98 protein-coding genes, 1 tRNA gene and 1 pseudogene (2 of these 100 cut by a window edge) are annotated in these 115343 nt (G+C 59.3%); 44 read left to right on the top strand and 56 right to left on the bottom strand.

The window, feature by feature from the left end; translation table 11 throughout:
- Positions 1–313, bottom strand: the 5' end (the start) of a protein-coding gene (locus tag PSH90_RS15185) for a SoxR reducing system RseC family protein (RefSeq protein WP_252884350.1). It extends 803 nt beyond the left edge of the window; the window shows 313 of its 1116 coding nt (coding positions 1–313); it begins with the start codon at positions 311–313; its stop codon lies beyond the left edge, outside the window.
- Positions 303–3884 carry a toxin VasX gene (locus PSH90_RS15180; protein ID WP_370695143.1) on the bottom strand — a complete coding sequence of 1194 codons (3582 nt, stop codon included), beginning with the start codon at positions 3882–3884 and terminating at the stop codon, positions 303–305. Before PSH90_RS15180 ends, PSH90_RS15185 begins: the two co-directional genes overlap by 11 nt.
- A 724-nt stretch (positions 3885–4608) precedes the next feature.
- Between PSH90_RS15180 and PSH90_RS15170 the strand changes: the two genes are divergently transcribed.
- From PSH90_RS15170 to PSH90_RS15140, 7 genes are all read left to right on the top strand, one after another.
- A complete protein-coding gene (locus tag PSH90_RS15170; protein ID WP_252867737.1) occupies positions 4609–5085 on the top strand; it encodes a hypothetical protein in 477 nt (158 codons plus the stop codon).
- A 429-nt stretch (positions 5086–5514) separates the two neighbouring features.
- Complete coding sequence (locus PSH90_RS15165) at positions 5515–5955, top strand: hypothetical protein (protein WP_252867736.1); 441 nt, start codon at positions 5515–5517, stop codon at positions 5953–5955.
- A complete protein-coding gene (locus PSH90_RS15160; RefSeq protein WP_252867735.1) occupies positions 5956–6192 on the top strand; it encodes a hypothetical protein in 237 nt (78 codons plus the stop codon).
- A gap of 23 nt (positions 6193–6215) precedes the next feature.
- Positions 6216–6578, top strand: coding sequence for a ribonuclease toxin immunity protein CdiI (gene cdiI / locus PSH90_RS15155; protein WP_252867734.1), 363 nt, complete (start codon positions 6216–6218; stop codon positions 6576–6578).
- Positions 6579–6650: 72 nt separating this feature from the next.
- Positions 6651–6992: a hypothetical protein gene (locus tag PSH90_RS15150; protein ID WP_236169866.1), complete on the top strand. Its 342-nt coding sequence runs from the start codon at positions 6651–6653 to the stop codon at positions 6990–6992.
- Positions 6993–7110: 118 nt separating this feature from the next.
- A complete protein-coding gene (locus tag PSH90_RS15145; RefSeq protein WP_236169867.1) occupies positions 7111–7530 on the top strand; it encodes a hypothetical protein in 420 nt (139 codons plus the stop codon).
- A gap of 81 nt (positions 7531–7611) precedes the next feature.
- Entirely contained in the window at positions 7612–7914 is a 303-nt protein-coding gene (locus PSH90_RS15140; protein ID WP_110645657.1) for a hypothetical protein, read from the top strand.
- Positions 7915–8013: 99 nt separating this feature from the next.
- Here the strand turns inward: PSH90_RS15140 and PSH90_RS15135 are convergent, their stop codons facing one another.
- The 9 genes from PSH90_RS15135 to PSH90_RS15095 all read right to left on the bottom strand — a co-directional run bounded on the left by PSH90_RS15135 (position 8014) and on the right by PSH90_RS15095 (position 18815).
- Positions 8014–9645, bottom strand: coding sequence for a BatD family protein (locus PSH90_RS15135; RefSeq protein ID WP_252867733.1), 1632 nt, complete (start codon positions 9643–9645; stop codon positions 8014–8016).
- Entirely contained in the window at positions 9642–11378 is a 1737-nt protein-coding gene (locus PSH90_RS15130; protein ID WP_305380919.1) for a VWA domain-containing protein, read from the bottom strand. Before PSH90_RS15130 ends, PSH90_RS15135 begins: the two co-directional genes overlap by 4 nt.
- A complete protein-coding gene (locus tag PSH90_RS15125; RefSeq protein ID WP_305380917.1) occupies positions 11375–12454 on the bottom strand; it encodes a VWA domain-containing protein in 1080 nt (359 codons plus the stop codon). The genes PSH90_RS15130 and PSH90_RS15125 overlap by 4 nt, the downstream gene beginning before the upstream one ends.
- On the bottom strand, positions 12447–12944 hold the full coding sequence (locus tag PSH90_RS15120; protein WP_065616204.1) for a DUF4381 domain-containing protein: 498 nt from the start codon (positions 12942–12944) through the stop codon (positions 12447–12449). The genes PSH90_RS15125 and PSH90_RS15120 overlap by 8 nt, the downstream gene beginning before the upstream one ends.
- Complete coding sequence (locus tag PSH90_RS15115; RefSeq protein WP_150635093.1) at positions 12941–13885, bottom strand: DUF58 domain-containing protein; 945 nt, start codon at positions 13883–13885, stop codon at positions 12941–12943. The genes PSH90_RS15120 and PSH90_RS15115 overlap by 4 nt, the downstream gene beginning before the upstream one ends.
- A gap of 5 nt (positions 13886–13890) precedes the next feature.
- The gene (locus tag PSH90_RS15110; RefSeq protein ID WP_007913915.1) at positions 13891–14850 is read right to left on the bottom strand and encodes a MoxR family ATPase; all 960 of its coding nucleotides are present in this window, start codon (positions 14848–14850) and stop codon (positions 13891–13893) included.
- Between the two features lie 167 nt (positions 14851–15017).
- On the bottom strand, positions 15018–16724 hold the full coding sequence (locus PSH90_RS15105) for an ATP-binding cassette domain-containing protein (RefSeq protein ID WP_252878334.1): 1707 nt from the start codon (positions 16722–16724) through the stop codon (positions 15018–15020).
- Between the two features lie 26 nt (positions 16725–16750).
- Positions 16751–17938 (bottom strand): YcaO-like family protein, encoded by a 1188-nt coding sequence (locus tag PSH90_RS15100; protein ID WP_095180186.1) that lies wholly within the window; start codon positions 17936–17938, stop codon positions 16751–16753.
- Positions 17939–18458: 520 nt separating this feature from the next.
- Positions 18459–18815 carry a hypothetical protein gene (locus PSH90_RS15095; RefSeq protein ID WP_150635094.1) on the bottom strand — a complete coding sequence of 119 codons (357 nt, stop codon included), beginning with the start codon at positions 18813–18815 and terminating at the stop codon, positions 18459–18461.
- A gap of 293 nt (positions 18816–19108) precedes the next feature.
- Here PSH90_RS15095 and PSH90_RS15090 point away from each other — a divergent pair, with 293 nt between their 5' ends.
- Positions 19109–20503 carry a hypothetical protein gene (locus PSH90_RS15090; protein WP_236169872.1) on the top strand — a complete coding sequence of 465 codons (1395 nt, stop codon included), beginning with the start codon at positions 19109–19111 and terminating at the stop codon, positions 20501–20503.
- Between the two features lie 479 nt (positions 20504–20982).
- On the top strand, positions 20983–25878 hold the full coding sequence (locus tag PSH90_RS15085; protein ID WP_056789474.1) for an NAD-glutamate dehydrogenase: 4896 nt from the start codon (positions 20983–20985) through the stop codon (positions 25876–25878).
- A 61-nt stretch (positions 25879–25939) separates the two neighbouring features.
- On the opposite strand, the gene PSH90_RS15080 is transcribed toward PSH90_RS15085, so the two are convergent.
- From PSH90_RS15080 to PSH90_RS15065, 4 genes are all read right to left on the bottom strand, one after another.
- Positions 25940–27238 (bottom strand): hypothetical protein, encoded by a 1299-nt coding sequence (locus PSH90_RS15080; RefSeq protein ID WP_305380915.1) that lies wholly within the window; start codon positions 27236–27238, stop codon positions 25940–25942.
- Positions 27239–27513: 275 nt separating this feature from the next.
- A complete protein-coding gene (locus PSH90_RS15075; protein WP_305380914.1) occupies positions 27514–27915 on the bottom strand; it encodes a cupin domain-containing protein in 402 nt (133 codons plus the stop codon).
- A gap of 202 nt (positions 27916–28117) precedes the next feature.
- Positions 28118–28411, bottom strand: a complete 294-nt coding sequence (locus PSH90_RS15070) for a putative quinol monooxygenase (RefSeq protein ID WP_039763960.1) — start codon at positions 28409–28411, stop codon at positions 28118–28120.
- Positions 28412–28534: 123 nt separating this feature from the next.
- Entirely contained in the window at positions 28535–29968 is a 1434-nt protein-coding gene (locus PSH90_RS15065) for a PLP-dependent aminotransferase family protein (protein ID WP_305380913.1), read from the bottom strand.
- Between the two features lie 443 nt (positions 29969–30411).
- On the opposite strand from PSH90_RS15065, the gene PSH90_RS15060 reads away from it, so the two are divergent.
- Positions 30412–30852, top strand: a complete 441-nt coding sequence (locus PSH90_RS15060) for a carboxymuconolactone decarboxylase family protein (RefSeq protein WP_095180179.1) — start codon at positions 30412–30414, stop codon at positions 30850–30852.
- Positions 30853–31033: 181 nt separating this feature from the next.
- On the opposite strand, the gene PSH90_RS15055 is transcribed toward PSH90_RS15060, so the two are convergent.
- A complete protein-coding gene (locus PSH90_RS15055; RefSeq protein WP_041480100.1) occupies positions 31034–31336 on the bottom strand; it encodes a hypothetical protein in 303 nt (100 codons plus the stop codon).
- Between the two features lie 150 nt (positions 31337–31486).
- Between PSH90_RS15055 and PSH90_RS15050 the strand changes: the two genes are divergently transcribed.
- From PSH90_RS15050 to PSH90_RS15040, 3 genes are read left to right on the top strand one after another with little or no spacing between them, the layout of a single operon-like run.
- Positions 31487–32209: a secretin and TonB N-terminal domain-containing protein gene (locus tag PSH90_RS15050; protein WP_191636969.1), complete on the top strand. Its 723-nt coding sequence runs from the start codon at positions 31487–31489 to the stop codon at positions 32207–32209.
- Positions 32206–32757: an RNA polymerase sigma factor gene (locus tag PSH90_RS15045; protein ID WP_041480103.1), complete on the top strand. Its 552-nt coding sequence runs from the start codon at positions 32206–32208 to the stop codon at positions 32755–32757. The genes PSH90_RS15050 and PSH90_RS15045 overlap by 4 nt, the downstream gene beginning before the upstream one ends.
- A 32-nt stretch (positions 32758–32789) precedes the next feature.
- Complete coding sequence (locus PSH90_RS15040; RefSeq protein WP_305380912.1) at positions 32790–33728, top strand: DUF4880 domain-containing protein; 939 nt, start codon at positions 32790–32792, stop codon at positions 33726–33728.
- A gap of 547 nt (positions 33729–34275) precedes the next feature.
- On the opposite strand, the gene PSH90_RS15035 is transcribed toward PSH90_RS15040, so the two are convergent.
- Positions 34276–34884 (bottom strand): prepilin-type N-terminal cleavage/methylation domain-containing protein, encoded by a 609-nt coding sequence (locus PSH90_RS15035; RefSeq protein WP_305380910.1) that lies wholly within the window; start codon positions 34882–34884, stop codon positions 34276–34278.
- Complete coding sequence (locus PSH90_RS15030; protein WP_305380909.1) at positions 34881–35327, bottom strand: GspH/FimT family pseudopilin; 447 nt, start codon at positions 35325–35327, stop codon at positions 34881–34883. The genes PSH90_RS15035 and PSH90_RS15030 overlap by 4 nt, the downstream gene beginning before the upstream one ends.
- Before the next feature lie 120 nt (positions 35328–35447).
- Between PSH90_RS15030 and PSH90_RS15025 the strand changes: the two genes are divergently transcribed.
- Positions 35448–35879: a type II secretion system protein N gene (locus PSH90_RS15025; RefSeq protein WP_305380908.1), complete on the top strand. Its 432-nt coding sequence runs from the start codon at positions 35448–35450 to the stop codon at positions 35877–35879.
- 347 nt (positions 35880–36226) lie between these two features.
- Here the strand turns inward: PSH90_RS15025 and PSH90_RS15020 are convergent, their stop codons facing one another.
- Entirely contained in the window at positions 36227–37654 is a 1428-nt protein-coding gene (locus PSH90_RS15020; RefSeq protein ID WP_305380907.1) for a hypothetical protein, read from the bottom strand.
- Positions 37655–37719: 65 nt separating this feature from the next.
- Positions 37720–40035, bottom strand: coding sequence for a P-loop ATPase, Sll1717 family (locus PSH90_RS15015; RefSeq protein WP_305380906.1), 2316 nt, complete (start codon positions 40033–40035; stop codon positions 37720–37722).
- A gap of 713 nt (positions 40036–40748) precedes the next feature.
- Between PSH90_RS15015 and PSH90_RS15010 the strand changes: the two genes are divergently transcribed.
- Positions 40749–41108 (top strand): DUF6124 family protein, encoded by a 360-nt coding sequence (locus tag PSH90_RS15010; protein ID WP_016774969.1) that lies wholly within the window; start codon positions 40749–40751, stop codon positions 41106–41108.
- 366 nt (positions 41109–41474) lie between these two features.
- Here PSH90_RS15010 and gspI read toward each other — a convergent pair whose 3' ends face one another.
- Positions 41475–41861 (bottom strand): type II secretion system minor pseudopilin GspI, encoded by a 387-nt coding sequence (gene gspI, locus PSH90_RS15005; protein ID WP_305380905.1) that lies wholly within the window; start codon positions 41859–41861, stop codon positions 41475–41477.
- 148 nt (positions 41862–42009) lie between these two features.
- Here gspI and gspG point away from each other — a divergent pair, with 148 nt between their 5' ends.
- The 9 genes from gspG (at position 42010) to PSH90_RS14960 (ending at position 65446) form a co-directional block, all read left to right on the top strand.
- Positions 42010–42468, top strand: a complete 459-nt coding sequence (gene gspG / locus PSH90_RS15000; protein ID WP_016774967.1) for a type II secretion system major pseudopilin GspG — start codon at positions 42010–42012, stop codon at positions 42466–42468.
- Positions 42469–42515: 47 nt separating this feature from the next.
- Positions 42516–43436 carry a type II secretion system minor pseudopilin GspK gene (gene gspK, locus PSH90_RS14995; protein WP_305380904.1) on the top strand — a complete coding sequence of 307 codons (921 nt, stop codon included), beginning with the start codon at positions 42516–42518 and terminating at the stop codon, positions 43434–43436.
- Positions 43433–44554, top strand: a complete 1122-nt coding sequence (gspL, locus tag PSH90_RS14990) for a type II secretion system protein GspL (protein ID WP_305380903.1) — start codon at positions 43433–43435, stop codon at positions 44552–44554. The genes gspK and gspL overlap by 4 nt, the downstream gene beginning before the upstream one ends.
- Entirely contained in the window at positions 44547–45095 is a 549-nt protein-coding gene (gspM, locus tag PSH90_RS14985; RefSeq protein ID WP_305380901.1) for a type II secretion system protein GspM, read from the top strand. The genes gspL and gspM overlap by 8 nt, the downstream gene beginning before the upstream one ends.
- Complete coding sequence (gene gspD, locus PSH90_RS14980; RefSeq protein WP_252886314.1) at positions 45092–47473, top strand: type II secretion system secretin GspD; 2382 nt, start codon at positions 45092–45094, stop codon at positions 47471–47473. Before gspM ends, gspD begins: the two co-directional genes overlap by 4 nt.
- 1126 nt (positions 47474–48599) lie before the next feature.
- Positions 48600–50006, top strand: coding sequence for a type II secretion system ATPase GspE (gene gspE, locus PSH90_RS14975; protein ID WP_305380900.1), 1407 nt, complete (start codon positions 48600–48602; stop codon positions 50004–50006).
- On the top strand, positions 50006–51217 hold the full coding sequence (gene gspF, locus PSH90_RS14970) for a type II secretion system inner membrane protein GspF (protein WP_305380898.1): 1212 nt from the start codon (positions 50006–50008) through the stop codon (positions 51215–51217). The genes gspE and gspF overlap by 1 nt, the downstream gene beginning before the upstream one ends.
- A gap of 465 nt (positions 51218–51682) precedes the next feature.
- On the top strand, positions 51683–52786 hold the full coding sequence (locus PSH90_RS14965; RefSeq protein WP_095180160.1) for a substrate-binding domain-containing protein: 1104 nt from the start codon (positions 51683–51685) through the stop codon (positions 52784–52786).
- Positions 52787–52960: 174 nt separating this feature from the next.
- The gene (locus PSH90_RS14960) at positions 52961–65446 is read left to right on the top strand and encodes a filamentous haemagglutinin family protein (protein WP_305380897.1); all 12486 of its coding nucleotides are present in this window, start codon (positions 52961–52963) and stop codon (positions 65444–65446) included.
- Between the two features lie 56 nt (positions 65447–65502).
- On the opposite strand, the gene PSH90_RS14955 is transcribed toward PSH90_RS14960, so the two are convergent.
- The 9 genes from PSH90_RS14955 to PSH90_RS14915 all read right to left on the bottom strand — a co-directional run bounded on the left by PSH90_RS14955 (position 65503) and on the right by PSH90_RS14915 (position 72170).
- Positions 65503–65724 (bottom strand): type II toxin-antitoxin system mRNA interferase toxin, RelE/StbE family, encoded by a 222-nt coding sequence (locus PSH90_RS14955; protein ID WP_305383136.1) that lies wholly within the window; start codon positions 65722–65724, stop codon positions 65503–65505.
- Positions 65725–65761: 37 nt separating this feature from the next.
- Positions 65762–65956 (bottom strand): hypothetical protein, encoded by a 195-nt coding sequence (locus PSH90_RS14950; protein WP_056789559.1) that lies wholly within the window; start codon positions 65954–65956, stop codon positions 65762–65764.
- Between the two features lie 230 nt (positions 65957–66186).
- A complete protein-coding gene (locus PSH90_RS14945; protein WP_016774958.1) occupies positions 66187–66405 on the bottom strand; it encodes a hypothetical protein in 219 nt (72 codons plus the stop codon).
- Positions 66406–66513: 108 nt separating this feature from the next.
- Positions 66514–68193, bottom strand: coding sequence for an MFS transporter (locus tag PSH90_RS14940; protein ID WP_282384400.1), 1680 nt, complete (start codon positions 68191–68193; stop codon positions 66514–66516).
- 178 nt (positions 68194–68371) lie between these two features.
- The gene (gene phnE, locus PSH90_RS14935) at positions 68372–69139 is read right to left on the bottom strand and encodes a phosphonate ABC transporter, permease protein PhnE (protein WP_095180157.1); all 768 of its coding nucleotides are present in this window, start codon (positions 69137–69139) and stop codon (positions 68372–68374) included.
- The gene (locus PSH90_RS14930) at positions 69136–69963 is read right to left on the bottom strand and encodes an ABC transporter permease (protein WP_024013147.1); all 828 of its coding nucleotides are present in this window, start codon (positions 69961–69963) and stop codon (positions 69136–69138) included. Before PSH90_RS14930 ends, phnE begins: the two co-directional genes overlap by 4 nt.
- The gene (locus tag PSH90_RS14925; RefSeq protein ID WP_305380895.1) at positions 69957–70754 is read right to left on the bottom strand and encodes a phosphonate ABC transporter ATP-binding protein; all 798 of its coding nucleotides are present in this window, start codon (positions 70752–70754) and stop codon (positions 69957–69959) included. The genes PSH90_RS14930 and PSH90_RS14925 overlap by 7 nt, the downstream gene beginning before the upstream one ends.
- Positions 70751–71614, bottom strand: coding sequence for a putative selenate ABC transporter substrate-binding protein (locus PSH90_RS14920; RefSeq protein WP_305380893.1), 864 nt, complete (start codon positions 71612–71614; stop codon positions 70751–70753). The genes PSH90_RS14925 and PSH90_RS14920 overlap by 4 nt, the downstream gene beginning before the upstream one ends.
- 157 nt (positions 71615–71771) lie before the next feature.
- On the bottom strand, positions 71772–72170 hold the full coding sequence (locus PSH90_RS14915; RefSeq protein WP_041480136.1) for a RidA family protein: 399 nt from the start codon (positions 72168–72170) through the stop codon (positions 71772–71774).
- Between the two features lie 113 nt (positions 72171–72283).
- On the opposite strand from PSH90_RS14915, the gene PSH90_RS14910 reads away from it, so the two are divergent.
- From PSH90_RS14910 to PSH90_RS14900, 3 genes are all read left to right on the top strand, one after another.
- Positions 72284–73177, top strand: coding sequence for a LysR family transcriptional regulator (locus PSH90_RS14910; RefSeq protein ID WP_150635121.1), 894 nt, complete (start codon positions 72284–72286; stop codon positions 73175–73177).
- 118 nt (positions 73178–73295) lie between these two features.
- Positions 73296–74456 carry a radical SAM protein gene (locus tag PSH90_RS14905; protein ID WP_258706784.1) on the top strand — a complete coding sequence of 387 codons (1161 nt, stop codon included), beginning with the start codon at positions 73296–73298 and terminating at the stop codon, positions 74454–74456.
- Positions 74457–74571: 115 nt separating this feature from the next.
- Positions 74572–75582, top strand: a complete 1011-nt coding sequence (locus PSH90_RS14900; RefSeq protein ID WP_191636952.1) for a GlxA family transcriptional regulator — start codon at positions 74572–74574, stop codon at positions 75580–75582.
- A 219-nt stretch (positions 75583–75801) separates the two neighbouring features.
- On the opposite strand, the gene PSH90_RS14895 is transcribed toward PSH90_RS14900, so the two are convergent.
- Positions 75802–76836: an alpha/beta fold hydrolase gene (locus PSH90_RS14895; RefSeq protein ID WP_305380891.1), complete on the bottom strand. Its 1035-nt coding sequence runs from the start codon at positions 76834–76836 to the stop codon at positions 75802–75804.
- A 307-nt stretch (positions 76837–77143) separates the two neighbouring features.
- Between PSH90_RS14895 and PSH90_RS14890 the strand changes: the two genes are divergently transcribed.
- Positions 77144–77218, top strand: a tRNA-Gln gene (locus tag PSH90_RS14890).
- A gap of 113 nt (positions 77219–77331) precedes the next feature.
- On the opposite strand, the gene PSH90_RS14885 is transcribed toward PSH90_RS14890, so the two are convergent.
- Positions 77332–79320 (bottom strand): U32 family peptidase, encoded by a 1989-nt coding sequence (locus PSH90_RS14885; RefSeq protein ID WP_150740958.1) that lies wholly within the window; start codon positions 79318–79320, stop codon positions 77332–77334.
- 224 nt (positions 79321–79544) lie between these two features.
- Between PSH90_RS14885 and PSH90_RS14880 the strand changes: the two genes are divergently transcribed.
- Positions 79545–80021 carry a hypothetical protein gene (locus tag PSH90_RS14880; RefSeq protein ID WP_252876408.1) on the top strand — a complete coding sequence of 159 codons (477 nt, stop codon included), beginning with the start codon at positions 79545–79547 and terminating at the stop codon, positions 80019–80021.
- A gap of 164 nt (positions 80022–80185) precedes the next feature.
- Here PSH90_RS14880 and PSH90_RS14875 read toward each other — a convergent pair whose 3' ends face one another.
- Positions 80186–80566, bottom strand: coding sequence for a RidA family protein (locus PSH90_RS14875; protein ID WP_024013136.1), 381 nt, complete (start codon positions 80564–80566; stop codon positions 80186–80188).
- 215 nt (positions 80567–80781) lie between these two features.
- Between PSH90_RS14875 and PSH90_RS14870 the strand changes: the two genes are divergently transcribed.
- Positions 80782–81195, top strand: coding sequence for a cupin domain-containing protein (locus PSH90_RS14870; protein ID WP_041480145.1), 414 nt, complete (start codon positions 80782–80784; stop codon positions 81193–81195).
- A 12-nt stretch (positions 81196–81207) separates the two neighbouring features.
- On the opposite strand, the gene PSH90_RS14865 is transcribed toward PSH90_RS14870, so the two are convergent.
- The 10 genes and pseudogenes from PSH90_RS14865 to PSH90_RS14820 form a co-directional block, all read right to left on the bottom strand.
- Positions 81208–81459, bottom strand: a complete 252-nt coding sequence (locus tag PSH90_RS14865) for a hypothetical protein (RefSeq protein ID WP_150635126.1) — start codon at positions 81457–81459, stop codon at positions 81208–81210.
- Positions 81456–81713, bottom strand: a complete 258-nt coding sequence (locus PSH90_RS14860; protein WP_305380889.1) for a DUF6555 family protein — start codon at positions 81711–81713, stop codon at positions 81456–81458. Before PSH90_RS14860 ends, PSH90_RS14865 begins: the two co-directional genes overlap by 4 nt.
- 232 nt (positions 81714–81945) lie before the next feature.
- Positions 81946–82497 carry an ATP-dependent Clp protease proteolytic subunit gene (locus PSH90_RS14855; protein WP_041480149.1) on the bottom strand — a complete coding sequence of 184 codons (552 nt, stop codon included), beginning with the start codon at positions 82495–82497 and terminating at the stop codon, positions 81946–81948.
- 376 nt (positions 82498–82873) lie between these two features.
- Positions 82874–82990 (bottom strand): annotated as a pseudogene (locus PSH90_RS14850) (general stress protein); the annotation flags it as partial.
- A gap of 309 nt (positions 82991–83299) precedes the next feature.
- The gene (locus tag PSH90_RS14845) at positions 83300–83530 is read right to left on the bottom strand and encodes a hypothetical protein (RefSeq protein ID WP_016774936.1); all 231 of its coding nucleotides are present in this window, start codon (positions 83528–83530) and stop codon (positions 83300–83302) included.
- Between the two features lie 233 nt (positions 83531–83763).
- Positions 83764–84801 carry a DNA topoisomerase IB gene (locus PSH90_RS14840; RefSeq protein ID WP_305380888.1) on the bottom strand — a complete coding sequence of 346 codons (1038 nt, stop codon included), beginning with the start codon at positions 84799–84801 and terminating at the stop codon, positions 83764–83766.
- Between the two features lie 71 nt (positions 84802–84872).
- A complete protein-coding gene (modC, locus tag PSH90_RS14835; RefSeq protein ID WP_305380887.1) occupies positions 84873–85952 on the bottom strand; it encodes a molybdenum ABC transporter ATP-binding protein in 1080 nt (359 codons plus the stop codon).
- 3 nt (positions 85953–85955) lie between these two features.
- Complete coding sequence (modB, locus tag PSH90_RS14830) at positions 85956–86636, bottom strand: molybdate ABC transporter permease subunit (RefSeq protein ID WP_305380886.1); 681 nt, start codon at positions 86634–86636, stop codon at positions 85956–85958.
- Positions 86637–87404: a molybdate ABC transporter substrate-binding protein gene (gene modA / locus PSH90_RS14825; protein WP_305380885.1), complete on the bottom strand. Its 768-nt coding sequence runs from the start codon at positions 87402–87404 to the stop codon at positions 86637–86639. It abuts the gene before it with no gap.
- Between the two features lie 133 nt (positions 87405–87537).
- Positions 87538–88602 carry a nitronate monooxygenase family protein gene (locus PSH90_RS14820; protein WP_305380884.1) on the bottom strand — a complete coding sequence of 355 codons (1065 nt, stop codon included), beginning with the start codon at positions 88600–88602 and terminating at the stop codon, positions 87538–87540.
- Positions 88603–88808: 206 nt separating this feature from the next.
- On the opposite strand from PSH90_RS14820, the gene PSH90_RS14815 reads away from it, so the two are divergent.
- On the top strand, positions 88809–89792 hold the full coding sequence (locus PSH90_RS14815; RefSeq protein ID WP_305380882.1) for an MDR family oxidoreductase: 984 nt from the start codon (positions 88809–88811) through the stop codon (positions 89790–89792).
- Here the strand turns inward: PSH90_RS14815 and ada are convergent.
- The 4 genes from ada to PSH90_RS14795 all read right to left on the bottom strand — a co-directional run bounded on the left by ada (position 89782) and on the right by PSH90_RS14795 (position 92104).
- Positions 89782–90843, bottom strand: coding sequence for a bifunctional DNA-binding transcriptional regulator/O6-methylguanine-DNA methyltransferase Ada (gene ada, locus PSH90_RS14810; RefSeq protein WP_305380880.1), 1062 nt, complete (start codon positions 90841–90843; stop codon positions 89782–89784). The two genes, PSH90_RS14815 and ada, sit on opposite strands and share 11 nt — an antisense overlap.
- 80 nt (positions 90844–90923) lie before the next feature.
- Complete coding sequence (gene alkB, locus PSH90_RS14805; protein ID WP_252886303.1) at positions 90924–91595, bottom strand: DNA oxidative demethylase AlkB; 672 nt, start codon at positions 91593–91595, stop codon at positions 90924–90926.
- Between the two features lie 7 nt (positions 91596–91602).
- The gene (locus tag PSH90_RS14800; protein WP_016774926.1) at positions 91603–91773 is read right to left on the bottom strand and encodes a hypothetical protein; all 171 of its coding nucleotides are present in this window, start codon (positions 91771–91773) and stop codon (positions 91603–91605) included.
- Positions 91774–91801: 28 nt separating this feature from the next.
- Positions 91802–92104: a DUF1883 domain-containing protein gene (locus tag PSH90_RS14795; protein ID WP_007912251.1), complete on the bottom strand. Its 303-nt coding sequence runs from the start codon at positions 92102–92104 to the stop codon at positions 91802–91804.
- Between the two features lie 211 nt (positions 92105–92315).
- On the opposite strand from PSH90_RS14795, the gene PSH90_RS14790 reads away from it, so the two are divergent.
- Both PSH90_RS14790 and PSH90_RS14785 read left to right on the top strand, forming a co-directional pair.
- Positions 92316–92672, top strand: a complete 357-nt coding sequence (locus PSH90_RS14790; RefSeq protein ID WP_016774925.1) for a hypothetical protein — start codon at positions 92316–92318, stop codon at positions 92670–92672.
- Positions 92673–92744: 72 nt separating this feature from the next.
- On the top strand, positions 92745–92975 hold the full coding sequence (locus tag PSH90_RS14785) for a hypothetical protein (RefSeq protein WP_016774924.1): 231 nt from the start codon (positions 92745–92747) through the stop codon (positions 92973–92975).
- A 3-nt stretch (positions 92976–92978) separates the two neighbouring features.
- Here PSH90_RS14785 and PSH90_RS14780 read toward each other — a convergent pair whose 3' ends face one another.
- Both PSH90_RS14780 and PSH90_RS14775 read right to left on the bottom strand, forming a co-directional pair.
- A complete protein-coding gene (locus PSH90_RS14780; RefSeq protein ID WP_016774923.1) occupies positions 92979–93266 on the bottom strand; it encodes a hypothetical protein in 288 nt (95 codons plus the stop codon).
- Positions 93267–93406: 140 nt separating this feature from the next.
- A complete protein-coding gene (locus PSH90_RS14775) occupies positions 93407–93592 on the bottom strand; it encodes a hypothetical protein (RefSeq protein ID WP_016774922.1) in 186 nt (61 codons plus the stop codon).
- A 258-nt stretch (positions 93593–93850) separates the two neighbouring features.
- Here PSH90_RS14775 and galU point away from each other — a divergent pair, with 258 nt between their 5' ends.
- Complete coding sequence (galU, locus tag PSH90_RS14770; protein WP_024013124.1) at positions 93851–94690, top strand: UTP--glucose-1-phosphate uridylyltransferase GalU; 840 nt, start codon at positions 93851–93853, stop codon at positions 94688–94690.
- 129 nt (positions 94691–94819) lie between these two features.
- The gene (gene gorA / locus PSH90_RS14765; protein ID WP_305380878.1) at positions 94820–96178 is read left to right on the top strand and encodes a glutathione-disulfide reductase; all 1359 of its coding nucleotides are present in this window, start codon (positions 94820–94822) and stop codon (positions 96176–96178) included.
- Here the strand turns inward: gorA and PSH90_RS14760 are convergent.
- The gene (locus PSH90_RS14760) at positions 96175–97191 is read right to left on the bottom strand and encodes a DNA-binding protein (RefSeq protein ID WP_305380876.1); all 1017 of its coding nucleotides are present in this window, start codon (positions 97189–97191) and stop codon (positions 96175–96177) included. The genes gorA and PSH90_RS14760 overlap by 4 nt on opposite strands.
- 177 nt (positions 97192–97368) lie before the next feature.
- Between PSH90_RS14760 and PSH90_RS14755 the strand changes: the two genes are divergently transcribed.
- The 3 genes from PSH90_RS14755 (at position 97369) to ahpF (ending at position 100695) form a co-directional block, all read left to right on the top strand.
- The gene (locus PSH90_RS14755) at positions 97369–98307 is read left to right on the top strand and encodes a site-specific integrase (protein ID WP_305380875.1); all 939 of its coding nucleotides are present in this window, start codon (positions 97369–97371) and stop codon (positions 98305–98307) included.
- Positions 98308–98444: 137 nt separating this feature from the next.
- Entirely contained in the window at positions 98445–99008 is a 564-nt protein-coding gene (gene ahpC, locus PSH90_RS14750) for an alkyl hydroperoxide reductase subunit C (RefSeq protein WP_016774916.1), read from the top strand.
- A 124-nt stretch (positions 99009–99132) separates the two neighbouring features.
- Positions 99133–100695 carry an alkyl hydroperoxide reductase subunit F gene (gene ahpF / locus PSH90_RS14745; RefSeq protein ID WP_305380874.1) on the top strand — a complete coding sequence of 521 codons (1563 nt, stop codon included), beginning with the start codon at positions 99133–99135 and terminating at the stop codon, positions 100693–100695.
- A gap of 252 nt (positions 100696–100947) precedes the next feature.
- Here the strand turns inward: ahpF and gloA are convergent, their stop codons facing one another.
- Positions 100948–101469 carry a lactoylglutathione lyase gene (gene gloA / locus PSH90_RS14740; RefSeq protein WP_039762746.1) on the bottom strand — a complete coding sequence of 174 codons (522 nt, stop codon included), beginning with the start codon at positions 101467–101469 and terminating at the stop codon, positions 100948–100950.
- 137 nt (positions 101470–101606) lie between these two features.
- Between gloA and PSH90_RS14735 the strand changes: the two genes are divergently transcribed.
- Complete coding sequence (locus PSH90_RS14735) at positions 101607–102125, top strand: DUF4946 domain-containing protein (protein WP_305380873.1); 519 nt, start codon at positions 101607–101609, stop codon at positions 102123–102125.
- A 215-nt stretch (positions 102126–102340) separates the two neighbouring features.
- Here PSH90_RS14735 and PSH90_RS14730 read toward each other — a convergent pair whose 3' ends face one another.
- Positions 102341–102706 (bottom strand): histone-like nucleoid-structuring protein, MvaT/MvaU family, encoded by a 366-nt coding sequence (locus PSH90_RS14730; protein ID WP_041480175.1) that lies wholly within the window; start codon positions 102704–102706, stop codon positions 102341–102343.
- A 227-nt stretch (positions 102707–102933) separates the two neighbouring features.
- Positions 102934–104469, bottom strand: a complete 1536-nt coding sequence (locus PSH90_RS14725) for an EAL domain-containing protein (protein WP_305380872.1) — start codon at positions 104467–104469, stop codon at positions 102934–102936.
- A 351-nt stretch (positions 104470–104820) separates the two neighbouring features.
- Between PSH90_RS14725 and hppD the strand changes: the two genes are divergently transcribed.
- The gene (gene hppD, locus PSH90_RS14720; protein ID WP_016774910.1) at positions 104821–105897 is read left to right on the top strand and encodes a 4-hydroxyphenylpyruvate dioxygenase; all 1077 of its coding nucleotides are present in this window, start codon (positions 104821–104823) and stop codon (positions 105895–105897) included.
- A 173-nt stretch (positions 105898–106070) separates the two neighbouring features.
- On the opposite strand, the gene rarD is transcribed toward hppD, so the two are convergent.
- Together rarD and PSH90_RS14710 are read right to left on the bottom strand one after the other, a co-directional pair.
- A complete protein-coding gene (rarD, locus tag PSH90_RS14715) occupies positions 106071–106952 on the bottom strand; it encodes an EamA family transporter RarD (protein WP_056789655.1) in 882 nt (293 codons plus the stop codon).
- Positions 106953–107241: 289 nt separating this feature from the next.
- Positions 107242–108552, bottom strand: a complete 1311-nt coding sequence (locus tag PSH90_RS14710; RefSeq protein ID WP_252886299.1) for an MFS transporter — start codon at positions 108550–108552, stop codon at positions 107242–107244.
- A gap of 171 nt (positions 108553–108723) precedes the next feature.
- On the opposite strand from PSH90_RS14710, the gene PSH90_RS14705 reads away from it, so the two are divergent.
- The 4 genes from PSH90_RS14705 (at position 108724) to PSH90_RS14690 (ending at position 114383) form a co-directional block, all read left to right on the top strand.
- Positions 108724–109845, top strand: coding sequence for a sugar diacid recognition domain-containing protein (locus PSH90_RS14705; protein WP_150635138.1), 1122 nt, complete (start codon positions 108724–108726; stop codon positions 109843–109845).
- Positions 109846–110083: 238 nt separating this feature from the next.
- Complete coding sequence (locus PSH90_RS14700; protein WP_150635139.1) at positions 110084–111223, top strand: glycerate kinase; 1140 nt, start codon at positions 110084–110086, stop codon at positions 111221–111223.
- A gap of 305 nt (positions 111224–111528) precedes the next feature.
- Positions 111529–113154, top strand: a complete 1626-nt coding sequence (locus PSH90_RS14695; protein ID WP_150740940.1) for a methyl-accepting chemotaxis protein — start codon at positions 111529–111531, stop codon at positions 113152–113154.
- 41 nt (positions 113155–113195) lie between these two features.
- A complete protein-coding gene (locus tag PSH90_RS14690) occupies positions 113196–114383 on the top strand; it encodes a pyridoxal phosphate-dependent aminotransferase (RefSeq protein ID WP_056789670.1) in 1188 nt (395 codons plus the stop codon).
- Positions 114384–114532: 149 nt separating this feature from the next.
- Here PSH90_RS14690 and PSH90_RS14685 read toward each other — a convergent pair whose 3' ends face one another.
- On the bottom strand, positions 114533–115343 hold the 3' portion of the coding sequence (locus PSH90_RS14685; RefSeq protein ID WP_252886298.1) for a D-glycerate dehydrogenase. Its footprint extends 152 nt past the window's final position; only the last 811 of its 963 coding nucleotides appear in the window; the start codon falls outside the window, past its right edge; its stop codon occupies positions 114533–114535.

Here is a 115343-nt window from a genome sequence, read left to right as displayed (position 1 = left end):
ACTCCCAGCTATCACCTAACAGAAGTCCTATAAACCCTCCCATCAGTGGATATAGAAACGCGATCATTAATGTGCCGCTGAATGGTCCGCCTAAAATGACTTGCCAAGAAAAAACCTCCAGTGTCCCTAAACCGAAATCCATATAAACGTCATTCAGTTCACCAATATGCGGACCGTAAGCTGGCATTGATGTTGGTAATGGCAAGGGCGCGAGATAGGTAATTTTTCCGCTCGGAAACGCCTCAATGTCACCGGTCTTTCTAGGCTGTCGAAGCGGGCGAGTTGCTAATGGATCATCGTGATTATTCAGCATGGTCAGCTCTTTCTAACAGGTGAGCCTCAACCAGCAAAACTGGAGGTTTTTCTTTGACCTGTTGGGGAGTAACAACCCCAAAATGACCCTCACCACGCGGATCGAGGTGAATGACGCGAGTTCGAGATGCCCATTCACCTTTTTTATTCAATGTCTGAACGCACACAGCCAATTCCAGCGTTTCTTTCGCGGGAACAAATTCCGACCCGAGGCCCGCTGGATACTGGAGACAAAGTATCAGTCCTTCTGGGCTGGACTTCACGATGCGCAGGCTGCTTAAAATCTCGTCACTAATGACATCTCGCTGCTCTCGTGGTGCTCCTCGACTGTGCAGCGGAATTGAAATGCGGTGCGCGCCGATACCTAAACGGGAGGTTGGGTTGCCGCCAAACGGACGCAGCAGATCATTCAGCGTTAGGGTCGGCAATGCTAAGTGAATATCGCTGGGTTTGGCTTTGAATAACAGATCCTTCAGCCAAGAGTCGTACAGATTTGGGCCAAGCTGCGCGTAAGGTGCGTGAATTAAAAAAGCCAGATAACTTTGATAGTCATCAAGTGAGTGGTCGCCACGCATCTCGCTATCCCTACTCCACGGTGTGATTTTCAACCATTTATCGTGAGCACTGATGTTGTAGCGGCTGTACAGCAAGCTACCCCCCAGCTCTAGAACAGTAAAAAGTGCTCCAGCGAGATTGAAGCGGAAAAAGACGGTGGATAAACGTGTGCCAGCAGCGGCCCAAGCAGCTCTACGAGCGGCATTACTTGACGCCTTCAATACCTTGAATGTGGAGTGGACAGTGTTGGTCAAACCATAGCCACTAACTGATGTCATGCCACCAGCTCCCATCGTCGCCAATGCAGCTGCGCTTTGCGCCGAATGATTTCCACTGCGAACCGCCTGTTCCCAGTTTTTGCGCTGCGTGACAATACTGTTCGTAGAAGAAGCCAACCCTGACAAATATGTAAAAAAACCCAATCCCACATGCAATTTCCCCATCTGCACGTGCACGGTCTGCAAGGCATGGAGCTGAACGCTTGCCACTAGAGAAGCGCAGCGAACTTTTAACGCCGTATCAGCAAGACTTTGTGCGGCACTAAATCCCGCCGCTCCCGTTGCAACGACTGAATTCATCAACGAGGTCCACACTCTTTCATTTACAGCCTGCCTGCGCAGCTTCCGATAAACCCCCACCAAATTCACCACCTGCACCAACACCACCAACAACCCCATCCCCTCCGTCCGCACCAGACTCGCCTTCGAAACCCCCGCCACCCCCGCACGAATATTCTCCAGCAACCCGCGCAATTCCCCGTGCTGCGCCGGTGGAAACACCACCGTCACGCCCGCTTTCGCCGGGGTGGCGCCGTACAGCCGTGCCGAGCGATCCGGCAGTTCATCAATCGGGCTCAACGCCGCCGCGAGGCGGCCTTCGAACAGCGCCAATTGCGTGCGCACGCGGACGATTTCCTGCTGCAATTCCACCGCCCGGGCGGTTTTGTGGCCCTGGCGGTTTTTGTTGTGGGTGAGCTGGTTGCGTTCGCGGTTGAGGGTTTTCAGGTAGTCGCGCTCGCGCAGCACTTCCTTGATCGTGGCTTGCAGCGCCGCTTGCTCCGCCGGGGTGGATACGGTGAAGGTCACGCCGCTGGTTCGCGCGGCGTCGAACACGCGCAGGCGCAGGGCTTTGGGCAGGCGCTGGAACAGTTCGTCGAGGTCGGGAATTTTCTCGCCCGCAAGATCAAAACCTTCCAGCGCCCGGCTCAGGCCGAGGTTCAGCGCCGGGCTGTAGGTGTCTTGCACGGCATCGGCGAGGACTCGGCTGTGTGCGGGCAGGTCGTCCAGCGCGGGCAGCTGCGGCTGCTCGATGCTCTGCAATTTGGCCAGCCAGTCCGGCAGGTTGTTGAACATCGCCATGCCGGCGTTGAATAGCGTTGAATATTGCCCGGCCTGTTCGGTCTGCAAGCGCAGCGGCAAGGTGTAGAACAACGGGCGGGTCAGTTGCGGGTGCTGCTCGAGGTAACCGAGCATTTGCTCATTGGCCGCGTCGCTACGGCCGATGTCCTTGAGGCAGGCGTATTCGCTGGCGAGCGCCTGATCGATCTGCACTTGCCCGTCGAAATACCACGCAGAGCGATGGAAACGCCCGGCGCACAGCAGTTGCGCGCGATCGGCGGTGATGCGTTCGAGCAGGCGATTCCAGCGTCCGAGGTTGTCGCGATGACTGTTCAGAACCTCGTCCATCGCCGGGCGGTCGATCAGGTCGTTGATGCCGCGTTTGCCGCTGAGCAACGGGCCGTCGAGCACGTCTCTCATGCGTCGGTTCTGATCCTTGCCGAGGTCGACCAGTGTGTTCAGATGACGCTCGACGAAATCGGCCGGGGCCACTTCAGCAAAATATTCGCGGGTGTAAAAGCGCCGATCTGCCTCGGCGGTGACGCGAGCGTGCGCGGTGAAATCAGGGGCGACGCCGTCGAAGCGGTTCAGCGCCAATGACTCGTCCAGTGCCTTTTCCCGAAGCTGTTGCAATTCAGGCGTGGCTTCGACTGCAACTGGCTCGACCTCACCACCTTTGTTCAGATAGTCGAGCAGCGCCTGCCGGGTATTTTCCCGATCCGGCTCGGGCAATTGCTCCAGTTCAGCAAACAATGTCTGGGCGCGCGGATCGTCGCTGGCCTTGGCCAAAGTGTCGAAGTCCTGAGATCCGAGCTGGCTCAGCGACTCGATGTAACTGGCCAGCAGATAGTCGCGCTCGTTGTTGTCGGTGTTGCTCCACTGCTCGACCCAGCCGACCACCAGGTCCTGATAATCAGCCAGATCGCGCATCACGCCGAGGTCGTCGTTGACCAGCAGAAACAGCGTGTCGTCCTGATATGGTCCGCGCACCCGCCCGAGAAATTCGCCGATATGCGCCTCGCGAAAACGTCGCGGGTTTTCCCACAGATAGGGCTCACGCTCGTGCTCCGGCGCGTCGCTGACCTGCACCGCCGGCATCCGCGTCGCGTCCGCCTCGGCCAGCGGTTTCGCGGTGCAGGCCACTTCCGCCAGCCACTGTTTGGCCTGGGCCACGGTGAGCAGATGCTCGCCGCCGATCAGACAATGCACCGGGCCGAGATCGACCGCCTGCATGAAGTGCTCGCGTTCCTCCGCGCTGTCCAGCACCTGTCGGCATTTCGCCGCGCTCAACTGCACATCGGCGAAGGTCACGTAAAGGGTGCTTTTGCGCGAAAAGATCAACGCCGGACGTTCTTCGATGGCGCTGCGCTGATCCTCGCTGACGCTTTTGCCGCGATGCAGCAATGCGCTGATGACGCCTTCAAGCACGCGGTATTCGTAGAGCTCGCCGCTGAGACTGTCGACGATGTACAGCCAGCCGTCGCGCAGGCGGCGGATGCCCATGGGGCGCGTGGTCAGGGTGTACGGCAGCGTGAGCTCGGTGCTGGGATCGAAGGGTTTTTCGACAAGGCCGTACGCGAGGGGCAGCAGTTGCACGTGGGTGTTGCGCAAGGGGCAGGCGGCGGGGCCGATGATCGGGGCTTTGGACGCTGCGGCTGCCGCGAGGTTGGCGGGGTGCATCATTGAGCACATTTCCCTGTATCTGTTTGTGACAGAGAAATGTGCGTGTATCTGGAAAACGACAGCAGTCAGATCTTTCTGTGTTTTGCGTAGGAATCGAACACTCGGGATGTAACCTACGAGGGATCGACTGAAATCTTACAGAGGTTACTTCGGATGAATCGTGAGTAGCTCGAAATGCGTACCCGCGGTCGCCAACCGACGCAGGGCAAACAGAGCCTTTAACAGGCGCATTGCCCGAGGATACGGGCTGTACCGCTCATCGAAACCGATTGTTAAACCCATCCATTGATTGACGCCAAAATAGTGGCCACCTAATATCATGCCGGATGATGCGCCATTGTAGAGACGCCAGCGACTCCTTGCGCTCATCCGCGCCGCTGTCCGGCCGAGCATGGCACCTGATCAGATCGATTATTGCCCGTTACAGGATCTTCTACATGGACGTTCGTCGTACGTATTCCTCGCGCACCAGTCTCCTGCCCCTGTGGGCGAACTCATCAGTTCATTGGCATGCCCAAGCGCGGACAAACGTTCCTGCTGGCAAACATCATGGTCTTGCAGCCACTATGAGCGCAGGCCGATGGCCTCGTCGTTGCCAATCCCAGTATCTCGCTGGATCGTGCGGGTAATGGAGCAGAACCAGGGACAAACCAAGTTCTGATAAACAGAGATCTGTCCCCCAGGTCCCCTACGGCGGAAAATCGTGTCTGGAGCCCATGCAATGCATCTGATCAACTCTTTACCCTTCGTCATCGACACTGAACCCTATGACGCGTGGAAGCAGCAATGGGCAAATCAGGAAGGCCTGGATATTCATTCGTATATCAACGACCAATGCCACCCGGAACAGATATTGATGTTTTCCACGTTGCTGTTCCCGACGTTCATCGTGTCAGAGGGAGGCGTCTTCCTCGAGCGAAATTTTTCACACGAAGCGTTCGCGCGCTGCGTGAACCTGGCCGCTGGCGACATGGCGGAGGTTGAGCTGCTTATGAATTGTGTGAAGATTTATGATGTTTTTGGCCAATACGGAAATGGTGTATCGCCCAGAATATTTCTTCAGCTGTGCGAGATGATCGGGTTTGCCTGGCGAATGGTGCTGAAGGAGAAATTCCCGGACACATTATTCACTGTCGAGGTGTCGAACTCGGATGAGGATTACGGCCCGGTGGTTACGTTTTGTCAGGTGAAACAATGATTGATCCCATTCCCAACGCTCGCTGATAAAAGATTTTTTGTCTTGATGTGCCCGTCTCAAGACCGTGTGCGAGCAGTTACTTTTCTTGAGTTGAGCCACCAATACAATGCCTAAATTTTCCTGTGTTTGCGGTCAGATAATCAATTTGTCTCATGGTACGTCCGAGTCAGAATATTCGATGGTTGCCGAGCGAAAGATAGATGAGCTGGGTGCTGCCTTGGCAGATCGTTGGTTGTCAGAGGAAGAGTTCTATCAGCAGATAGGAGCGGGTGCTACTACTGTTTATCGATGCAATAAATGCGAACGACTACATATTGATCAAGGTGGCGGTAAATTTTCTTCCTATACCAAGGAAGTACGTTAGGGCGCGCCCACATGCGTTGCGGGGAAAGAGTAGAAACTGGATTGTTCGCCAGCAAGAGGCTTCAAATGGACTTTTCAATTGCGGAATACGGATTGGTCGGCCCCCTGAATGGAAAACTGTCCAGAGCTCAAGTGCGCGAAATTCTGGGAGCCGGTTTCGAAGTGTTCTGGAAAACAGCTGACTCCTTGAATACTACGGATGCTTATTTTCAGCTCGACCTTCATGTCTACTACGACGCGCGCGATATGGTTAAAGGGGTAGAGTTTTTCGAAAGAAGCACGGTGTCCTGGAACGGCCACAGGCTGGTAGGCGAAACATCCTCGGACGTGTTGGCTTTGTTTCGTCGCCACGGTATTGATCCCGTCATTGACGATGACGGATTTGAAGTCGGTGAGTTGGGTATGGGGTTCTATGTTGACGATGACGACGACTTGATCACCACTTTATATATCAGTCTGCGTCGCGAAAACTCATTCAATGGTGTCGTGCCCTTGCAGGAGGCATAGATGATCATCTGCCCAAGATGTCAGCAGGATTACATTGTCTGTGCCCATGTCAACGCCACTGGGAAAGAGTTATTCATGTGCCCAGAGTGCGACGCTACCTGGTTTTCAATTGAGGCGATCGGCGTTGCGCCTTTTCTGGATTTTGGGACTTATATGGAAAGCATAGGCTTGTCGATGCTATGGGGCGAGTTGGACATTGTTTCCGGTTCAGAAGACTCAAGAAATGACAGTGTATGATCCGGCAATGAAGTGAGGTTGTTATGAAGGAGTTGTTCGGTCAGCCATGCCGCCAGTCAGACCCTTATTGGATTGTCAAAGGGTATTTTGACCGGATGTATGATGATGGCCGTTTCATCGAGGCTGCGGGCTATATTGTGAGGCGTTGGGGGTTCAGTGTTGATGGAGCATACTGTAACTTTCTTGATGTAAATAGCTCATTTGAAGAGGGCCATTTCGAAGGAGTGGAGTTTTCTTATGGGTATCCCTCTAGCGATGCAGACACAATTATTATCAGTGAAGAGGTCTGCATGGAATACCTTCGGCTAGCTTGTGATAAGTACCTACAGCGTCATCCTGAATATAAGGCGAAAGTCGATGTTCTCTTGAGTGAGAGCCATGTCTGATAAGTAAAAAGTGTGCCATTTGTTCAGCGCAGCCAAAAGTTATCCGATCAAGAGAAAGTTGAAAGATGAAAGATGAAAGATTTCGAGTCAGTAAAGAAACTGATTATCCAATTGGTGAAAGATAAAGCCGGTGATTTTGATGGTGGCAGTTGGGAAGCTGATTACAAGCTGAACTGGGAAGACGAGTTAGCGGAAAGGCTAGCAAACGCTTTCTACAATATGTCCAGAGCGGCATCCGCCAAAGAAAATACAGATGATGTCATGTTGAAAGCCGCGTTGCTGAATTCACGAACGGACTTCATGGATCTCGCCAATTTTTTCAGGGATATTTTCGACGATTTGGATGCACTGCTGCGCAAGCCAGTCTGGCCGGATATTCCAGAAGGATTTGATTATCAGGGCTACCACCAGTGAGTTATCCATAGGTGCAGAATGCGACGACATCGGGTCTTTAGTAAGGGGCGCGGGCGTCAAGCGTGACCATCTTGGAAGGACTCGCGCATCTTTCTTGGTTCAGGAGATCCCGGAAAAGATGACAATGGTATTTAGTTTTTTAAGTCGCGGTGATCTCGGATTGATTCACGCTGGCATGTCCCGAGAAGAATCAAGGAAGGCGCTTGGTGATCGGTTTGAGGCGTTTTACAAAGCCGAATATTCGACAGTACCGACCGACGCTTACGATGATTTAGGCGTGCACGTTTACTTTGATGAGCGCTACCGGGTCTTTGGCGTTGAGTTTTTGAAATGGAGTGAGCTTGTTTGGGACAACCAGAAACTGGTCGGTGAGAATGCGCTTGTGGTTCGACAGTTTTTGGCCAAGCGAGGAGAGGTTCTGGTTTTCAATAATTCAGGCTTCAGTGTCACTGGCGTGGGTTTAAGGTTTTATGTGCCTGATTTCGGGGAAAACGACGCCATCGTTGAGGCTGTCTATGTAGAAGTTGGTGGCGCATGAGGAGAGGCGCGGGAAACAAATAGCTTATGGATTGGACATCTCAGAGGAACTCAGCTTCAGTCGCAATCTGGAGGTTTTACAGTGATTACCGAAGACATAAAGATCATCCAAGAGATTTTTCAGGTGGTCGAAGCCGGCATCGTCCATGGCTATGACGCGTTCCGTTATGGCGTGGAGTTGGGGGAGGGCTACATCGAGACGGAGCTGTGCGTTGAGAAAGATGGCGTCGAGGACTGGAACGCTGAAACTGATATTAACGGGGCGATTATCCTTCGTTTGGTCGACCAGCTTCAGGAAAACGCAGTCAAGCGTGGCGAGCCATGGAAGTCATTCGTCCTCTCCTATCGAGAAGGCGAACAAGTCAAAACGAAATTCGCATATTGATTCCGGACTTTCAGATCAAAAGATCGCAGCCTTCGGCAGCTCCTACAGGGGATACGTACCCACTCTGTAGGAGCACCGAAGGCTGCGATCTTTCGCTTTTCACTTCGGATAAAGCGGCGGCAATCCACTCTCACTCACCGGATCCTGCACGCGCTCGGCGGCGGGAATAGTGCGGATCGCCCGCCACAAATCCTCACCCTGCCAGTGCTGTCCCGTCTCGCTGTACAGCGCTCCATTCAACCCATCCAGCGCATCCGACAACGGCACAAACCGCGCCGCCATATCCGCCAGTGTCTCCGGCTGTTGCCGCGCCCAGGCGTCCAGTGCCTGGCGGGTGGCGTGGGGGTCGTTGGCCTGGCTGGCGCGTTTGATGTCGTCGAGCAGGGTGCGTGGGCTAGGGCCGGTCTGGGCGGCGCGGTGGATTGCCGGTTGCCAGCGGGCGCGCCACCAGAGGCCGAAGCCGAGCAGGGTGGTGCAGGCGAGGATCAGGGTGCTGAGTTTCCACCACCACAGGGTGTCGTTGTCGGGCGTACTCGGTTGCAGGGTGCCGGCCGGGGTGTCGATTTGCAGGCTGGGGTTGTTCGCCACTTGCAGGGTGCGCGCGGGCAGGCTGCTGTGTTCGAGGTGGTCTTCGAAGGTGTTCCACCAGACCACGTCGACGGTTGGCAGGTCGATCGCGCCGCTGCGGCTTGGCACCAGTGCTTCGCGTTCTTCGCGGCTGCCGATGATCCCGCGGTCGCTGCTCTGGTTGCTCAGCACCGGTTGGTCGGGGTAGCGGCGCAGGCCGTTGACGTCGGTGGCGGGCAGGGCCGGCAGTTGCGAGCTGGCGAGGCCTTCGACTTTCAGGGTCAGGCTGCGGGTCAGGGAATCGCCGACCTGAGTGTGATCCGGTTCCGGGCTCCAGCTTTCGCTGAGGCTGAGGCTGCGCGCCGGCAACCATGGCGCATCGACCGGGTAGGTCAGCGGTTTCGGTTTGACCGTCAGCGGAATCGACGCCGAGCTGACGCGCATCAGTTTGCCGGGCTTCGGCCCCGAGGCGTCTGCTGATGGTGCGGTATCGACCAGCGTGGCGCTGAACGTCTGCGGGGCGATGGTCAGCAGGCCGCTGTGTTGCGGATAGATCGCGTAGCGCATCTCGATCACGCCGTGGCGCAGACCGTTGATGTCTTTCTCGTAGGTGCGCGTGTCGCCAAGTTGTTCGATGCGCGCATCGGCGATTTGCAGCGGGCTCAGGCTGCTGTCGTCGTACAGCGAAACCGAGTGATAAATGCGCAAAGTCAGGATGGCCTGGGCCTGCACGTAGACGCTGGTCTGGTCGAGGCTGGCTTCGATGAACACCGGATCGAGGCTGTTGTTGTCTTCGCGGTTGTCGCTGGCGATCACCTGCACGGTGATCGGCTGGCTCTGTGCTTCGCCCAGTTGCAGCGGCGGAATCACTACGCTGCCGTTTTCTTTTGGCAGCAGGGTGATGATCCAGCGTGTGGTCGCGCGGTTGTCGCCGTTGAGGGTGTTGAGCTGGTTGACCTGGCGCGTGCCGCGCACTTCGAACAGCGCTTCCAGCGCCGACAGATCGGGCTTGCCGAACTGGGTGACGTCGTCAGTTTCGAGGGTGAGCTCGACCGTCTCGCCGGAGTTCAGGCGACTGCGATCCACGCTGGCGGTCAGCACGGCCGCTTGAGCGGTAGTCGTGCAGATCAGCAGGGGCAGCAAGAGAGCGGTGAAGCGGGTCATCGATTGTTTTCCTGATCCTGATGTTGTTGCTGTTCGTACCAGAATTTGCGCCTGAGCAGTTCGCCCGGGTCGTCCGGGATCTTGCCCAGCCATTGTTCGAGCGCCTGACGCTGCTCGCCTTCGAGGTTGTTCTCGCTCGGGCGCAGGGTCGGCACCGTGTCGGTTTCCTCTTCCTCGTTGCTGCCGGGGATTTCATTGGGGCCTGGCAGCGGCGGGGCGGTCGGAGGCGGTTCGCTGGCCGACTCGGTCGGTTGCGCCTCGCTCTGGGTTTCACTGCTCACCGCCGGAGGGGGCGCGGTGGTGGGCGAAGGCTCATCGCCGGGCAGACTTTGTTCGTTGGGCTGGTTGTCCGGTTCGGGCGGCGGCGGGGCGTTTTTCTGCTTCAGCAGGTTTTCCACCAGCGCCTTGTTGGTCTGCGCCGGACGCAGATCCGGTTGCAGCTCGAGCGCCTGTTCGTAGGCATCGATCGCCGCTTCCAGCTCGCCGCTTTTCGCCAAAGCGTTGCCACGATTGTAGTGGGCGCGGGCATCGCTGCCCTCGGCGAAACGCTGAGCGGCGCCACTGTAGTCGCCGGCCTCGTACAACGCCACCCCTTGCCATTGATGATCGTCAAAATGCTGCGCGGCTTCGGCCGGGCGCTTCTGCTTGAGCAGGTGCAAACCTTGCTGGTCGGGGCGCAGCCACAAGTCTTCGAAGTCGAAAGCGTAGCTCGGTTGCGGCAGGCACCACAGCAGCGGCAGGCAGAACAGCCAGCCACGGCGCCCGGCACACGCAGCCAGCAACAGCAACGGCAACAGCAGCCAGTAACCCTGATCGGCCCAAGTATCCAAGCGCACGGTCTGGCCGTCGTCGCGCAGGCTGCGCGGGCCGTTGAGCAGGCCAAGAGCGCCAAGATCAGCTTCGTCAAGACGCGCCGGGTGATACTCGCCGCCCACGCTGTTGAGGAAAGTCGCGAGACCAGGGCTGTCGAGTTGCGGCACGCGGATCGCGCCTTGCTCGTCCTTGAGGAAACTGCCGTCTTCCTGGGCAATCGGCGCACCTTCAGCGGTGCCGATGCCGAGCATCAGCAGTTGCGTGGACTCGCCATTGAGCGCACGGCGAATGCCGCGCCGTTCCTCTTCATTGAGCGACGAACCGATCAACAGAATCCGTCCCTGTCCCAGCGCACCTTGCTTGAGCAACGCCAGCGCCTTGTCCACGGCCAGATCGGCGCGGTGGCCGGCTTCCGGCATCAGCGATGGCTTGAGCGCGTCGAGCAGATTGCGACTGGTGGCCAGATCATCCGACAGCGGCACCAGCGTGTGCGCGCTGCCGGCATAAACGACGATGGCGGTCTGCGCATCGCTGCGCGCCTGCAACAGGTCGAACAGCTTGCGCCGCGCCTGTTCCAGACGCGTCGGTGGAGAGTCGGTGGCGAGCATCTCCGGGGTCAGTTCGAGCACCACCACCAGCGGGTCAGCGGGTTTCTGGCTGGTCTGTTCGACGCGCTCCCAGCTCGGCCCGAGCAAGGCCAGAATGGTCAGCAACCACGCCACGCCTAGGGCGATCCACGGCAGTTTGCTCTGGCGCCCGCTGCCGCCACTGAGCAGCGCAGCGTGAAATGCCGGCGGCAGAATCATCTGCCAGCGCCCGGCGCGTTTCTGTCGGTGCCAGAGTTGCCAGAGCAGCCAGCCGAGCAGCGGCAACAGCAGCAGCCACCAAGGGCGGAACCAGTGCGGCCAGAGCGCGATCATCGGCGCCTCCGCAGGCGCAAACGCTGCAAGCGCTCACGCCAGTCCGGCAGCGGACTTTGCAAATACAGTTGCTTGGTAAACAGGCGTTGCAGCGGGTTATCCGGCCACAGTTCGCGGACGACCAGCAACAGACTCAACCACAGCGCCAGCGCCAGCGGCCAGTGATACAAGGCTTGCGCCGGGCGTGCCTGAGTCGGTTGCTGGGTCACCGGTTCGAGCTGATCGAGGGTGTCCTTGATCGCTTGCAGCTCCAGGCCGTCATGGGCGCGGAAGTACTGGCCGCCGGTGATTTCGGCGATGGCCTTGAGCGCCGGCTCATCCAGATCAAGGCTCGGATTGACCCCGAGCAGGCCTGTCGAGCCGCTGTCCTCGGGATTGGCGCCGATGCCGATTGGATAGATTCTGACGCCTTCGCTGGCGGCCAGTTTTGCGGCCGTCAGCGGATTGATTTCGCCGCCGTTGTTGGCGCCGTCGGTGACCAGAATCAGCACGCGACTTTGCGCCGGGCGCAGGCGCAGGCGTTTCAGCGCCAGACCGATGGCATCGCCGATCGCGGTGTTTTTGCCAGCGATACCGATCCGCGCTTCGTCGAGCCAGATGCGAACGGTGCGCCGATCGAAGGTCAGCGGCGCTTGCAGGTAGGCCTGGCTGCCGAACAGGATCAGGCCGACGCGGTCGCCGTCGCGGCTTTCGAGGAAATCGCCGAGCAAGTGCTGCACCAGCGACAGACGACTGACTTCTTCGTCCTGCCATTGCATGTCGGGAAAATCCATCGAACCGGACACGTCCACCGCCACCAGCAGATCACGGCCACTGGCGGCAATCGGCAGCGGTTCGCCGAGCCATTGCGGGCGCGCGGCGGCGATCGCCAAGATCAGCCACAGCAAGATAAACGGCGCCTGCTGCCGCCACGCCGGCAAGTTCGCACGCGCGCGGCGGCGGGCGAGGCCTTCGAGGTCGGCGAGGAAACTGACTTTCAGCGCCGGCTCGCCGCTGTCGGCCACCGGCAGGACCAGACGCATCAGCCACGGCAGCGGCAACAGCACGAAGATCCACGGCCAGGCGAACTCAAACATGTTTGCGAATCCACGTGTCGACCGCTTGGGTCAGGCCGGCGATGGCTTTGTCGTCAAGTTTGCATTCCGGTTTGTACGCGCCTTCGACCAGCACCATCCAGCGCGTCAGGCCGGCAGCGGGGCAGCGGTTATCGAGGAAGGCCAGCCATTTGCGCCCGTTGAGGGTGTGGCTCTGGCTGTACGGATAGTGGTTGCGGCACAGGCGTTTGAGCAGGCCGTTGAGTTGTTGCAGCCAAGCGCCGGCTGGTGCACCGTCGTAGGGTTTGGGCATTTGCGCCAGTTCGGCGAGCGCGGCGATGCGCACCGGATCCAGCGGCTGCTCGGCGCGCACCACCGGGCGTTTCTTTATCGGAATGAAACGCCGTAGCTTCCATACGGCGAAACCCAGCAGCGGCAACAGCAGAAGCAGCAGCCACCAGCCGGGCGCCGGCGGCCAGAAGGCGATCGGCGGCGGCGAGATCAGCGGTTGCAGTTGTTCGAGGCCGTTCATCGACCTTTCCCCGGACGCTGCGGGTTAAGGAACTCGCGCATCTGCTCGACCATTTCGCTCTGCGTGCTCAGCGGCATCAGCAACACCCGCAGCTTTTGTGCGAGCAGCTCCCAGCGAGCGATGCGCGCTTCGGCCTGGGCGCGGTAGGTCTGGCGCAGGTCGAAGTTCAGCGTGTCGATCTCCAGTTGCGCGCCACGTTCGGCGAAGCGCAGCAGGCCGGCGGCGGGCAGGGCGTGATCGAGTGGATCGGACAGCGGCAACATCAGCAGATCACAATGCCGCGCCAGCAGACTCAATTGCTGCTCGGCGCTGTCGGACAACGCGCGCTCATCGCAAATAACGATGGCCAGACTGCCCGGCCGCAGCACTTCCCGCGCCCGGCGCAAGGCCACGCCGAAGGCATCGCGATCCGGCTCGCGCTCGCTGTGCAGCGATTGATTGACCTTGACCAGCCGGTTGAGCAATTGCAGCAGGCTCTGCTTGCTGCGCCGAGGCTTGATTTCGTAGTGCTCGTTATCGCCGAACACCAGCCCGCCAACGCGGTCGTTGTGCCCCAGCGCGGCCCAGCCAATCAACGCTGCAACCTGCGCCGCCAGCACTGACTTGAACATCAGCCCCGAGCCGAAAAACAGCCGCGTGCTTTGCTCGACCATGATGAAAATCGGCCGCTCGCGTTCTTCATGGAACAGCTTGGTATGCGGCTCCTGCGTGCGCGCAGTGACGCGCCAGTCGATGGTGCGCACGTCGTCGCCAGCCTGATACACCCGCACCTGATCGAAGTCGACGCCACGGCCACGGAATTTCGAATGATGCAGGCCGATCAGCGGGCTGCGCTGACTCGGCGTAGAAAACAGTTGCACCTCGCGCACGCGGTGACGCATCTCGATCAGCTCGGCGAGGCTGATGCGGATACCGGGTTCGGAGGTCAGGGCGGCGTTCATGGGGGTCAAGCGACGGCGACGACGTCGAGAATCCGCTGCACCACGCGATCCTGATCGATGCCAGCGGCTTCGGCTTCGAACGACAGAATGATGCGATGGCGCAACACGTCGAACAGCACCGCTTGAATGTCTTCCGGGCTGACGAAGTCGCGACCGGCCAGCCAGGCGTGGGCGCGGGCGCAGCGATCGAGGGCGATCGAGCCGCGCGGACTGGCGCCGTAAGCGATCCATTCGGCCATTTCCGGATCGAACTTGGCCGGGTTGCGCGTGGCCATGACCAGTTGCACCAGGTATTCCTCCACGGCGTCGGCCATGTACAAACCAAGGATTTCCTTGCGCGCGGCGAAGATCGCCTGCTGGCTGACCCGGCGCTCGGGCTTGGTCTCACCGTTCAACGCCTCGCCACGGGCCTGCTGGAGGATGCGCCGTTCGACAGCAGCGTCGGGGAAACCGATCTTGACGTGCATGAGGAAACGGTCGAGCTGGGCTTCCGGCAACGGATAGGTGCCTTCCTGTTCGATCGGGTTCTGCGTGGCCATCACCAGAAACAGCGGCGACAGCTCATAAGTGCTGCGCCCGACGCTGACCTGACGCTCGGCCATCGCTTCGAGCAAGGCCGATTGCACCTTGGCCGGCGCGCGGTTGATTTCGTCGGCCAGCACCAGGTTGTGGAAGATCGGCCCTTGCTGGAAGACGAAACTGCCGGTTTCCGGACGGTAGATTTCGGTGCCGGTGATGTCGGCCGGCAGCAGGTCGGGGGTGAACTGAATTCGATGGAACTGGGCTTCGATGCCCTCGGCGAGTTCTTTGATCGCTTTGGTCTTGGCCAGACCGGGAGCGCCCTCGACCAGCATGTGGCCGTCGGCGAGCAGGGCGATGAGCAAACGCTCGATGAGTTTTTCCTGGCCGAGAATCTGCGTTGAAAGAAAGGTTCGCAGCGCCAGCAGCGCTTCACGATGTTCCATCGGTGACTGTTCCTGGAAAGGGGGTGGCCGGGGCGTTCGGATAACGCCGGGGCTGGGGGCGTTACTTTAATCCATCGTGGGGGGCGGCGACTAACGGCATTTGCGCGATTTGTCAGTATCGGCCCTCGTTTGCACTGCGTGGGGCCGTTTCTGGACGTTTTTGCGATTCAGGTCTGCGTGTGCAAGCTGTGCAATATGACCTTGATGGCGGGGCGCTCAAGCAGTTCGAACCATTTGCCTTCATCAACGATGGCGCCTTGCTGCATGACGAGCACGCGGTCAAAACGATGGAGATGTTCAACATCATGGGTGACACATATAAGGCCCTGTCCAGCGAATGTCTTGAATAGCAAATCCCACACTGGTGTAGCGAGTTTCGGTTCAATCGAAGCACTCGGCTCATCAAACAGATTGAATTTGCCCGGTCGATTCAGAAGTCGCAGCAACGAAAGCCGCTTCGCTTCACCTCCGGAGATATTGGTGGCGTTTTCAGCGATGTGACCTCGGCCAATGATTTCATCAAGCTGGAGGCATTGAATTGCCTCGTTCAATGTTTTCGACTGCTCAACACCGAAAAGTACGGACTGTTCAAAACTTCCTTCCAGGAACTGCGGAGACTGGGGGCTGTAACGCACCGTTTCCAGATGAACGCGAGCATTTAAGCGATCTATGCACAGCTCGTCGATGAACAGCCGGGGCCGCACCGAAAAATCCAGTCCTGCCAGCGCTTCGAGTAACGTCGATTTGCCAGCGCCGCTGGGCCCGATGATCGCAACGGATTGGCCCTGTCGGAAGCTGATCTGGCTGGCAATTGATAGCTGCGCAACACCGTTATGGGTGATCTCGCAGGGCTCGAGCCGTAATGTTGATAGGTTATGCAACGCATCAGAGTCATTGCGGCGATCGTTATCGAAGTCAGCAGTTGCAAGTAATTCTTTGAGTCGCCGTTGATCAGCCGAAAATTGATCCAGCACCCGATAGCCTTCGGTCAGCGCCGATACATTCAACAGGAACGTACCAGCAATAGAGGAAATGGCCACCAACTGACCGACGCTGATACTTGCTTGTCCGGACGTCTGATCCATGACTCCCCAAGCCAACAAACCGCCGGTGGACAGGCTGATAAACAAAATCTTCGCCGCGCTCAACAGTCCGCCCGAGCCTGCTACGGTCACCGCAGCATTGGCGTAGCGCTCAAACGCTCGGTTCAAGGGTTGCAGGGCCGTGCGTTCGGCGCGTTCCAGTTTTATCGATTTACCAGCCCTCAAAGTATTGACCAAGGTTGCACTCAGCTCATCCTCCTGGTCATTAACAGCATCGATGTGTTTTCTGCGCCATCGAATGATCCGGTGAGTTGCATAGAGATAACAGCCACCGAGGCCAGCTAGCGCGCAGAAAACCCAGGCTCCGCCCATATACCAGAATGCGCCGGCCACAATAAGAAATTCCAGGCACAGGGGAAAACCCGTAGTGACGAAGAACATCAGCAACTGTTCGTGGGCAGTGATTCCGCGCTCGACCGACTTGATGAAGTGTCCTACTCGCCACGTGCCAAACTGGGAAAAATCCTTGCCCATCAACCGCGCCATCCAATTGATGGAAGCATCCATGACAATTCGCTGGACGAGCTTTGAGAGCAGCAGCGTTTGCAGGGGGGTGGTCATCGACTGAATGCAACCGGCCAGCGTAAAAGCTGCGGTGAAAAAAAGCAGCGTACGCAGCGTTGTGTGATCGGCATCGTTTAGTGAATCGACGATCTTGCCCAATAACAAAGGAGGGGCCAGGGCCAGGATTTTCAGGGTGATGGTCGCGCCTATTGTCATCACCAGCAGGAGTCGATGTTTCTCGCAGGCTGTTCTTATAAATGTCTGCATGAGTATGGGCCTGTGGTCGTTTTGGATCACGCCGTTGGCGTGCTCCTGGTGCCGAGCAAAATGTGCTGAGGAGCTACGGGTTGGCCATTTCTGATTATGTTGAATCGGTCGAGACCCGGGATATAAGTCTGGGTAACTACGTTGGTCCCCGGGTACTCCATGACTGTTCTGGAAAATAGGACTTTGTTCATACCGCTCAGGTTTTTTCGGAGCAAGGCAAGTTGTTCAGGAACAGAGAGTGCAAGCAGGCTTTTTGGCGGCGCCAGGGTATTGAGTTTCAAGTTTTTAACGGGTGCAAAGTCTATCAGCTGTTTCAGTTTCTCGGATTGACAAAGCACATCAAGTACCTTTCGGTCCGCGATTTCATCGTTGGCGTCGTATAAGGCGTTTGATTGGAATTGCTCCGTTACCGCTCTTTGGATGGCGATAAATATGTCCAAAGAACAGCCGGAGCCGATTGCGGATATATGTCGGTCGCCGGGGCCGGTTCGTGGGAATGCAACCGCCAGATAAACTTCTGACTCGTCTTTGATAATGATGATCTGCAAAGCTTCGGCAGCCCGTAGCGCGTATGAGTTGTTGAACAGGGCTTGCGCAAGCAGGGGCGCCGACGGTGAGTAGAGATCTATCGCAGGTATCAGTCTGCAGACGGCCATGAAAAACCGGGACAACAGGTGTCGCTCAATCAGTTCCAGGGTACCGTGCAGCAGTGCTTCTGATTTCGTGCAGCCGAAAGCAGTTCCTGAGTTAGAGGCGTAGCGATTTAAAAAGCGCGTCGGTTGACTCGTTGTTTTACGTTCATCTTTGACCGGATACAGCAGGGCGCATGGCACAAAAAGCCCGGCGCAGCCGTCGAGTGCTGCAAGCTGCAGACACTGTAGAGGCTCGATGTTTTTTCGCAGACTTGTGAAAATGCCGTCCGACTCGACCCCGTTCTGCGAAGCGATGTCACTGCAACCAAGCGTTGTGCAAAATGGCGGCTCGGCGTGAAACATCGCGTAGTGCTCAAGGCTTTCAGCAAGTGCACCTACAAGCGCGTCGGGACCTTTGCCTGCGCCTGATTCAATCAGCGTGTCGTATTCGTTATAGAGTTCGGCAGTAGCGACCAGATTACCGTCATCGACATAGCGCACTCGCGCTTTCAAACCCAGTGTCTGGATAACATTGTTTATTCGGACAAACGCTTCGCTGGATGAAATCTCACGCTCTGACATGGTGAGCCTCGTAGGCTTGAATGCCGAAAGATCGACTTTCGGCATTTTTCAGGATTGGCTGATCGGGAGGCCGAGTCAGCGGGTCAGTGAGGCGAAGAAGTCCAGTTCCGTCGCCAGGAAAGCTTCAAAGTGGCCCGAGCCATAAGGCAAATCCTCGAAGGTGTTTATTTCAGAACGTTTTCTACCCATTACATATGACTCCATTGAATATCACGTTGTCGGCACTTTTTTGTGCGCCGAGCTTGCATGTTTTTTTGCAAGCGCAACGAGTAATAACAAGGGAGGGGTGGGCCCGCAATCAGACGGCTTCCGATGATTGCGTAGGGCACTTCTTGAGGAGTAGTAGGATCGAACTTCGTGCTGTTAAACACAGCGGTGTTCTATGCGGAAAATTAGCGCGAATTATGGTTTGCAGGTGTTTAGAACTTGTAGAGGTGTCAATCAGCGTGCAATTAATGACGATGGCATAAGAGGCGATCAAATGCCGTCGTCATTTATCTTGTCATGCGAGCCGAACTGGTTATTCCAGATTAATTACAAAAGTTCCTGTTCCATCGAGAATATTCTTCAAAGTCTCAACAACCTCATCCATATCCACCATATACGGGTTGAAGCTGATCTCCAGCACATCATCGCCATTCAACGCATCGGCATCCGCCGCAGCAATCTCGATCTTCAGCAGTTCCGACGTCAGCGTGACCTTCACCCCGTCAAGCGTCGAAGGCTCGCCATCCAGGGTGATCTCCAGCTCATCCTCATCCGGATAACGACTCATCAGGAACATCTCGCCCTTGTCGCTGTGGCAGCAGAGCATGGCCATGTTGTCTTCTTCGTCGTCGCACGGGTTGACGATCAGTAGGGCGGTGGTCATTTGCATGGGGGAAATCCTGGGCAGTGGCGGCGGTGAATCTGTTCGAAGGCGCGATTTTGCCAGTCTCTGCTCGTTCGCGCTGCCTGCATCGGCAAAAAGTCGCAAAGCAGGACATTTCCGTCGCCCGGTTCCGAGTAGCGAGAAGGGAAAATCCGACGCCAGCGTAAGGCAATTACCGGATGCGCAAAATCCACCCGAAATTGCGATTTTTCCCTTGTGATCGCAGCCTTTTTACCGTTAGTTTCGCCGCTCTTGCGCAATGGAGTGCGTTACGACAACCCCAAAAAGGGAACTTTGCCATGACTCAATATTTCGAACGCGCCGAAGAAATTCGCCACCTGTCTGACGAACAGATCGAGGAGATCTACAAGCGCTATCTGGAAGGTGAGAAAACCGCGCAGCTGATGGCGCAATTCCAGATTCCTTCCACGGTGCGCAGTCTGCTCAAGGTTCTGCCACCGTTCGTCAGCACTGACCTCACCTGTCCTTACTGTGAACTGCCGATGTGGATGCGCCGCTACGCCAGGGGTACTCCGCTTTCGCTGCGCAGTACATTCAAATGCGTACGCTGTGAGCACCAGCACAGTGTCCCCGGCGCCAATGGCCGCCACGCAGCGTGCAACTGCACAGAATGTTTCAAGGTTCGCCAGCAGCAACTGGCCGCCCGGGCAGCGCGGGACCGTCTGGAGTTGCAGGCCAGATATGGCGCGCAACTCCCTGCAGTGCCTTACGCCAATCTGGGCTTTGTGCAGAAGTTGACGTTGCTTGCCTTGCTCGATGATGGCTACGGCGCAAACGTTGAATGGATTGCGCCGTTGAACGCGCCATCCCGAGAGGAGCTGCTCGCCCTGACCTTCGAGGCGCGGGAAGAGTTGCTCAAAGACCTGCACGAAGCCGGGGTGCTGGCGGTTTCCACCGAATCCGATATCAACGCCTTCGATCGCAGCGAGGGTTGCAGTATTCGCGAGTACAGCGCCGTGCGCTGGCTGCCCAACGTCACGCTGGATGGCGCGGCGCGCAGTAACCGAGAGAATCTGTATCTGGCGCTGTATCAGGAATTGTCGGGCAGCGTAAAGGCTGCCTGGAAGAGCGAAATCTATTCGCTGGTCTTCAGTCTCGCCCGCGAAGAGTCGCTTCAATACATTCGTGTGCTGGCCAGTGAGGTGGATTTCGCCTTCACGGCCGAAGCCCGTGCCGATGAGGTGGTCGGGCAGTTGTTGCAGGACTTCTCGGTGAGTCAGTTGTATTACTTCGCCCGCTTGGCGGTACGAAACGCCGCGCACTTTTATGCCACCGGCAATTCCAAAGGGCGCAGTCACGCCTCCAACACCATTCCGCGCAACATGCTGGGCACGGCGCAGGACGCGCTCGTCCGTAACTGGCGCAAGAACGGCCATCGTGATGCGCGGGTGCCGCAGACAGCCTTGCAGCGACTGCTTTACGACGTAGTGCTGAAGGACAGCGGCGCCGGATTCTCAAAGTCGCCGGGCATGTACTGGCGCGACGAACTGGTTCCGCAATTCTTCAGCGCCGTAGCGTTCGACAGCGACTTGCTGGGCAATCTGCGCCTGTTCTGCCGCGAATGCGATTCGAGCAACATTGACGCCAGCATGGACAAGCAGATCCTGCAGACGATGTGCTACGACTGCGCCACGGTGAGCAAATTCAGAGCCTTTGAGGAACTGCCGGACTGATCCGCGTCAACCGCCAGCGCTGAACCGGATGCCACGCTCAGGGTCGATTGAAGGGCCTTGGGCGTTTTCGTTTCCGGATATGTAACGTTCCCAAGGATTGTCCTGGCACGAAAGTCCCGTGAAACCGGGGTATCGAGCCTGCATTTCAGCTCACGCCTGCTAGTGTTGATGCAGGCCAAACCCTGCATTTACGTGCCAATGACCGAATATGTCGCAGCACCGCAAGCAGACACATTGTCGCACCCATTAAGCTGCGCAACGGATGAGCACCCGTAAAGGCATTGTCGGCAGTGCTGGCAGTCGCTTTTGCAGATGCTCATTCATGGAAGGTGAATGTGACCTGAGTGTCCCGTCCAGCTTCACCCACCTGTCTCCCTGTTTCCTCTGCCCGAGAATCAGGAACAGGGCGACACCAGCCCCGAAAGGGGTGTTGCACGCGACGCTTTCCATCAATAACAAGCTTAAGCGGAGTACCACAGATGGCGTTCTTCACCGCAGCCAGCAAAGCCGACTTCCAGCACCAACTGCAAGCGGCACTGGCGCAGCACATCAGTGAACAGGCACTGCCACAAGTGGCGCTGTTCGCTGAACAATTCTTCGGCATCATTTCCCTGGACGAGCTGACTCAACGTCGCCTCTCCGACCTCGCTGGCTGTACTCTCTCTGCGTGGCGCCTGCTTGAGCGCTTCGATCACGCGCAACCGCAAGTGCGTGTCTACAACCCCGATTACGAACGTCACGGCTGGCAGTCGACCCACACCGCGGTCGAAGTGCTGCACCACGACCTGCCATTTCTGGTCGACTCGGTGCGCACCGAGCTGAACCGTCGCGGCTACAGCATTCATACCCTGCAGACCACCGTGCTCAGCGTCCGTCGTGGCAGCAAGGGCGAATTGCTGGAAGTCCTGCCAAAGGGCAGCACCGGCGAAGGCGTGCTGCACGAATCGCTGATGTACCTGGAAATCGACCGTTGCGCCAACGCGGCCGAACTGAACGTGCTGAGCAAAGAGCTTGAGCAGGTGCTCGGTGAAGTGCGCGTCGCCGTCGCTGACTTCGAACCGATGAAAGCCAAGGTGCAGGACATCCTCACCCAGCTCGACAACAGCGCCTATCCGGTCGATGCCGACGAAAAGAATGAAATCAAGAGCTTCCTGGAATGGCTGGTGGGCAACCACTTCACCTTCCTCGGCTACGAAGAGTTCGTGGTCACCGATCAGGCCGATGGCGGCCACATCGAGTACGACCGGAACTCCTTCCTCGGCCTGACCAAACTGCTGCGCACCGGCCTGACCTACGAAGACCTGCGCATCGAAGACTACGCCGTGTCCTACCTGCGCGAACCGACCCTGCTGTCGTTCGCCAAGGCTGCGCACCCGAGCCGTGTGCACCGTCCGGCTTACCCGGACTACGTGTCGATCCGTGAAATCGACGCCGACGGCAAAGTCATCAAGGAACACCGCTTCATGGGCCTGTACACCTCCTCGGTGTACGGCGAGAGCGTGCGGGTCATCCCGTTCATCCGCCGCAAGGTCGAAGAAATCGAGCGCCGCTCCGGCTTCCAGTCCAAGGCTCACCTGGGCAAGGAACTGGCGCAGGTCCTCGAAGTGCTGCCGCGTGACGACCTGTTCCAGACCCCGGTCGACGAACTGTTCACCACCGTGATGTCGATCGTGCAGATCCAGGAACGCAACAAGATCCGCGTGTTCCTGCGCAAAGACCCGTACGGTCGCTTCTGCTACTGCCTGGCCTACGTGCCGCGCGACATTTATTCCACTGAAGTGCGCCAGAAGATCCAGCAAGTGCTGATGGAGCGCCTGAAGGCGTCCGATTGCGAATTCTGGACCTTCTTCTCGGAATCCGTGCTGGCCCGTGTGCAGCTGATCCTGCGCGTCGATCCGAAGAACCGCCTCGACATCGACCCGCTGCTGCTGGAAAAAGAAGTCGTACAAGCGTGCCGCAGCTGGCAGGACGACTACGCCGCACTGACCGTCGAGAGCTTCGGCGAAGCCCACGGCACCAACGTGCTGGCCGACTTCCCGAAAGGCTTCCCGGCCGGTTACCGCGAGCGTTTTGCCGCGCATTCGGCCGTGGTCGACATGCAGCACCTGCTGAGCCTCAACGAAAAAAATCCGCTGGTGATGAGCTTCTATCAGCCGCTCGGTCAGGTCTCCGGCCAGCGCGAGCTGCATTGCAAGCTGTATCACGCCGACACGCCGCTGGCGCTGTCCGACGTCCTGCCGATTCTGGAAAACCTCGGCCTGCGCGTACTGGGTGAATTCCCGTATCGCCTGCGCCACACCAACGGCCGCGAATTCTGGATTCACGATTTCGCCTTCACCGCCGCTGAAGGTCTGGACCTCGACATCCAGCAACTCAACGACACCCTGCAGGACGCGTTCGTGCACATCGTGCGCGGCGATGCCGAGAACGATGCGTTCAACCGTCTGGTGCTGACCGCCGGTCTGCCATGGCGCGACGTGGCGCTGCTGCGTGCCTACGCCCGCTACCTGAAGCAGATTCGTCTGGGCTTCGATCTGGGTTACATCGCCAGCACTTTGAACAACCACACCGACATCGCTCGCGAACTGACCCGGTTGTTCAAGACCCGTTTCTACCTGGCGCGCAAGCTCGGCAGCGACGATCTGGAAGACAAGCAACTGCGTCTGGAACAAGCGATTCTGACTGCACTGGACGATGTTCAGGTGCTCAACGAAGACCGCATCCTGCGTCGTTACCTCGACCTGATCAAAGCCACCCTGCGCACCAACTTCTATCAGACGGATGCCAACGGCCAGAACAAGTCGTACTTCAGCTTCAAGTTCAACCCGCATGCGATCCCTGAGCTGCCAAAGCCAGTGCCGAAGTTTGAAATCTTCGTTTACTCGCCACGCGTCGAAGGCGTGCACCTGCGCTTCGGCAACGTTGCTCGTGGTGGCCTGCGCTGGTCCGACCGTGAAGAAGACTTCCGTACCGAAGTGCTCGGCCTGGTAAAAGCCCAGCAAGTGAAAAACTCGGTCATCGTGCCGGTGGGTGCGAAGGGCGGCTTCCTGCCGCGTCGTCTGCCACTGGGCGGCAGCCGTGACGAGATCGCGGCCGAGGGCATCGCCTGCTACCGCATCTTCATTTCCGGTCTGTTGGACATCACCGACAACCTGAAGGACGGCGCCCTGGTGCCGCCGGTCAACGTCGTGCGTCATGACGATGATGACCCGTACCTGGTGGTCGCGGCGGACAAGGGCACTGCAACCTTCTCCGACATCGCCAACGGCATCGCCATCGACTACGGCTTCTGGCTGGGTGACGCGTTCGCCTCCGGTGGTTCGGCCGGTTACGACCACAAGAAAATGGGCATCACCGCCAAGGGCGCGTGGGTCGGCGTACAGCGCCACTTCCGCGAGCGCGGCATCAATGTCCAGGAAGACAGCATCACCGTGGTTGGTGTCGGCGACATGGCCGGCGACGTGTTCGGTAACGGCCTGTTGATGTCCGACAAGCTGCAACTGGTCGCGGCATTCAACCACATGCACATCTTCATCGACCCTAACCCGAACCCGGCGACCAGTTTCGTCGAGCGTCAGCGTCTGTTCGACCTGCCGCGTTCGGCCTGGACCGACTACGACACCAGCATCATGTCCGAAGGTGGCGGTATCTTCTCGCGCAGCGCGAAGAGCATCGCGATCTCGCCGCAGATGAAAGAACGCTTCGACATCCAGGCTGACAAGCTGACCCCGACCGAACTGCTCAATGCCTTGCTCAAGGCGCCGGTGGATCTGTTGTGGAACGGCGGTATCGGCACCTACGTCAAGGCCAGCACCGAAAGCCACGCCGATGTCGGCGACAAGGCCAACGATGCACTGCGCGTAAACGGTAACGAGTTGCGCTGCAAAGTCGTGGGCGAGGGCGGTAACCTCGGCATGACCCAACTGGGTCGCGTGGAATTCGGCTTGAATGGCGGCGGTTCCAACACCGACTTCATCGACAACGCCGGTGGCGTGGACTGCTCCGACCACGAAGTGAACATCAAGATCCTGCTGAACGAAGTGGTTCAGGCCGGTGACATGACCGACAAGCAACGCAACCAGTTGCTCGCGAGCATGACCGACGAAGTCGGCAATCTGGTGCTGGGCAACAACTACAAGCAGACTCAGGCCCTGTCCCTGGCGGCGCGCCGTGCCTACGCGCGCATCGCTGAGTACAAGCGTCTGATGAGCGATCTGGAAGGCCGTGGCAAGCTGGACCGTGCCATCGAATTCCTGCCGACCGAAGAGCAACTGACCGAGCGCGTCGCAGAGGGCCACGGCCTGACCCGTCCTGAGCTGTCGGTGCTGATTTCCTACAGCAAGATCGACCTCAAAGAGCAGCTGCTGGGCTCGCTGGTGCCGGACGACGACTACCTGACCCGCGACATGGAAACGGCGTTCCCGCCGACCCTGGTCAGCAAGTTCTCCGAAGCCATGCGTCGCCACCGTCTGAAGCGCGAGATCGTCAGCACGCAGATCGCCAACGATCTGGTCAACCACATGGGCATCACTTTCGTGCAACGACTCAAAGAGTCGACCGGCATGAGCCCGGCGAACGTGGCTGGCGCTTACGTGATCGTGCGCGACATCTTCCACCTCCCGCACTGGTTCCGTCAGATCGAAGCGCTGGACTATCAGGTTTCCGCTGACGTGCAGCTGGAACTGATGGACGAGCTGATGCGTCTGGGCCGTCGCGCCACGCGCTGGTTCCTGCGTGCCCGCCGCAACGAGCAGAACGCTGCTCGTGACGTCGCGCATTTCGGTCCGCACCTGAAAGAACTGGGTCTGAAACTCGACGAACTGCTCAGCGGCGAAATCCGCGAGAACTGGCAGTCGCGCTATCAGGCTTACGTCGAAGCCGGTGTGCCGGAATTGCTGGCGCGTATGGTGGCGGGTACTTCGCACCTGTACACGCTGCTGCCGATCATCGAAGCCGCCGACGTCACCGGGCAGAACCCGGCCGAAGTGGCCAAGGCTTACTTCGCCGTCGGCTCTGCACTGGACATCACCTGGTACCTGCAACAGATCAGCGCTCTGCCGGTTGAAAACAACTGGCAGGCTCTGGCCCGTGAAGCGTTCCGTGATGACGTCGACTGGCAGCAACGGGCGATCACCATCTCCGTCCTGCAACAGGGCGACGGCTCGCAGGACGTGGAAGCACGCCTGGCGCTGTGGATGGCCCAGCACGAAAGCATGATCGAACGCTGGCGCGCCATGTTGGTGGAAATCCGTGCTGCGAGCGGTACGGACTACGCCATGTACGCGGTGGCCAACCGTGAACTGCTGGATCTGGCGTTGAGCGGGCAAGCAATCGTGCCTGCGATCACTGCGAATGCCGAGCTTGAACTGGCGTAAGTAGTGGCTGAATGAAGAAGCCCCGCTCTCGAAAGAGGCGGGGCTTTTTCTTGTCTGTCATTCAGAACGTATCGGCGCAGCGAAAGGCGAAGCTACCGACGCCGTCCGTACGGGGCAGGGATGTTCCGGCTACGACAAGCTGATTGTTCTGAATGGCAAGGCCTCCCGCCATGTCGAGCACGGCGGTCAGATTGATGACCAGCACACCGTCGTCGGCAAAATCGCGATCTGGATAGCCGTCCGATTTGAACTGGGCAATGACGATTTCCGAGTCTTGTTCGCCGTGGGTGCTGGAAAGCACGACGATGTGTCCGTCCCTCAGCGTGCCAGCAGTCCATTGGATGCCGAAAAGGGCTTTTGGATAGGACGTCAGGACAGGCCTCCCTTCATTGAAGTCGATGGCGTATTTCCCGTTCCTGTCGACACAAACCAGGACGCCCTGGTGAACAAAATCCTTCGAGGTGGCGCTACCGATGCCAAGGATGTTGCCACCAGGCATTTCGACCAGTTGGTTGATCTGACTGAGCTTGTCCAGGCGGTCGAACAGGGCAAAACCGTTATCGCCAAAGCTGCTGACAGGCTTACCTGTGGCGTCGAAGAGGGCGATCATTGCGCGGTAGCGGTTTTCACGTGAAGCGTAACCTGCGATGGCGAATTTGCCGTCCTGGAGCCGGATCAGTGAGCCAGCCCACGTGAAGTTGGCCAGGTATCGAATCACGACGTAACCCTTTCCCTGGCCAAACGCAGTGTCCAGAGCCCCGTTGCTTTGCAGTCTGATCAAAAGACCGCATTGGTCATTGGGGGAATATCGATGGTTGCTCAACACCATCAGTTTTCCGTCGTCCAGTTCAATGGCATGGCCACTGTAATCGGATGCCGTAGTGCGTTTTTGCCCAAGTTCGATCTCGGACGACGTGAGCGCGGGCACCGGAATCGGATCAACGAAGACTACGCCGTTGACGCCAAATGCGGTCTCGGGCGTTCCGTCATTGCGAAACATTGCCAGGCAGCGTTGTGGCTGTGCGTATTCGTGTAGATAAAAGGCACCCTGAAGCAACAGATTTCCGTTCTTGAGGATGCTGATGCTGCCACCCGTGGATTTATAGCCCGGAGCGAAAACCCCGCTGGCCACGCCATCCCGGGCAAACGAAGTGTCCTGTGTGCCATCAGGCTTCAATCGCACAATGGCGAACTTGTTGCCCGGACTTGCGGCGATCAGCAGCTTGCCGTCCGCCGCGACGGCAACTGCGTTGGCGAAGCCGTTTTCCTGATCGGGATATTTAAACCAGGTGAGGCCATTTTTATCGGGGCCGAAAGTGGGGTCCAGATTATGCACAGCGGTGTCTTTTACTTCAGTCATGGTCTGCTCCTCGAATACGCTGTTTTTGCGTAAAGCGATCAGTCGATAGGGACCGGCAAATCAACGCAGTGCTGGTATTTGGGAAGCTTTCGGTCGCGCTGTCCACTGTCAGACCTGACAGTGGACAGCGGCGGATGATTGTGGATTTGGAAGACGGGATGGCCTGTCTTGCCGGGGATTTAATGTCTGAGGGATTTTGTGGTGTCTGGTCTGGCGCCTTCGCGAGCAGGCTCGCTCCCACGGTTGATCGCATTCCAAATGTGATCAGGCAGCCATCAGTTTTCCAGCGGGATCAGCACCTGCTCGTTCGGGGCCATCACCATGAACACCAGCAACCTGGCAGGCTTGGTTGAGCTGGCGTTTTTCGACACCAGATGCTCGGAGCCGGCCGGCTCGTACCAGTACTGGCCCTTTTTGTAAGTGATCGCCTGTTCGCCTTTGACTTGGGAAATCACTTCGCCGTCGAGCACGTAAGCCATCGCCGTGCCTTCGTGTTTATGGGCGATCGAGGATTGCCCGGGCTGGTAGTCGACTTCAATCATCATGGCTTTCTTGCCGGGGGCGTTTTTCAGCAGTTGTTCCTGCAGGACGGTGATTTTTTCGGATGGGTCGTGAGCCATCGCCGATGCGGAAAGGCTGAAGGCGAGGGCGGCGGCGACGAGGTGCAGGGCTTTCATGGCGGGTTACCTGTGATGGTGGGGGTGTGCTCACAGTAGGCCGCAATGTGGCCGGTTCAAACGGCCAATATTCGCGAAGATCAGGTGACCAATTGGCCTTGGAAGGATTTCGGTGTGGCGCAAATCGTCTTCGCGAGCAGGCTCGCTCCCACAGTTGATCGCATTTCAATGTGGGAGCGAGCTTGCTCGCGAAGAGGCCGGTTCAGACGATGGGGAAGCTGTTGAAATCGACGCTATTGGCCAGGCGGCTATCGATCAGGTCGATAAACCCCTGCGCCTCGGGCCGGTTGAAATGCGCCTGCATCGCCGCTTCCGACTGCCAGCGCGCGCTGACCGTCCAGCGGTGGCTGTCTTCGGGGCAGCGGTCGACCAGGTAGGAATCGCAGCCCGGAGTTTCGCGCAGGGTGTCGACGATCTTCTGCAATTGCTTGCCGAGCTCTTCCGAGCGGCCCGCAGCAGCCTTCACCTCAACCGTATTGATCACTTCGCTGGACATTGCTCACACTCCTGAATCAGGCCGGACGAATCCTGCTCACTGAGGGATAACGCCTGTGCAGAATAGGCCTGCCGCCATGAATCACCAATAACCAATCGGCGGTAAAAGCCTTATACCAACGGCTCATGACAGCTGTTCGAGGATGTCGCGCAGGCGATCCAGAGCAATGTCGATGTCCAGGGTCTCGATGGCGCCGAAGCCGAAATACAGGCCTTCTTTCGCCGGCTGCTGGTAGTAGAAACCACTGATCGCATACAGGCCGACCTCGACCTTTTTTGCCAGCTCGATGACCAACGGCAAATCGATCGGCACCTTGCAGAACACCGCCATGTGAAAACCGGCACTGGCCGGCACGGCTTGCAGCCATGGCGCAAGGTCGGTGGCCATGCGCTCGAGAATGCGTTCGCGGCGTTGCGCGTAGATCGTGTGGCAGCGGCGGATGTGCTTGAGCAGGCAACCCTCGGCGATGAACTTGGCCAGCGCCCATTGCGGCAGGGTCGAGGCGTGCAGATCGGTGAGCTGTTTGGCGCGGATCACCGCCTCGATGATCGACGGCGGCAGGATCGCATAGCCCAGGCGCAACTCCGGCAGCAGGGTTTTCGAGAAGGTGCCGACGTAGGCGACGATGCCGCGCTGATCGAGGTTGTACAGCGAATCGGTGGGTCGGCCCTCGTAGCGGAATTCGCTGTCGTAGTCGTCCTCGATGATGATCGCGCCGAGCTCGTGGGCACGGACGAGCAGGGCCTCGCGGCGCGCCTGACTCATCGCCATGCCCAGCGGAAACTGATGCGACGGGGTGACGTAAATGAGCCGCGTGCCATCGGGAATGTGCTCGACCTGAATGCCCTCGGCATCCACCGGCACCCCGACCACCTCCGCGCCATGCGTGCCGAACAACAAGCGCGCGGGCGGGTAGCCGGGGTCTTCCATGGCCACCAGACTGCCGGGACGGGTCAATACGCGGGCAATCAGGTCCAGTGCCTGCTGCGCGCCGTTGCACACCACGATGTCCTCGTCCTGACAGTTGATGCCACGGGAAAACGCGATGTGCCGGGCGATCGCATTGCGCAGCGCCGGCAAACCTTCGGCAACGCTGTAAAAACCCTTCGACTGCGCCATCTGCCGCATCGCGTGGGCGACGCAGCGGCGCCAGTCGTCGTGGGGGAACTGGCCTTTGCTGGTGGCGCCGCCGATAAAGTCGTAGCGCAGCGAACCTTCCAGCGTCGGGTGACGCAGGAACACCGGCAGATTGCGCCAGCTCTCGATCACCTCGGCACTGGCCAGCTCGTTGTGGCTCTGCTTGCGCTGCACCTGCGCCGGTCGGGCGTTGACGTAGGTGCCTTTGCCGATCACGCCGGTGAGGAAGTTTTCGTAGGTCAGCTGCGCATAAGTGTCGGAAATGGTCTTGCGCGAAATGCCCAATTGCTCGGCCAGCAAGCGGCTCGGCGGTAACTGCGTACCCGCCGCCAACCGCCCGGATTCAATCGCCGCGCGCAACTGCTCATACAACTGACCGGCAAGATCCTTGCGGCCGTTGATCACGACATGAAGTTCCATACCGACGAGGCTCCCGGGTGTTGAGTGAAGTGTCGGTCAGATTAGCGTTGTTGGGCTTTTGGCAGTAGTTGCGTGGAGTAAAAACCGCAAATTGGCGCAAGTCCCTGTGGGAGCGAGCCTGCTCGCGAAGGCGGTGTGTCATTGAACAGATTCGTTGTCTGACACTCCGCTATCGCTGGCAAGCCAGCTCCCACAGTTTTTGCGGCGTGCACAAATCTTGTGAACGACGTTAAACCTTGTGGGAGCTGGCTTGCCAGCGATGGCGGTGGTGCAGTGGATGAATATTTGTCTGGGAAACCGCTTTCGCGAGCAGGCTCGCTCCCACAGGTATTGCGTTTGGCCGAGGTTCATTGGTGTAGCCGGAATTCATGGAATTGGGGCTGTAACACAGCCCGCACAGCCCTTACCGTGAACTCATCATTCCGCCTGCCGAGAGCCGCGCCATGTCCCTGCGTCTGGATTACTACAACGCTTCGCCCAAGGCGATGAAAGCGATGATTGCCATGGAGGCGCTGACCGCCAACTTGAGCATCGAAGCGCCGCTGCTGCAATTGATCCGGATCCGCGCTTCGCAACTCAACGGCTGCGCATTCTGCACCGATATGCACTCGGTGGACGCGCGACGAGCCGGGGAGAGTGATCGGCGCCTCTATGCGGTCGCGGTGTGGCGCGACAGCAACTTCTTCAATCCCCGCGAACGGGCGGCGCTGGCCTGGGCCGAGGCAGTGACGCTGTTGGCCGAAAGCCACGTGCCGGATGACGTCTACCAGCAAGCGCGCGAGCAATTCGATGAAGGCGAACTGGTGGACCTGACGGTTGCAGTCAGCACCATCAACAGCTGGAATCGTTTGGCTGTCAGCTTCCGTCAGACCCCGAGTGACTGAACAGCGCCCATCCCTGTGGCGAGGGGATTTATCCCCGTTCGGCTGCGCAGCAGACGTCAAAACGGTGAAATCGGTTTATCTGACAGATCAGAGTCAGGCGACTTCAGGGCCGCTGCGCAACCCAACGGGGATAAATCCCCTCACCACAGGCGCTAAATCCCCTCAGCACCCACAGTGCGATTCAATTCGCCGGCCGCTGCGGTTTCACCGATGTGCCAAACGTATTCCCCATCCGCGTACTGGTCGCAGCCGGGGTCGCCAGTCCGACCTGATTCGGCGCGCGCTTGTGCACCGGCACATTCAACGCTTCCATGTTCTTCTGCGCCGCCGCCGCGCCGTCGGGATTGTTGCCCATCTGTTGGCTCAGGCAATCGTAATTCGGCGCCTTGTAACCGCCGACCGTGACCTCGACACAACCCAGCGGCTCCTCCGCCTGCGCCGCGCCCACCGTCATCAGCAAGACCCACATCCACCGCGTTTTCATGTCCGCCTCCTGGCCCGCCCGAATGGGCCGCTCTGGGGTTTGAGTCTAGTGCAAGCGCGGCGCAAAACCCGTGATGGTTTTTTTGCACTGCCCGTCATACCAGAGTCATAAATGCCCCGCAGGATAGCGATTTTCAGGGGTGCGCCAGTCGTGCAGCGAGGCAGTTCGCGGATCAGTCTTCAGCGCTCGGCGACGCTTGTGCGCCGCGCGGGTCTGGGGTGGCTGCTCGGTCTGCTGGCCAACGCGGCCAATGCAGATCCAGCAGCGGCGGATATGCGCCTGACCTTGCACATCCCGGCGCAGGAACTCGCTCGGGCGCTGGATCAATACAGCCGCGCCACGGGCGTCGCGGTGCTGGTCGACAGCCAGTTGAGCCGCGGCCGCCGCTCCCTCGCCGTGGATGGCGAATTCACCGCCGCCGATGCCTTGCGCCATTTGCTCGGCGGCACCGGGTTGATGGCGCGCTATGCCCGCGCCGACGCGTTCACCTTGCAAGTGGCGCAGGTGGAAGATCTGCCGGTGCCGACGGACAAACCCACGCCGGCCGCTGTCGCGGTCAACCGCAGTTACGCGACGGCGGTGCAAGCGGCGATCGAGCGCAAGCTGTGCCGCTCGCCGCTGACACGGCCGGGCAGTTATCGCGCGGTGTTGCAGGTGTGGGTCGGGCGCGACGGCGTGGTGCAGCACAACCGGTTGGTCACTTCGACCGGCGATGTACGGCGCGATAACGCGCTGGTGGAAAGTTTTCGCAACCTCACAATCGATCGGCCGACGCCCAGCGCCTTGCGCCAGCCGGTCACGTTGCTGTTGTTACCGGAGTCGTCAGGGAAGCGCATGGAATGCACGAGATGGGAAGGAGTTTCCGGGGGATGAAAGACGCCGGACAAAGCACGATGGGCCAGCTGTTCCTCAGCTCCTACGAGGACTTTCGCGTGCGCTTGCGCCGCCGCCTCGGTTCCGAGGATCTGGCCAATGACGTGCTGCACGAGACCTGGCTGCGGGTCGATCGCATGGAAACCCCGCCGAACCTGCTCAAGCCCAACGCCTACCTGTATCGCATGGCCCTCAACATCGCCGCCGACCGCCGTCAGGCCGATGCGCGGCTGCTCACCGGTACTGAGGTCGAAGAGCTGCTGCAACTGGGCGACGAAGCCCTCGACCCGGCGCGGGTGGTCGGCGGGCAAAAGGAGATGCAGGCCCTGCTCAGCGCCTTGTACGAACTGCCCGCACGGCGTCGGCGGATCTTCATCGCCGCGCGGCTGGAAGAGGCGCCACACCTGGAAATCTCCCAGCGTTTCGGCATTTCCACGCGCATGGTCGAGAAGGAAATCAAAGCCGCGCTGGGCTTCTGCGCAGCAAAACTGGAAAGAAAAGTGTTTCAGCGGTTCGGTCGCGGGGCCGGAAAACCGTCTAGCGAATAGTGACCCGATTAATCCGTTGAGAATTTGCGCGTTTGAACATCTTTCGACTGAAACCCGCCGAGCCTTCGGCCACCGAGTCTCTGCACAGCGAAGCCCAAGATTGGCTGATCCTGCTGACCTCGGGCCGCGCCACCGTCGCCGACGCCCGCGCCCTGCGCGAATGGTGCGCGCAGAGTGGCGAACACGCCCGGGCCTTCGAAGAGGCCAAGCGGCTGTGGCATCACCTGCAACCGGCCGCCGAAGCCGTGCAGGGCCGACGCAGCTTCGGTCGACGGGCATTTCTCGGCGGTGCGATTGCCGCATCCGCCGCATTCCTGCTGGTGCGCGGCACGATTCCCGGCGGCTTCGAAGGGCTGGGCGCTGACTACATCACTGAAGTCGGCCAGCAACGCCGGGTCGAACCGGCACAAGGCGTCAGCCTCGAACTCAACACCCAAACCCGCATCAATCAGCGCAGCGTCGAAAACGGCGTGCAGGGTTTTGAACTGGTCAGCGGCGAAGTCGAAGTACAAACCGCACGCCTGCCACTGGCAATGCAGGCCGGAGCAGGGTGGTTGCGCGCCAGCCAGGCCCGCTTCAACCTACGCAACACCGACCAGCAAGTCTGCGTGACCTGCCTCGACGGCACGGTCGACGTCGCCATCGAAGGCCGCAACCTGCGCCTCGAAACGGGCCAGCAAGTCACCTACGACGCACGGCAAGTCGGCAACGTGCAAACCGTCGACACCGCCGCCGTGATGAACTGGCGCCAACAAGTGCTGGTGTTCAACGGCGCGACCCTCAGCCAGATGATCGACGAAATCAACCGCTACCGCCCCGGCATGCTCCTGCTGCTCAACCGCGAACTCGGCCAACGCCGCGTCCAGGCCCGCTTCAACCTCGACCAACTCGCCGGCGTCGCCTTGCTGATCCGCGACGCCTACGGCGTCAAATGCACCGAACTGCCGGGCGGCGTGGTCGTCCTCAGCTAACTGCCTGCCACACACAGATCCCCTGTGGGAGCGAGCCTGCTCGCGAAGGCGGTCTCCGCTCTAGCTGCCTAAACCCAGTTCCATTGTAGGAGTGAGCCTGCTCGCGATGACGGCCTAACAGCCAACCAACCTGCAACTGACCGCCCCCGATTCAATTGTGGGAGCGAGCCTGCTCGCGAAAGCGGTCTACCAGCTGACCAATATCTTCCGGTCGCACTCGATCCCTGTGGGAGCTGGCTTGCCAGCGATGACGGCCTAACAGCCAACCAACCTAAAGCTGACTGCCCCCAATTCAATTGTGGGAGCGAGCCTGCTCGCGAAAGCGGTCTACCAGCTGACCAATATCTTCCGGTCGCACTCGATCCCTGTGGGAGCTGGCTTGCCAGCGATGACGGCCTAACAGCCAACCAACCTGCAACTGACCGCCCCCAACCCAATTGTGGGAGCGAGCCTGCTCGCGAAAGCGGTCTACCAGCAACAACAATATTGACTGACCCACCGCAATCGCGAGCGGGCTCACTCCTACAAAAAACTGCGGTGACCCCGGCTATTGCAACAACCCAATCACCTGCCGATACCGCTCAACCCCCTGCGCTGTCTGCCTACTCAAACTAATCTCCAACCCCAACGGATCCTCCCGCCGATTGCCACTCAACTGCCGCCATCCCTTATCCACCTCCCAAACCCGCACCTGCACATCACTCACCTCACTCAACACTGCAACCCCCTTCCCAGGCGCCGGCAACGGATAGCGGCTGCGCGCCTCAGCCACCGCCCGATACAACGTATCCCCCTTGACCCACCACCGTACCCGCTGCAACGCCCCCGGCTGATCCGCCGCGCTACGAATAATGTCCAGCCGAAACCCCTTGCTGTCACTGCTGCGCACCGTCACCGCCGGCGGCGCGGTCGGCGCCTCATCCTCAGCCCCGACCTTGCGCGGCTCGCTCAACTCCACCCCCGCGCGCATGTCGACATCGCGCTGCAACTGATTCAACACCCGCAACAAGCCATCGCTCTGCTCACTGCTCGCCTGCAAATGACTGTCCGCCCGCGTCACACTGTCCAGCCCGCGCCAGGCAATCAGGCTCACCACCGCCATCAGCAGAATCGCGACCATCACCTCAATCAGAGTGAACCCTTGCTGAGTCTTCATTGAATACTGATCCGCCCACTGCCATCGCGCAGCACACTCAGCCGATTGGCCCCATCCGACAAAATCAGCCGCAACGGCGGATTGATCCACTCGGCATTCAGCACCACCGTCTGCCGGGGCTCCACACGCACCTCCACCTTCGGGCTCTGCCACGCACGCGGGCGCAACTGCGCATCCTCCTTGAACGACTCAAACCCCACGCCACCATCCCCACGTCGACCAAAGCGAAACCCTTTGGCATCCGTCACCCACACAATCGGCCGCCCATCCGCGCGAGCCTCGGCCTGCGCCACCTGCAACAACTGCGCAACCCGCTCGGCATCCTTGCGCAACAACAGCAACGGATCGGGCCTGATACTCAAACTGATCGCCGCACTGGCAATCCCGATGATCACCAGCACCACCATCAACTCGATCAACGTAAAACCCTGCTGCCTGCTCATCACCCACGCGCTCCTTGGCGTCCCACCCCATCGTGCCCGGCGAACATGTAAGGCATGTGAAATAAAACGGAGAGAATTGCCGCGTAGGCTGGCAACAGGGACAACAAGGAGCGACAACCCATGAAATTCACCGCACGGATCACCCCGGCGCAAACCGTCCAGGCCCTGGCACTGCTCACCGCCCTGGTGGGCGTCGCGACATGGTCGTCGCTGCTGCTGACCACGGCGGAATCCCACACACCCGCAGCCACCCCGCAAGTGCTCGCGGCGAGGAGCTATAGCCCGGCGTTGCAGTGGTTTTCCAATGAGACTTCGCCGGTGGATATCAAGGTGAGTGGGGTGATCGCGGGCGGGAGCGGGACGGTGGCGATATTGAGTTTGAACGATGGCGCGCCGAAGAGTTTTTTGGTGGGGGAGAAGGTTGGGGTTGGGGTGAAGTTGGTGGGGATTGAGGGGGATGGGGTGGTGATTGAGCGGGGTGGGGAGAGGGTGAGATTGGGGGTGGAGAGGTTGGGGGAGGGGGTGGTTCTGCCGAGGTTCGTGAAGCCGTGACTAATGTTGAAGAAAGTTGGTGTACGCTGTGCGATCAACGAAGGCGGTCTCTGCGTTTATTAAGAAGAACTTTACGGAGTAGCGTTGACGCATGCTGTCAAGGTGGGGCTGTGAATTTGTTATGGGCTCGCCGGCTAGATGTAGAAAATCACAGAATTTGATAATTTCTTTTTTAGTTAGATGGGCGGAGCAAGACTCGGTAATTGGGTAATTACGGCGAGATGTGTTCGTTTCCAAGAGAATCATGAAAAGCCCGTCAGACTAGTTTCAGGTGTGCGGGCTTTTCGGGTGGATCTAAGCTGAATTTGAGTTATCAGTGTAGGCGAGTAAGTTGTTCTTTTCTGAAACTATGGCCACGTTAAGTATCCGGCAGTCAGCTGTTTGAATCGGCTATCAAGTGGAGCTTTACCATTACCCGGTAGATTGACAAGGAGAAAGTCGATGCATTCAAGCAGGCGCTGATTGACCACGCCTGATTTTAGTTTTTCTAAGGCCTTACATGCTTGTTTTCGGCAAATCTCTTCGCTTAACTGCAGCTGTATTTCGTATGAGGTTAAAGCAGCCAGCGCTGATGGAGCCCATGCGTCTCCTAATAAAACTAGGAGTCGATCGTAGTACCCTATGCCTCGTGGTGAAACTCCGTTGTTATAGGCTCTGCCGTTACCAATACGACACATCAAAAATATTTTTATCAGTTTTGGGCCAAAGTTCTGAAGTATGTCTTGCTGGTTGTGGATATACGACATAATCTCATCAGCTACAGGGGCTTCATGATGATAATTATCCCAAGCATGATGTTTTTCTAATAATGTATCGACCAGGCCATCAACTAAGATTGCACGCTCCGCGTTGGAGCGGAAGGCATTACCGTTCACAACCTGAAAAAACTGAGCCCCGAGATCATATTTATCTTTATGGAGGTTTGTATTGTATCCTTCTAATGTCAGGCCAAGGCGATATTTGAAATCATCATTGCTTGCACGCCAAACTGGTATGGATAATAGTGAAATATTTTTTCGAACCTGTGGGTCTGTATCATGAGCAACGTATATCCCAAACATTGTTCTTAGAACGTTTCCGCAGTGGTGAGAGGCGAGTTCATTTATTTTTCCAGTTATTCCGGAAAGATTGGCGGCGTCTAATGGCTGGGTGTAACTGCGTAGGTTTTGAATAAATGCCTGAACCTGTAGTGCGGACTCTGTAGGTCGATCTTTTAGGACGTCTTTGATGCAGTTTGTAAGCCATGCTAGTAATTCATAAGCATTGATAGTGTAATTAGTAGGGTGCGAAATGCCTATATCGTTCCGCATGTCAAGCATGTGTTTTAATTTCTTAGATGTGGTTTCACTGATTAGTTCCAGCTTACGACATGTATCCAGCAGTGTTGAATCTTTTACTGAGCGAAGATCCTCCTCTGTTTGATAAAATTCTCTGTTTTTTCCGCCAATGGCTGCGTCGTAGAAAATATCAAGGCCGTAAGCTATAACTTTTTTGTGGAGATCTAGGACTACTTCGTTCCAAATTGCATTGAGAGAGTAATCGAAAAGGCCAAATCCTGCGCCTACTACAAATTTTGAGAGATATCTAGCACCTTGCTTGGCTTCGGGAGGAAGTGATTCAATAAGAGCCGGCAAGCTCTGCCCAATGATGGCCCTGTCTTCAGCAGACGCAATAATATTGTCGTGTGGCAGTCCAATACTTTCCAAAACATCCACAATCATTTGTGCTTGTGGGTCAACTAACTGCATTTGCGGCTTTTGAATTAAGTTGTTCATCGATGATTCCTTTCGTTGACGGATGTGGTAGCTTGCCTTCGAGCAATGATCTAGGGGGTAGTAAATTAGTTCTTTATCATTAATGCTGGCCAGAAGGCCGGGTTTATAATGTACGATATGTCCGGTTTTTTCTTTATTACTCCGTTCATAAGTTGAGCGCTGTAGTTGAAGTTGTAAATGTATTTGGCCTCTCCTTCGATATCTAGGCCAATAAAGCCGTACCAAAGTAGTAGATCAAATATTTTTTCAATTAGTGACTCATGTACGCCGAAGTCAATCAGGGCTGAATGAATTTCTGTCTTGCTTAGTACAGATTTGCTATCGATAAAGGCGTATAAAATATCGTCCACATGACTTTCTACGTCTCTTATTTCGTAGTTTATATCGATAAGTAAATCGGTTGAGTAAGCCGCCATTCCTTTTATGATGTCGTCACTGTCTATTTGCTCATGATTCAAGTTTATCGCGAAGCTTTTACATTGGCTGATAAGATTTAAAAGAAATCTTGGCCTCATTAGAGATCTGTCGATTAGAAACTGGGAGCTTTCTTCGCCGTCAAAGTGGCTTACACAAAGCTTCGGCCAAAGGCCTTGGAACTGCTCTTTTCCCGTAAAGTTGTTGGCAACAATCCTTAATCTAATAAGCTCTCTAAGCAAGTCAGGGTCAGTCCAGTCTAAAAGAACTTTTGCTTCTTTGCCGCGATCCGAGGTACTTTTTACCAAAAGTTCATATACGTCATTTCGAAGGAAAACGATGGTGTTAACAACAACGCTTGATCTGCCGAACTGACGTTCAGTTTTTTTAGTTGCATCAATGAGTGCTCTTACAATTAGCAGATCTTCTACTTGTAATCCGGAGGTCGGCCAGCCTTTGTCAAGATTGTCGAATAGTAGCCAGCAAACATCTTTGTGTCTCATGTACTCTATGATTTGCTCGGTAAGCTGCTTCACGTCGTGGCAATAGAGGAGTTCAGTAAGTTGCCCTGTTGAAAGTCTAACTTCGGTGGCGGTGCCATGTTTAGATCGATATTCGGTAGTAATCTTTTCCATAAGGATACTCATCCTTTCTGAAAAATCACCCTCGCTATCGTATCCTTCGCTGTTATATAGTTTGGCTAGTTTTTGATATGGCTCATAAAGATGATGGTTGTGTATGTGGGCTTCACGATCTTTTTCTAAAATTTTGTAGCATATCTCCAGAAGTAGGACATACTCCCAGAACGCCATTATAGTATGTTGAAAAGTTCCTTCCTCTAAGAAAGATAGAATTAACTCTTTAAATTTTATTAGCTTGTAACCGTCGGGTTTTAGGTCTAAAACAATATTTCCATTTTTGTTGCGTTCTCTATCGCGCACTTGTAGAAATATAGCTGATTTTCCAGAGCCTTTTCGCCCGACTACGATGTTGGCTTCACCTCTTAAAGATTTTAAAAAAGGGTCCGTCTTCAAATAGTATGTTTCCAGCGTCCGCATTTCGTTTTCAGCGGAGGTCGCGCCTAGATCAAGAGACTGTAGAAATGTATCGTTTGTAGTTATGTTGAGCTTAACATCTTGTTGAAATGACTCGGCTACGCGTCCTGCGAAATCCGCTATATAGTCGTTAATGTCATTCGGATGGAAGGTAGTATTTACAAAGTCGCGATAGTCAATAGGAACTGGACCTTCGCCATCCTGCAAGATACATAGTGCTTTACCCATTCCATCAGCCAAGCCTGCAAGAAAAGCGCCCCTCATGTTATGGGACTCAGCGCCAACAGACCTAAAAGATAATAGGGGTATTACTACTCCATGAGACTGCGATATTTGGCTGATCGCGTCGTTCGCAGAAAGCCTTGGTTGTTCATTAGGATCAAATGATCTAAAGAGATATCTCGCTTTTTTTATACGGGAAACAATGCGTGTGGCCCAATCCGTTTTATGCAGTCCCTCTAGCAAATACACGGGGGACTTGTTGTTTATTTTGTTGGGTATTGGGATCGGGGCTGCAATAATCGCTGTCTTTATGAACTCGCTTAAGTCTGCTGAGTTTTGGTAGGTTTTGTATCCCAAGGTGTCGAATATTCCTATTTCTCGAATTGAAGGTGTTCCTTCTTTTATACTTTCATTTCGAGTGATTAGGATTCTTTTGCCTATACCTATGGCAAATCCTATTTCATAAGTGACATTGAAATTTAGGACGGAAATATCAGCGACAAAAAGGTCTGCTTGTTTAATTCCAGTTAAAACCTCCCCTGCGATAAATTGACCAACGATATCTAATGCTCGCCATGACTTTATAGAGAGGTTATCGCTTTCATTTGCGACGAGTATAGCTCGTTCAATAGTTTGACCAATTTCATTAGGTGAAGCTGCATAAGCGAAGAAGCCAGAAAATTTGGCCATAACAAATCCCTGTTTAAAGGTCTTTTTGCTTACAAGAGCATTTTCGCAATGCCCTACTCCCAATCGATAGCAGCCAGTTATACGGCCCAAGCTAGCTGTTTGCCACCACTCTGTCCAGAGCTTCGGATTGAACCGATGTTAGGTTGGTGGGAAGGACTCGTCGGAATCATGCCTCGGTAGATTTTTGAACGGCCGCTTTTAGCTGATACCAGACTCGGAAGATGATCGAGCTTTCAGAGAGCCGGCGTCGATAGAGCCTCACGCAATGATTGCCGCGTTTGTTGTGCATTCGTCCTAGAAATCATTTCCCGGGATGAAGAGGCGGATCAGTTGCGGGTACGTGACGGAATGAGGTTTCGATAAACGTCAGTGTTTAAAAGACAGCTTTAAACACGCTCCCGGGCTACACATCCTTGCGCCTTTGCCTACAGCTAAGCCAGAATCCGCCGGCTTGTGCGCCTTAGGGGCGGGTTCTATTGTGGTGCGGTCGCTGACGAATCAGCGATCGGATTTGACCGTCCGCCCAATATCAAGGCGCGCCAGCGTCCTGCACCTGTTCAGGCATTGTCTGAAATCATGTTGCGGTGGCTGTGCGTGGGACACCTTCGGGTGTGCCGGATTCCTTGATGTCCGGTCGGTCAACCCGCGTACAGCTGCCACCCTGTTTGTTTGACCGCGAACGGTGGCGGCTCCAGTCATCAAGGAGCTTCACCATGATCAAACCAACCCCCAACCCGCCCGAAACCGATCCCACGTCTCCCTACGAATCCCTCGATTCCAACAAACTTCACGAAGCCGCTGACCGTGCGCTCGATCATTACCTGTCGCCAAACAATCTCCTGCCTCCGCCGCGCAAGGCGCGGGGGATGTATGCGGTGACGGCGGATACCAAGAATGAAGAACTGCTGGCTGATGCGAGTGAAACGCTGGCTTCGGCGAAGACGATTGCTCAGGACATTTCCAGTTTGTTGCCAGCGCCGCAGCGGCGGGCGTTGTTGGGGGTTGCTCAACTGATCATGTTGGGGGAGCTGGCGGTGAATCGGGTGATGGATAATTTGGAGGTGGCGGGGTGATGTCGTTGGCCTTGTTCCGGCGCTGGGCCTTGGGATTTTAGGTGCGGCAGAAAAGCCCCTCACCCCAGCCCTCTCCCGGAGGGAGAGGGAGCCGACCGAGGTGTCTTGCGTTGTGCATCGACCTGGACGAGCGTGTTGATTATGGATTTTTGATGCTTATGCACCGCGGCAGAAGAGCCCCTCACCCCAGCCCTCTCCCGGAGGGAGAGGGGGCCGACCGAGGTGTTTTGCGTTATACATCGACCTGGAAGACCTTAGCGGCTATGGCTTTGCTGGGCTTCAGCGATGCTGGATTCAGAGCGATACGTTCAGGTCGGCGTATCTCTCGAATATCCCCGTATCGGTTCCCTCTCCCTCGGGAGAGGGCTAGGGTGAGGGGCTTCCTGGCCGTGACAACAGGGTCTCCAGTCTGGCCAACGGCGGCGCATCCTGGTTGCGATCAAATACTTGGATTCCAATCCTGAGCAACCGCCCATTCTCTGCGCTGGCGATCACCTGTTCACAGCGCAACATAAGCCGCCCTTGATCACATTCAACAGCCTTCACCCCATTCGGCAATCGACCTTCCAGCCGTAGCTCAGCCATCCGGCTCTGCGCGGCAATCATCGCGACCGACCGATCCCTTAAAACCCCACTGCTCTGCGTCATCAACCCCGCGACGCGCACGGCGGCGGACATGGCGACGGCGATGATCGCCAGTGCCACCAGCACTTCAATCAGGGTGAATCCTTCCTCTCGCGTTTGCGCGCGCATACATGGCCCAAAAGCAAAACCCAGCCCTCGACGCTAACCCCCGTCCTTGACGGCTTGACGACGGAAACACCCGAGGATTTTCAACATCCCTGACATATCTTCTTGCAACACTGCGCGTCGAATTCGGATCAAGCCAGGGAATGTCGAGATGGATATCGCACCTTTGAACACGCTCAGTCAGTCGCCGCGCGTGCCGCGTGGGCAGCAGGGTTTTACCTTGATCGAGATCATGGTGGTGGTGGTGATTCTGGGGATTCTGGCGGCGATGGTGGTGCCCAAGGTGCTTGACCGGCCGGATCAGGCGCGGGCGACGGCGGCGAAGCAGGATATTGGCGGGTTGATGCAGGCGTTGAAGTTGTATCGCCTCGATCACGGCACGTATCCGAGCATGAATCAGGGGTTGAAGGTGTTGGTCGAGCGGCCGGCGGATGCGAAGAACAGTAACTGGCGTTCGTATCTGGAGCGTTTGCCGAATGACCCGTGGGGCCGGCCTTATCAGTACCTCAACCCGGGCGCGAATGGCGAGGTCGATATCTTTTCCCTCGGCGCCGATGGCCAGCCTGACGGCGATGGCGTGAATGCCGATATCGGTTCCTGGCAGTTGTAAGGCCGGCCGTGAAAACTGGTTCGCTCAACGGGGCGAAGCAACGGGGCATGGCGATTATCAGCGCGTTGTTGATTGCCGCCGTGGTGGCGGTGATTGCGGCGGGGATGTTGACGCGTCAGAGCGTGGCGACCCGGGCGCTGGAGGCCGATCAGCAGCGGGTGCAGGGGCGTTGGGTGGCGCAGGGTGGTCTGGAGATCAGCCGGCAGTTGCTCTGGGGTGCGCGCCTGCGTGATCCGTTGACCCGGCGTGATCAGCCTTGGGCGCAGCCGTTGCTGGCGGCGGGTTTTGCCGGGCGGCTGGAGGACGAGCAGGGCAAGTTCAACCTGCGCAATCTGGTCGCCAATGAGCGCATCGATGAGGCGCAGGTGCAGGCGTTCGAGCGGTTGTGTGAGCTGGTCGGTGTGAGCGCCGTTGTCGGCCAGCACATTCGCCAGCGGGTGATCGCGAGCTATCCGCATCTGCTCAATGCGCAGATTGGCGCGACTGGCAAAGCCGGTTTCGACAGTGGCCGAGCGACTTCGCCCGATGCCGATCACAAACCGCAGCCGCCGAAGGTGCCGATGCTGCGCACACTTGATGATCTGCGCAGCGTCGAAGGCGTGACCGATGCGCTGATCGGCCAACTGGCGCCGTACGTGACGGTGATTCCGGCGACGACGTGGATCAACGGCAACACCGCCACGGCGCAGGTGCTGGCGGCGTATGTGCCGGGGCTTTCGCTGGAGCGGGCGACGGCGTTGATTGCCGAGCGTGACGCCGGGCGCTGGTTTATCAATCGCGGCGATTTTGTGAACCGCTTGCGCATGCCGCAGCTGGAAATGAGCAGCGTCAAAGTCGGCATCACCAGTGACTGGTTTCGTTTGCGCGGTGAGGCGCGGCGTGATCAGCGCCGGGTCAGCCTCGATGCTTTGCTGCACCGCAGTGAGGATCGGCTGCCGCAGGTGATCTGGTCGCGGGTGGGCGCATGAGCCAGTTGCGCGTCGCGTTGCCGCCGCTGGCGGAGCTGGAGTTGCACAGCGAAGTGAGCTGCGCCTGGCTGGATCGTCAGGGGCAGGTCAGTCGTGAGGAACGGCTCACCCTGAACCAGTTGGGGCAGCAGCCGAAACAACCGCCATTGCTGTGTTTTCTGCATCCGGCCGACAGCCTGCTCGCCAGCATTGATCTGCCGCCGCTGCCCGCGAACAAAACGGCGGCCGCTGTGCAGTGTGCGGCACAGGCGTTGATGCTCGGCGACAGCAGCCAGATGCATATCGGCCACAGCCCTCGCGATGCAAGCGGGCAGGTGCAGATTGCCTGGGTCTCGCGGCTGCATTTGCAGGTTCTGGCTGCGGTGCTCAAGCAGGCGGGTTTGAGTTTGCGCGGTTTGTATCCGGCGCCGTATAGCCTGCCAGTGGCGCCCGGTGTTGTCGCTTGTGTGGCGGACGGGCATTTGCTCCGGCGCGAGAGTTTGAACAGTGCGCAGGTTGAGCCGTTGCTCGGTGACGAAGTTGATGAGGCATCGTTCGCAGCTGACGCGACACAACGCTGGATCGGTCCTTTGCCCGGTTGGGGGTTGCACGGCGGCCTGCAGCAAACCGGCGGCGAGCACCGTGGCTGGGGTCGTGCTGTCGGGTGTCTGGCTTTGGCCGTGGCAGTCTGGGTAATCGGGCTGAATATGTACGCCGCCCGCGAAGCGCGGCAGGGCCAGCAGCTCAAGGCGCAGATGAGCCAGCGGGTGAAGCAGGCCTTCCCCGAATTGCCGGTGATTCTCAACCCGCTGCAACAGGCGCGTCAGCAACTCGAGCAGCGGCAAAAAGGCGCGGTCGATGACCCGGCGCAAAATTTCAATCGACTGGTGTTGCAGGCCGGCACCGGCATGCCGTTCATGGCTGGCAGTGTCGAGCGTCTGACCTATCGCGACGGCGTCTTGCAGCTGGCCTTGCTAAGCGATGCAAACCGTGGCGGCAACGACAAGGACTGGCAAAGCACCTTGGCCCAGGCCGGCATCAGCGTCACTGCCGATGACGCAGGCTGGACCTTGCGCCCGAGCGATGAATCCAGCGCCAACACCAACGAAGATGACGACAGCGGAGCAGACGATGAGTAGGGCGACGCTGGCGATTTACCGTGCGCGCTGGCAGCGCTTCAGCAGCCAGTTGCAGGCGCGTTGGCAGCCGTTGGCGTTGCGTGAAAAACGCATGGTCGCCGGCATGGCGCTGGTGCTTGTCGGTCTGCTGATCTGGCTGACGCTGGTCAAGCCGCCATTGGCCAGGATCACTTTTTGGCAGAGCGAAACGCCCAAGTTGCGCGCGCAGACTGAAGCACTGGAAGTGCTGTTGCGCAGCGTCAATGTGCGGCCGCAGGGGCAAAGCGTTGACGAGTCGCTGGAGCAAAGTCTGCAAGCGGCGGGGCTGGCTGGGCACTACCAATTACAAGCGGCGGAGGGTGGCGCGTGGCAGTTGAATGTCGACGCCGCGCCCGCCGATGCGCTGCTCGACTGGCTGCTCAGCCAGCCGTCACAACTTTCTCTGCAGGTGGTCGAGGCGCAGTTGCAGCGCGCAAGTGAGGCCTCGACCGAAGTCACTGCCGGCACATTGTCAGGCACCGTTCGCATGGATCAGGCGCAGGGCGCTAAGGAAGCTTCATGAAGGAGTCACGCTGCAAACCGGCACGTCTGGCGCTGCCGTTGTTGCTGATGGCATTGAGCGCGTGCAACAGCACCACGGCGCCGCAGAATCAGCCGCCGCTGTTGGTCGACAGCGAACTCGGGCGGCCGCTGGCCAACACCCAGCGCAGCGGCGATGCGGTAGCCGATCGCGAACGGGCGCAGGCTCAGGCGCGGCCGGTGCCCAAGCAGTTGCATAACATCAGCCAGCGTGGGCGCAGTGGTGGTGCTGCGCCCAGCAACACGGTTGCGCGCAATCCGTTGGGCGAGCAACCGGTGACGCTGAATTTTGTCGAGGCGGATATTCAGGCGGTGGTACGGGCGCTGTCGCGGGCCACCGGGCAGCAGTTTCTCGTCGATCCACGGGTCAAGGGCAATCTGACCTTGGTCTCGGAAGGTCAGGTGCCGGCCCGTCAGGCCTATGACATGTTGCTCGCGGCGTTGCGCATGCAAGGCTTCAGCGTGGTCGATGTCGGCAGCGTGGCGCAGGTGGTTCCCGAGGCCGACGCCAAACTGCTCGGCGGGCCGATCTACAGCGCCGACAAACCGGCCGGCAACGGCATGCTCACGCGCACGTTTCGCCTGCAATACGAGAACGCGGTGAACCTGATCCCGGTGCTGCGCCCGATCGTTTCGCCGAACAATCCGATCAACGCTTATCCCGGCAACAACACCGTGGTCATCACCGATTACGCCGAGAACCTCACCCGCGTCGCGCAGTTGATCGAGAGCATCGACACGCCGAGCGCGATCGACACCGATGTGGTGCAGATCCAGAACGGCATCGCTGCCGACATCGCGCCGATGGTCGCCGACTTGCTCGACGCGCCGGGCAATGATCCGACGCAGAAAATCGCCGTAATCGGCGACCCGCGCTCGAACACCATCATCATCCGCGCCGGCAGCCCCGAGCGCACCGAGCTGGCGCGCAACCTGATCTACAAACTCGACAACGCGCAGAGCAATCCGAGCAATCTGCACGTGGTTTATCTGCGCAACGCCCAAGCGGCGAAACTGGCGCAGGCGCTGCGCGGTTTGCTCACCGGCGAGAGTGACAGCGGCAGCAGCGACGCGGCGCGGTCGGTGCTCAGCGCGATGGGCAGCAGCACCGGCGGCAATGCCGGGCAGAACGGCCAGAGCAGCACGCCGAGCACTGGCACTTCAACGACGACTGGCAGCGGCGCAACCGGCGGTAGCTATGCGCAGGGCAGTGGCGGCGGCAGCAGCAGTGGCGGTACGCAGAGCAGCGAACAGAACGTTGCTTTCAGCGCTGGCGGTGTGACGATTCAGGCTGACGCCACCACCAACACACTGCTGATTTCCGCGCCGGAACCGCTGTATCGCAATCTGCGTGAGGTTATCGATTTGCTGGATCAGCGCCGTGCGCAGGTGGTGATCGAGAGTCTGATTGTCGAGGTCGGCGAGGACGATGCCAGTGAATTCGGTGTGCAATGGCAGACCGGCAATCTTGGCGGCAAGGGCGTGATCGGTGGCGCCAATCTGGGTGGCGCGGGTCTCAATACGGGAGCGAAGAACAGCATCGACGTACTGCCGCAGGGTTTGAACCTCGGCTACGTCAACGGCACCGTCGACATTCCCGGCATCGGCAAGATTCTCGACCTGAAAGTGCTGGCCCGAGCGTTGAAGAGCAAGGGCGGCACCAACGTGCTGTCGACACCGAACCTGCTGACCCTGGACAACGAAGCGGCGAGCATTTTTGTCGGCCAGACCATCCCGTTTGTCAGCGGCAGCTACGTCACCGGCGGCGGGGGCACCAGCAACAACCCGTTCCAGACCGTGACCCGCGAAGAGGTCGGCCTCAAGCTCAACGTACGCCCGCAGATCTCCGAGGGCGGCACGGTGAAGCTGGATATCTATCAGGAAGTCAGCAGCATCGATGAGCGCGCATCCAACAGCGTGACCGCCGCCGGCATCGTCACCAACAAACGGGCGATCGACACCAGCATTCTGCTCGACGATGGGCAGATCATGGTTCTCGGCGGGTTGCTCCAGGACGGTTACAGCCAGAGCAGTGATGCAGTGCCGTGGCTGGGCAGCCTGCCGGGCATCGGCGCGCTGTTTCGCAACGAACGCCGGGCGATCACCAAGACCAACCTGATGGTGTTCCTGCGCCCGTACATCATCCGCGACAGCGAAGCGGGGCGCAGCATCACCCTCAACCGCTACGACTTCATGCGCCGCGCCCAGGGCGGCTTGCAGCCGGAACGCAGCTGGGCGATGCCCGACATGCAGGCGCCGCAATTGCCAAGCGCTGCGCAAGGCGTGCCAGCGCCGGGGCCGACATCAGGCCCACGGGCCACGATCAAAGCCGTACCGATTGAAGGGAGCACCCGGTTTTGACTGAGATGATGACTGTGGTAAGGGGATTTATCCCCGCTCGGCTGCGCAGCAGTCGTAAAACCGGTATACGGGATTTGCCTGTAGAAACCGGTTCTCAAGGTTTGGGTCTGCTGCGCAGCCCAACGGGGATAAATCCCCTCGCCACAGAGGTTCCCATTGCCACAGGGGATCTCATTGCCACGGTACCGATTGAAGGGAGCACCCGGTTTTGACTGAGATGATGATTGTGGTGAGGGGATTTATCCCCGCTCGGCTGCGCAGCAGTCGTAAAACCGGTGCTCGCGATTTGTCTGTAGAAACCGGTTCTCAAGGTTTGGGTCTGCTGCGCAGCCCAACGGGGATAAATCCCCTCGCCACAGGGGGGCTCATTGCCCCAGAGGATTTCATTGCCCCAGAGGATCCCATTGCCACAAGGGATCCCATTGCCACGGTTTCGATTGAAGGGAGCACGCGGTTTTGACTGAGAGGATGACGGTGGCGAGGGGATTTATCCCCGCTCGGCTGCGCAGCAGTCGTAAAACCGGTACACGCGATTTGCCTGGAGAAACCGGTTCTCAAGGTTTGGGTCTGCTTCGCAGCCCAACGGGGATAAATCCCCTCGCCACAAGGGGATCGCATTGCCACAAGGGATCTTGTTGCCACAGGGGATCCCATTGCCACGGTACCGATTGAAGGGAGCACCCGGTTTTGACTGAGATGATGATTGTGGTGAGGGGATTTATCCCCGCTCGGCTGCGCAGCAGTCGTAAAACCGGTACACGCGATTTTCCTGGAGAAATCGGTTCTCAGGTTTTGGGTCTGCTTCGCAGCCCAACGGGGATAAATCCCCTCGCCACAAGGGATCTCATTGCCACAGAGGATCGCATTGTCACTGAGGATCCCATTGCCACGGTACCGATTGAAGGGAGCACCCGGTTTTGACTGAGATGATGACGGTGGCGAGGGGATTTATCCCCGCTCGGCTGCGCAGCAGTCGTAAAACCGGTACACGCGATTTGCCTGTAAAAACCGATTCTCAAGGTTTGGGTCTGCTTCGCAGCCCAACGGGGATAAATCCCCTCGCCACAAGGGATCTCATTGCCACAGGGGATCTCATTGCCACGGTGGATTGTGGGGAGGGTGGGCGATGAGTGTGTTGCCGTATGCCTGGGCCAAGGCGCAGCGGATTCTTTTGCGCGATGGCGTGTTGACGGTGTGCCCATCGACGCCCGGCTGGTCGATCAGCGAAGTGCGTCGGCAGTTCGGCGCGACGCAGGTCGAGCGGGTGCGTGATGACGAGCTTGAAGGTTTGCTCGCCAGCGCTTACGCCGACACCGGCAGTGCGGCGGCGGTGGTGGGTGCTGCGGAAAACGAGGTCGATCTCGATCGGCTGATGCAGGACATGCCGGAGATCACCGACCTGCTCGACACCCAGGACGGCGCGCCGGTGATCCGCATGATCAACGCCTTGCTCACCCAGGCCGCGCGTGATGAGGCCAGCGACATTCACATCGAGCCGTTCGAAACCCATTCGGTGGTGCGCTACCGCGTCGACGGCACCCTGCGCGATGTGGTCTCGCCGCGCAAGGCGTTGCACGGTGCGCTGGTGTCGCGGATCAAGATCATGGCTCAGCTCGATATCGCTGAAAAACGCCTGCCGCAGGATGGGCGGATCGCGTTGCGCGTAGCGGGGCGGCCGATCGATATTCGTGTGTCGACGGTGCCCACCGGCCACGGCGAGCGCGTGGTGATGCGCTTGCTCGACAAACAGGCCGGGCGCCTGCATCTGGAAACTTTGGGCATGGATGCGCAGGTGCTGGCCAAACTCGATCACCTGATCCGCCAGCCCCACGGCATCGTCCTGGTCACCGGGCCGACCGGCAGCGGCAAGACCACCAGCCTCTACGCGGCGCTGGCGCGGCTGGATGCGAGCACCAGCAACATCCTCACCGTGGAAGATCCGGTGGAATACGATTTGCCGGGGATCAGCCAGATTCAGGTCAACGCCAAGATCGACATGACCTTTGCCCTCGCGCTGCGGGCGATTCTGCGGCAAGACCCGGACATCATCATGATCGGCGAGATCCGCGATCTCGAGACCGCGCAAATCGCCGTGCAGGCCTCGCTCACCGGGCATCTGGTGCTGGCGACGCTGCACACCAACGACGCGGTGTCGGCGGTCAATCGCCTGATCGATATGGGCGTTGAGCCGTTCTTGCTCGCGTCATCCATGCTCGGCGTCCTCGCGCAACGTCTGGTGCGACGCCTGTGCAATCAGTGCAAACAGGAAGACCCGGCCACGCCCGGCACCTGGCGTCCGGTCGGTTGCGCGGCGTGCAATCACACCGGTTACAGCGGCCGCACCGGCATTCACGAATTGTTCTGCATCGACGACAACATCCGCACGCTGATTCACCAAGGAGCAGGGGAGCAGGCCCTGCGCGCGGCGGCGTCGAAAGCGGGGATGTTCAGCCTGCGTGAGGACGGTGAGCGCTGGATTCGCAGCGGTGCCACCGCGCCGGAAGAAATCCTTCGTGTGACACGGGACGCCTGATGAATCGCTATCGCTTTGAAGCGGCGGATGCCACGGGAAAAATCGAGTCCGGGCACCTTGAGGCGGATAGCCAGAGCGCGGCGTTCAGTGCCTTGCGCGGGCGTGGGCTGACGGCGCTGTCGGTGCACGAGGAAAGCAACGTCGCCCGACACGGCGGCGGCGGTTTGTTCAGCGCCAAACTTTCCGACAACGACCTCGCCTGGGCCACGCGGCAACTGGCGAGCCTGCTCGGTGCCAGCCTGCCATTGGAAGCAGCGCTGAGCGCCACGGTCGAGCAGGCCGAGAAAAAGCACATCGCCCAGACCCTTAGTGCCGTGCGCGCTGATGTGCGCAGCGGCATGCGTCTGGCGGAATCGCTGGCGTCGCGGCCACGGGATTTTCCCGAGATTTACCGCGCGCTGATTGCCGCTGGCGAAGAGTCTGGCGATCTCGCCCAGGTGATGGAACGGTTGGCCGATTACATCGAGGAACGCAACAACCTGCGCGGCAAGATTCTTACCGCGTTCATCTATCCGGGCGTGGTCGGGCTGGTGTCGATCGGCATTGTGATTTTCCTGCTCAGCTACGTGGTACCGCAGGTGGTCAGCGCGTTTTCCCAGGCGCGGCAGGATTTGCCGGGGCTGACGCTGGCGATGCTTACCGCCAGTGATTTCATTCGTGCGTGGGGTTGGTTGTGTGCGGCGCTGATGGCCGGGGCGTTCTGGAGTTGGCGTCTGTATTTGCGTAATCCGGCGGCGCGCTTGAGCTGGCATCACCGGGTGCTAAAGTTGCCGCTGTTCGGGCGTTTCATTCTCGGCCTGAACACCGCGCGATTCGCCTCGACCCTGGCAATTCTCGGCGGCGCCGGGGTGCCGTTGTTGCGTGCGCTGGAAGCAGCGCGGCAGACCTTGTCCAACGACCGCTTGAGCCTGAGCGTCAGCGAGGCCACGGCAAAGGTGCGCGAAGGCGTCAACCTCGCCGCCGCGCTGCGGGTGGAGAATGTGTTTCCGCCGGTGCTGATTCACCTGATCGCCAGCGGCGAGAAAACCGGTTCGCTGCCGCCGATGCTCGAGCGCGCGGCGCAGACGCTTTCCCGGGACATTGAACGACGGGCGATGGGCATGACCGCGCTGCTGGAGCCGCTGATGATTGTGGTGATGGGCGGGGTGGTGCTGGTGATTGTGATGGCGGTGTTGTTGCCGATTATTGAGATCAATCAGTTGGTGCAGTAGCCAAATTTGATGTTGGCCGGGCTGGCCTCTTCGCTGGCAAGCCAGCTCCCACAGGTTTTTGTGTTGTACCCCAGATTGCATTAACAACACTGCACCCCTGTGGGAGCTGGCTTGCCAGCGATTGGGCCATTCCAGCCAACAAATTTCCCAAATAACTTTCACCGGTCTGCCTACCCCCCGAGCCCCAATCCGCCCATCCTCGGGTTCTCCATTCTGTCATCTGCAACCACCCGCCAACGGCTCCAGCCCGATTCAGCCAAACCCCCGATCCAGACGCGCCGAAACCCACCGCAAACACCCGAGAAATCCGCACCAAAATCCCCGCGCAGCTCCCGAGGTTTTTTCCTTTATCTGTCACCGGAAGCTGCGAATTTCTCCCTGCGGCTCCACTGCGGTGGACCCTCCCGGTGTCATGCAAGCCTTCCGAAACCTGTGTTCCAAACCAAGTTGAAAAGGAGATTCTTCATGTTCAAGCGCACTCTGATCGCCGCCTCACTGACCGTCGCCGCTCTGGCTTCCGCCCAGGCCATGGCCGTAACCGGTGGTGGCGCCTCGCTGCCTGCCGCGCTGTACAAAGGTTCTGCCAACAGCATCCTGCCAGCCAACTTCAGCTACGCCGTGACCGGTAGCGGCGTCGGCAAAAGCGCTTTCCTGACCAACAACGCTGCCCAGTTCAGCACCACCGGCACCGTGCACTTCGCCGCTAGCGACTCGATCCTCAGCGCTTCGGAACTCAGCACCTACACCACCAACTTCGGTGCTTCGTACGGCCCGCTGATCCAGCTGCCATCGGTGGCCACTTCGGTTGCCATTCCGTACAAAAAATCCGGTCAGACCGCGCTCAACCTGACCAGCGCTCAACTGTGCGATGCGCTGTCGGGCACCGCCACCACTTGGGGCGCTCTGCTGGGTAACGCCGACAGCACGCCGATCCGTGTGGTTTACCGCAGCGTGTCCAGTGGCACCACTGAAATCCTCAGTCGCCACCTGAACGCCGTTTGCCCAGGCAAATTCGCCGTCAACTCCACCTTCACCAACGCTCGTCTGCCGGCCGGTTCCGCGCTGCCATCGACTTGGGTCGGCGTAGCCAACACCGCTGATGTGGCCACTGCGGTGAACGCCGTGGACGGTTCGATCGGCTATGTGGGTCCGGATGGCGTGAACGCCACCAGCAACGCTGTGGTTGCCCGCGTCAATGGCGTCCAGCCAACCAACGCTAACGTGACGCTGGCGCTGAGCACTGCACCTGTGCCAAGCGCACCTGCCAACCCGGCTGGCTGGGCCCCGGTCGTGCCTAACCCGGCAAGCGGTTACCCGATTGTGGCTTACACCAACTTCATCTTCGGCCAGTGCTACAAAGATGCAGCCGTGGCCACCGCCGTGCGCAACTTCCTGACCACCCACTACAGCAACCCGGGCAACAACGTCGCCACCGTCGCCCACAGCTTCACGCCGGTTCCCAACAACTGGAAAACCGCTGTGACCGCCAACTTCATCACCAACACCTCGGGCAATAACCTGGACATCAACAACGCCAACGCCTGCAACGGCATTGGTCGTCCTTTGTAAGCCTTGTCTCAACTGCAATGAAACGGCAGCAGCCTTCGGGCTGCTGTTTTTTTTTGCCGATTTACTCCTCGAACATGAAGTTTGTGTGACATCCGTTCGGTCGTGAGGCTCGCCAACTGCCTATGTCGTAACAGCAGGGCTGATCCGACCTGCCACCCAAAAGGACCTGTAGTGATGCTTGCTCGCACCTCCCGTCACAGTAACCGTATCCGGCCGATCAAACGTGGCGCGGGCGATCCCGCACAGTGGCTGCTCAAGCCATTGGCGCAAGCTGTCGCCTTGTGTCTGGTGGCGGGCAGTGCCGAGGCGGCGACAGCGTTCAGTTCCACCTGGTTTGCCGCGAAGGGCGCGGCGCAGCAGGCTTCGGCGTCGCGTCCGAGTGGGAGCGGTCTGCCGGGGATGACCCCACCGCTGGCACAGCAGCAACGGGCCAGCCAGCAGTTGCAGCGCTCTTTGCAGACACTCAATAACACCGTTGCAGCGATTGCCGCTCAGCAGGCCGCACAAGCCGCTGGACGTGCCGCCGCATTGGGCAGTGTGCAAGTGGTTCCGGACGGATTGGGCGAGGGCGGCCTGAAGGTCGATAACAGCCTGAGCCAGGGCTGGATGAACGCCAAAGGCCCGCAACAAACCCAGGCCGACGGCAAGACCACGGTGAAGATCGAGCAGACCGCCGACAAGGCGATTCTCAATTGGGAAACGTTCGACGTCGGCCGCAATACCACAGTGGAATTTGCCCAGCAGGCCAACTGGGCGGTGCTCAATCGCGTCAACGATCCGAGCGCACGGGCCAGCCAGATCCAGGGGCAGATCAAAGCGGACGGCACGGTGATGCTGATCAACCGCAACGGCATCGTCTTCAGCGGTGGCAGCCAGGTCAATGTGCGAAATCTGGTAGCGGCAGCCGCGAACATGACCGATGCACAATTTCGCGATCGGGGTCTGTATTTCGACAGCACCGGCAGTCAGCCGACCTTTACCGACGCTGCTGGCAAAGTCCTGGTGGAGCGTGGCGCAGCCATACAAACGCATCAACCTGCGCTCTCCACCGACGCCGGCGGCTATACCTTGCTGCTCGGCCAGGACGTGCAGAACGACGGCTCGATCAGTACGGCCAAAGGTCAGACGGTGCTGGGTGCGGGGGACCGTTTCTATATCCGCAAGGGCTCGGGCACCGACGGCAATGGTTATTCAACCACCTTCGGCAGTGAGGTCATTCCCGGTTTCAAGGCTGACAGCTCGGGCAAAGTCAGCAACACCGGCCTGATCCAGGCATCCACCGGCGACATCACCCTGACCGGCCGCGATGTTGTGCAAAACGGTGTGCTGCTGGCGAGCACTTCGGTGGCGACGCGCGGCACCGTGCATTTGCTCAATCCGGCCAGCGATGCCCAAGGCCGTGTGACCCTGGGCGAAAATGGCGTCAGTGCGATTCTGCTCGACAGCAGTGATCTCACGGCCCTGGACAGCCAGCGCGAGGCGGCGCTGACCGGCGTCAACGCCAACAACCGGATCCGCAGCGATCAGTCACGCATCGACATCGGCAGCGGCGGCACCGTCGAATTCAAAAGCGGCTCGATCACCCTTGCCACCGGTGGGCAGGTGGCAGTTGCCGCCGGACAGCGCAGTCTATTGCGCGAGGGGGCGGTGATCGACGTGTCCGGCGCCCTCGGCGTCAAAGTGGCGATGGCAAACAACAACATCAAGATCAACGTCCAGGGCAACGAGCAGCGTGATGCGCCGGTCAATCGCGAGAACGGCGCGCTCAACAGTAACGACATCTGGGTCGATGTCCGTGAGCTGGTATTCGTGCCGGCGGGCACCAACGGTTACGCCACCGACCGCTGGTACACCGCCGGTGGGTTGTTGGAGGTCGGCGGATACCTCGGCACTCAGGGCCATGGCGTTGGTGAATGGATGGCGCAGGGCGGTGAGGTGCGGTTTTCCGGAAAGGACGTGATCAGCGAAAAAGGTTCGCTGATCAATGTGTCCGGCGGCACGCTTGATGTGCAGGGCGGCGAGATTCGCCAGAGCTGGCTGCGCGGTGCGGACGGGCGGTTATACGAAGTGTCGCGTGCGCCGGGCGATATTCTCTACAACGGTCTTTACAAAGGTTACGAAAGTCACAGCGAGCGCTGGGGCCAGACGGATTATTTCTATAGCCCGCTGATCGCGCCGACGCGTCGCCAGGAGGCGGGGTACACCGTTGGCCGGGATGCCGGCCAGTTGGTGATCGCCACGGGCAACGCCGTGCTGGATGGCCAGCTGTTGGGTGAGGTGTTTCAGGGCGAACGGCAAATCCAGGCACCGCGGGCAGGTCTGGACGGCTATGCCCAGACCCAGACCGCCCGGGCGCGGCGAGGGCAGTTGGTGGTTGGCAGTTACGATGCTGCTTATGTCGCTGCCAGTGCCGGCCTGCTCTATCAACTCGACCCGTTGCTCGATCAGGTGCAAGTGGGGGGCGCGCATGCCAGCGTAGCGAACGCAGGGCTGACCGATGCGGTCGCGGCAGAACGCGCAGGCAAACTGTTCCTCGATGCCGGGCTGCTCAATGGTTTCGCGCTGGGCGCGCTGAAGATTTCGGCGAAAAACACGATTGAAGTCAATGAAGGCGTGACGGTGGATCACGGTGGCAACATCACCCTGTTCAGCCCTGACGTGCAGGTCAATGCCGATCTGATTGCGCAAGGCGGCAGCCTGCAATTGGGCAACGTTTTGAACCAGCTCGCCACCGATCGGCGTGATGACACCAGTCTCCAGGTTTCAGCAGGCAAGCAAGCGCGAGTGACGGTTGCGCAGGGTGTGCAGCTGCAGACACGCGGTCTGTGGCGCAACCTGTCGAGTAACCCGGACGACGCGGGCGGCCTGGCGTACCTCAATGGCGGGACGGTGTCGATCCGCAGTACCGGCGACATTCTGCTGGCCAGTGGCAGTCTGGTCGATGTTTCGTCGGGCGGTGCGGTATTGGCCAACGGCAAGACGCGTGGCGGCAAGGGTGGCGACGTGACGCTTGAATCCAGCGCCAACAGTGCGCCAGGCCAGTCGCGCATGGTGCTCGATGGCGAGGTGCAGGGCTATGGCGTGAACGGCGGCGGCACCTTGACCGTGCAGGCCAGCAAGGTGCGGATCGGCGCTTCCGGCGAAGTGTCCGAAGAACAGACCCTGCGCCTGACGCCGGAGCTGTTCCGCACGGGGTTCAGCGCCTACAACATCATCGGTCTGAAGGGGCTGGAGGTCGCCGCGCAAAGCGCGATCGATGTGCAGATGCCGGTCTATCGATTTGGCGAATCCGCCTCGACCATTGTGTCCGGTATGTCGCCGCGCGCTGCGCTGGAGCTATGGACGCCCGCGTTATTTCAGGAAGACCCGCTCAAGGGCGTCTTGACGCAAAGGGCCGGCGCTTCTGTCGCATTGCAGGCGGGCGCGACGCTTGCTGGCTTGATTGATCCCGCCAGCAGTCCGTTGTCGATTGGCGAAGGCTCACGGATCAGTGTCGATCCCGGCCAGCGCATCGGTTTGCGCGGGGCAGGCCAGATCACGCTTGATGGTGAACTCAACGCCTGGGGCGGTATTGTCGATATCCGTCAACAGCAGTTCGGCGCGATTGATGTGGCGACGTCCTTGCAAGAGGCCGATCCGACCCCGCACAACCGTTCGATCTGGATCGGTGAACATGCCTTGATCGATGTCGCCGGTCGGGCAGCGACCGCTGTCGATGCGCTGGGCCGCGTCTACGGCCAAGTTGGCAAGGGTGGCTCGATCATTGTCGGTGGCGAGATTGATGTGAAGAAAATCACGGCGACCGCTGCCGATGCTTACGTCATCATCCGCCAAGGTGCGCGACTGGAAGCGTCCGGTGCGCAAGCCGTGCTCGATAGCGGTGGGCAAGGCCCCGCTCGTGTGGCCACCGATGGCGGACGGATCACCCTGAGTTCCTACAATGGTCTGTTCATCGAGGGCAGTCTGCAGGCCAATGCTGGCGGTGCAGGTGCGGCGGGCGGGCGTCTGGAGATCGCTCTGGATACACCGGCGTACGGTCCCGCGAACTTGAGCAATGCGGTGCGCGTGCCACGTGAAATGATCATTGCCCAAGGGCCAGCGCCGGCACTGCCGCAGCCGCTGCGAGCGGGTGAGGCTTCGCCACTTTTACGCTACGGGCGTGCACGCTTGAGTGCCGATCAACTGATGAGCGGTGGCTTCGGCAGCGTGAGTCTGCTGAGCAACGGTCTGATGACGTTCGACGGCGATGTCGACCTGCATATGGGGCAGGGCCTGAGCCTGTTCGCCGGTTCTCTTTCATTGGCCGAGTCGGCGAGTGACAGCGCCCGGGTCAACCTCAGCGCACCTTACCTGCGCCTGTCAGGGCTGGGCACCTATTTGAGCTCGGAAGTCAAAGTGCGTCCGCGGGTGATGAGCAATCCGACAGCGCAGTTGTCCGGCGCGCAATTCACCGCCAGCGCGAACCTGCTGGACGTGGGCAACTCGCTTTCATTCGGCACCGAAGGGACTCTCGTGCAATCGGCCGCACCGGCGCTGACGGTCAGCCGCCGTGGCTTTGGTCTGGTCACGCTCGACAGCCAGGGCGACCTGCGCTTCCTCGCGCCAACCGATGAACAGCAGCGCAGCCGTCTGTGGACTGCGGGTGACATGCACATGCGGGCTGCGCAGATCTACCCGGCCAGTGGCGTCTCGGCTGAGGTGCGAGTGGGCTATCAAAGTATGGCCGGATCGGTGCCGGAGCATACGTTGCGTATCGGCAATCACGGGGCGGCGCCGACCGCTTTGCCTTACTCGGTGTTCGGCAGCCTGACACTCAGTGCGGGACAGATCGAGCAGGGCGGCGTCATTCGTGCGCCTTTGGGGCTGATATCCCTGGGTGATGACGTCATTGTCAAAACCCGTGAACTTCAACTTCTGCCGGGCAGCGTGACTTCAGTCAGCGCCGCCGGACTGGTCATGCCCTATGGAGGAACCACCGACGGTATCGACTATCGGTACAACGGTAAGTCGGTGATGTTGAATGGCATTGCCGGAGCGACCTCCGGGGTCATCCTTGATGCGCAATACACCAATGTGCAGGCCGGGGCGGTGATCGATCTTTCGGGCGGCGGCGATTTGCGCGGTGCCGGTTTTGTCTCCGGACGAGGTGGCTCCACCGATGCGCGTTTCAATCCGCTGGTACGCAATGCCACCGATGGCACCTTCAGTTTGCCGGGACTGGCCAGCAACCCCGTGTATGCAATCGTGGCCGGTGACCAGAGCCGCTATGCGCCGATGCTGGCCGAGGCCGGCGCGGTCGACCCGCGTATCGGCCAGCAGATCACCCTCGGGACCGGCGTTGCCGGACTGGCACCCGGCACCTACACCTTGTTGCCATCGACCTTTGCCTTGTTACCGGGCGCCTTCCGGGTCGAAATCAATGGTCAAGCGATTGCGGGGCCGATGGACAGTGCGTTGAAGTTGCGCAATGGCTCGTGGACCACGGCCGGACAGCTGTCGATTGCCAACACCGGTATCCGCGACAGTTTGCCCAGCCAGGTCATCGTGACGTCTGCCGATGTGCTGCGGCGCTATTCACAGTACAACGAAACCGGGTTCAGCCAATTTGTGCTCAACGATGCTGCCCGCCGCGGTCTGCCGCGCGCCCGCACACCGCTGGACGGCAACACGCTGCACCTGCGCATGGTCAGTGGCGGCGAGCACGACTCAGCCCTGGATTTCAACGGGCAGGTGCTGTTCAAACCTGCCAGCGGCGGAGTCATTGGTACGGCGGTCGTTCAGGGCGGTTATACCGGCGCAGAGTTTGAAATTCTCGGTGCCGGGCATACGCGAACGCCAGGGTTCGACGGTGTATCGCTGTACGCCGACACCCTCAACCGCTTGAATGCCGGACGCTTGACCATCGGTGGCACCCCAACCGTGTATTACGGTTCGGAGGGCGGCTCGATCAAGGTGATCGGCAATACCTCGGCGATTCGTCTGCGCGAAGGCGCGATCCTCTCGGCGCCAGAGGTTGTGCTGAGCAGTAACAGCGCCAATGGCGGCATCACCATCGATGCGGGAGCGGGGGTCAATACCTTGGGGCGAGGTAACGTCCCGTATGATGCCGCAGCCGGTTTCGTCTACGAACCGGGGCGTTCCAGCCTGCTGGTGGTGTCCAACGGCTGGACGCCGGTGCTTGCGCCCTCCGATGGCGGGGGCGGGAGCATTCGTATCGGCAACTGTCCGACGGCCGATTGCACCGCTGCGGCGTTGCTGTACTCCAACGGCAGCATCATCGCCGCCACTGACAAAGACTTCGAACTGGGCGAAAGCGTGCGCTTTGGCACTCGCCAACTCGGGCTTTCGGTCGGTGTGGTCAATGCCGGCAGTCCGCAAGCACTGGCCGCAGCCAGCGGCCGCACACCCGCGGGCCTGACGCTTAACCAGAACGTGCTGGATCGCCTGTTGCAGGGCGACACGCAATCTGGCGCCCCCGCGCTGGAAACCCTGAGTCTGGTGGCCCGCGATGCGTTCAACTTTTTCGGCAGCGTGACCCTCGACACCATTGATCCGCAGACCGGCCAGAGCCGTTTGCAGAATCTGGTGTTGGGTAGCCCGGCTATCTACGGCTCGGGCGCTGCCACCGATGTCGCGACGATCCGCACCCGCAATCTGATCTGGAACGGGGCGACTCAGGCCCCGGGTACGGTGGTCAACGACGGCGCCGGCAACGGGCACGGCACGCTGGATATTCAGGCGCAGCGGATCGAATTGGGTTATGGCCCGAACCCGCAGCCCAATGGCCTGGATCGCAATAACCGACTGGCCCTGGGATTTGCCAACGTCAACTTCAACGCCAGCGAGCGCATCACCGCCAACCACAAGGGCAGTCTGGCGGTGTACGAATCCCAAGGAGCTTATGACGCGGTCAAGGGGTTCAGCTACAGCGGCGGCAATCTCAATCTGCGCACGCCATTGCTGACCGGCGAGGCCGCCTCGGTCAGTGAACTCAAGGCGGGCAACAACCTGACTCTGAGTGGTAGCGCCACAACGGCTGCCGCGGATGCCCTCGGTGCGCAACTGAGCCTGACGGCACGCAGTGTTGTGCTCGACAGTCGCATCGTCCTCGCCAGCGGCAAGCTGCTGGTCAATGCCGAGGATGATCTGCTGCTTGGCAGCGGCGCGCAGGTGGACATGGCGGGCCGGGTTCTGCCGTTCAATGATGTGCAGAAATACAGCTGGGGCGGCGACGTGTCGTTGCAGAGCAACAACGGCAATATTCGTCAGTTGGCGGGCTCGCGAATCGATCTGTCCGCCGTCAACAATCAGGCCGGGCAATTGAACGTTGTGGCCTTGGCCACTGACGCTGGACAGGTTGATCTGCAAGGGCAGATTGTCGGCAGCAGCAGTGGCTATTACGACGCGGGCGGTACGTGGGTGCCGTACAAGGCCGCTGGCGTGGACATTCGCGCCCAGCGCTTGGCGGGTGATTTGAGCGAGGCCTTTGCCAGCCTTAACCTGCGCTTGAATGCCGGCGGGGTAGTGGGCAGTCGAAGCTTCCAGTTCAAGCAGGGCAATCTGCGTATCGGTAACGAACTCAAAGCGGGCCAAGTCAATGTCTCGGTGGACAACGGCAACCTGACCGTGGACGGGGTGATCGATGCCAGTGGTGAACGGGTCGGCAGCATTCGCCTTGCCGGCAAAAACGGTTTGAACCTGACAGGCAACGCGCTGCTCGATGCCCATGGCCGCGTACTGCGCGTCGACAGCTACGGCAAAATCATCGACGCACCGAACCGCGCCATGGTTGAACTCAATTCAGGTGACGGCGTGCTGACGCTGGCCGCTGGTGCACGGATTGATCTGCGTCACGGCACCGATGCAGTGCCTGGAAACCAGGCGGGACAACGCGATGACGTGTTGCGTGGGACGCTGGAGCTGAATGCACCGCGCCTGGGCAGCGGTGACATTGCGGTGGATGCCAGCGGTACGTTGAGTATTCAAGGTGCCCGCTCCATCGGGCTGAATGCCGTGCGAAGTTACAGTGATGCTGCCGATGGCACCGATCCGGCGGCCAGCGGTCGCCCGTATCAAGTGATCGATCAAGCCTACCTGGATCGCATTCACTCGGACAGCAGCGGCTTTATCGATGCGGCGCTGGGTAACAGTGATCTGCTACAACGCAAACTGGCCGGCCTCAACAATGCGACCTATGCCGATGCGTTTCATCTGCGCCCGGGGGTGGAAATCGTCAGCAAAACCGCTGACGGCGATCTGGTGGTGCAGGGCGATCTCGACTTGTCCGGCTACCGTTACGCCAGCCTCAACCCACACACTCGCCGGACCTCGGTGTATGGCAGCGGGGAAGCGGGCAGCCTGTTGATCCGTGCCGGTGGCAACCTCGATATCTACGGCAGCATCAACGACGGTTTCGCACCGCCGCCGGAAACCGTGGACGACGCTGGCTGGAAACTGTTGCCGGGGATACAGCCTTTCGGCGGTGACCTGATCGTACCGGGCAGTGGTGTCAGCCTTGCCGAAGGGACGCTCTTTCCGGTTGGCGCCACCTTGAATTACGACCTGCCGATTCAAGCCGCCACACTGGCCGCGGGCACGGTGTTGCCGGTTCAGAGCACTTTGGCCGCACCTTACGTGTTACAGGGTGGAACGGTGCTGGCCGGCGATGTGCATGACGCGGCGGGTAACCTGATGTATGCCGCCGGTACGTTGCTCGACAACGCTGTGACCCTGCCGGCCGGCAGTCGTTTGGGTGCAGGTATTCGCTTGAACAACGCCACCGCACTGCAGGCCCTGCTCTGGCCCAAAGGCGTGCCGCTGCCGGGTGCGGTTGATGCCGACAATAAAACGGTGGGTGTTGTGTTGAACGGAACGTTGGCGCTGTTGCGGGGTTCGCTGATCCCCTCCATGACCAACGTGAAGCTCGCCGATGGCACGGTATTCCTCGACCTGCGTCCTGCCAATGGAAACCAGCAAGGTCGAAACTGGGCGATCGCCAGCATGCTGCCGGCGGGCAGTGCGTCGTGGTCGATGCGCATGGTGGCAGGGGCCGATCTGACCGCGGCCGACAGCCGTAGCGTGAAACCTCAGGCCAGCGTTGGCAACTTGCAGATGGCCGACACTCACTATGGTGTGAGCATGATCGAGGTGGCCGGCAAACTGGTCTGGGCGGTGGATAACGAGTATGGCTTTACACCGTACGAACCGGTTCCCGAGGAATACCTTGTGCTCTGTGATATCGCTCCCGGTTCTTGCGCGCCCATGGCACGCAGTGTGTGGGCGCCTGGCAACTGGATGGGCATGCCGGATTACACACCGATGAACGATGACGAATTGTTCTGGTGCTCCATCGACCCGGCACTGTGCATTGAAAACAATCCGAGCAAGAGCGCCCAGGCCCACACGCAGATGTTCAGCGTTTTGCGTACTGGCACCGGCGACCTGGATTTGATGGCGGCCGGTAACCTGAGCATGGCCTCACCTTTCGGCGTCTACACCGCCGGCACCCAATCGGCAGACGTCGACGCGCGTTATAACCAGCCCCGCGGAAGGCTGTCGGCTGATGGCTCGGTATTGGGCAGCGCTGGCAGCGATTACGAAAAATGGGTCGATGGCGGCAGTGCCAGCCTCTATCAGGCCTGGTATCCGCAGATGGGCGGTAACCTGACGATCAATGCCGGCGGGTCTGTGTCGGGTGACGTGCTTGGCCGTCGCTCGGTCGCCACGGGCGACGGTACGCGGGAGCAGGTGCCGAGTGTGGCGGTGGGCAATTGGCTCTGGCGCCAGGGCACCGGCAACAACGATGTACCGACTGCCTGGTGGATCAATTTCGGCAGCTACGCTGCGCAGCCATTGCCAGCGCTGGGCGAGGAAACGAGACCTTATCTGGTGGGCTTTACCGGGTTCGGTACGCTGGGCGGCGGCAACATCAGTCTGAGCGCCGGCGGGGATGCCGGCATGCTCAAGGCCATGGGCGACGACAGGTATGCGTCGTACCCTCGCAGTCAGGGGTTGATCGTGGCTGTCGGCAGTACGGGCCGCGTGGACAGTGACGGGAACCTGCAACTGACCGGTGGCGGAGACCTGGATATTCGTCTGGGCGGTGTCCTTAATCCGTCTCTGCAGGCACGTGCCGGCCTGGCGGGTACCGGCACGCCGACGCACGACTTGCAGGGCGCGCTCATCAACCTGCGCGGTGCGGCGCAACTGACGGGCGCCGCGTTGGGCGGTATCAATCTGCAGTACGGCGCCTCGGCGCTGTTTCATGACCCACGGGAAACGCGCGCCTTCGACCCGTTCAACTCGACGGCCAGTAATGCCAGTGGTGGGCTGGTGCTGATTCCCGGTGACTCCGGCATGCGCCTCAACACCCGCGGCGATCTGGTGTTGGGCGGCGCCGCCGATCCGGGCCGCGTGAGGTTGCAGAACTCCACACCGTTTACCACGGCGGATGGCATTTACCATGCCGGTGGCGGTTTGAGTGGTTTCTCGCTGTGGACCGATCACACGGCCATCGATTTGTTCTCGGCCGGCGGCAACCTGACGCCCAGCACCCAGTTGATGGAAACCACCGGGCAGGACCCCGTCGCCGGGCTTAACGGGTCACCGACCGATGACCGCTTCGTCTTTCCTTCGATATTGCGTGCCGTGGCCGGCCAGGGCTCGATTTATGCGGGACCATCAGCGGCCTACGGCATAGGCAACCCGGCGCCGGCTCTGGCCTGGTCATTGCTGTTGGCACCTTCCAGCGCGGGGCAGCTTGAACTGATCGCTGGGGATTCGATCTATGCCGGCGGCTACGCCATCAACCAGTCAGGGGCCAGCCCGGCGGCGCTCGCCACACCGTTTGCACCCGCGTTCAATGGCTACGGCAACAACCAGTCCGCTCGGCCGATCACGACCAACGCCGGCAGCGATGGTGTGCTGGCGCAAACCAATTCGCGCTACCCACTGTTTGCCTTTGGTCCCGATAGCTACTCGGGGTCTAGCAGTGTTCAGGGGCCGGCGCGCTTCTATGCACTGACCGGTGACCTGGTAGGAATTCGCACGGGCGAAACGCTGGCGTTCGCGACCACGAAGCGCACCTGGTATGAATCGGCAGGCCCGGTGTGGATGGTGGCGGGGCGTGACATCGTGGCGTCCGGTACCAATTTGGGGCAACCCACGTTTGCGCCCGTTGGGGGCATGGGTCGCAATAACGAACAGATCGCGTCTACCGGCAATCTGTTCGTGCATAACGATGCGCGCGACATTTCGCGGATTTCGGCCGGGCGAGACATTCTCTACAGCAGCTTCGACATTGCCGGCCCTGGTGTTCTGGACGTCAATGCCGGGCGCAATATCCTGATGGAAGATCGCGCCAGCATCACCAGCCTCGGTCCTGTCGTGGCAGGCGATCAGCGCCCCGGTGCGAGCATCGTGATGCAAGCGGGCGCGGGCGCGCAGGGGCCGGATTACTCACGGTTCATTGCGCGTTATCTGAACCCGCAAAACGTCGCGGATTCGGCTGTGGCCCTGAGCGCGCAACCGGGCAAAGTGGTCAAGACCTACGTCGAAGAACTGCAGAGTTGGCTGAGCCTGGGTTATGGCTTCAAGGGTGGCGACGAACAGGCGCAAGCCTTCTTCGCCGCACTGCCGAGTACCGAACAGGCGATCTTCGCCCGCCAGGTGTACTTCGCCGAATTGCGCGCCGGCGGCCTGGAATACACCGATGCCAATGGCCCGCGCACCGGCAGTTACTTGCGCGGTCGCAACGCCATTGCGGCGCTGTTCCCGACCACTGATGTCGCCGGCAATCCGATTCGCTACGACGGCGATATCACGATGTACGGCGGCGCCGGGGTCAAGACGCTGTTTGGCGGCGATATCCAGATGCTCACGCCGGGCGGTGGTCAGGTGTTCGGCATCGAAGGCGCGGCGCCGCCGTCGACGGCAGGGATCATCACCCAAGGCTCGGGCGACATTCAGTTGTACTCGCAAGGCAGCATTCTGCTCGGCCAGAGCCGGATCATGACCACCTTCGGCGGCTCGATTCTCGGCTGGTCCGCCGAGGGCGATATCAACGCCGGTCGCGGCTCGAAAACCACCGTGGTCTACACGCCGCCAAAACGTGTCTACGACATCTGGGGCAACGTCACGCTGTCGCCGTCGGTGCCGAGTACCGGCGCCGGTATCGCCACACTCAACCCGATCGCCGAAGTGGCACCGGGCAACATCGACCTGATCGCGCCACTGGGCACCATCGATGCCGGCGAGGCGGGGATTCGCGTCTCCGGCAACGTCAACATTGCCGCGCTGACGGTGGTCAACGCCGCGAACATTTCGGTGCAGGGCAAGGCAACCGGCGTGCCGGTGGTGTCGGCGGTGAATACCGGCGCGATCACCTCGGCCAGTTCGGCGGCATCCTCCGCTACGCAAGCGGCGGAAGACGTCGCCCGGCAGCAACAGGCAGCGGCGCGGCAGAACCAGGCCTCGGTGTTCACTGTGCAGGTGCTCAGTTTCGGCAACGAGCAACTGGCGCCGTCGCGTGATGGCGCTAGTCGCGCGCCAGCGACGGGTTATAACCCGGACAGCCCGGTGCAGGTGCTCGGCGCCGGGGCATTGGATGAACAGGCGAAGCAGCAGCTGACCGAAGAGGAGCGTGGGCAGCTGACGTTGTAAAAGACTCTCGTGCAGTAGGTTTGGGCGGCCGGTTGGCCGCCTTTTTTTATGAATGGTTATGGATATTTTTTTCGGGCGTGCAGCGCGGTCAGAATTTTGATGTGGTCTGTCACCTGATAGACCAGTAAATAATTCGAGTTGATGACCATTTCGCGAGTGCCCGGTATTCGGCCGGAGCGGAAACCATGCGGTATCCAGGAAAGCCTTCGCGCTGCGGCGCTGAGCCTTTGGTGCAGTGCAACTGAAGCGACAGTGTTGCGTTGTTCTACGTATTCGATGATGTCAGCCAGGTCTCCAAGAGCCGGTTTACTCCAGCTAACCGGCAGCGCGTCGATTCTTGCGTCTCTCTTCCAGCATCTGACCTAGCAGCACCATTGCCTCATCGTGGGGGATAGGCGGACGTGGATCATCAAGTGCGGCTTGTACCTTGGCGCGATACCAAAGATCGTAATCCGCAGCCTCTTCTTCGGTTTCGAAGTCTGAAACGATAAGTGAAAGTTCAGCGCTCATCATGACCTCCATGATCAATGTGAAGCAGTCTAAGGGGATGTGGGCTCGTTGTCGTCACTGGCGGGACGAGGGAGGCATCATCCGCAAACAGACGATGCAAATCTGTCAGACGCTTCGCTTGTGATGCACGTGAAGTCGATCAGCTGTGTAGTTCAATTCTGTAGGAAATCAGCTTTTGGTCATCGGGCTGACAGCCGCCGCTCAAAGCTGCGGCCACAGCCACGCTGCACTCAGTTACCGTCTGCAACCTTACGCTCGATCTCATCGACTTTGCGCTGTAGCTCTTCAGCTTCCTGCTCTTTGACCCGAGTGGAAGACGGCGTGATGACTTTGTCTACGCCCTCGGTGTTGTTGTCGCGGTCCTGCAGATCGCGCTCGACCACGTTCACCGGTTTGCCGCTGGCATCGGTGGGTGGGGCGTTGGGAGTTTTGTCGTCGTTGGGGTTCATGGCGCTGGCCTCCTGTGGGTGTACACATTGGAGACAGCGCGGCGGCAGACGTTCGAAATTTTTCAGCTGCGAGGCCCTCTCCGGCAGGAGAGGGCACTGTGGCTTTTTTCAGTCCTTGAGAATGTCGCGATCCTTGGTTTCCGGCAGGAAGAACGTGCCGAGTATTGCCGTCGCCACTGCAATGACGATCGGGTACCACAGCCCGTAGTAGATGTCACCGGTGGCGGCGACCATGGCGAACGCCACGGTCGGCAGGAAGCCGCCGAACCAGCCGTTGCCGATGTGGTAGGGCAGCGACATCGAGGTGTAGCGGATGCGCGTCGGGAACAGTTCGACCAGCCACGCGGCGATCGGGCCATAAACCATGGTCACGTAGATCACCAGCACGGTGAGCAGGAGTAGCATCATCGGGTAATTGATTTTCGCCGGGTCGGCTTTTTCCGGGTAACCGGCGTCTTTCAACGCGGCGCCGAGGTTGGCGGTGAAGGCGTCGTTGCGGGCCTTGAAGTCGGCGGCGGGGAGGGCGCTGCCTTCGAAACTCTCGACGACGCGGTCACCGATGCGCACCTGCGCCACCGTGTTCGGTTCGGCGGCAACGTTCTCATAAGGGATCGCGCGTTTCGCCAGCAAGGTTTTCGCCAAGTCACAGGAACTGGTGAATCTGGCCTTGCCCACCGGATCGAACTGGAACGAGCACTGCTCGGGGCTGGCGATCACCTTGACTGGGTTTTTCTCCTGAGCGACGAACACGTCCGGATTGCCGTACTGGGTCAGCGCAGTAAAGATCGGGAAGTAAGTCAGCGCCGCGAGAATGCACCCGGCCATGATGATCGGTTTGCGCCCGATGCGATCGGACAGGCTGCCGAAAATCACGAAGAACGGTGTGCCGATCAGTAGCGATCCGGCGATCAGCAGGTTGGCGGTCTGCGCGTCGATCTTCAATGTTTGCAACAGGAAGAACAGCGCATAGAACTGCCCGGTGTACCAGACCACTGCTTGCCCGGCCGTGCCGCCCAGCAGCGACATGATTACCACTTTGAGGTTGTCCCAGCGTGCAAAGGATTCAGTCAGCGGCGCTTTCGAGGCCTTGCCTTCATCCTTCATTTTCTGGAATACCGGCGACTCGCTCAGTTGCAGGCGGATGTACACCGACACGGCCAGCAGAATGATCGACAGCAGAAACGGAATCCGCCAGCCCCAAGCCTCGAACGCCTCGTTACCCAGCGCCGTGCGACAGGCGAGAATCACCAGCAGCGACATGAACAGACCGAGGGTGGCGGTGGTTTGAATCCACGAAGTGAAAAAGCCACGGCGATTGCGTGGTGCGTGCTCCGCTACGTAGGTCGCCGCGCCGCCGTATTCACCACCCAGCGCCAGGCCTTGCAGCAAGCGCAGGGTGATCAGAATCACCGGGGCAGCGACGCCGATGGTGGCGTAGCCGGGCAGCAAACCGACGATTGCTGTGGACACGCCCATGATCACGATGGTGATCAGAAACGTGTGTTTGCGCCCGATCATGTCACCCAGGCGCCCGAAGACGATGGCGCCGAACGGCCGCACCGCAAACCCGGCGGCAAACGCCAGCAGGGCAAAGATGAACGCGGTGGTTTCGTTGACGCCGGCGAAGAAGTGCTTGGCGATGATCGCCGCCAGTGAGCCGTAGAGGTAAAAGTCGTACCACTCGAAAACCGTGCCCAGCGAGGAAGCGAAGATGACCTTGCGCTCCTCCTTCGTGATACCGCCGCTGCGGGGCGGTGTGCCGGTGGATGCTGTGTCGATTGTGGCCATGGGTGTTCTCCGTCGTGCTTATTGTTGTAGGCCGGAGTCCCCCGTTACTGCCTGTCGCACTCTGGCCCGTTGGCATCTGCCGCCGTTGCTCTAGCGTGAAGCTTGCACAGTCTGACCGCCTCGCAGGGCTGCAAGGTTTCCTGAAGCATAATCAGCTTTTGCCAGATATCCACTCGGCCTACGCTTTGACCCAACGCTGCCGGCTCCAGGCGCTCAACCAATCGACCAGAAACACCAGCAACAGCATCGCCAGAATCACCGTACTGGCCTGGGCTTCCTGGAACAGACTCAAGCTGACATACAGCATCTGGCCCAGGCCGCCAGCACCGACAAAGCCCAGCACGCTGGCCATGCGGATGTTGTTTTCCCAGCGATACAGGCAGTAGGCGAGCAGTTGCGGGGCAAGGTTAGGCAGGGTGCCGTAGCAGAACGCGAGGATCGGATTGCCGCCCTGCAAACGGATCGCCTCGGCCGGTTGTGGCGGAGTGTTTTCCAATGCTTCGGCAAATAGCCGACCGAGCACCCCAGTGGTGTGCAGGGCAAGGGCGAGGGTGCCGGCGTTCGGGCCGAGACCGGCGGCGAGCACCATCAGCGCGGCCCAAACCAGCTCTGGAATCGCCCGCAAGCCGTTGAGCAGCAGGCGCGCCGCACTTTGCAGCGGCCAGCCGAAACGCCCGGCAGCGGGCAGCGCGAGAACGATGCCGAACAGTGCCGCAAGCAGGGTGCCCAACGCGGACATGGCCAGTGTTTCCAGCGAACCGTGGGCAATGGCTTTCAGGTAACCGGCGCTCAAGTCGGGACTTAGAAAGCGCTGCACGTAACTGCCCATCTGCTTGAGGCTATTGGCGCTGCCGAGTTCGGCGAGATCCAGTTCCAGATAAGCGAAGGAAGCGAACACCGCAAATGCGATCACGACGATCAGCAGCAGGTTGATCAGGCGCCTCATGTCAGCCTCCAGCGCAGCAAGCGGCTGAGTTGATCAGCGCACAGCACCAGGAGCAGGAACGTCAGCAACATGCTGGCGACTTCACCGCCGGCAAACATGCGGATCGACAGATCGATCTGTTGCCCCAGCCCACCGGCACCGACAAAGCCCATCACCACCGAGGCACGGATCGCGCACTCCCAGCGATACACCGTGTACGAGAGCAGTTCGGCGGCGACATTCGGCAACGTGCCGTAGGCAAACGCCGCCAGTCGACCGCTGCCGGCCTGCAACAATGCGTGCGCCGGGCGCTGGTCGGTGGATTCGAATATCTCCGCGTAAACCTTGCCGAGCATACCGCTGTAGGTGATGGCGATGGCCAACACGCCAGCCGCCGGGCCGAGGCCGACCGCGCGCACGAACAACAGCGCCCAGACGATCTCCGGCACGCTGCGCAAAAAGATCAGCAAGCCGCGTACCGGCCAGCGCAGCAAGCGCCCGGGCAGGCTCGGCACGCCGCCCCGGGACGCCGCCGAGAGCGACAGCGCGCGGCTGGCGATCAGGCTCGCCGGCACCGCCAGCAGCAACGCCAAGGCCATGCCCGCTGTGGCAATCGCCAGGGTTTGCAGGGTGGCTTTGAGCAACAGTTGCAGGAACGCTTGATCGTGCGCCGGCGGCCAGAATGCCGAAACAAAACGGCCCATTTCGTTCTGGCTATCGGCCTGAAACAACACGCCCAGGTCCAGTTCGCTGAGCTGAATGCCCGGCCACAGCAGGGCTAGCGCCAGCAGCGTCAGCAACAATCGCGGCCACGCCGCAGGGTCCCGTGAATCAGCTTTCAGCATCGCGGAATCTGCACAATCAAAGGCGCGGCCGCCGGCGCTGGCGATTGCAGTTGTTCATTGGCGTACAGCGCATCGAGTTTGTCGCGACTGACTTGATCGGATGGGCAATCGAAAAGAATCTGCCCGTCGCGCAAACCGATGATCCGTGGAAAGTGCGCCAGCGCCAGATCCACCGCGTGCAGGCTCGCCACCAGCGTGACGTTGTGCTCGCGGGCGTGACGCGAAAGGATCGACAGCGTATGGCCGGCAAGCACCGGGTCCATGGCCGAGACAGGTTCGTCGGCAAGCAATATTTCCGGCGCCTGATACAGCACTCGCGCAATGCCGACGCGCTGCAATTGCCCGCCGGACAACTGCTGGCAATGGGCGAACAGTTTGTCGCCCAGATCCAGCCGCGCCAACGCCGCGCGAGCGCCCGCCACATCCAGTGGATGCAGCAGGTTCAGCAGACTTTTGCCCAGACTCCACTGACCGAGCTTGCCGGCCAGCACCGCCGTAATGACCCGCTGACGCGGCGGAATCGGCGGCGCCTGATGCACCAGGCCGATGCGCGCACGCAGGCGCTGCCGCTGGTGCGCCGACAAGTGCCAGGCGCGTTCGCCAAGCACTTCGATGTCGCCACTGCTGGGCTTGAGCGCGGTGGCCAGCAGATTGAGCAGGCTCGACTTGCCAGCGCCGGACGGGCCGATGATTGCGACCTGTTCGCCAGCGCCAATCTGCACGTCGATGTTACGAAGGGCATCGACGCCATTGGCATGGCGCAGGCTGCCCTGGGTGAGGCGTAGGGTCATTTCAGCAGTTCGGCGGCGCGGGCGGCTTCCTCGATGCCCTTGTAGTTCTCGGGCTTGGTCTCGATGAAGCGACTGGCGGCCTGCAGATCGAGGATCTTCTTCTGCTCAGGATTGGCTGGGTCGAGGTCGAGGAAGGCTTGCTTGATCTTCGCGGCCAGCTTCGGATCAAGGGTGCCGCGCACGGTCCAGTTGTAATCGAAGTAGGTCGGCGTGGTGGCGAAGACTTTGACCTTGTTGGTGTCGACCTTGCCGGCGTCGACCAGTTTCTGCCAGACGCTGGCGTTCAATACACCAGCGTCGACCTTGCCGGCCTGCACCCAGGCAACGGTGGCGTCATGCGCGCCGGAGTAGGCGACACGGCTGAAATAGCCTTCAGGCTTGATGCCGTCGTTCTTCAGCATGAAGTAACGCGGCATCAGACTGCCCGAGGTGGACGACACCGAACCGAAGGCGAAGGTCTTGCCCTTCAGGTCGGCGAGGCTTTTCACGTTCGGGTCGGCGGTGATGAATTTGCTGGTGAACTGCGCATCCTGTTCGCGCTGCACCAGCGGGATCACTGGTGTAGTGGCGTCGGTCTTCAAACGAGCCTGCACAAAAGTGAAACCGCCGAGCCAGGCCATGTCGAGGCGATCGGTGGCCAGCGCTTCAACCACCGCCGGGTAGTCGGCGACAGGCACAAACTGCACCTTCATGCCCAACTGCTGCTCAAGATAGGTACCCAGTGGTTCGAACTTGCGCAGCAGCTCGGTCGGGGCTTCGTCGGGAATCGCGCTGACGCGCAGGACATCAGCGGCTTGCGTCATCAGGGCAGAAAAGGACAGGGCCAGACCGGCGGTGAGGGCGAGGGTACGCTTGAACATAGAATTCTCCGTTTCGTAAGCGTCAACATTCGAAGGGCAGCCGCTACCGGGCGGCGCGCCACGTCAGGGTAGACGAAACGGCGAGGTTATACGCATTCGCGAGGAGATTGGCCAGCCTCCGTGCCGGCGCGGTGTGTCTGTTTGTGTACGGTTGCGGTCAAGCCGCCTCGGGCAGTTTGGCAATCACCTTGATCTCGAAATCGAAACCCGCCAGCCAGGTCACGCCGACAGCGGTGATGGTCGGAAACGGCGCTTCGCCCCAAAACTCCGGCACCACAGTCCAGATCGTTTCGAACGTCGAGTGCGGATCGACCATGAACACGGTGACATCCACCGCATCATCGAAGCTGCAACCGGCCGCAGCGAGGATCGCGTTGAGGTTGTGGAAGGCGGTGCGCACCTGATCGCGCAGATCGGCCTCGGGCGAGCCATCCTCACGGCTGCCGACTTGTCCGGAGACAAACAGGAAACCGTTGGAGCGAATCGCCGGCGAGTAACGGTGACGTTCATACAGGGCGTGGCGGGCGGGTGGGAACACTACATCGCGCTTGGACATGGGGCTGACTCCATCAGTGGTTGATGGAGTGACTTTAGGTATTTGCAGCTGCTGGATAAACGCGCAAGCTTGGCGTTCACTGTTTGCAAATTCCAAACAATCGAGGGGCGCGGATGGACCGGTTCGATGCGATGCAGGCCTTTGCCCGGGTGGTCGAGGCGGGCAGTTTCACCAAAGCTGCCGAAACCCTGCACATGAGCAAGACCACGGTGACGCAACTGGTGCAGCAGCTGGAGGCGCGGCTGCGGGTCAAGCTGCTCAATCGCACTACGCGCAAGGTCAACGTCACCGCCGATGGTGCGGCGTATTACGAGCGGGTGATCAAGTTGCTGGCCGACATGGACGACGCCGAAACCAGCCTGCCCGGTGCCGCCGCACGGCCACGGGGGCGCTTGCGCATCGACGTGCCGAGCCCGTTCGCGCGGCATATTCTGGTCCCAGCCTTGCCGGATTTTCACGCGCGCTACCCGGACATCCAGATCGACATGGGCGTCAGCGACCGCATCGTCGACATCATCGATGAGAACGTCGATTGCGTGGTGCGCGGCGGCGAATTGCTCGATCAATCGCTGATGGCGCGCAAGCTCGCCGATCTGCCCTTGGGGGTATTTGCCGCGCCGGCTTATCTGGCTCGCGAAGGTACGCCCGACCATCCACGCGAACTGGAAGACTCCCATCATCGGGTGGTCGCGTTTCTTTGGGCTCGCACTGGTAAACCTCTTCCGTACACGTTGCACAACGGCACCGAGCGCTTGCAGATCAAGGGCCGGCATGTGCTTGCGGTAGATGACGGCAATGCCTATCTGGCGGCGGGACTGGCGGGCATGGGGGTGTTGTGGTTGCCGACGTATATGGCCGATGCGCATGTCGCGCGCGGCGAGCTCGTGCCGTTGTTTGAGGGCTGGCGCCTGGAAAGCATGCCGCTTTACGTCGCGTATCCGCCGAACCGGCATGTCAGCTTGAAATTGCGGGTGTTTATCGACTGGATTGTGGCGTTAATGGCGTAGGGTTCTGGTGCGCTTATTGCTTTACGTGAAGGCAGGTCGTCAGAAAAACAACCAACCCGGCGACCCGAACGTGCTTGTGATGAGAGGCGCACGTTCGACCCAAGGAGCTATGCGCGTAATGAATATGTACATCGATATCGTCGGCGCCTGCAATCTGAGCTGCCCGTCATGCCCGATGGGTAATTCGGAAAATGCCAATTTCAAGAAAGCCATGCAGCTCGATATGTTCACGCAGATTGTCGACAAGGCACGGCGTGAAGGGGTCAAGGCGATCTTTTTGTACAACTGGACCGAGCCGTTGATTCACCCGCGCATTGGTGAGTTCGTCGAAATCATTAACGCTGCAGGTTTGCAAAGCGGCATCAGCTCCAACCTGAACCTGGCCAAGAACATTGAAAGCGCGATGCTCGCCAATCCCTGGTTCTTCCGTGTCTCCCTGTCCGGGTTCCACCAGGATACCTACCGCCAAGGGCATGTCGGCGGCGACATCGAAGTGGTCAAGCAGAACATGATCAAGCTGCATGACCTCAAGCAGCGTCACGGCCTGAATACGCTTATCGAGGTCTATTACCACCGCTATCTGGATAACCTCGAAGAAGAGGGGCTGATGCGCGAGTTCAGCGAGCGCCTGGGTTTCAATTTCTCCACCGGCTACTCGGTGATGATGCCGCTGGAAAAAACCTTCGCTATCGTCGAAGACGATGCCTCGGTCACCGACACGGACCGGGAAACCCTCAAGCGCCTGGCGTTGCCACCGTATGCAGACCTGGTCAATCTGGTCAAGCAATACCCCAAACAGGCGTGCACCCTGAAAGATGATTGGCTGGTACTCGATTGCAATGGCAATACCGTGCTGTGCTGCACGATTTTCAATCAGGCGGAATACAGCGTCGGCAAGTATCTGGACATGCCGGTACAGGAATTGATGAGTCGCAAATCCACGCAAAAGAACTGCGTGGATTTGTGCAACCGCTGCGCGAAGAACGGTCTGCACATCTACTCCGCATCGCCCAACAAGGGGCCGCTGGAAAGTCATGCGGTCAATCGCATCATCGACTTTCAACGACGCACGATTCTCGAACAGCCGATCGATAGCGAACGTCTGGGCCGTACAGGTGAAGTCAGCGCCGAGCACTTCGATGAGGAGCAATATTTGCGCCTCAATGCCGACGTAAAGACTGCAATCGCCACAGGCGCCTTCTCCAGTGGCTATCAACACTACGTCCTGTTTGGGCGCCTCGAAGGTCGGCTCGGGGCGGGGTTGAATACGATCGTTTGAGATACCCGGGGCGACGGCCATGGGTTGTTTGAAGGTGTGGCCTGATGACGTGATTGACTCTTTACCGGTTCCGGCCAACTATCGGCGCACAACAATGTGACCGATGGATTGAAACTTGACCGAACGACGCCAATTCAGCGGAGGCATGAAGGGGAAAAACCTCCGCTATCTGAATGAGCAAAGCGATAACGCGCAGTTGACGCGCACCGGTTTTCTGCTGCTCGAACACTTTTCGCTACCGGCCTTTACGCAGACGCTGGACGCCGTGGTGACTACCAATCTGTTGCGCCCGGGGCTGTTTACCTCGCGCACCTTCGGGCTGGGTGAGGGCGAGGTCATCAGCGACCTGGGGCTGGTGATCCGCCCCGATGCGCGTCTGGACTCAGCAGCGCTCGAGGAATTGGATCTGCTGGTGGTCTGCGGCGGTTATCGCACTGAACTGCGAGCGAGCGATGGGTTTGTGCACTTGCTCAAACTCGCGGCGGAGCGGGGCGTCAGTCTGGCCGGGTTGTGGAACGGTTCGTGGTTTCTCGGGCGCGCCGGGTTGCTCGACGGCTACCGTTGCGCGATTCACCCGGAACATCGCCCCGCGTTGACGGAAATTGCCAAGGCTACGCACGTCAGCAGCGAGCCTTATGTGATCGACCGCGACCGTCTCACCGCGTCGAGCCCATCGGGGGCTTTCCACATGGCGCTGGACTGGATCAAAAGCCTGCACGGCAAAGCGCTGGTCGAGGGTGTCGAGGACATTCTGGCGTTTGAGGAATCGCGCTACCGGCGGATCAAGCCGGATGAAAACATCTGCGTCAGCGCGCCGTTGCGGGAAGTGATCAAGCTGATGGACGCCAACCTCGAAGAACCGTTGGAGCTGGAACAATTGGCGGTCTACGCCGGCCGCTCGCGGCGCCAGCTCGAGCGCTTGTTCAAGGAGCAACTGGGCACCACGCCGCAGCGCTACTATTTGGAACTGCGCATCACCGAAGCACGGCGCCTGCTGCAACATACCGAGCTGTCGCAGGTGGAAGTGCTGGTGGCGTGTGGTTTTGTCTCGCCGAGCCATTTCAGCAAGTGCTATAGCTCGTACTTTGGTTATCGGCCTTCGAAGGAAAAACGGCTGGTTAAATAGATCGACCGGTGCAATCCCCAAAAACCCTCACCCCAGCCCTCTCCCAGAGGGAGAGGGAGCCGACCGAGGTATCTTGCGCTGTACATCGACCTGAAAGATGGACGTCGACTTTGGATTCAATACAGCGCTTTCAGGTCGGCGTAAATCTCGAATATCCCCCAATCAGTTCCCTCTCCCTCCGGGAGAGGGCTAGGGTGAGGGGTATTGAGGGCGGGTCTGTCAGAGACGATCAGCATCGATTACAGCTTGCGCAAACGCCGCCGGGCTTTCCTGGGGCAAATTGTGCCCAACCCCACCCTCAATCAACCGGAACTGATATTTCCCGGTAAAACGCTTGGCATAGTCCTCAGGCTGGGGATGTGGCGCACCATTGGCATCGCCTTCCAGGGTAATCGTCGGCACGCTGATCGACGGGGCAGTCGCAAGCTTCTCTTCCAGCGCGGCATATTTCGCCTCGCCCTGCACCAGGCCCAGCCGCCAGCGGTAGTTGAACACGGTGATTTCGACGTGATCGGGGTTCTGCAACGCTTGGGCGCTGCGGTCGAAAGTGGCGTCGTCGAACTTCCACTGCGGCGAAGCCAGCTGCCAGATCAGTTTGGCGAAGTCGTGGGTGTTCTTTTCATAGCCGGCACGGCCGCGTTCGGTGGCGAAGTAGAACTGGTACCACCACTGCAATTCGGCTTTCGGCGGCAGCGGGTTTTGCCCGGCGGCCTGATTGCCGATCAGGTAGCCGCTGACCGCCACCAACGCCTTGACGCGCTCCGGCCACAATGCTGCGACGATGTCCGCCGAACGCGCGCCCCAGTCGTAGCCGCCCAGCACTGCTTGCTTGATCTTCAGCGCATCCATGAAGTCGATCACGTCGCTGGCCAGCGCCGCCGGTTGGCCGTTGCGCAGGGTGTTTTTGGACAGGAACTGCGTGTCGCCATAACCCCGTGCATACGGCATCAGCACGCGGTAACCCTTGGCCGCGAGCAGTGGTGCGACTTCGTCGTAGCTGTGAATGTCGTAGGGCCAGCCGTGCAGCAGAATCACCACTGGGCCATCAGCGGGGCCGGTTTCGGCGTAGGCCACGTCGAGCAAGCCAGCCTTGATGTGCTTCAGCGGGCCGAAAGGCGAGGGCGCGGAATAGCTGACGGCGGCGGGTTCTGTGGTTTGCGCCTGAGCGCTGCCGACGGCGCCGAACAGTGACAGTGCCAGGACTGACAAGCCGAGCGCGGCGGTGATTTTAGAGGTGTGCAGAGCCTGTTTCATGCTGACGTCTCCTTTGCGAGCCTGTGGCCAAGGGGCTGGATGAACCCTTGAAACCCTGGGTGCATTGAAGCGTGGCGAGGTATCTGCTCTGTGTCGCCAGAGAGCGTTTTTGCATTGGGTTGTGTAGCAGCGGGGCGCGTACACAGTGTGATACATGGCGATGAAACGGTGAGTTTTCGCGCGAAAATAATAAGTCGCTGTTTTAAAACAAAAAAAATTTTATTTCGGGCTTCCCAAATGAAATGAATGTTGTTAAATTGCGGCCCGTTCTCACAGCGATCCTAACGGAGCCGCTGATCAGAGCTACAGGGGCGTCGCCAAGCGGTAAGGCAGCAGGTTTTGATCCTGCCATGCGTTGGTTCGAATCCAGCCGCCCCTGCCATCTACGAAAAAACGCCAACTTCGCAAGAAGTTGGCGTTTTTTTATGCCTGCGATTTACCGCGCTCGAGCCAGGCATGCGTGCGCGATGCCGAAGCACCGCGCACGCCGGTCACTCAGTGCGGTGCGCGCGGGATGGTTTTCATCAGGTCTTCAGGGCTGATGTGGCCGACCACGCTGCCCGGCTGCGGCAGGTTCAGAATGTGGCCTTTCATCTTGCCGATGATGTGCATCTCGCACGGCTTGCAATCGAACTTCAACGTCAGCACTTCATCGCCGTGGATCAACTGCATCGGCGCGACCTTGGTGCGCACGCCGGTCACGCCTTTGGCCTGTTTCGGGCACAGGTTGAAGGAGAAACGCAGGCAGTGCTTGGTGATCATCACCGGCACCTCGCCTGGCTCTTCGTGAGCTTCGTACGCCGCGTCGATCAGCTTGACGCCGTGACGGTGGTAGAAGTCGCGGGCCTTCTGATTGTAGACGTTGGCGAGGAAGGTCAGGTGCGAATCCGGGTACACCGGCGGCGGCGTGGTTTCGGCCTTGCGGCTGCCACGCGGATGCGCGGCGACACGCGCCGCAGTCAGCGCTTCGATCACTTCGCGACGCAGCGACTTGAGCTGCGAGTTGGGAATGAAGAACGCTTGCGGCGCATCCAGCTTGACGTCGGTGGCGTGGTACTGCGTGGTGCCGAGCTGACCAAGCAGGTCGCGCAGTTGCTCCAGCGCCTGCTCCGGCTTGTTGGCAACGCCGAACGGCCCGTTGAGGGTGACGCTGGCGCTGATGCCTTCTTCGCTGGTCGCGGTCACTTCCAGCTGTTCTTCACGCAGACGAGCGAACCAGCTCAGGGCCACGCGACGTTCCGAAGAAGTTTTCTGCAACGCCTGCTGCCAGTTGTGATCGAGGTTGCGATTGAGCGGGTGGCTCGGACGCAGCTTGAACAGGCCCTCGGGCATTTCGTTCGGCTCGACGCGGTAGCGGTAGCGCTTCTCGCCGTCTTCTTCGAACTCGCCTTTGGCCTCGGCGATGTTGGCGCGGAAACCGACCACTTCGCGCTTGACCAGCACGTTCAGGCCGTCGCCGTTGGACAGCGGCTCGTGAGTGACAACCTGCATGTCACGCTTGCCGACTTTTTCCACCGTGCCGACCGGCAGCCCGGTGAAGGTTGGCGAATCGAAGGCGCCGATGTCGATCTTGCGATCGGTCACGAAGTAATCGGTGCTGCCACGGTGGAAGGTCTTTTCCGGGTCGGGCAGGAAGAAATGCACGGTCCGGCCGCTGGAGGCGCGGGCCAGGTCAGGGCGGTCTTCGAGCACGTCGTCCAGACGCTGGCGGTAATAGGCAGTGATGTTCTTCACATAGCCCATGTCCTTGTAGCGACCTTCGATCTTGAACGAACGCACGCCTGCTTCGACCAGCGCGCGGATGTTGGCGCTCTGGTTGTTGTCTTTCATCGACAGCAGGTGTTTTTCGTAAGCGATCACGCCACCCTTTTCGTCTTTCAAGGTGTACGGCAAGCGGCAAGCCTGGGAGCAGTCGCCACGGTTGGCGCTGCGGCCGGTTTGCGCGTGAGAGATGTTGCACTGACCGGAGAAGGCCACGCACAGCGCGCCGTGAATGAAGAATTCGATGGCCGCGTCGGTTTCATCGGCGATGGCGCGGATTTCCTGCAGGTTCAGTTCTCGGGCCAATACCAGCTGCGAGAAACCGGCCTGATCGAGGAACTTCGCCCGCTCCAGCGTGCGGATATCGGTCTGGGTCGAGGCGTGCAGCTCGATCGGCGGAATGTCCAGCTCCATCACGCCCAGATCCTGGACGATGAGCGCATCGACACCGGCGTCGTACAACTGATGGATCAGCTTGCGCGCCGGCTCCAGTTCGTTGTCGTGCAGGATGGTATTGATGGTGGTGAAAATACGCGCGTGGTAACGGCGGGCGAACTCGACCAGTTCGGCGATTTCGCTGACTTCGTTGCAGGCGTTGTGGCGTGCGCCGAAGCTCGGGCCGCCGATGTACACGGCGTCAGCGCCATGCAGGATGGCCTCGCGGGCAATGGCGACATCGCGGGCAGGGCTGAGCAATTCCAGGTGATGCTTGGGCAAGGACATAGTTTTTTTAGTCAGGCGGTCACGGGCAAGGGGCGCATTGTACCTGTGAAACACCTGGGCGGCATCAGCGTGCCGATATCAGGTACGAAGGACCTAGCACAATACGAGGCAATGCATAACTGTAAAGTCTGTCAGTTGTCCGTCCGCGTCCAAAGCGTGAACATCAGGTGGGAGCGGGAAAGTCGCTCTGGCCTATATCACGCAAGACATTGGAGATTAATATCATGAAAGGTAATAACGCCTTCGCGACGATTGGTATCTCGGATTTCGCGTCGTTTAAATCGCGTCCGCAGAAGAAGGCCGAAGTGTATTACAAAGCGGTCGTTTCACCCGATCATCCGGGCATAGGCAAGCCAATATTCTCCGCTACTCGGCATCTCTATTTCGGCACAAAGGAGACGTTCAGCGTTATTGGTCAATATTTTACGGACGAGGTGGGTGAGATTATTTCATTTGTGATAGATCGCTCCCTTGCGGACGGTAGACATGAAGTTGGCGGGTTCGGAAGCCCTGTGGCGGGATTGATGACTATGTCGCATGAAATTTTATATGCGAAAACAGGAACAATAGAGTTTGCTCGCAAACACGAAGAAGGCATCGATTCGATTACGGCAACATTCAATTTTGAAATCGAGCACCGCGGGCAAACATACCGGGTATCAGAAGGTAAACTGTTTGTTATAGCTAGTGGTCCCCTTTAAGTTTTGTGAATAGACCGTTGACGCCAATTCGCTCAACGAGCGAGCCAGCGCATGCCAAACGGCCGCATCCTGGTGGCTGCTGTGTTTGGCGCGCGCCCTTGAGTATTTCACTGCGTACGCCGCAACCGGAATCGTGGCGGCAGCCTACGCAGTATTTCCGCAAATCAGCCCTTGGCCGCCATCGCCGTCACCTCCACACGCATCCCTTCAACCGCCAGCGAGGCGACGCCCACCGCTGCCCGCACTGGCCAAGGCTTGGCGAAATAGCGTTTGTACACTTCATTGAAAGCCCCGCGATCGCCCATGTCGGTGAGGTAAATGGTCAGGTGCAGCACCCGGTCCATCGAACTGCCAGCACGTTCCAAGGCGACTTTCAGCGCTTGCAGCGTGCACTCGCTTTGCTCGGTGATCCCGCCGAGTTCCAGGCTGCCATCGGCGCGGGTCGGGATTTGCGTCGAGACCATGATCCCGCCAAAGGTGGCGACGTCGGAAGAAATCGAATCGGTGTCCGGATCAGGCGTGAAGATGATGTCTTGATTGGCCATGGGCATCTCTTGTTTGGGTGAATGAAGATTGCGGCAGTTTACAGATTCTTTCCCACCATGGCCCGGACGGGGACCGCGACACGTTTGTATAAGCGTGTATCAGCCCTCAGCGGATACACACGGCAACACCAAACTGCGCTTTCGAGACACATCCGCCTTACATGCCGAGCCCAAAGTAGCCCTCACACCAACACTACGTTCAAGAGGGCACCACCATGTACCGTCCACTGTTTCTGGCTTCTGCCGTTGTCTTCGCCTCCCTTGCCGGTTTCGCCCATGCGGCAGATGCGCCGGCGACGAGCTGGCAGAAAGGTCTGAGCCGTACTGATCTGGTTCGCCAGGATCTCGGCGCTGACAATCGCGAAGTCATTCAGGCGCGTATCGATTTTGATGCTGGCGTCACCTCGCCTCGGCATGCTCATCCCGGCGTGGAAGTCGCCTATGTCATCAGCGGCACGTTCGAGTATCAGCTCGAAGGGCGGGCGCCGGTAATACTCAAGGCCGGCGATTCGTTGTTCATTCCGGCAGGCGTAGCGCATGTGGCGAAAAACGTAGGCAACGACAAAGCCGTGGAACTGGCCACTTACGTCGTGCCGAAGGGCGAACCGCTGCTGATCCTCAAGCCGTGATGCGTCGGCCTGCTATTTCGAGCGCGGCTTGCTCATTGCGCGCTTGATGCGCATCCAGTCCTGATAGGCCGCCGTTCGCTTGGCGTCGGCCAAGGCTTTTGCTTCGCTGAAGCGAGCCCAGGCCTCAGGACTGTCGGCGTCATGCTCAATGATTCTGTAGGCCGCCTCTTCCAGCAGGTCGGCCTCGCGGAACATCGCGGCGTTTTCTGCCATCTCGTCATCCCACGATCGGCCGAAACCGAATTTCAACGTGTGCTCATTCATTTTGCGTGATCCTCCTCCCACACCAGAGGCACCGACTCGCGCCATTGCACCCCGGTCACGCCAAAGCGCTCCGCCATCGGTTTGGAAAAACGTTTCAACGGAGGCCGACCGGGGCGGGGGATGGGCGCGATTCCTGCGTCGCAACTTGCCCACTGCCACGCTTCGGCGTTGTTCATTTTTTTTGTGCGAATGACGAATGACCTGGGCTTTCCATGTAACAGGTACTCGATCACGTACAAGTCCACTGCGCTCATACATTTCCTCCGTCTGTTAAAAAGAGGGATGTCTGGCGAAATGAATAATTCAGAGAAAATTCTTTTGGCTGGGATGACCGGCATACGCCGCTTGTTTAGCGTTATACCGCGCGTTGGGGCGTGTACAAGTTGAGGCGCCAATGCACTACATGATCTTGTAATGTCGCTGCTCAGAGTGGCGATCTGAATAGAATGAAACGCATCTAAAGCGACGCGTTATTCAGGAGGGGCTTCAGGAGTAAATGCATGAGCAGACAAAGTCGGCGTGAATCTCGGTGTCTTCAACCGCTGTGATCAGCCCGGCATGCAAAGCTTCTTCAGGATTGATAATGCGCGGAGCCGCTGTCAGGTATTTCTCTGTCTCCAATGCATTTTTCCCGTTACTGGTACGCTCGGCGACAATCTGCGCGTACAGATGCAAGTCGTAATCCAGGCTCATGGCATATTCCGACATGCGCGAATGATCAACCGCTCCCTGCAAGTGCCAATGAAAAGGGTGAAACAGAAACTTGCTATGAGTGCACGCAGTGCGGCGCTGGCCGGCGAGGAAAACGATATTGCCCATCGACTCGACCGTTCCCAGGTTATGCGTGTGTACCGGGACGGGCAGCGCCATCAGAAAGTTGTACATCGTAAAACCGTAACTGCATTCGCCACCCATGGTAGCGATGTTCAGAATCAACCTGGGGGCATCTTCCTTTACCGCACGCGAGGCTCTATCAATCAGCTGACCGCAGGTTGAAGCATTGATCGGGCCGGTAAAGTTAATCACGTGAACAGGCATGGCAATTTCCTCGACGGGCCGGGGCTCTGCGAACGGGCTCTTTGCGCAAGGACTGGTGCCCGTCAGTCAGGAGCAGCGTTCGGACGTTGGCGTCGTTTGCGTTTCTCGAGAGTTTTCAGAGTCAACGTTCAACTGCCTGCGCTCGTAACATTCATGTTGGGCACGATCGCTGTGCTGCGGGTGGCCAGGTTTTCTTTCAATGCACGAAGACCCAGCGTCGTCCGGCAGTTTCTCCGGGGAGCTGCGCGTCGCTTCTGGAACAACTTCAGCGCCTTCGTGTTGGTGTAACTGGCTTGGAGGAGTATGTATGGAGGTGGTCATCTATGCGCTCCGTCGAATATTACAAGGGCAGCGAGGCTGCCCTTGTACCGCTCATTTACGACTTGCGACCTCCACTGTGGCTGGATTGTCCGCCTTTGCGACCAGCCTCGGATGCTTTTTCACGATCGTTGGCGAAGTTGCCGCCAGACTGTCCGCCTTTTTTCCCGGACTCTTGCATCTTGTCACGATCGTTGCCGGCGTTACCTGTATTTTTATTTCCGGTGGTCATGATAGCTCTCCGATATCTATTAACGTTTCGCTAGTGATGTCCGTTTTCGTCATGGACACCTACTTCGATTACATATTGGTTCACGGTGTTTTGATTTTTTTTAATTGATCCGATGAGCGGTGTCTGCACTTTTAACTTGTATTGGCCAGTAGGGCACATATAACTAAAAGGGCTACGCTCAATCGCAATGGATAATAAAGAAAAACACTTACACCGATGCCGAGCCGGTTGTTGAAGTTAATTGAACCTCGACTATCTGAATCGTGGCAACGGCCGATCAATTGGCTTGAGCGTCGAAAGCGTATCGCGAATAAGCGGCGCATCTTTTTCGATGTCATGCAGTCGGTCGCGAATGCGCAAAGCTGTCGGATGCCCGCCTTGATGATCAACCCAGTCGGCGATCTCTTTGCAGGCGGCTGCGAGGCGCGCCTGGCGGGCGTCGAGCAGGGTGAGGAGGGTGGTGATGGACTCTTTCTCGGACATGAAACACCTCCGTTCGCTGAAACGGCTGAGTTGCAACAAAAAGCCCGCATGGCGCGAACCTTCAGATCAACTATAGAAGCCCTGCGCGATCGTGCAAAAAATACCCAGCTCAGCTCATCGGCAAATCTTGTAGGAGTGAGCCTGCTCGCGATAGCGGTGGGTCAGTTGACATCTTCATCAACTGAAAGGCCGCTATCGCGAGCAGGCTCACTCCCACAGGGGGTTTGTGCGACTCAGGACGCCTCGCTCACCTCACACATCCGCTCGAGAAACATCGCCAAGGCCACTTCCTCGGCGCGCAGGCCTTTGCGCACTCGCGGGCGGGGCAGTTCGGCAAGGGCGCCGAGCATGAAATGTTCGAGCACGGCAGGGTGGATGTAGCATTTGCGACACACCGCTGGCGTGTTGCCCAGCTGTTTGGCGACGTTCTTCACGGCTTCGACCACATGGCGCTTGGCCTCGGTTTCCGACTCATGCTGCAGCTCGCGCAGCACTGCCAAAGCCAATGCGCTGCCCGCCCAGGTGCGGTAATCCTTGGCGGTGAATTCAGCGCCGGTGAGCTTTTGCAGATAGGCGTTGACGTCGGAGGAGGTGACAGTGTGCCGTTCGCCGTATTCATCAAGGTACTGAAACAGGTTTTGCCCGGGAATCTCCAGGCAGCGCTTGATGATTCGCGCCAGACGCCGATCCTTGACGGTGATCTGGTGCTCGATGCCGCTCTTGCCACGGAACTGGAACAGGATCGCGCTGCCGTTGACCTCGACATGCCGACTGCGCAACGTGGTCAGGCCATAAGAGCGATTGTCCCGCGCATATTGGGTATTGCCGACGCGGATCAGCGTGGCGTCGAGCAAGGTGATGACCGTGGCCATGACCTTGTCGCGGCTGAAGCCCGGGGCGTCGAGCAGCGCCTCAAGCTGGCGCCGCAGTTTGGGCAGTGCCAGGCCGAATTCGCGCAGGCGCGAGTATTTGTCGGCGTCGCGCACTTCGCGCCAGCGCGCGTGATAACGGTACTGCTTGCGCCCGCGCGCATCGCGGCCGGTGGCTTGCAGATGACCGCACGGGTCGGCGCAGATCCACACATCGGTGTAAGCCGGCGGCACCGCGAGGGCGTTGATGCGTTTGATTTCGTCCGGGTCGGTGATGCGCTGGCCCGACGGTTCGAAATAGACGAACTTGCCGCGCAGTTTTTTCCGGGTGATACCAGGCTGAGTGTCATCGACGTAATGCAGATCGGCGGGCAGGGCATCTGTCAGCACGGTATCGGGCATGGCGGTTTCCTTCGGTCATACGGCAGTCTGTAACTGATTGACCGCAGGCGCTGGCCGTCGTGCCGAATGATTTACGCGAGCACCGCCACCGCCTTGATCTGCGCCCACAGCCGCTGGCCCGGGTGCACGCCCAATTGGTCACGCGAGAAGCGGGTGATCCGCGCCAGCAGCGGCGTGCCGCCCGCATCGAGGCGGATCAGCACATGGGCACTGTTGTCAGCGGCCTGTTCGCTGATGACGGTAACGGGCAGACGATTGAGAATGCTGCTGGCTGCATCGTTGTTCAGCGCCAGGCTGATGTCACGTGCGTGCACCTTGCAGCGCAGGGCTTGGCCCACGGCCATCGGCGCATGGGTGACGCGAATGTTCATTTCGGTAGCTGGCAGTTGCAGGCTGAGCAATTGATAGGTGGCATCGTAGGCGCTGACCTGACCTTCGATGATCACCCCGGCGTCATCGCCAAGCGCCAAAGGCAGATCCAGACGCGCGAGGGTCTCGCCGATCGGGCCGCTGGCGAGAGCTTTGCCGTCACGGAGCAATACCAAATGATCGGCCAGACGCGCGACTTCATCCTGGGCATGGCTGACGTACAGCAGCGGAATATCCAGTTCGTCATGCAGGCGTTGCAGGTATGGGAGGATTTCGCTCTTGCGCCGGCTGTCGAGAGCCGCCAGTGGTTCGTCCATCAGCAGCAGTTTCGGGCTGGTCAGCAGGGCGCGGGCGATGCCGACGCGCTGCCGCTCGCCGCCGGACAGATGCTGCGGATGGCGCTCGAGCAAATGGCCGATGCCGAGCAGTTCGGTCGCTTGGTTGATATCGACCCGGCGTTGCGACTTGGCGATGCGTTTGAGACCAAACTCCAGATTGGCCAGCACCGACAGATGCGGGAACAGGCTGGCTTCCTGAAACACGTAGCCGAGCGCACGTTTATGCGGGGCTACGAAGATGCCATTGGCGCTGTCCTGCCAGACCTCGTCGTTGATCTGCACAAAACCCTGCTCGGCGCGCTCCAGCCCGGCGATGCAGCGCAGGCAGGTGGTTTTGCCGGAGCCGGAATCGCCAAACAGCGCGGTGACGCCCCGGCCCGGCACTTGCAGATCAACATCCAGTTCGAACCCCGGATAAGTGCGTTTCAGGCGTACATCAATCATCGATCAGCTCCAGCCTGCGCGGGTTTTGCCGCTGGAATACAGCGCCAGCAACACCAGAAACGAGAACACCAGCATCGCCGCGGACAGCCAGTGCGCCTGGGCATATTCCAGCGCTTCGACATGGTCGTAAATCTGCACCGAGACCACGCGGGTCTTGTCGGGAATGTTGCCGCCGATCATCAGCACCACGCCGAATTCACCGACGGTGTGGGCGAAGCCGAGAATCGCTGCGGTGATGAAGCCGGGGCGCGCCAGCGGCAGGATCACGCTGAAGAACGTGTCCCAGGGATTGGCGCGCAACGTCGCGGCGACTTCCAGCGGGCGGGTGCCGATTGCCGAGAAAGCGTTTTGCAGCGGTTGCACCACGAACGGCAGGGAATAGATCACCGAGCCGATCACCAGCCCGGTGAAACTGAACGTCAGCGTGCCCAGCCCCAGCCATTGAGTGAACTGGCCGAGAAAACCGTGCGGCCCCAGCGCCAGCAGCAGATAAAAGCCGATCACCGTCGGCGGCAGCACCAGCGGCAGGGCGACGATGGCGCCAATCGGGCCGCGCAACCAAGACGAGGTGCGCGACAGCCATAACGCGATCGGTGTGCCGATCACCAGCAGGATCACGGTGGTCAGCGACGCCAGTTTCAGGGTCAGCCAGATCGCGGCGAAGTCGGCACTGGTCAGCGACATTTACAGTTCATATCCGAAGGACTTGATCACCGCAGCGGCTTTCGGGCCTTTGAGATAATCGATCAGGGCCTTGGCAGCAGCGCTGTCCTTGCCTTTGTACAAGATCACCGCGTCCTGTTTGATCGGATCATGCAGGGTGGCGGGAACAATCCATGCCGAGCCGCTGCTGATTTTGCCGTTCTTGAAGATTTGCGACAGGGCCACGAAGCCCAGTTCGGCGTTGCCGGTGGAGACGAACTGGTAGGCCTGAGTAATGTTCTGGCCTTCGACGATTTTGCTTTTCGTGGCTTCGCTCAACTGGAGTTTTTCCAGCACCTGGGTGGCGGCGAGACCGTATGGCGCGGTTTTGGGGTTGGCGATGGACAAGTGCTGGTATTGGTTGGTTTTCAGCACGTCACCCTGTGCATCTACGTAGCCTTCCTTCGCTGACCACAATGCCAGGGTGCCAATGGCGTAGGTGAAGCGCGATCCTTTGACTGTTCCGCCTTCCTGCTCGAGTTTTGCCGGGGTGCTGTCGTCAGCGGCGAGAAACACTTCGAAGGGCGCGCCGTTTTTGATCTGGGTGTAGAACTGGCCGGTTGCGCCGTAAGCAGCGACCAGTTTGTGCCCGGTGTCTTTTTCGAAGTCGGCAGCGATGGCTTGGATTGGCGCGGTGAAATTGGCGGCGACCGCCACTTGCACTTCGTCAGCCTGCGCGGCACCGATGCTGAAAAATGCGAGGAATGAGGCGAGACAGGCAGGGGCGAGGCGTGTGGCAGCAGGTGTCATGTAAAGGCTCCGTGATCGGCATTGAATGCTTTGCTTTGGATAACGCCGATACACGGGCGCAATCGCTGTATACGGAAATATATAGCGATATGCCGCCAAGTGGCGAGGGAATAAATCCGCTCGCCGCGTAAATTCAATGACGGTTGAGTTTCGCCAATGCGCCCTCGGCGAGTTGGCGGGTCAGTTCAGCGCTGCCGATATCCTTGCCCAACGTCAGCGCCTGACCGGCCCACAGATTGGCAAAATCGGCGTCATCCTTGGCTCGCAGCGGCATCAGCGCGCCGCCGGCCAACGGAAAGGCTGGCGCTTGCGCTGACATCGGGCCGAGTTCGCGCATCGCCCGATTGACAATGCCCCGCGCCGGACGTCCGGTGAAAATGTTGGTGATGGCGGTCTGGCTTTCCTTGGCGGTGCGCAGGGCCTTGTGGTGCGAGGCGCTGACCTTCGCCTCCGGGGTAAACAGAAACGCCGTGCCGACTTGCACCGCCGAGGCTCCGAGCATCAACGCGGCTGCAACGCCTCGGGCATCGCTAATCGCACCCGCCGCAATCACCGGCACTTTCACCGCGTCGACCACCTGCGGCACCAGTGCAAAGGTGCCGACCTGGCTGCTCAGATCATCGCTGAGAAACATCCCGCGATGCCCGCCCGCCTCATAACCCATGGCGATGATCGCATCGCAGCCGTGTTGCTCCAGCCAGATCGCTTCTTCGACCGTGGTGGCAGACGAAAGGATTTTCGCCCCGGTTGCCTTGACCCGATCGAGCAGGGTTTTCTCCGGCAGCCCGAAATGAAAACTCACCACTTCGGGGCGGAATTCTTCGAGCACGGCACACGCTGCTTCGTCGAACGGTGCGCGATTGGACACCGGTGTTGGCGCCTCGAAATCGGCACCGAGTTCGCGGTAGTAAGGTTCGAGCAGATTTTTCCACTCCCGGGCTCGCTGCTCATCAGGCGCCGGTGGCTGATGGCAGAAGAAATTGACGTTGAACGGCTTGGTGGTGTGCTGGCGAATCGTCTTCAGTTCTTCGCGCAGTTGCTCGATGCTCAGCATCGCTGCGGGCATTGAACCGAGGCCGCCGGCATTGCACACGGCAATCACCATCGAAGAATTGGTCGCACCGGCCATCGGGCCTTGGATGATCGGCAGTTCGATACCGAGAAGATCAAGGATGCGGATGTCTGGCCACTGGCTCATATAACGAATCTCCGAACGATGAAACGGGCAGGGACGGCAAGCGGTTTTAGCAGCAAAACCGGCTGCGGGGCCAGTCTGAAATTCTGAACATTACGTGCAGTTTTTCAGCGTCGGTGCGGGTGGCTTAGCGAAAGTCGAGTGTGGCAATGTGTTGCGATGTGTTATTTCAGCGCACGCTTTCTTCCCATTATTTTCGAGGGGCCGTCATGTTCAATGCCATTCTGATCGACAAAGATGACAGCGGTTATCGCGCCAATCTGCAGCAAATCGATGAGCAGCAACTGCCCGAAGGCAACGTCAGCGTGAACGTCGCGTACAGCACCCTGAATTTCAAAGATGGCCTGGCGATCACCGGCAGTAGCTCGGTGGTACGCAAGTTTCCCATGGTGCCGGGGATCGATCTGGCGGGGACTGTCGAATCCAGTTCGCATGCCGATTTCAAGGCGGGCGATCGGGTGCTGCTCAACGGTTGGGGCGTCGGTGAGAGCCACTGGGGCGGGCTGGCGCAAAAGGCTCGGCTCAATGGTGACTGGCTTATTCCGTTGCCCGAAGCTTTCACGCCGGCGCAAGCCATGGCCATCGGCACCGCAGGTTACACGGCAATGCTGTGCATTCTGGCGCTGGAGCGCCATGGCCTGACACCGGATCACGGCGAAGTGCTGGTCACCGGCGCCAATGGCGGGGTCGGCAGCTTTGCCATCGCCTTGCTCAGCAAGTTGGGCTACCGCGTGGTGGCATCCACCGGCCGTGTATCCGAGCATGAATACCTGCAGCAATTGGGTGCTGCCGAAATCATCGATCGAGCCACCTTGTCCGAACCGGGCAAGCCGTTGGCGAAAGAGCGCTGGGCGGCGGTGGTCGATTCGGTCGGTAGTCATACGCTGGCGAATGCTTGCGCCAGCACACGCTCGGAAGGCGTGGTCGCGGCATGCGGGTTGGCGCAAGGCATGGATTTCCCGGCCTCGGTAGCACCGTTCATTCTGCGCGGCGTAACGCTGGCCGGGATCAACAGCGTGACCCAGCCCAAGGCGCGCCGTATCGAGGCCTGGGGCCGACTGGCCAAGGATCTGGATTTCTCGTTATTGCAATTGATCAGTCACGAAATCAGCTTGAGCGAAGCCCTTGAGGCCGCGCCCAGATTACTCGCCGGGCAACTGCGGGGCAGGGTGGTGGTCGACGTCAATCGTTGAGTTCGCGCTCAAGCAGTTGGCGTTTGCGCTCGACGCCCCAGCGGTAGCCGGAAAGATTGCCGTCACTGCGCACCACGCGGTGGCAGGGAATCGCCACCGCCAAACGGTTGGCCCCGCAAGCCTGGGCCACGGCGCGCATCGAAGTCGGCGCGCCGATGCGTTGCGCGATTTCGGCGTAACTTGCGGTGCTGCCTGCGGGGATCTCACGCAGCGCCTGCCAGACGCGCTCCTGAAACGCTGTGCCGCGTATATCCAGCGGCAAGTTCAGGCCCGTCGCGGGCGCTTCGACAAAGCCGACGACGCTGGCGATCAACTGTTCAAATTCGCGGTCGGCGCCGATCAGGTTGGCCTTGCGAAACTGATCCTGCAGGTTGCAGACCAGCTGATGCGGATCGTCGCCGAGCAGAATCGCGCAGATCCCACGTTCGCTTTGCGCCACCAGAATCGCCCCCAGCGAGCATTGGCCAACGGCAAAGCGAATGTCGTTGTTCTGCCCGGCAGCGCGATAGTCGGTGGGCTTCATGCCCAGCAGTTGATCGGCTGATTCGTAAAAGCGGCTGTTGGAGTTGAAGCCAGCGTCATACAGCGCGTCGGTCACCGAGCCGCCGTCCGCCAGGCGCGCACGCAGTTTGCATGAGCGATGCGCCGTGGCGTAAGCCTTGGGCGTCAGGCCGGTCGCGGCTTTGAATACTCGATGAAAATGGAAAGGGCTAAGGCCGGCGCTGGCGGCGAGGCTGTCGAGCGCGGGCAATGTCTCGCACGCTTCGATCTGCCGGCAGGCTGCTGCGATGATCGCCGCATGTTGCGCGTCATTCTGGTCCTTGCTGGCGCGTTTGCTCGGCCGATATCCGGCAGCTTCGGCCAGTTCGGCGGTGTCGAAAAACTCGACGTTCTGCGGTTTCGGCAGGCGCGCCAGACTGCTCGGCCGGCAATAGATGCCAGTGGTTTTGACCGCATAGACAAATTGCCCGTCGGCACGCGGATCGCGCGCCACCACAGCGGCCCAGCGGGGATCGTGTTCAATGCTGATTGTCTTCGAAAGCTTGTCCATGAGAGGGGATCCGTTGACCTGTTTGAGTCAGGTTAACCAGCATCGTAACCCGCAACACTCCGCGCCTTGCGGTCAAACTTTTATTGATCGCCAGCAACGCGGAAGGTGATGTTGATGCGCCGTTCGCCCAAGAGCGGGTGATGGCCGGGTTTGATTGGCAGCACGCCGTGATAGCGCAGGCGGTCCACGCCGCCCCAGACCACCATGTCGCCATGCAGCAGCGGGATGCGCTGGGTTTTATCGCTGCGTTCGAAGCCGCCAAACAGAAATATCGCCGGCAAACCCAGCGACAGCGAAACGATGGGCGCGGCATAACCTTTTTCGTCTTTGTCCTGATGCAGCGACATCTTGGCGCCGGGGACGTATTGGTTGATCAGGCAGGAGTCGGCTTGAAAACCCGTAAACCCGGCGCGTTCCGCCGCCTCGTGCGCCAGATCGGCAAACACCGCCGGCATCGACGGCCACGGCAAGCCGCTGAGTGGATCGACGCTGGAATAACGGTAACCGCTGCGATCGGTGATCCAACCCAGCTGTCCGCAACTGCTGGTGCCGACCGACATGCTGAAACCGCCGGGCGTGACCATGTGGCGTAGCGGGGCGGCGGCAAGAATGGCGTCGAGCTCGGTCAGCAGTTGCTCGACCTGTGGCAAGGCGAATCCGCGCAGCACCCACGATTGTTCGCCGATCTGCTCGGCGCGGGGCTGCTGTACGGGTTCGTTGTCGGCGAACAGGTCAAACGTGGTCGGTTGCATGACTCGGTTACAGCGCTTTGCTGACCTTGATGTCACTGAGTTCTTCGTCAGCGTGCATTTTCTTCAGCGCCGCTTTCGCTTCCTCGTCAGTGCCGGTTTCCAGTTCAGCGAATTCGAAACGCTGTTCACCGTCCAGTTTGTACTTGATCACGTATTTGGTTTTTTGCGCCACGGTCATGTTTCCCTTGCAGAATAGGCTGCGCGTCTCAGCTCAGTTTAGTGCTGGAGCGACGGATGATCTTGATCGAGTGGGTCAGCGTCGGCTTGCGCGTCACGCTGATTGCGCGGCGGTTGACGGTGTCGATGGTGATGTTCCAGAAGCCGGTGCTCGGTGCGGTGATGCGTGCCGGGAACGTGTCGAACGCGCCGCCGTGGTAGGTGTGACGGCCGCCGTTTTTGAAGCTGCGGAAGTTGGCGTCGTTCATCAAACGGATGTTGCACATCTGCGAGCATTGAATGACGACGATGTCGTCTTCGTTGAGGTGCTCGCGCTGGTGAATGAATTTCATGGGCGCCTCCAGAAGGGCTTTTTCTACTAAATCAAAACGATAGCTTGTCGATGGGCGCAGTTTATCAGCCCGCACGGGTTATTATCTGGCCGTCGGGCGTTGCTTTGACAAATTTTGAACAGAACTTCGCCATGGCGGGCGGGTTAAATGCACAAGGCCCCGGAGAAAAGCGGCATTTGTGCTGTCGGACGGTCTTTAACGGAGGATTTCTATGAAGTGGGGTGTGGTGTGTGTGCCGTTGATTCTGGCGATGGCCGGTTGTGCAAATGTTTCCGAAATCAATGAAACGCTGCCAACCATGAGCGTGATCTCCGGCAAAAAGCCCCAGGAGTATGCGCAGTGTCTGACCGACAAGCTCGCTGACAGTCGTGGTGCGTTGCAAGTCCAGCCGCAGAAGGACGGTGTACGAGTCATCGTTCCCGGCAAACTTTCGTCAGGCCCGGCAGCCGTGTTTGATATCGAAGATCGCGCCGGCGGCAGCAGCATCAAGCTGCATGAGCGGATGTCCAACGTGCCGGTTCGCCCTCGCGATGTACAGAAAGCTGCGAACGCCTGTATTTCCGGCTGATAGACTAGCGAACATCAGCACCCGATGCCGTCACAGTCCTGCTGTGGCGGCATTGTCATATATGGAGTCGCAATGAAGCGAGAGCACGTGCGGGAGCGCCACGCAGAGGGCCTTATCTCTGCCACTCATGTCATCCAGAATCCGGCGAATCCGGGTGAATGGATCGTGTTTTTCAAGAAGAGTGCAGGGCGCAGCTACTTTTTGGTGGATGACAATGACGAGGTCGAGTCCTTCAATCGGCTCGACGACCTGATCGAGGTCGTCCGTGGCCTCGGGATCAAATTCGCCGAAATCCACATGTAAGGCTTACTTGCAGACGACCACGACGTTGCGCGTCTTGTAGTTGCCAACGTCAACGCCCAGGGTTTTGTCATCTTCCTTGGGCGCCGGTGTGCCATCAGTGCCGACGATGCGATAGCCGGTGCCGGCGCAGGAGGCATCGGCCTTTTCGTAGCACATGGCCCATGAGTTGGCTTCGCCGGAACAGTCGATGCTCAGACCCTGTTCGCCATTGTTCAGATAGGTGGGCTGCGAAGTGGCACAGCCGCTCAGTACCAATACCGCGAAAAGCGGCTGCAGTTTGTTCAGGTTCATGGTTGCGAGGTCTTCAAGTGGGGGACTGGTTGCTCTGACAGCGCCGCGATGAAAAGGTTATAGCGATTGGCCACTTGTTTGCCAACAAAGCACAAAAAAGCCCTGCATGCTGGCAGGGCTTGGCGCAAGTGCTAAAAGGATCAGTCCTGATCTTTGCCTCGGCGCTTGGAAGAAGCAGGCGTATCAGTGAACACCGAGGCCACATCTGTCGCCATCTGCTCGCTGTCGAAAGGCCCGGCGATATGTTCGCCATTGGTAGTGGTCAGCGTCCACTTGCCGTCTTTCTTGTCGATCACATACCCGTTGATGATTTTTACCGCAGCCATCTAGTCTGTCTCATTCGCTGGTTCAAAGGCGCCATGATAGCGGCAAATGCTCGCAATGGGGGCTGATAAGCGTATGGTGATCCTGTTTGCCCGGATCTTGAGCTACGCTGACTCCGCCGCTGAAATACCCGGATGGAACTATCCGCGCGAATATTTCTCTATGTTGGCATCGGTTAGCCAGCGCGGGGCATTGTAAGGCGCACGCCGCCTGATTAGACTGCCTCGAAACTCGTACACACAGCCTTTTCAAGGACTTATATGATCAAGAAATGCTTGTTTCCAGCAGCCGGTTACGGCACTCGCTTCCTCCCAGCGACCAAAGCCATGCCTAAAGAAATGCTGCCGGTGGTAAACAAGCCACTGATCCAGTACGGCGTTGAAGAAGCACTGGACGCGGGCCTGACGGAAATCTCCATCGTCACCGGCCGTGGCAAGCGTGCTCTGGAAGACCACTTCGACATCAGTTACGAGCTGGAAAACCAGATCAAGGGCACCGACAAGGAAAAGTACCTGGTCGGTATCCGCAAGCTGTTGGACGAGTGCTCGTTCTCCTACACCCGTCAGACCGAAATGAAGGGTCTGGGCCACGCGATCCTGACTGGCCGCCCGCTGATCGGTGACGAACCGTTCGCCGTGGTTCTGGCGGACGACCTGTGCGTGAACATCGATGGCGACGGCGTACTGACCCAGATGGTCAAGCTGTACAAGCAGTTCCGCTGCTCGATCGTCGCGATCCAGGAAGTCGATCCGCAGGAAACCAACAAGTACGGTGTCATCGCTGGCGAAATGATCCGCGACGACATCTACCGCGTGCACAGCATGGTCGAGAAGCCAAAGCCGGAAGACGCGCCGTCGAACCTGGCGATCATCGGTCGTTACATCCTGACCCCGGACATCTTCGATCTGATCGAGCAGACCGAACCAGGCAAGGGCGGCGAAATCCAGATCACCGACGCCCTGATGAAGCAGGCCCAGAACGGCTGCGTCATGGCCTACAAGTTCAAGGGCAAGCGTTTCGACTGCGGTGGTGCTGAGGGCTACATCGACGCGACCAACTTCTGCTTCGAAAATTTCTACAAGACTGGCAAGGCTTACTAATAGTCTTCGCCTCGTCTGCAAAAGAAAGCCACCTTCGGGTGGCTTTTTCATTTTCCGCCCTTATATGGATGGCAGTGCTTGCCCAATGAATGGCTGCGGGTATGCTGATGGCCTGCCGAGGAGATAGAAATGGCCTACGATTTTGACCTTTATGTGATTGGTGCCGGTTCCGGCGGTGTGCGGGCTGCGCGGTTTGCCGCCGGCTTCGGGGCGAAAGTGGCGGTGGCCGAAAGCCGTTACCTGGGCGGCACGTGCGTCAACGTCGGCTGCGTGCCGAAAAAGCTGTTGGTCTACGGCGCACACTTTGCCGAGGACTTCGAGCAGGCGTCCGGTTTCGGCTGGAACCTGGGCGAAGCCAACTTCGACTGGGCCACGCTGATCGCCAACAAGGACCGTGAGATCAATCGCCTCAACGGCATTTATCGCAATCTGCTGGTCAACAGCGGCGTGACCCTGCACGAGGCGCACGCGAAAATCGTCGGGCCGCACGAGGTCGAGGTCAATGGCGAGCGCTACACGGCAAAGCACATTCTGATCGCCACCGGCGGCTGGCCGCAGATCCCTGAAATCCCCGGGCATGAGCATGCGATCGGTTCGAACGAAGCGTTCTTCCTCAAAGAGCTGCCCAAGCGTATGCTGGTGGTCGGCGGCGGTTATATTGCCGTCGAGTTCGCCGGAATTTTCCATGGCCTCGGCGCCAACACCACGCTGCTGTATCGCGGCGATCTGTTCCTGCGTGGTTTCGACGGGTCGGTGCGCAAGCACCTGCAAGAAGAATTGACCAAGCGTGGCCTCGATCTGCAATTCAATGCCGACATTGCGCGCATCGACAAGCAGGCCGACGGTAGCTTGAAGGCGACGCTCAAGGATGGTCGCGTACTCGAAGCCGACTGCGTGTTCTACGCCACCGGCCGGCGTCCGATGCTGGACAATCTGGGCCTGGAAAACACCGATGTGCAGCTCGACGACAAGGGCTTTATCAAAGTCGACGACGAGTATCAAACCACCGAGCCGTCGATTCTGGCGCTGGGCGACGTCATTGGTCGCGTGCAACTGACCCCGGTCGCTCTGGCCGAAGGTATGGCCGTGGCGCGGCGTCTGTTCAAGCCGGAGCAATACCGTCCGGTGGACTACAAGATGATTCCGACCGCCGTGTTCAGCCTGCCGAACATCGGCACGGTCGGTTTGAGCGAAGAAGAAGCGCGCGAATGCGGCCACGAGGTGGTTATTTTCGAGAGCCGCTTCCGGCCGATGAAGCTGACCCTGACTGACTGCCAGGAGAAAACCCTGATGAAGTTGGTGGTCGACGCCAAAACCGACAAGGTACTTGGCTGCCACATGGTCGGCCCGGACGCTGGCGAGATCGTGCAAGGTCTGGCGATCGCCTTGAAGGCCGGCGCGACCAAGCGCGACTTCGACGACACCATCGGGGTGCACCCGACGGCCGCCGAAGAGTTCGTCACCATGCGTACGCCGGTCAGCGCTTAAGCGTCTGTCGCTTTGGCCGAGTCTGGCGCTGCCGCAACGGTAGCCGCCAGACGCTGGCTGTCTTCAAGGCTTGCCTGAACCTTGAGCAATTCCTTTTCCAATGACTGATTGAGCTGCGTTTGTTCGTCGACGCTCTGCTTGAGCGCCTGGCTTTCCAGTGCCGCCACGCGCAGACGTTCCTGGAGGAGGGTGCGCTCGCTGTCCATGCGCGTGGCCTGCTCGAGCAACTGATCCTGACGCTGATTGCTGTGCTTGAGCTGATCCTGCACAAGATTCAGCTCGCGCTGGGTGCCACGGTTTTCGGTAAGCAGGCGTTCGTTGTCGCGGTGCAACTGCGTGATCTCGTCCTGGCGCACCAACGCGCTCTGCTGGGCTTGACGCAATTCTGCCTGTATCTGCTGAAGTTGCCCTTCATGGCGGGCCTGCTCCTGCTCGCGCTGTTCCTTGGTTGCGTTACGGTAATGCTCAAGCGCATCGCGGGCGTGCAGGTGCTTCTCTTCCAGTGAGCGAATCTGTTCGTCCTTGTCCTGCAAGCGCAATTCAAAGTCGGCCAATGCCTGGTTGAGGCCGGCGTTGCGCGTCTGTTCGGTTTGCAGCATCGAGCGGGTGTTGCTCAGCGCCTCGGATTCGCGTTGCAGTGCGGCGCCTTGAATGTCGTGATCGTGCTCGAGTTTTTCCAGCGCCTGGCGAACCTGTTTCAGCTCGGTTTCCAGTGCTTCGCGTTGCTCCTCGAACTGTTCGCGGGCTTGCTCGATGGGTTCCTGTGCTTGTTCTTTCAGGCGCTGGGCGAGTCGAGAGACGAGGGCGGTGAGCTCATCATCGATCGGTTCTGCTGACGCCTCATTCGGCTGGGCACCGTCGTCCAGTTCTTTCAGATAGCGATGGATCGTGGTTTTCGAGCCGGTGTTGCCCATTTCAATGCGTACTGCATCGATGCTTGGGTGTTCGCCACGGGCGAGGATCGCTGTGCGTGCGATTTGCACCAGTGCTTTGGTAATGCCGCCACGGGCCATGTGAACTCCTACGTTTACGTACTGTGGTACATGCCATTTAAGTACGCAGTGTACCATGCTGAAAATATAGGTAAATCTTTGAGATAAAACAGGCGGGATATACTGGTATTACCCAATGTCAGGGGGCAAAATGCGCATCTGCATGCCTGAACCCGTACGCCAGCGAGAAAACTGCCCATGAGTGAGATTGATCGATATCTGCAAGCCGCCACCCGGGACAACACTCGCCGCAGCTATCGCATGGCCATCGAGCACTTCGAGGTGACGTGGGGCGGATTTCTGCCGGCCACTGCCGATAGCGTGGCGCGTTATCTGGTGGCGCACGCTGGCGTGCTGTCGATCAACACGCTGAAGCTGCGCCTGTCGGCGCTGGCGCAGTGGCACAACAGTCAGGGGTTTGCCGATCCGACCAAGGCGCCAGTGGTGCGCAAGGTGTTCAAGGGCATTCGTGCTTTGCACCCGGCGCAGGAAAAACAGGCTGAGCCGCTGCAATTGCAGGATCTGCAGCGCGTGATCGATTGGCTTGAGCAGGAGGTGCAGACGGCCCGGGAAGAACAGGACCGCCCGACCTTGCTCAAGGCGTATCGGGATCGCGCGCTGATTCTGTTGGGCTTCTGGCGCGGCTTTCGCAGCGACGAGTTGTGCCGCTTGCAGATCGAGCATGTGCAGGCGAGTGCTGGCAAAGGAATCACTTTGTATTTGCCGCGCAGCAAGGGCGACCGGGAAAACCTCGGGCAGACTTATCAGGCCCCGGCGCTGCTGAAGCTGTGCCCGGTGCAGGCCTATATCGATTGGATTACAGAGGCTGCGCTGGTGCGCGGCGCGGTGTTCCGCAGCATTGATCGCTGGGGCAATCTGAGCGAGGAGGGCCTGCACGCCAACAGCATTATTCCGCTGCTCCGCCAGGCGTTGCAGCGCGCCGGGATTGTCGCCGCCGGTTATACCAGTCACTCGTTGCGACGCGGTTTTGCAACCTGGGCGCATCAAAGCGGCTGGGACCTGAAATCGCTGATGAGCTACGTTGGCTGGAAGGACATGAAATCCGCCATGCGCTATGTTGAGGTCAGCCCATTCCAGGGAATGGCTCGGATTATGGATAAGCCGGATCAGCCGTAGAGATCGTTTTCTTCTATTAATACAGTCAGCTAATAGCGAAAACAAATCAGCAGTATCAGGTTTGCCAATGAGCCTTCCGTCGAGTGAGTGGGTAGGATTCACCCATCAACTTCATAACCCCTGACGGAGAGTCATCAATGCCTATCATCAACAGCCAAGTAAAACCGTTCAAAGCTACCGCGTTCAAAAACGGCGACTTCGTTCAAGTCTCGGATGCTGACTTGAAAGGCAAGTGGTCCGTAGTGTTCTTCTACCCAGCCGACTTCACCTTCGTGTGCCCAACCGAGCTGGAAGACCTGGCTGACAACTACGCTGAGTTCAAGAAGCTGGGCGTGGAAATCTACAGTGTTTCGACCGACACCCACTTTGCTCACGCTGCCTGGCACAACACTTCGCCAGCCATCGGCAAAATCGAATACACCATGATCGGCGACCCTACCCACGTCATCTCCCGCAACTTCGACGTGCTGATCGAAGAAGCTGGTCTGGCTGACCGTGGCACCTTCGTGATCAACCCTGAAGGCCAGATCAAAATCGTTGAACTGAACGATGGCGGCGTTGGCCGTGACGCTTCCGAGCTGCTGCGCAAGATCAAGGCTGCTCAGTACGTCGCTGCACACCCAGGCGAAGTTTGCCCGGCCAAGTGGAAAGAAGGCGAGGCCACTCTGGCTCCGTCGCTGGACCTGGTCGGCAAGATCTAAGTCTGTGACATGCAACGCAGGGCGGCACGCCGCACCTTCTTAAGTTAGCTGCACCGCCCAATAAAAATGCCCGGGCGAGATTCGCTCGGGCTTTTTTTCGCCTCAAATAAAGGAAATCGCCCGTATGTTGGACGCCAATCTTAAAGCCCAGTTGAAATCGTACCTGGAACGGGTCACCCAACCGATCGAGATCGTTGCATCCCTCGACGACGGTGCGAAATCCCGTGAAATGCTGGACCTGCTGAAAGACGTTGCCAGTCTTTCGAGCCTAATTACCCTGATCGACAGCGGTGACGATGCCCGCAAGCCATCGTTCTCGATCAATCGCCCTGGAGCCGACATCAGTCTGCGTTTCGCCGGCATTCCAATGGGCCACGAATTCACCTCGCTGGTGTTGGCTCTGCTGCAAGTCGGTGGCCACCCGTCGAAGGCCAGCGTTGAAGTGATCGAGCAGATCCGCTCGCTCAAAGGCGAGTTCAGCTTCGAGACTTACTTCTCCCTGTCTTGCCAGAATTGCCCGGACGTCGTTCAGGCGCTGAACCTGATGGCCGTGCTCAACCCGAATATCCGCCACGTCGCCATCGACGGCGCGCTGTTCCAGGACGAAGTCAACGATCGCAAGATCATGGCTGTGCCGAGCATCTACCTCAACGGCGAAAACTTCGGTCAGGGCCGCATGGGCCTGGAGGAAATTCTCGCCAAACTCGACACCGGCGCTATTGAGCGTCAGGCCGAGAAGATCAGCGCCAAAGAAGCCTTTGACGTGCTGGTCGTCGGCGGTGGCCCGGCGGGTGCTTCGGCCGCTATCTACGCCGCACGTAAAGGCATCCGCACCGGTGTCGCGGCTGAGCGCTTCGGCGGTCAGGTGCTGGATACCATGGCCATCGAGAACTTCATTTCCGTGCAGGAAACCGAAGGGCCGAAACTGGCCACGGCGCTGGAAGAACACGTCAAGCAGTACGACGTCGACATCATGAACCTGCAACGCGCCGACAAGCTGATCCCGGGCAAGAACGGCGAGCTGCATGAAGTCCACTTCGCCAGCGGTGCAACCCTGAAAGCCAAGAGCGTGATTCTCGCGACCGGCGCACGCTGGCGCGAAATGAACGTCCCGGGCGAGCAGGAATACCGCAACAAAGGCGTGGCGTACTGCCCGCACTGCGACGGCCCGCTGTTCAAGGGCAAGCGCGTAGCGGTGATCGGCGGCGGTAACTCCGGCGTTGAAGCGGCGATCGATCTGGCCGGTATCGTGGCGCACGTAACGCTGCTGGAATTCGACGTGCAACTGCGTGCCGACGCCGTGCTGCAACGCAAGCTGCACAGCCTGCCGAACGTTACCGTGATCACCAGTGCGCAAACCACTGAAGTCACCGGCAATGGCGAGAAGGTCAACGGCCTGCGCTACAAGGACCGCACTACCGATGAACTGCGCACGGTTGAGCTGGAAGGCATTTTCGTGCAAATCGGTCTGCTGCCGAACACCGATTGGCTGAAGGGCGCCATCGAGCTGTCGCCGCGTGGCGAGATCATTGTCGACAACCGTGGCGAGACTTCCATTGCGGGGATCTTTGCAGCGGGTGACGTGACGACTGTGCCGTACAAGCAGATCGTGATTGCGGTAGGCGAGGGCGCCAAGGCTTCGCTGAGTGCGTTCGATCACTTGATCCGGACTTCGGCCCCGGCGTAACTGCCAGGTCGAAAACAAAAAAACCCATGAGCGATCATGGGTTTTTTATTGCGCGTGGAAAGCCACCCCTCACCCCAGCCCTCTCCCGAGGGAGAGGGAGCCGACCGAGGTGTCTGAAGTCATCCATCGACCTGAGAGAGCCGGTCGATTATGGATTCACCGCCAATCGTTCAAGTCGGCGTAATTCTCCAACATCCCGCAATCAGTCCCCTCTCCCTCTGGGAGAGGGCTAGGGTGAGGGGCTTTCAGCTTTTACAGCGGCGCAGGCTGAATGATCTCGACCCAGTAGCCATCCGGGTCCTTGATGAAGGCCAGGCTCTTCATCCGGCCGTCGGTCAGGCGCTTCTGGAAATCGCAACCCAGCTCTTCAAAGCGTGCACACGCTGCGACGATGTCCGGCACCGAAATGCAGATGTGACCAAAGCCACGCGGATCGGTGTTGCCATTGTGATAGGCGAAGTCGGCATCGTTTTCGGTACCGTGGTTGTGGGTCAATTCGAGAATGCCTGGAATCGATTTCATCCATTCGGTACGCGCAGCAGCATCGGCCGGGATCTGCGCTTTATCGACCAGCGCAAGGAAGTACAGGCTGAATTCGGCTTCCGGGAAATCGCGCTTCTCGACCAGCGAGAAACCCAGGACGCGGGTGTAGAAATCCAGCGACTTGGTGATGTCCTTCACGCGCAGCATGGTGTGGTTGAACACGAAGTTGCGGGTTGCGCTGTCTGGCGTGGCGGTCACGCCGGGGAAAGTGTTCAGTTCGTTGAGGCTCATGGGCCCTCCAATAACAATGGGCGAGTGAATGGGCGCAATGATACGCATGCCGGCCGGCATCGCCAAATGCAAGGCGGGCTTGCCCTGCGCGAGGGCGGGGCTCAGACTTTGCTCTCTACCTTCGAGTGCGTCCGGCAATGATCCGACTGTTCAAATCCGTGTTTGTTTTTTTTGCTTTGTCATTGGCCGTGGTTTTCCCGGCCATGGCCGAACCGAGCATCACCTGGCCGGCGGGCTGGAAGGTTGAAATGTTGCCGGATACCGCGCCGCCAGTCTCGCGGCAAAGGGCGGTGAAGCTCGATGCCGACGGCAATCAGGTGATGGTGATGGAGTTGACCATGACGCAAGTGGAGGCGGGGCATCAGGTCAATTTGCAAGGCGTGTTGCTGGAGATGCGCAAGTCCATCCAGAAGGATTTCTTCCGCAGTGGTTATCAGAGCGTCTGCAACCGAATCCATCCGGCTGCGTTCGGATCATTGACCGCGTTGGAGACGACCTGCACGATCACCGAGAACGGCCGGCACGTATTGTCACAAACGTTGGTGGCCGCCGTGGAAACAGACAAGGCTTATGTACTTTCATATGCCGGTCAGGCTGAGGTTTATAAGGCGAGCGCCGACGACATAGAGGCGGCACGTAACAGCCTGAAATTATAAACGCCCGTACTAACTCGCGGTGTTTTGAATGCCGGAAAGGATTAAGCACAAAGTTTGATTCATCGTTTGCAGCAACATCGCGCAGCAAAATGTTTAGCGTGATGACTCAGTAACGTTACACAATTTTCCAACTTGTTCGATGAAAATCATTTCATTTGTTAGATATTGTCAATAAAAAAGCCCTGCATCGCGCAGGGCTTTTTGTTGGCGTCAGATTAACCGCGCAACCATGAATCCACGGTGGCCGCACCGTACTGTTCTTTCCAGGCTTTCAGGCCGCGATGGTTGCCGCCCTTGGTTTCGATCAGCTCGCCAGTGTGCGGGTTCTGGTAAACCTTGACGACGCGGGCGCGGCGGGTCTTCGGCGCTGGGGCGGCCTGCAGACCGGACTTCGCCGGGTTCGGGTCGAGGATAGCGATGATATCTTTCAGGCCTTTGCCATAGGTTTTCATCAGTCCCTGGAGCTTTTCTTCGAATTCGATTTCTTTCTTGAGCCCGGCGTCATTCTTCAGCGATTCCAGCTGTTTGAGCTGTTCCTGAAGGGCCTTTTCAGCTGCGCGAAATTCAGCGAGTCTGGACAATATCTTTACTCCAATAGTGTGTTTGGCTGATACCAACCGCAAACAAAGCTATAAGCCAAGAGCCTGGAAGCGACTCGGTGATAATTGGCTCACCTGTCAGTCTGGCTCAGGTTGAAAAAATTGTAGTAGTTAATGCGACAAGAGTAAATCCTGATGTTGTCGCCATGTAACAACAATGACTTTTTGTATCAATTTGGTGCGGTTGTTGGGCGAGCTATGCTAATGAGTTAACGATCACTTAATGCGCTGATGAAATCCGCTGCCGGCATCGGTTTGGCAAACAAATAGCCTTGCATGAAATCTACCTGATGCTCCGTCAGGTAATCGGCTTGGGCCTGTGTTTCGACACCTTCGGCAACAATGGCCAGATCCAGCTTTGCCGACAGTTCAATGATGGAGTCGAGAATATGCCGTGATAGCGCATCGATGCCGATCATGGCGACAAAGCTCTGATCGATCTTGAGAAAGTCGACCTTGAAGGCGCGCAAGTAGCCGAGGCTTGAGTGGCCTGTACCAAAATCGTCGATCGCGATTTTCACTCCAAGTGCGTGCAATTGCTCAAACAGTTGCAGGGTCATCTCATTCGGTTCGATCAGCTCGCGCTCCGTCAATTCCAGCACCAGCTCGACGCTGCCGGGCGCAAACGCCGCCAGGAGGTCGCGACAGTCTTCGACCAGTTCCAGATCCTTGCAATGGCTGGCAGTGATGTTGATGCCGATATGGAAAGGTTTGGCGAAGACCGCAGAATGCGGTCCCAGCAGGGCGGCAGTCTGTTGCATCAGCGCGCGGGTCATCGGCACGATCAAGCCTGAATGCTCGGCAAATGGAATGAACAGATCCGGGCGTACGAGGCCCTCTTTCGGGTGATTCCAGCGCATCAGCACTTCAGCGCCGGACCACTGCTTGCTGTCACCGTGAACCACCGGCTGGAAATAAGGAATGAATTCCCCGGCCTCGAGTGCGCGAAGCATTTCGTGACTGGGCGAGTTCGAGCGTTTCTGCACGACATGGCCGATGGCGCCCGAGATCACGCCGAAAAATATCAGCAGGCTGAACAACGGCGGGTAGTTGGCCGCCATGTAACGCCAGGTCTCTCCCTCGGGAAAACCCGCCGACACGTTGAAACCGTATCGTTCGGATTCGAGCATGCTATGCGCGACTGGCAAAGCGGGCAGGGGCCCTTGATGCACTCTGCCGTCGGCGGACAGCCAGTTATCGCCCACTTGCAACATCAGTAATGTCTGGCGGCCGATCAGGCGCAGGATGTTGCTCAGGTGATAACCATCAAGCGTGGTCAGCGCGCCGCCACGACCGTCGCTGAGGCGGTAGATCAACAATGCCGTGTCGGGAGTGACGGGATTGCCGTTCATCAACCACAGTTTGCCTTGATGATAGTCCCCGGCATTGACCGCTTCCTTGAACTGCCCGAACAGTGAGCTGCAGTAGAGCGTGTTGTCCCAGACCAGATTGGTCGAGCGCACGAAGGGGCGTCGGGTCACTTGTTCGCGCAGGGCCAGTTTCACGTCTTCGCAATTTTTCCCGGCCAGAGGCAGCAGAACCCGGGCGGCTTCTGCCGTGTTGTCGAGCATCAGATCGAACTGTTGCAACGCTTGTTCGGCCGTTTCCCCGGCACTTTGCTCCAGCGTTCGTTTTGCCTGCATATAAAGAATCCCACTGCCCAGCACGATTGGCAGCAGACCGGTGAGCAAAGTCACTGCGATTCGGGTGCTGCGTTTGCGGCGGGATCGGTGGGTCAGTGGCATGGACACATCCTGTGGTTTAGAAATCCGACCCGATAAACAATTGAGCCAGAGGTGAGAATAGATGGCAGATGGCGCTTGCGCCGTAGGTAAAAAAGCGGATTTTATACAGAGGGCAGACAGGCCTGGTTACGCTGTGTAGAATCGGGTTACGCATACAATAATAATCGTCTTCTGGCAGCAGAAGCCTCGCCCGCAAGAGCCTTGGGTCGACAATGAAGATATTCGGGTTTCAACTGATCTACGGAGACTTCCTCGCGCGCAGCGTGCGTGGCATCTCCTGCGCGCCGCCCTCCACATCACTTTCCTGACAAATAACCCTGGTTAATTGATAAGAAATGATGAGGCGTCACCATGGCAGATTTATACGAAAACCCAATGGGCCTGATGGGCTTTGAATTCATCGAGTTCGCAGCGCCGACTCCTGGCACACTGGAGCCGATCTTCGAGATCATGGGCTTCACCAAAGTCGCGACCCACCGTTCCAAGAACGTGCACCTGTATCGTCAGGGCGCAATCAACCTGATCCTCAATAACGAACCCAACAGCGTCGCCTCGTACTTCGCCGCCGAACACGGCCCGTCCGTTTGCGGCATGGCGTTTCGCGTGAAGGATTCGCAGAAGGCCTACTCGCGCGCGCTGGAGCTCGGCGCCCAGCCGATTCACATCGAGACCGGTCCGATGGAACTGAACCTGCCGGCAATCAAAGGCATTGGCGGCGCGCCGCTGTACCTGATCGACCGTTTCGGTGAAGGCAGCTCGATCTACGACATCGACTTCGTGTTCATCGAAGGCGTTGATCGCAACCCGGTCGGTGCCGGCCTGAAGATCATCGACCACCTGACCCACAACGTTTATCGCGGTCGCATGGCCTATTGGGCGAACTTCTACGAGAAGCTGTTCAACTTCCGTGAAATCCGTTACTTCGACATCAAAGGCGAATACACCGGCCTGACCTCGAAGGCCATGACCGCACCGGATGGCATGATCCGCATTCCGCTCAACGAAGAGTCGTCGAAGGGCGCCGGGCAGATCGAAGAGTTCCTGATGCAGTTCAACGGTGAGGGTATCCAGCACGTTGCGTTCCTCACCGACGACCTGATCAAGACCTGGGATCAACTGAAGAAAATCGGCATGCGCTTCATGACCGCGCCGCCGGATACCTACTACGAAATGCTCGAAGGTCGCCTGCCGAATCACGGTGAGCCGGTCGATCAGCTGCAATCGCGCGGTATCCTGCTCGATGGCGCATCGGAGCAGGGCGACAAGCGTCTGCTGCTGCAGATTTTCTCGGAAACCCTGATGGGGCCGGTGTTCTTCGAATTCATCCAGCGCAAGGGCGATGATGGTTTCGGCGAGGGCAACTTCAAGGCCCTGTTCGAATCGATCGAGCGTGACCAGGTGCGTCGTGGTGTGTTGACCACCGAGTAATCTGAAACGAAAAAATCCCGGCCTGCAGAAATGCAGGGCCGGGATTTTTTTGCTTCATACAAAACCTGTGGGAGCGAGCCTGCTCGCGAATGCGGACTTTCATTCAACAGTCATGTTGACTGGTCTGACGACTTCGCGAGCAGGCTCGCTCCCACATTTGTCTTGTGTTGCATTCAAGAGCGGCGTTGGCGCATCAAGTGTTTGAAGCCTTCGAACACCAGCACCACAACCGCCAGCCAGATCGGGATGTAAGTCAGCCACTCGCCCGACTTGATGCTCTCTCCCAGCAACAATGCCACCGCGAGCAACAGCACCGGTTCGACATAACTCAACAACCCAAACAGACTGAACGGCAGCAAGCGGCTGGCGATGATATACACCACCAGCGCAGACGCACTGATCAGGCCGAGCAGTGGAATCAGCCACATCAGCCCCGGATATTGATCGAACACGGCCAGGCCCTGTTCGCCGCCCTGCACAAACCAGTAGGCGACCGGCAGCATCAGGGTCATGTCGACCCACAGGCCACCGAGGTTGTCGGTTTGCAGGTATTTGCGCAGTACGAAGTACAGCGGATAACCGACCACGACCATCAGCGTCGCCCAGGAAAATCCGCCAACCTGATACAGCTCGTTCAACACGCCAAGACTGGCGAAAAATACCGCGATTTTCTGCAGGTAAGACAGGCTCTCGCCATAGGCAATCCGCCCGGTCAGCACCATCGCCAGTGGCAACAGGAAATAGCCCAGTGATACATCCAGGCTGTAATCATTGAGCGGTGCCCACATGAACAGCCACAGCTGAACCCCGAGCAGGGCTGAAGAAACCAGCAGCCCGGCAATCAGCTTCGGCCTGGCTGCCATCAATCGGAACAGCTCCAGCACCCGCCGCCATTCCCCGGAAACCAGCATGAACACCGTCATGCACGGCACGGTCAGAAGCATGCGCCAGCCGAAGATTTCCACGCCGCTCAGAGGGGTCAGCAGCGACGTGTAGTAATACATGACGGCAAACAGCACGGAGGCTGAAACCGATAGAGCGATACCTTTAGACAAACTGTCCTCGCGACGTGATGGTTGAACGGGGCGCGCAGGATACGTGGTTTTTGTGCTGAATATTGAGCGGATGCTCATTATTTCCCACATCCTGGAGCCAAGCACAAAACCTGTGGGAGCGAGCCTGCTCGCGAAGAGGCCAGCAGATTCAGCATAGATGTTGCGTCGGCTGGCGCTATGCATGATTGCATCGCTTAAACGCAAAAGATCGCAACCTTCGGCAGTTCCTACAGGGAACGCATTCCACAGTAGCTGCCGAAGGCTGCGATCTTTTGATCTGCGCGTCTGATTAGGCCCGCAACCTCCCCGTCATCCGCAACGCCAGCAGACTCCCGCCGACGATCACCGCCGCCAGCACGTACAACGCTGCATCCGTCGAACCCGTGCTGTCCTTGACCCAACCCACCAGGTACGGGCTGAGGAACCCGGCCATCTGCCCCATCGAGTTGATCAGCGCCAGCCCACCAGCCGCTGCGCCCGCGCTCAGCATGGCGGTCGGCACCGGCCAGAACATCGGCAGACCGGTCAGTGCGCCCATGGTCGCTATGGTCAGGCCGAGAATCGCAATCGCCGGATTGGCCGCGAAATTCACCGCGATCACCAGCCCGACAGCGCCCATCAGCATCGGTACCACCAAGTGCCAGCGGCGCTCCTTGCGCAAGTCCGCCGAGCGGCCGACGACCAGCATGAACACCGCCGCGAGCAGGTACGGAATCGCACTCAGCCAGCCGATCACCAGGTTGTCGCTGAAGCCGAGGTTCTTGATGATCGACGGCAGCCAGAAGTTGATCGCGTACACGCCGCTCTGGATGCAGAAATAGATCAGGCCGAAGGCCCAGATCGCTGGGTTCTTGAACACCGCGAGCAGCGAGTCGGTGGCGGTTTTCGGTTTGTTGGCGAGGTCTTCGGCGTGGTCGGCTTCGAGCACCGAACGTTCATGGGCGGTCAGCCATTTGGCATTGGCGAAGCTGTCGCTCAACAGGAAATACGCCAGTGCGCCGAGGATCACCGTCGGAATGCCTTGCAGGAGGAACATCCACTGCCAGCCGGCCAGGCCACCCTGGCCAGCGGCGAAGTGGTTGAGAATCCAGCCGGAAAACGGGCTGCCGAGCAAACCGGAGACCGGGATTGCCGACATGAACAACGCCATGATCCGGCCACGGCGGAAGGTAGGGAACCACTGCGAGAGATACAGCACGACGCCCGGGAAGAACCCGGCTTCAGCGGCACCGGTGAAAAAGCGCAGGGTGTAGAACTCGGTCGGGGTGGTGACGAACAACAGGCAGGTCGACAGCGTGCCCCAGGTGATCATCATCAAGGCAATCCAGCGCCGAGGACCGAAGCGGGTCAGTGCCAGGTTGCTCGGCACGCCGCACAGCACATAACCGATGAAGAAAATCCCGGCGCCGAGGCCGTACACCGTTTCGCTGAATTTCAGTGCATCGAGCATCTGCAGTTTGGCGAAGCCGACGTTGACCCGGTCGAGGTAGTTGAACAGATAGCAGATGAAAATGAAGGGAATCAAACGCAGGGTGATGCGTTTGTAGACGGCGTTTTTACCGTCGTCGATGGTCTGGGTAGCTGCGGCGCTCTGCGACATAGCGGCTCTCTCTTTATTATGATTTTTTGCGATGCAAAGGGTAACGTTGATCGCCCTGAGAGTCTCGGCCACCTTTGGCCGGATTGTCTTTGTGCCTGAGCACAGGGTTTGCCGCCAGACCCTGTGCGGCTGAACAACCGTTCGTGCCTGAACTGAAGGATTGCCGCCGCTATGTTCGAACTCGATCACGACCTTGCCCAAGACATCGTCGACCGGGCCATGGCCATTTTGCCGTACAACGTCAATGTCATGGACAGTCAGGGCCTGATCCTCGGCAGCGGTGAACCGGAACGCATCAACACCCGGCATGAAGGCGCGCAACTGGTGCTGGCCAACGGGCGTGTGGTGGAAATCGACGCGCAGACGGCGGTGCATCTCAAAGGTGTGCAACCGGGGATCAATCTGCCGCTGCTGCTCGATCAGCGCTTGATCGGCGTGCTCGGCATCACCGGCGAGCCGGAGCAATTGCGCACCTACGCCGAGCTGGTGCGCATGACCGCTGAAATGCTGGTCGGCCAGCGCAACCAGCAGGCCGAGCAACAATGGCGACGGCAGCGTTGCGATGATCTGCTGGCGTTGCTGCTGAGCGAGGCGGGGGATTCGCCGCGTCTGATCGATGAGGCGCAGCAACTAGGGCTCAAGCCGCAATTGACCCGGGTGCCGTATTTGTTTGAGCTGGGTCTTGAGCACGGCCCGGGGCAAACCGTCGAGGCACTGAGTGCGTGGCTGACCTCGCGTTACCCGGACAGTTGGTGCGTGAGTTCGGCGAAGTCTTCGTTGTTGTGGTGTCGCCCGGCGAGCCAGAACGTCGAGCATGATCGCCTGCTGGAAAAACTCGATGGCCTCGGCTGGAAGATTTTGCGCATCGCCGTCGGCGGGCAGGCGGATGGTCTGGCCGGGTTGCGTCGCTGTTACCGACGAGTCGGCGATTTGCTCGCTTATGGTCGTGACGTGCTGCCGAATTCGAGACTGCTGACGCTCAATCGTTATCGCTTGCCGGTCATGCTGTGGCGTCATCGCAACGATGATGCGCTGGACGAACTGCTCAAGCCGCTGCGCCAGGTCATCGCCAAGGACAGCAACGGCCAGTTGCTTGCGACCCTGCGCAGTTGGTGCGAGCACGACGGGCAGAGTCAGGCCTGTGCCGAGGCGTTGGGCATTCATCGCAATAGTCTGCGTTATCGCATGGAGCGGATTGCCGAGTTGAGCGGGGTTGATCCGTTGAAGCTAGATGGGATGCTGGCGTTGTATCTTGGGGTGCAGCTGCTGCCGCAGACTGATCCATTGCCATGAGTTGTCCTTGAGGCCGCCATCGCTGGCAAGCCAGCTCCCACAGGTCAGAAGGCGTTCATAACTTCCATAGTCACCGCAGAACCCTGTGGGAGCTGGCTTGCCAGCGATGAGGTCGGTACGACCAACACATATCTTTTGTGGAAATGAACAATAAACGTCGACGCCACTTGTGCAGCCGACCGGCGTCAACGCTCACGACCGCTGGCAGCATGAATGCCACTGCAACCGGAGAATTCCCATGAAGATCGTCATCGCCCCCGACTCGTTCAAGGACAGCCTGAGTGCCCAAGGCGTTGCCGAAGCCATTGCCCTCGGACTGGCGCAGGTCTGGCCGCAGGCGACGCTGATCAAATGCCCGATGGCCGATGGCGGCGAAGGTACGGTCGAGTCGATTCTCGCAGCCTGCGAAGGTGAGTTACGCCGCACCCGCGTGCGCGGTCCACTGGGCGCGCCGGTCGAAGCCGCATGGGGCTGGCTGCCGCACAACCACACCGCGATCATCGAAATGGCCGAGGCCAGCGGTCTGCAACTGGTCCCGCCGGGACAGCGCGATGCCTGCATCAGCAGCACCTTTGGCACAGGTGAATTGATTCGTGCAGCGCTGGATGCCGGCGCGCAACGGGTGATTCTGGCGATTGGCGGCAGCGCGACCAATGACGCCGGCGCCGGGGCGATGCAGGCGCTGGGGGTGAAGTTGCTGGATGCGCAGAATCAGTCGCTGGTGCCCGGCGGCCTGGCCTTGGCGCAACTGGCGCGACTGGATCTGAGTGGACTTGATCGACGTCTGGCCGATGTGCGTTTCGACATCGCCGCTGATGTCAACAATCCGCTCTGCGGCCCTCACGGCGCCTCGGCCATTTTCGGCCCGCAGAAAGGCGCATCGCCTGCGCAGGTTGAGCAGCTCGATCAGGCGCTGGGGCACTTCGCCGAGCTTTGCGCGCAAGCATTGGGCAGGGACGTGCGCGATGAACCGGGCAGCGGCGCGGCGGGTGGTCTGGGGTTTGCGGCCAAGGCTTTTCTCGGTGCGCAGTTTCAGGCGGGCGTCGAGGTGGTAGCGGAACTGGTCGGGCTCGCTGACGCGGTCAAGGGTGCGGATCTGGTGATTACCGGAGAAGGCCGCTTCGATGCGCAAACCCTTCGCGGCAAAACGCCGTTCGGTGTTGCGCGAGTTGCCAAACAACACGCTGTGCCGGTGATTGTGATCGCCGGGACCTTGGGCGAGGGCTACCAGGAACTCTATCAACACGGCATCGACGCCGCTTTCGCCGTGACCAGCGGACCGATGACACTCGAACAAGCCTGCGCCGAAGCACCGCGCCTGCTGCGTGAACGCGCCACCGATATTGCTCGGGTCTGGCAACTCGCCGCCCAACGCTGATCGGCTTGCCTATGTAGGAGCTGTCGAGTGCAACGAGGCTGCGATCTTTTGACTTTTAAAAGCAGGATCAAAAGATCGCAGCCTCGTTGCACTCGACAGCTCCTACCAAGGGCAGCGGAGCAGTTTTTGATTGTTGCCACGTCCTGAAAAATATTTACCGCAGACCCGAAACCTTCCTCAAGCCTGGCCGATACAACGGTCAGGCGCACACAAAACCACAACTCAGTGCCGCCGGACTGTCGCCCGCTATGGGCCAGTGCTCACGGCATGGACGCTCGCAGTTTCTTTCTTTCGAGAGTCCGACCATGTCCCTGCGTAACCTGAATATCGCGCCCCGTGCTTTCCTCGGTTTTGCCTTTATCGCCTTGTTGGTGATTGTCCTCGGCGTGTTCGCGGTCAGCCGCATGACGGTCATTCGTCAGGCGTCGGTCGACATGGACACCAACCAATTGCCAAGCGTGACCCACCTCAGCGTGGTCACGGAAAACGTCCTGCGCATGCGCATTCTCTCGTTCCGTGTGCTGGTCAATCGCGAACCGGCCAGCCTGCAAGAGGCAGAAACCCGCATCGCGGTGCTCGTCGACAAGGTGCGCAAAGCGCAGGCCAGCTACGCTGCGTTGCCGGCAGGCCCTGAAGAGCGCGCGGTCTTCCAGACGTTTTCGACGACGCTCGATAATTACCTGCAAGCGCAGAATCAGATGATTGAGCTGTCGCGCAAGGGCGATCTGGAAGCGATGCGCGCGTTGATCAACACGCGCATCAAGGAAGGCACCGATCAGATGGGCGAGCAGCTCAACAAGCTGATCGGCATGAATACCGCCGGGGCCAGAGCGGCGGCCATTAAGGCCGGTGAAAACTATGACAGCGCCATCACCGGGATCATCATCGTCGCCGTGATTGCGGCGCTGGCCACCGTGTTGCTCGCCTGGTTGCTGACCCGCAGCATCGTCACGCCGCTCAACCGCGCCGTGCTCGCTGCGCAAACCATTGCTGGCGGTGACCTCAGTAAAGCCATCGAAGTCGACGGCAAGGACGAACCGGCGCGCCTGCTCGAAGCCTTGGCCGCGATGCAGACCAACCTGCGCAAAACCATCGAGCAGATCGCCGGTTCCGCCACGCAACTGGGCGCCGCTGCCGAAGAACTCAGCGCGGTCACCGAAGAAGCGTCGCGCGGGTTGCAGCAGCAGAACAACGAAATCGAACAGGCCGCCACGGCCGTCAACGAGATGACCGCTGCGGTGGAAGAAGTGGCGCGCAATGCCGTTTCGACTTCCGAAGCTTCCAATCAGTCGACCCACGCCGCCCGCGAAGGTCGCGATCAAGTGGTGAAAACCGTCGACGCGATCCAGACCATGACCCACGACGTGCAGAACACCGCGCAGATGATCGAAGGCCTCGCCGCGCAGGGCCGTGACATCGGCAAGGTGCTGGACGTGATTCGTGCCATCGCCGAGCAGACCAACTTGCTGGCGCTCAACGCTGCGATTGAAGCCGCGCGTGCCGGCGAGGCTGGCCGTGGCTTTGCCGTGGTGGCTGATGAAGTGCGAGCCTTGGCCCATCGCACCGCGCAGTCGACCCAGGAAATCGAGAAAATGGTTGCCGGCATCCAGAACGGCACTGGTGAAGCGGTCTCCTCGATGCAGCAAAGCAACCAGCGTACCCAGTCCACTCTGGAAATGGCCCGCGCGGCTGGCGTGGCACTGGAGCAGATCACGCAATCGATTCACCAGATCAACGAACGCAACCTGGTCATCGCCAGCGCGTCGGAAGAGCAGGCGCAAGTCTCGCGCGAGGTCGATCGCAACCTGGTCAATATTCGCGACCTCGCCACGCAATCGGCCGCCGGGGCCAACCAGACCAGCGCCGCGACCCACGAGCTGTCGCGACTGGCAGTGGATTTGAACGCGATGGTGGCGCGTTTCGTGATTTGAGATACGGTGAAGGCTGGAAACCGCGCTAACAGGAGACGTACATGCGCTATTCAGCCTTGACCCAACGAATCGCCGGGGAGGGTGCCGCTGCCTGGCAGATTCACGACCGAGCGCTGGAACTGCGCGCCGAGGGCGTTGATGTTTTGTTGTTGAGCGTCGGCGATCCGGATTTCGATACGCCGTTGCCGATCGTCCATGGCGCGATCGATAGCCTGTTGGCCGGCGATACCCATTACGCCGATGTGCGTGGGCGGTTTGAGCTGCGCAGGCTGATTGCCGAGCGTCATCGCCAGCGCAGTGGTCAACGGGTTGATCCTGATCAGGTGATTGTCCTGCCCGGCGCACAATGCGCGGTGTACTCGGTGGCGCAGTGCCTGCTCGATCCGGGCGATGAAGTGATCGTCGCCGAGCCGATGTACGTCACTTACGAAGGTGTGTTTGGCGCCTGCGGTGCCAAGGTGATTGCGGTGCCGGTACGCCCCGACAACGGTTTCCGTGTCGACCCGGCCGATGTTGCCGCGCGCATTACCCCGCGAACGCGCGCCATGCTGCTCAACAGTCCGAACAACCCCAGCGGCGCGAGTTTGCCCTTGCTGATCTGGCAGGAGCTGGCAGCGCTGTGCATTCGTCATGATCTGTGGTTGATCAGCGATGAGGTGTACAGCGAGCTGTTATATGAAGGCGAGCACATCAGCCCGGCGAGCCTGCCGGGCATGGCCGAGCGCACCGCGACGATCAACAGTCTGTCGAAATCCCATGCGATGACCGGTTGGCGTATCGGCTGGATGATCGGCCCGAATGCCTTGGCCGAGCATCTGGTGAATCTGTCGCTGAGCATGCTCTTCGGTCTGCCGGATTTTGTACAGAAGGCCGCGCAAGTAGCGCTGCAAAGTGATCTGCCGGAAGTCTCTCAGATGCGCGAGGAATACCGCTTGCGGCGCGATCTGGTGTGCGAGCGTTTGCACGGTTGCCCTGGGTTGCAGCCGATTCGCCCGGATGGCGGCATGTTCGTGATGGTCGATGTGCGCCAGACTGGCCTCGGCGCCCAGGCATTTGCCGAGCGCTTGCTGGAAGGTTACGGGGTATCAGTGTTGGCCGGTGAAGCGTTCGGGCCGAGCGCGGCGGGGCATATTCGCATCGGGCTGGTGGTGGATCGGGTCAAACTGGCGGATGCCTGCGCGCGGATTGCGTTGTGTGCGGTGCAGCTGTTGCAGGCGCGCAGTGCCTGAGGGTCTTGCATTGCCTGAACCGGCGCCTTGCTGATCGTTCCCACGCTCCGCGTGGGAATGCCTCTAGGGACGCTCCGCGTTCCAACTTTCGGAAGGGACGCGGAGCGTCCCGGGCTGCATTCCCACGCTGAGCGTGGGAACGATCAGCATCAAGGATTCACCAGATTCGCCGGCCGCTGTCCATTCAACGCCGCCAACAGATTCTCCACCGCACACCGCGCCATTGCCTCACGCGTTTCATGAGTCGCCGAGCCCATGTGCGGCGTCGCCACCACGTTGCTCAACTGCAACAACGGCGAGTCATGATTCAACGGCTCGCGCTCGAACACATCCAGCCCCGCCGCGCGAATCCGCTTGCTGCGCAACGCCTCGATCATCGCCGCCTCATCAACCACCTTTCCCCGCGAGATATTGATGAAAATGCTTTCCGGCCGCATGAGCGCAAATTGCTCGGCGCCGATCAAACGTTCGGTCTGCGCCGTCAGCGGCAAGGTCAGGCAAATGAAATCGGCCTGCTGGAGCAACTCTTCGAGGCTGCGATATTGTGCGTCGAAACGCTCCTCGACCGCCGGTTTGCGCGACTGGCTGTGGTAGATCACCGGCATGCCGAAACCGAAATGCCCGCGCTGGGCCAAGGCTTCGCCGATTCGGCCCATGCCGATGATGCCCAGCGTCTTGCCGTGCACATCGGTGCCGAAATGCGCCGGGCCGATGTTGCGGCTCCACTGCCCGCCACGGACCATGTTCGCCAGTTCGACCACCCGCCGCGCGGCAGCGAGGATCAGGGCGAAACCGGTGTCGGCGGTGGTTTCGGTGAGCACGTCGGGGGTGTTGGTCAGCAGAACCTTGCGCCGATTCAGATACTCGATGTCGTAGTTGTCAACACCCACCGAGACGCTGGCAATCGCCTCCAGCTGCGGCGCCAGATCGAGCAACGCCGCATCCAGTTTCAGGCTGGCG

The organism is Pseudomonas sp. FP1762 (assembly GCF_030687105.1).
Classification (GTDB): domain Bacteria; phylum Pseudomonadota; class Gammaproteobacteria; order Pseudomonadales; family Pseudomonadaceae; genus Aquipseudomonas; species Aquipseudomonas siliginis.
The sequence above is the reverse complement of the archived record's forward strand: the minus strand, read 5'-3'. Positions and strand labels throughout refer to the sequence as shown.

What these genes read in the sequence shown, in the direction of transcription:
- PSH90_RS15105 (WP_252878334.1), bottom strand. Translation starts at nt 16,724, where the DNA reads ATGCAGACATTTATAAGAACAGCCTGCGAGAAACATCGACTCCTGCTG.
- PSH90_RS14945 (WP_016774958.1), bottom strand. Translation starts at nt 66,405, where the DNA reads ATGAACCCCAACGACGACAAAACTCCCAACGCCCCACCCACCGATGCC.
- modC (WP_305380887.1), bottom strand. Translation starts at nt 85,952, where the DNA reads ATGATTGATGTACGCCTGAAACGCACTTATCCGGGGTTCGAACTGGAT.
- PSH90_RS15080 (WP_305380915.1), bottom strand. Translation starts at nt 27,238, where the DNA reads ATGACTGAAGTAAAAGACACCGCTGTGCATAATCTGGACCCCACTTTC.
- PSH90_RS14845 (WP_016774936.1), bottom strand. Translation starts at nt 83,530, where the DNA reads ATGTCCGAGAAAGAGTCCATCACCACCCTCCTCACCCTGCTCGACGCC.
- PSH90_RS14940 (WP_282384400.1), bottom strand. Translation starts at nt 68,193, where the DNA reads ATGGCCACAATCGACACAGCATCCACCGGCACACCGCCCCGCAGCGGC.
- PSH90_RS14690 (WP_056789670.1), top strand. Translation starts at nt 113,196, where the DNA reads ATGCGCTATTCAGCCTTGACCCAACGAATCGCCGGGGAGGGTGCCGCT.
- gloA (WP_039762746.1), bottom strand. Translation starts at nt 101,469, where the DNA reads ATGAGCCTCAACGAACTGAACACTTTCCCCGGCGTGACCGCCACGCCA.
- PSH90_RS15160 (WP_252867735.1), top strand. Translation starts at nt 5,956, where the DNA reads ATGATCATCTGCCCAAGATGTCAGCAGGATTACATTGTCTGTGCCCAT.
- PSH90_RS15020 (WP_305380907.1), bottom strand. Translation starts at nt 37,654, where the DNA reads ATGAACAACTTAATTCAAAAGCCGCAAATGCAGTTAGTTGACCCACAA.
- ahpC (WP_016774916.1), top strand. Translation starts at nt 98,445, where the DNA reads ATGCCTATCATCAACAGCCAAGTAAAACCGTTCAAAGCTACCGCGTTC.
- gspF (WP_305380898.1), top strand. Translation starts at nt 50,006, where the DNA reads ATGAATCGCTATCGCTTTGAAGCGGCGGATGCCACGGGAAAAATCGAG.
- PSH90_RS14875 (WP_024013136.1), bottom strand. Translation starts at nt 80,566, where the DNA reads ATGGCCAATCAAGACATCATCTTCACGCCTGATCCGGACACCGATTCG.
- PSH90_RS15070 (WP_039763960.1), bottom strand. Translation starts at nt 28,411, where the DNA reads ATGTCCAGCGAAGTGATCAATACGGTTGAGGTGAAGGCTGCTGCGGGC.
- PSH90_RS14895 (WP_305380891.1), bottom strand. Translation starts at nt 76,836, where the DNA reads ATGAAACAGGCTCTGCACACCTCTAAAATCACCGCCGCGCTCGGCTTG.
- PSH90_RS15120 (WP_065616204.1), bottom strand. Translation starts at nt 12,944, where the DNA reads ATGAACGGCCTCGAACAACTGCAACCGCTGATCTCGCCGCCGCCGATC.
- gspI (WP_305380905.1), bottom strand. Translation starts at nt 41,861, where the DNA reads ATGCGCGCGCAAACGCGAGAGGAAGGATTCACCCTGATTGAAGTGCTG.
- PSH90_RS15095 (WP_150635094.1), bottom strand. Translation starts at nt 18,815, where the DNA reads ATGCAAATGACCACCGCCCTACTGATCGTCAACCCGTGCGACGACGAA.
- PSH90_RS15090 (WP_236169872.1), top strand. Translation starts at nt 19,109, where the DNA reads ATGACTCAATATTTCGAACGCGCCGAAGAAATTCGCCACCTGTCTGAC.
- cdiI (WP_252867734.1), top strand. Translation starts at nt 6,216, where the DNA reads ATGAAGGAGTTGTTCGGTCAGCCATGCCGCCAGTCAGACCCTTATTGG.
- PSH90_RS14755 (WP_305380875.1), top strand. Translation starts at nt 97,369, where the DNA reads ATGAGTGAGATTGATCGATATCTGCAAGCCGCCACCCGGGACAACACT.
- PSH90_RS14725 (WP_305380872.1), bottom strand. Translation starts at nt 104,469, where the DNA reads ATGCCACTGACCCACCGATCCCGCCGCAAACGCAGCACCCGAATCGCA.
- PSH90_RS15055 (WP_041480100.1), bottom strand. Translation starts at nt 31,336, where the DNA reads ATGAAAACGCGGTGGATGTGGGTCTTGCTGATGACGGTGGGCGCGGCG.
- gspK (WP_305380904.1), top strand. Translation starts at nt 42,516, where the DNA reads ATGGCGATTATCAGCGCGTTGTTGATTGCCGCCGTGGTGGCGGTGATT.
- PSH90_RS15150 (WP_236169866.1), top strand. Translation starts at nt 6,651, where the DNA reads ATGAAAGATTTCGAGTCAGTAAAGAAACTGATTATCCAATTGGTGAAA.
- gspG (WP_016774967.1), top strand. Translation starts at nt 42,010, where the DNA reads ATGGATATCGCACCTTTGAACACGCTCAGTCAGTCGCCGCGCGTGCCG.
- PSH90_RS15100 (WP_095180186.1), bottom strand. Translation starts at nt 17,938, where the DNA reads ATGTCAGAGCGTGAGATTTCATCCAGCGAAGCGTTTGTCCGAATAAAC.
- modB (WP_305380886.1), bottom strand. Translation starts at nt 86,636, where the DNA reads ATGTCGCTGACCAGTGCCGACTTCGCCGCGATCTGGCTGACCCTGAAA.
- PSH90_RS14870 (WP_041480145.1), top strand. Translation starts at nt 80,782, where the DNA reads ATGTACCGTCCACTGTTTCTGGCTTCTGCCGTTGTCTTCGCCTCCCTT.
- PSH90_RS14950 (WP_056789559.1), bottom strand. Translation starts at nt 65,956, where the DNA reads ATGAGCGCTGAACTTTCACTTATCGTTTCAGACTTCGAAACCGAAGAA.
- PSH90_RS15030 (WP_305380909.1), bottom strand. Translation starts at nt 35,327, where the DNA reads ATGAGCAGGCAGCAGGGTTTTACGTTGATCGAGTTGATGGTGGTGCTG.
- gspD (WP_252886314.1), top strand. Translation starts at nt 45,092, where the DNA reads ATGAAGGAGTCACGCTGCAAACCGGCACGTCTGGCGCTGCCGTTGTTG.
- PSH90_RS14790 (WP_016774925.1), top strand. Translation starts at nt 92,316, where the DNA reads ATGAAGTGGGGTGTGGTGTGTGTGCCGTTGATTCTGGCGATGGCCGGT.
- ada (WP_305380880.1), bottom strand. Translation starts at nt 90,843, where the DNA reads ATGGACAAGCTTTCGAAGACAATCAGCATTGAACACGATCCCCGCTGG.
- PSH90_RS14705 (WP_150635138.1), top strand. Translation starts at nt 108,724, where the DNA reads ATGTTCGAACTCGATCACGACCTTGCCCAAGACATCGTCGACCGGGCC.
- PSH90_RS14925 (WP_305380895.1), bottom strand. Translation starts at nt 70,754, where the DNA reads ATGACCCTACGCCTCACCCAGGGCAGCCTGCGCCATGCCAATGGCGTC.
- PSH90_RS14735 (WP_305380873.1), top strand. Translation starts at nt 101,607, where the DNA reads ATGATCCGACTGTTCAAATCCGTGTTTGTTTTTTTTGCTTTGTCATTG.
- PSH90_RS14800 (WP_016774926.1), bottom strand. Translation starts at nt 91,773, where the DNA reads ATGACCGTGGCGCAAAAAACCAAATACGTGATCAAGTACAAACTGGAC.
- PSH90_RS14885 (WP_150740958.1), bottom strand. Translation starts at nt 79,320, where the DNA reads ATGTCCTTGCCCAAGCATCACCTGGAATTGCTCAGCCCTGCCCGCGAT.
- gorA (WP_305380878.1), top strand. Translation starts at nt 94,820, where the DNA reads ATGGCCTACGATTTTGACCTTTATGTGATTGGTGCCGGTTCCGGCGGT.
- PSH90_RS15115 (WP_150635093.1), bottom strand. Translation starts at nt 13,885, where the DNA reads ATGAACGCCGCCCTGACCTCCGAACCCGGTATCCGCATCAGCCTCGCC.
- PSH90_RS14960 (WP_305380897.1), top strand. Translation starts at nt 52,961, where the DNA reads ATGCTTGCTCGCACCTCCCGTCACAGTAACCGTATCCGGCCGATCAAA.
- PSH90_RS14965 (WP_095180160.1), top strand. Translation starts at nt 51,683, where the DNA reads ATGTTCAAGCGCACTCTGATCGCCGCCTCACTGACCGTCGCCGCTCTG.
- PSH90_RS14840 (WP_305380888.1), bottom strand. Translation starts at nt 84,801, where the DNA reads ATGCCCGATACCGTGCTGACAGATGCCCTGCCCGCCGATCTGCATTAC.
- PSH90_RS15145 (WP_236169867.1), top strand. Translation starts at nt 7,111, where the DNA reads ATGACAATGGTATTTAGTTTTTTAAGTCGCGGTGATCTCGGATTGATT.
- galU (WP_024013124.1), top strand. Translation starts at nt 93,851, where the DNA reads ATGATCAAGAAATGCTTGTTTCCAGCAGCCGGTTACGGCACTCGCTTC.
- PSH90_RS15135 (WP_252867733.1), bottom strand. Translation starts at nt 9,645, where the DNA reads ATGACCCGCTTCACCGCTCTCTTGCTGCCCCTGCTGATCTGCACGACT.
- PSH90_RS14910 (WP_150635121.1), top strand. Translation starts at nt 72,284, where the DNA reads ATGGACCGGTTCGATGCGATGCAGGCCTTTGCCCGGGTGGTCGAGGCG.
- gspM (WP_305380901.1), top strand. Translation starts at nt 44,547, where the DNA reads ATGAGTAGGGCGACGCTGGCGATTTACCGTGCGCGCTGGCAGCGCTTC.
- PSH90_RS15165 (WP_252867736.1), top strand. Translation starts at nt 5,515, where the DNA reads ATGGACTTTTCAATTGCGGAATACGGATTGGTCGGCCCCCTGAATGGA.
- PSH90_RS14820 (WP_305380884.1), bottom strand. Translation starts at nt 88,602, where the DNA reads ATGAGCCAGTGGCCAGACATCCGCATCCTTGATCTTCTCGGTATCGAA.
- PSH90_RS14855 (WP_041480149.1), bottom strand. Translation starts at nt 82,497, where the DNA reads ATGCCTGTTCACGTGATTAACTTTACCGGCCCGATCAATGCTTCAACC.
- PSH90_RS14760 (WP_305380876.1), bottom strand. Translation starts at nt 97,191, where the DNA reads ATGGCCCGTGGCGGCATTACCAAAGCACTGGTGCAAATCGCACGCACA.
- PSH90_RS14695 (WP_150740940.1), top strand. Translation starts at nt 111,529, where the DNA reads ATGTCCCTGCGTAACCTGAATATCGCGCCCCGTGCTTTCCTCGGTTTT.
- PSH90_RS15010 (WP_016774969.1), top strand. Translation starts at nt 40,749, where the DNA reads ATGATCAAACCAACCCCCAACCCGCCCGAAACCGATCCCACGTCTCCC.
- PSH90_RS15015 (WP_305380906.1), bottom strand. Translation starts at nt 40,035, where the DNA reads ATGGCCAAATTTTCTGGCTTCTTCGCTTATGCAGCTTCACCTAATGAA.
- PSH90_RS14700 (WP_150635139.1), top strand. Translation starts at nt 110,084, where the DNA reads ATGAAGATCGTCATCGCCCCCGACTCGTTCAAGGACAGCCTGAGTGCC.
- PSH90_RS15035 (WP_305380910.1), bottom strand. Translation starts at nt 34,884, where the DNA reads ATGAAGACTCAGCAAGGGTTCACTCTGATTGAGGTGATGGTCGCGATT.
- phnE (WP_095180157.1), bottom strand. Translation starts at nt 69,139, where the DNA reads ATGAGGCGCCTGATCAACCTGCTGCTGATCGTCGTGATCGCATTTGCG.
- PSH90_RS15170 (WP_252867737.1), top strand. Translation starts at nt 4,609, where the DNA reads ATGCATCTGATCAACTCTTTACCCTTCGTCATCGACACTGAACCCTAT.
- PSH90_RS14785 (WP_016774924.1), top strand. Translation starts at nt 92,745, where the DNA reads ATGAAGCGAGAGCACGTGCGGGAGCGCCACGCAGAGGGCCTTATCTCT.
- PSH90_RS14860 (WP_305380889.1), bottom strand. Translation starts at nt 81,713, where the DNA reads ATGAGCGCAGTGGACTTGTACGTGATCGAGTACCTGTTACATGGAAAG.
- PSH90_RS14795 (WP_007912251.1), bottom strand. Translation starts at nt 92,104, where the DNA reads ATGAAATTCATTCACCAGCGCGAGCACCTCAACGAAGACGACATCGTC.
- PSH90_RS14880 (WP_252876408.1), top strand. Translation starts at nt 79,545, where the DNA reads ATGAAAGGTAATAACGCCTTCGCGACGATTGGTATCTCGGATTTCGCG.
- PSH90_RS14710 (WP_252886299.1), bottom strand. Translation starts at nt 108,552, where the DNA reads ATGTCGCAGAGCGCCGCAGCTACCCAGACCATCGACGACGGTAAAAAC.
- ahpF (WP_305380874.1), top strand. Translation starts at nt 99,133, where the DNA reads ATGTTGGACGCCAATCTTAAAGCCCAGTTGAAATCGTACCTGGAACGG.
- PSH90_RS14905 (WP_258706784.1), top strand. Translation starts at nt 73,296, where the DNA reads ATGAATATGTACATCGATATCGTCGGCGCCTGCAATCTGAGCTGCCCG.
- alkB (WP_252886303.1), bottom strand. Translation starts at nt 91,595, where the DNA reads ATGCAACCGACCACGTTTGACCTGTTCGCCGACAACGAACCCGTACAG.
- PSH90_RS14930 (WP_024013147.1), bottom strand. Translation starts at nt 69,963, where the DNA reads ATGCTGAAAGCTGATTCACGGGACCCTGCGGCGTGGCCGCGATTGTTG.
- PSH90_RS15125 (WP_305380917.1), bottom strand. Translation starts at nt 12,454, where the DNA reads ATGTTTGAGTTCGCCTGGCCGTGGATCTTCGTGCTGTTGCCGCTGCCG.
- PSH90_RS15180 (WP_370695143.1), bottom strand. Translation starts at nt 3,884, where the DNA reads ATGCACCCCGCCAACCTCGCGGCAGCCGCAGCGTCCAAAGCCCCGATC.
- PSH90_RS15060 (WP_095180179.1), top strand. Translation starts at nt 30,412, where the DNA reads ATGTCCCTGCGTCTGGATTACTACAACGCTTCGCCCAAGGCGATGAAA.
- PSH90_RS14780 (WP_016774923.1), bottom strand. Translation starts at nt 93,266, where the DNA reads ATGAACCTGAACAAACTGCAGCCGCTTTTCGCGGTATTGGTACTGAGC.
- PSH90_RS15085 (WP_056789474.1), top strand. Translation starts at nt 20,983, where the DNA reads ATGGCGTTCTTCACCGCAGCCAGCAAAGCCGACTTCCAGCACCAACTG.
- PSH90_RS15110 (WP_007913915.1), bottom strand. Translation starts at nt 14,850, where the DNA reads ATGGAACATCGTGAAGCGCTGCTGGCGCTGCGAACCTTTCTTTCAACG.
- PSH90_RS14915 (WP_041480136.1), bottom strand. Translation starts at nt 72,170, where the DNA reads ATGTCCAAGCGCGATGTAGTGTTCCCACCCGCCCGCCACGCCCTGTAT.
- hppD (WP_016774910.1), top strand. Translation starts at nt 104,821, where the DNA reads ATGGCAGATTTATACGAAAACCCAATGGGCCTGATGGGCTTTGAATTC.
- PSH90_RS15130 (WP_305380919.1), bottom strand. Translation starts at nt 11,378, where the DNA reads ATGATCGCGCTCTGGCCGCACTGGTTCCGCCCTTGGTGGCTGCTGCTG.
- PSH90_RS15025 (WP_305380908.1), top strand. Translation starts at nt 35,448, where the DNA reads ATGAAATTCACCGCACGGATCACCCCGGCGCAAACCGTCCAGGCCCTG.
- modA (WP_305380885.1), bottom strand. Translation starts at nt 87,404, where the DNA reads ATGACACCTGCTGCCACACGCCTCGCCCCTGCCTGTCTCGCCTCATTC.
- PSH90_RS15075 (WP_305380914.1), bottom strand. Translation starts at nt 27,915, where the DNA reads ATGAAAGCCCTGCACCTCGTCGCCGCCGCCCTCGCCTTCAGCCTTTCC.
- PSH90_RS15045 (WP_041480103.1), top strand. Translation starts at nt 32,206, where the DNA reads ATGAAAGACGCCGGACAAAGCACGATGGGCCAGCTGTTCCTCAGCTCC.
- PSH90_RS14865 (WP_150635126.1), bottom strand. Translation starts at nt 81,459, where the DNA reads ATGAATGAGCACACGTTGAAATTCGGTTTCGGCCGATCGTGGGATGAC.
- PSH90_RS14775 (WP_016774922.1), bottom strand. Translation starts at nt 93,592, where the DNA reads ATGGCTGCGGTAAAAATCATCAACGGGTATGTGATCGACAAGAAAGAC.
- PSH90_RS15065 (WP_305380913.1), bottom strand. Translation starts at nt 29,968, where the DNA reads ATGGAACTTCATGTCGTGATCAACGGCCGCAAGGATCTTGCCGGTCAG.
- gspL (WP_305380903.1), top strand. Translation starts at nt 43,433, where the DNA reads ATGAGCCAGTTGCGCGTCGCGTTGCCGCCGCTGGCGGAGCTGGAGTTG.
- PSH90_RS14815 (WP_305380882.1), top strand. Translation starts at nt 88,809, where the DNA reads ATGTTCAATGCCATTCTGATCGACAAAGATGACAGCGGTTATCGCGCC.
- PSH90_RS14920 (WP_305380893.1), bottom strand. Translation starts at nt 71,614, where the DNA reads ATGTTCAAGCGTACCCTCGCCCTCACCGCCGGTCTGGCCCTGTCCTTT.
- gspE (WP_305380900.1), top strand. Translation starts at nt 48,600, where the DNA reads ATGAGTGTGTTGCCGTATGCCTGGGCCAAGGCGCAGCGGATTCTTTTG.